The following is a 115,343-nucleotide window of genomic DNA, read 5'->3' as shown; positions in this document are numbered from 1 at the left end:
AATATCCCCTCCGTATACAAAGGTTATTTGCGTTTCGGAAATATCCATGTAACGCATCAGTTTGGCACTTATCTGTCCTGATACTCCTAACGAAAAAGTTAATGCAACACACAACAATACTATATTTTTCATTCTTTTAATATTTAGAAAATCCTGATAATCGGTGCAATTACAGCCATGTTATTGTTCTACGTAAAGAATTGGCAAAACAGTATATAGACCCGCATAATTACTCCGACCATGTCGGCTTCATGTGGAAATTGATTAGATAATTTATACTTTAAGACAAGACAATGAATAAGATTTTATTCAACTGTTGCTTAAGTTAAGAAAATAATCCCGTAACAAAAAACAATGAAGAAAGACATAAAAATACCGCTGATAAAAATTACTTCCATATCTTTCCACATTTAATTCCTTATGTGATAATAACCTAACTATCTGACGTACTAGTGACCTAGTGTATGCGTAGTATGGCATTTCATGCACCATCCTTCGAATATACACTGCTGTTTATTAACCGTAAATCCGTGCATTTATGGTACCACACCCCCATTACGTTTATACTCTGTTTGTTGTGCGTTCGTTTATTTTATCATAACCCGATCTCCACCAAAATCGTTTTCTTTCGTTTTTTTTAAGCGTTGGGCGCCATTTTTAAATCATCTCTCTTTTGTCAGCAGCATTCAAATTTTAGTGATACCTAAAACCGCAGGCGATAGGCAAAAAAATCCCGTAGATTACACCCATTGGCATCTCTACGGGATTTCTTCTATATCCTAAATAAATATTCAGTTTAAGGCTTCCAATATTTTTTTAATATACATTGGGTATACGTTAATTTTTTTTACAAATCCAGCACCATCTTCTCCAGCTCATCTCCACCGGATAACATCAGTTCCGGGTTTTCAAGCATTTTCTTTAAGGTAACCAAGAAACCAACGGAATCTTTCCCGTCGATAATACGATGGTCATAGGATAAGGCGGTGTACATAATGGGTCGGATCTCTACCTTGCCATTTACGGCCATTGGTCGCTCAACGATATTGTGCATGCCCAATATGGCCGATTGTGGGGGATTGATCAATGGTGTGGAAAGCATAGAACCGAACACACCTCCGTTGGTCACGGTAAAGGTGCCACCGGTCATCTCGTCCAGGCTAATTTTACCGGCTCTGGCTTTAACGGCCAACTGCTTTAGCGTTTCTTCTATTTGAGCCAGGCTTAATGATTCGGTATTTCTGATTACCGGTACCATCAATCCTTTTGGTGTTTGAACCGCTACGGAAACATCCACATAATTTGGCGTTACTATCTCGTCAGCATCAATCATGGAATTTACCATAGGGTGTTTTTGCATGGCCAGGGCCGATGCTTTAATAAAGAAAGACATGAAACCCAATTTGACACCATGCTTTTCCACAAACAAGTTCTGGTACTTTTTGCGCATAGCCATAATGTTGCCCATATCCACCTCGTTAAAAGTGGTCAACATGGCGGTTTCCTGTTTTACTGCTACCAAACGGGCACTCAGCTTTTTACGCAAGGAGCTCATTTTTTGCCGGCCCAGCTCGCGTTCTTTGGGCTGTGCAGCTAATCCTTGCGCAACCGGTGCAGCCCCCCCGTCCACACCTTGCGCTTTGATGGCATTAATTTCTTTTTTAGATATGCGATGCAGTCCGTTGATAACATCTTCAACCGTCCATCCTTCCTCTTCCATAAGGTTTTGGGCTACCGGGCTTACCTTAACCTTTGCATGTCCTTCGGAAACAGGTTTCTTTTCTGCTGTTTTCGTTTCAGGAGCTTGGGCTTCTGTGGCCGGAGTTTCCTCATGCACAGTTGCTTCCGAACTTTCTTCGGGAGCAACCGATGTATCGATGGTACAGGCTATTTCACCCACTGCAACCGTTTGCTCCTCTTCTACCAATATTTTAATTTTCCCGGCCTTGTCCGCGTTTAAGGTAAGTGTGGCCTTGTCTGATTCTATTTCTGCCAATTCCTGGTCTTTGTTTACCACGTCACCATCGTTCACCAACCAACTGGCAATTTCTACTTCGGTAATGGACTCTCCCGGGGAAGGGACTTTTATCTCTATTATCATGCTATTATTTTTTCAATCAGTGACTTAAATCTTATTTTCTAAATTTCTCCACCTATCCGACAGACGGGCAAAGCGAAGTTGCTATGTAAATACCTTTAATTCGTTATGCGTCGGTTTAAATTAATCTGATTATTTCCCGCGCCAGGGCACCGGGTTATACATACAATCCCTACAAGACTGTTTTGTTTATATTTTCACTCCTTACACTTAAAAAGATGTCTCTGAATCATCAATTATAGCTTCATAAAGGCTTCAGCTGCCAGGCTTGTGAAGACCTCAAATTGGTCGTTTACTTATCGTAAATGACCCATTTGAGGGCAAGCATATCACGGCAGTCGGAGTTTTTATAGACGCTAAATTGAAAATCTGGGCTTTTCCTGAAAATACTTATGCTGCTTTAATATTTCCTTTCTGTCTTTGCCTTCAACACACTGTAAACCGCAATATTTGTTTTTAAGCTCACAATGGCATTTTTTAAATATCTTGTCCACTATTTCCTTCTGCCCTACCATATGTAAGCCGTTCAAACCCGTAGCAGGACTACCACTGGCCAAACGAGCAACCGGAATCAGGTTAACACCCTTAAACATGCCTCGAATATATTTCCACGCCCCCATATTCTCGGGTTCTTCCTGAACCCAAAGATGCAGGATAGCGTTTTTATATTTGGTTAAGATCCCTTGCAGCTGATCATTAGGAAAGGGGTGCATTTGTTCGATTCTAATTAATGCCACATCCCGGGCATTCAGTTCCTCTTTGCGCACCAGCAAATCATAATAAACCTTTCCTGTGCAGAACACAACCCTTCTAACCTTCTCTGCGTCAACGTTAATATCGTCAATTACCTCCCGAAATTTACCCTTGGCTAATTCATCTATTGTTGAAACACATTTTGAATGACGCAACAAACTTTTGGGCGTAAAAATAATCAACGGCAAGCGAATATCCCGCATTACCTGTCGCCGCAGCACATGAAAAAGGTTAGCTGGCGTTGTGCAGTTAACCACTTGCATATTGTTATTGGCTGCCATCGATAAAAAACGCTCCACACGTGCACTGGAATGCTCCGGCCCCTGACCTTCGAAACCATGCGGCAAATACAACACCAGGCCGTTCATCAAACCCCACTTTTCTTCTGCCGAACTGATATACTGGTCGATAATCACCTGGGCCACATTATAAAAATCCCCGAACTGGGCTTCCCAGATAGTCAAGCCATTGGGTGTTGCCAGGGCATAACCATAATCGAATCCCAGAACCCCGTATTCCGAAAGGTGGGAGTTGTACACGTTAAAACGAGCCTGATCATCTGACAAATGTTTCAAAGGGAAATATAGTTTCTCGGAATCTTCAATGGTCAATCCGGCATGTCTGTGGGCAAAGGTACCTCTTACCGAATCTTGCCCGCTTAAGCGCACCGGGTGTCCTTCGGTGACCAGCGTGGCATAAGCCAGTTGTTCGCCCATGGCCCAATCCAAACGATCTTTCGCCACCATTTTTTTACGGTCGTCCATAATCTTATGCACTTTCCTAAAAAATGGTAAATCATCGGGCAAGGCCGTCAACTTCTCGCTCAACGCAAGTAACTTATCCTTCTCTACACCTGTTTCAACCGACGTGATAAAATCCTTAGGCTCGGAATACCGGAACCCCTTCCAATAATCCTCCAGGAACCGCTGGATAACCACTTTATCAATACTCTTGGAATCTTCCAACTGTTTTTCCAGATATACGTCGAACCCCTTTTGCAAGGCATTAATTTCTTCCCTAGAATACACCTTTTGTTCCAACAGCTTTTCTCCGTAAACATCTCTGGGATTAGGATGTTTGGCTATCGACTTATATAAAGTAGGCTGTGTAAACCTGGGTTCGTCCCCTTCGTTATGCCCGTATTTACGGTACGAAAGCACATCAATAAATACATCGGCATTAAATTTCTGTCTGAATTCCACGGCCAACTCCAGCGCATATACCATGGCTTCGGCATCGTCGCCATTTACATGGAAAACAGGGCTTCGGGTTACCTTACCCACATCCGTGCAATAAGTACTGGAACGGGCATCCAGGTAATTGGTGGTAAAACCCACCTGGTTGTTGATGACAATATGAATCGTCCCCCCGGTTTTATACCCCTTAAGCTGACTCATCTGAACCACCTCATAAACTACACCTTGCCCTGCAATGGCGGCGTCACCATGAATTATGATAGGTATCGCCTTGCTAAAATCCTTCTCGAATTTGTTATTAATGATGGATCGGGTAATACCTTCGATAATGGGTCCCACCGTTTCCAGGTGCGACGGGTTGGGCGCCAGGTTAATCCTCACTTTGTTACCATCATCTGTAATAATGTCGTTTTGATAACCCAGGTGATACTTCACGTCCCCTAATGAAATTCCTTCGGCATATTCATCGCCCACAAATTCCTTGAAAATATTTTCGTACGGTTTTTTCAGGATATTGGCCAGCACGCTTAATCTGCCGCGATGCGCCATACCGATCATAACCTCCTGAATACCCAAATTGGCGCCTTTGCGGATAAGAGCATGCAAGCCGGGAATGATGACCTCACTCCCCTCCAGCGAAAAACGTTTTTGGCCCACAAACTTTTTATGGATAAAACCCTCGAAACCTGCTGCCACATTCAGTTGGTCGTAAATACACTTTTTCTTCTCAATTGAAAAATCAGGCGTATTCCGTGCGGATTCCATTTTTTGCATCAACCACTCCACTACCTCCGGATGACGAATGTATAAATACTCTACTGCAACCGATTCGCAATACGTTGTTTGCAAGTGCTCGATGATGGTCTTCAATTTTGCTTTACCTATCCCCAGCTTAGAGCCTGCCTCGAATTCCTTTTCCAGATCGGCTTTTTCCAGGCCAAAGTTCTCGATATCCAAGGTTGGAAAATACTGCCGTCGCGAACGAACCGGGTTGGTTTTGGTAAACAAGTGTCCCCTTTGCCTGTAGCCATGAATCAGGTTGGCCACATTAAATTCTTTGCTCAACATTCCGCCGGAAGACGTTGTATCGTAATTTTTACGGGCAAATTCAAAGCCCTTAAAGAACAACCTGAAACTTTCGTCAACCGATTCAGGGTCGTTTAAATAATTTTGGTACAGCTCTTCTATTGTCTCTATTTCGCTGTTTCCCACAAATGAAAATTCTTCCATAGAATAGTTCCTTATCCGCGTAATTTAATTCCTGTAGATTAATTCAACACTTTTACTTGACGAATATCCTAAACTAAGGCATTCGTTATGTTACCCTTGAGGGTTTCAATCTCCCATTTTTAGTACAAACCGATAAAATATTTTAATCGATCATTGCATACGTATCATATTGGATTCGATATAAAATGCAAGATATGTATTTTAAGGATTGATTATTCGCATTAGCAGCTGAAATCTTTTAAAAAAATATTTAAAAACTAATTATTTTTATTCTTTTGCATTTATCAATCATCGAAAACGCAATTCATGACGAATTTTTTAAGACACCTTGCCCAATATTATTTTAATAAGTATCAAACCAATATATCCGAATTTTGTTTTGTTTTTCCCGGTAGAAGGGCAGGACTTTTTTTTCAACAACATTTAAGCCAGTTGATATCAAAACCCCTATGGTCGCCCAAAACGATTACCATCAATGAGTTTATCCAGGAATTTACTACCTATCAAATTGCGGATAAAATCACCCTGGTGTTTGAACTATATCAGGTGTATGAAGAGATTTACCGCACAGGCACAAGTTTCGATGAGTTTTTGCCCTGGGGCGAAATTATATTGAACGATTTTGACGATATAGATAAATACCGCGCCAATCCTCAACAGGTATTCTCCAATTTACTGTCCATCAAAGAAATTGAAGACGACTATAGTTTTCTCACCGAAGACCAGATCAATACCATTAAAAGTTTCTGGCATACTTTTAATCCCAACAAGCTATCGGAACACCAGACTGAGTTTATTAAAATATGGGAGAAGTTGTACGAGGTTTATGAACTTTTCAACCAGCGCTTACACGATAAAAACATGACCTACGAAGGTGCTGTCTATCGTAACATTGCTGATAAAATTGATCAAAAGGAACCCTTGGATATACCCTATCCCAAAGTGATATTTGTGGCCTTTAACGCCTTAAACAGTTGCGAAAAAAAATTGTTCCATCATTTGCAAATTGGAAACAAAGCTGATTTCATATGGGATTATACACCTTGGCTTCTGCCAGATAAAACACCCCTTCCAAACCCTCATGAAAGAATGAAAGCGAACGAAGCCGTTCGTTTTATTGAGGATAACCTGCGCAATTATCCGGCACCTGCCGATTGGCACTTCCCTCACAACCCTGAAATGCCTGAAATAAAGATTACATCGGTGGCTACGGACACCGCGCAAACTCAGGTGGCACATCAATTTCTACAAGAAATACCTAAAGGTGGGAATAATACAGAACTCCATTCGGCATTACAAACAGCGGTTGTTTTAACCGATGAAACTATTTTGCTACCTGTTTTACATAGTATTCCGGATGAGATTGAAAAGGTGAATATAACCATGGGATATCCTATAAAAAACACACCAGCCTATGGATTGCTGGAGCTTGTTTTTGACTTGCAAAAAAACAGCCGGAAAACAAAGGCCGGTAAAACATGGTTTTATTTCAGAAATGTAATTCCCATCCTTACCCATCAGTACATTGAGCCTTTAAGTCCAGAATTACACAAAGAAATGGCTTATTCCATGACCAGGCGGAACAAGACTTATATCGAAGGTCATGAGCTGGACAAAAGTAAATTATTGGGTTCTGTTTTCAGGGTGGTTGAAAAAAGCGAGGACTTTTCGACCTACCTGATTGATTTACTTCAACAGATGTACGCCGGACTAAAAAATAGCGACCACAGTCAGGTCATAGAAAAGGAGTTTATTTATCAACTGCACCTGACCATTACGCAGCTGGCGGACTTGATTAATAAACTGAATGTGGAAATAAACCCGGAGACCTGGATTAAGCTTTTTAAAAGAGCTGCGGACTTAAAGAGTATTCCGTTCAGTGGAGAGCCGCTTAAAGGATTACAGGTCATGGGAATTCTGGAAACAAGAGCGTTGGATTTTGAAAACCTGATTATCCTGAATATGAACGAGGGCGTATTTCCACAGTCAGGAGCCACGAACTCTCTGGTTCCTTACAGCCTGCGAAAAGCGTTTAACCTGCCAACCATCGAGCATCAGGATGCGATATTCGCCTATTATTTTTATCGTTTGATTCACAGGGCAAAGAAGGTTCAACTATTGTACAATTCATCTGCGCAAGGGATGCAAACAGGTGAGATGAGCCGCTTCCTGTTCCAGTTGAAATATGAATATCCCCCCGAAAAACTGAGTTTTTCAACTGCTGTGGATAATATTAACATTACACCTTCAAAGGATTTTTATGTAGATAAGGATGAGAAGATCATGGCTATATTGAATCAATTTCTGGAAGGTGGATCCAGAAAACTATCGCCCAGTGCGTTGAGCACCTATTTTGAATGCCCCATCCGCTTTTACTACAAGTATATTCTCAAGGCTTCGGAGCCGGATGAGATAACGGAAGAAATTGACCCCCGGATTTTTGGCACCCTTTTTCACGAAACCGTGGAAGAAATATACAAACGCTTTGTAAGTATGGAGGTACAGCCTCAGGATATTGAAACTTTGGCAAGGGATAAGTATTCCATAAACAGGGCATTGCATGCCAGTTTTAATAAATATTTCAACCAGGATTTAAATCAAAATGATTTTAAAGATATTCAGGGCAAGAATATTTTAGTGTTCGACATTATCAAAAAATATGTTTTCCAGTTTTTAAAGGTCGAAAAACAGCATGCCCCATTTTACCTCAAAGGTTTAGAAAAAGAGGTAAGTACCAATCTCAGGGTTAACGATAAAAGTATTTGCCTGGGGGGAACCATAGACCGCTTGGACGAAAAAGATGGCGCCGTTAGGGTTATCGATTATAAAACCGGAGCAGGCGATGAGCACTTTAGCAAAGTGGAAGAACTGTTTCTGCAATCGAAACATAAATCCAAGAAGGCAATTTTTCAGACCTTGCTATACAGCTACATCCTTAAACAAAGCGATTCGGAACTACCGGCTTATTTGCCCGGTGTGGTATGGATTAAAAAGATTTTTACTTCACCTGATTATTCGCTGAAGAAAGGTACACCAACCCATAACCAAAAACTTACCCTTCAAGCCGTGGAAGAAGAGTATATTGAACATCTTAAACAACACCTGGACGATTTATTTAACAAAGACATGGCCTTTACGCAGACCCAACATGCCGACAGTTGCGTGAAGTGCAGTTACAAGGGGGTGTGTGGGAAATAGTGTGTCAGCATACAGTCCCGAAAATATCAAAATTTAATATCTTGTCATATTTGCGAGCTTCCTCGGTAAACCTTTCAAATTGAAATATGGTGTTTTTCGGGATAGACTTTATGGTGTCAGCAGTTGAACCCGGATTATGTATTGGAGGTTCGTCATGAGCATTGCAAGTACAATAAAACAAGGCATTACTGAAACGAGCCATAACTTGTCCCGATTGCTTTTGGGAGCATCGTTCTGGTGAGTTGAAGTGATGCAACAAAGTGTCTTGTTTTAAAGTAATTTCAATGTGTAATAGAATTTCTAATGCATATTGCGGGTTGAAACAACGCGATATCCCGCCACAAATAAACAGTTTATTTTTAGGCGGGGCATCAGTCAGCAAGCAGCAGACTAGAGGCGAAGCCCGAAATGAACCAGGCTACCCATATCTATTCCGCTTTGTTAAATCTTAAGTTGTAATTTTCGTCCCAGTCGATAAAACCGGCTATATTGGTTTCTGATTCCGATAGGCTGAATCCCTTAACTTTGCCTGTTTTCCCTTTAAAAATGAGTGCTTCCATATTTGCCCTGGTGATTTTCTTTTTTAAGAATTCAAAAGGAATCAACACCCTGCAGCCATTACTATAATTGGAACAACCCCAGGCAGATTTACCTTCCAAAATATGTCCTGTTTTGCATTTCGGGCATCGCAACTCCTTTTCGGCCTCTTTTTCTAGTCGCAAGCCAAAATTATCATCAAAACTCACCTGGCCGTTTACCTTTTTGCCCTCCAAAATAAATCCTTTAATGGATGGCGTTTTTCCTTTTAAAATTAAGGCTTCCACCTGTTTGTCCGTAAAACTCTTACCTAAATACTCAAAGGGGATTAAGGTTTTGCAACCTGAAGCATAAGCAGAACATCCCCAGGCAGATTTCCCTTTGAGCATACTCCCTTCTTTACAGCGTGGACATTTCAGTTCCATTCCGGTTTTGGGTTTAGCTTTAGGTTTAGGTTTTATTTCCTTCTCATCATCTTCTTCGATTATGATTTTACCTTTTGAATAATCGTTCTTTACCTGAAAAACTATATCCGAAACCATTTGCTTCAGCTCAGCCATAAATTCGGAAGCCTGATATTCGCCTGTTTCGATCTCCCGTAACTTTTTCTCCCAAAGCCCTGTCAGTTCAGCCGATTTCAATAAATCGTTAGAGATAAACTCCATCAGTTTAACCCCCATCGCTGTAGGCAACACGTTTTTTCGAACCTTATAAATATACTTTCGCTTAAACAGGGTTTCTATAATATTGGCTCGGGTCGAAGGTCGACCAATTCCGTTTTCCTTCATTAATTCGCGCAACTCATCATCGTCCACCTGCTTTCCCGCGGTTTCCATAGCACGCAACAAGGTGGCCTCTGTGTAATATTTGGGTGGCTGCGTTTCCTTTTCCTGGAAATCAGGTTCGTGCGGACCGCTTTCCCCTTTCACAAACTCAGGTAATATTTTATCCTCCGAATCCTTTTTTCCGGCAACCGACTTATAAACTACCCGCCAATTTTCTTTTAAGACCTGTTTGCCCGATGTCTTAAAATGTACATCCTCAACCTTTCCAAGAATGGTCGTGGTAGATATTTCGCAATCGGGATAAAAGTTGGCAATAAACCTACGGGTAACCGTATCATAGATAATCCGCTCGTCCCGGGAAAGACTTTCGGGAGGCGTCATCCCTGTTGGTATAATAGCGTGATGGTCGGTCACCTTTTTATTATCGAATACCTTTTTTGATTTACGGATTTTCGCACTCAATAAAGGCTCCACCAATTGATTGTACTGTTTTAACCCCTTTAAAATGCCTTCAATTTTAGGATAAATATCGTTACTTAAATAAGTGGTATCTACCCGGGGATAGGTCGTCAGCTTTTTTTCGTAAAGCGACTGAATCCCTTTTAAAGTCTCGTCGGCCGACAGCCCAAACTTCTTATTACATTCCACCTGTAACGAAGTTAAATCGAACAAACGGGGTGGCGCTTCTTTTCCGGGTTTACGGTTAAAATCGGTTATCTCAAATGGTTTGTCTTTGATTTTTTCCAGGGCCGAACTACCTTCCTCTTTGCTGGAAAACTTACCTTGGGTAGAGTTAAAAGTCACCTCTTTGTAAACCGTTTTTAATTCCCAATACGGTTGCGGAACAAAATTTTCGATCTCCAGGTAACGGTTTACAATCAAGGCAAGCGTCGGTGTTTGCACCCGCCCGATAGACAGCACCGTGCCGGGCTGGCTGTATTTGATGGTGTACAAGCGGGTAGCGTTGATTCCTAAAAGCCAATCTCCAATAGCCCTGGCACTTCCCGCTGCATATAATGGATTGAACTTGTCATTGTCGTACAGTTTTTCAAATCCTTCGCGGATGGCTTCTTCTGTCAACGATGATATCCATAAACGCTTTATTTGAACCTTGCATCCTGCCTTTTGCAGCACCCATCGTTGAATCACTTCTCCTTCCTGGCCAGCATCACCGCAGTTGATCACTTCCGTGGCCGATTGCACCAACTTTTGAATAACTCCGAATTGCTTTTCAACCCCCTTATTTTCAATGAGCTTTATGCCAAACTTAGATGGGATTACCGGAAGCGTGCCCAAATTCCACCGTTTCCATTCGGGTAGGTAATCATGCGGTTCTTTGAGCGTGCACAGATGACCAAAAGTCCATGTAACCTGATAGTTATTACCTTCGTAATATCCATCCTTTCTACTGGTAGCACCTACGACTTTGGCTATTTCTCCTGCCACACTGGGTTTCTCGGCAATACAAACACGCATTTTTAACTCATGATTTTTTGTGGAAGCACGAAGATAGTAAATTTTGGCGGTTGGTTGTTGGCTATTTGTTGTTGGTTGTTGCTGATTATATTGTAAGTAATTGTTATCCTTGATTTTTTAAGTTAAATATGGGTATGTATTTTATTCAGCTTTCATACGTCTACTATCTTTCCAAATCCGTTATTTATGAGTGCCATCGAAATTGAAAATAAACTAAAAATAAAAGTTACCTGACACTATAATCGTAGCAACCATAACAAAACTCATGCTTTTGTGTTATCACAATATCATTTGAATTTATAAATTGCGTAAAAAATTATGATATGAGCAAAGAGGTAGCATTCGCACAAGAACTGATAGATTTTATATACCAAAGCCCATCCCCTTATCATGTGGTTTCCAATATCAAACAAGAACTATCTGATAATGGATTTCAAGAACTTAGCTTAACCGATTCGTGGCAACTTGAAAAAGGGAAAAAATATTTTACCACCAAAAACGATTCTGCTGTTTTTGCATTTTCTTTGGGAAACAGGAACCTTCCCGACACAGGTATTAAAATGATCTGTGCACACAGCGACTCGCCGGGATTTAAAATAAAGCCCCAACCGGAGATGTTGGTTGAGAATACATTGCTTAAGTTGAATACGGAGGTGTATGGCGCCCCGATATTAATGACCTGGTTGGATCGTCCGCTTTCCATCTCCGGAAGGGTAAGCCTTAAGAGCGATAATCCGTTATTTCCAAAATCGGCCCTTGTTAACTTAAAAAAACCCTTGTTAATCATTCCTAATTTGGCCATTCACTTAAATCGGGAGATCAACGACAAGGGTATTGTCCTGAACAGGCAAAAGGATATGCTACCGCTGATGGGGGTGGTGAACGAAACCTTCGAAAAAGACAATTATTTGCTCAGTCTGCTAGCAGAAGCGCTTCATGTAAAACAAGATGATATTATTGATTTTGATTTGACCCTTTACGAGTTTGAAAAAGGTTGCATAATGGGCATGGACAACGAGATGATCAGTTCTCCAAAGCTGGACGACCTGGCCATGGCTTATGGTGGGTTAAAAGCTTTGCTGGGATCCGACAATTCCGAAACCACGCAGATGCTTTGCATTTTTGACAACGAAGAAGTGGGAAGCGTTACCAAACAAGGAGCAGGCTCTCCCGTGTTGAACAATATTTTGCTACGAATCAATGCTGCCTTAGGATATCATCAGGATGATTTTTACCGGACTATTTACAACTCCTTTATGATATCGGCAGACATGGCACACTCCATCCATCCTAATTTGGTGGAGAAACACGATCCTGTTTTACATCCGGTAATGAATGGCGGCCCCGTCATTAAAATTCATGCCAACCAAAAATATACCACCGATGGAGATTCCGGAGCTGTATTTGAAACTATTTGCCAAAAAGCCGGGGTACCATACCAGAAATTTGTCAACCGCTCGGATATGGCAGGTGGTTCAACCCTGGGCAATGTTTCAACAGGCCAAATAGATATTCGAACGGTTGATATGGGCAACCCAATGTTGGCCATGCACTCGGTTCGCGAATTGGCAGGAGTAATGGATCAAACCTATGTGGTTAAAGCGTTCACCACTTTTTACAATCTTACATAGACAGCAAGAAGTAGGGAGAAGAAGAAACAGTGAGCGTAGATTTTTTCCTACGCTCCATTTTACTTTTACTAAGTATGTTAAAAACTATTTTCCCTTATCTGAATAATTAATGTCTGTTGTACTGTCAACTGATGACTGATCCACGATATGCCTCTCCCAATAATCCGGCAAAGCTCTGTAAATAGCTGACTGGATATCAGTTCGAACATCTTCGGCAATCAACTTTTTATTATACTGGTTGGGATGGATTCTGTTGGATAAGAAAATATACATTAAATTATATTCCGGATCCATCCAAACCAAGGTGCCGGTAAAGCCCGAATGGCCATATGATGATGGGGAGGCTTCATGACAAGTGGGGCCCGACAACTCGGGATCGAGTACAGGTTTGTCAAAGCCTAAGCCTCTCCTATTGCCTTCTTTCACTATGGAGGTGAATGTTTTCAAGGTGCTCGAATCAATATACCGTTCACCTCCGTAATACCCATTGTTAAGGTACATCTGTAAAATCTTGGCCAGGTCTTCGGCACAAGCAAACACGCCTGCATGCCCGCCAACTCCACCTAGCATCGCCGCACCCGGATCGTGAACATATCCATGAATCACTTCTTTTCTGAATGACACATCGTTTTCCGTAGGCACAATTTCCCGTTTGTTGAACTTTTCCAACGGCAAGTACATCATTCTTTCCGCCCCCAATGGTTTATAAAACGTGTTTTCAACAAATTGGTCCTGGGTGGTATTAAATTTGTTTTCAATAATTTCTTTCAGATAATAATAACCCAGATCGCTATACCGATACTCAGGATTTCCCTGTATTTCGGACGTATCAATGCCCATCCGAATCGAATCTATAAAAGCTTTGTTCATATACAAACCGGAACTAACCTGTATGTTAAAATCATCGCTTTTGGAGCGTCGGAAAACGTCAGACCTATACCGGGCACCCCTATTCATATACAATCTATTATCCACCTTTATATTATATTGGCTCGAATACCGACGACTGTAAATATCTCCTTTCAGTTTATCTTTGTCGATTGCACGTAAGTAAAAAGGGATCCACGATTGCAATCCTGCTTGATGAACCATCATATCATTTAGTTTCAAGCCGGATTTATTGGTCCCTTCCAGGCGAGGCAGCAAATTCGACAGCGAATCTTCCAGATCGATCATATCCTTATCGTACATTTTCATCACCGATGGTATTGAAGATACTATTTTGGTAACGGAGGCAATGTCGTAAAGGTCGGTTGTTTTAACATGCCTACGTTTGTTATATGTATGATAACCAAAACCCTTGTTGTAAATCACATCCCCGTCTTTGGCCACCAAAACCTGACAACCCGGAATGGCTCTTTCCCTTATGGCTTTATACACCACCTGATCGATTAATTTAAGTGTGTCGGGCATAGCCTTACTATAACCTGGTGCAAACCCTAAACGGCTTTTTCGGGTAACTTCACCGCTTCCAAATGGGAAACGGCTATTAATGCTTTTAGCCAACACCCCTTCTGCGCCGACGCCTCCAAAAACAATCTGTGCTGCAACGCCCTGTGCTATTTCGTTTATCTCATACGAAAGTAAAATGGCCTTAAAAGGGTGTTCAACCGGTAAATCCTTCAACCGGTTTCCCGAACCAAAATGAACCAAAATCAAGTCGGCCGTTGAGGATATCTGATGAAGAAACAAATACAGCAAATCATTAATATCATTCTCGAACCAATCACCATTTACTGCAACAATAATCGTATTAAACCCTGCGGTACTTTTTCTTAGTTTGGCAATCTGGTCTATGTCCGGAACACTTTCAACATAATTGTTCTCAACAGTACAATATTTCTTCAATGTTTTTTGAAAGATGGATTCCTTATTAGTACCAATATGTATTGATGCTATTTTGCGATTCTCCAAATTACGAATGGGTAAAATATCTTTATTTTCGAGCAGCACTGCACCTTTTTTATAAATCGATCTTATAATAAGATCTATTTCTTCATTAATTTCATTATACACTTTTGGCTTGGGTTTATTGGATAACAACTCACGTATCATCACACTTTTCTTACAACTCTCTTCCAGCAGGTTTTGAGGCAAAACATTATTCTCAAAAACCCTCCATAAAATATCGAAATCATTATCCACATTATCCGAATAAATTAAGTCCCCATTTTTTAGTAACATTTCCAGCGAGGGATCTTTTGAGTTCCTCCTTATATCCTGAATACTCTTCCAATCGGTACCTTTTAAATAATCGGGAACAGAGCCATGAAGTGCATTATCATCTAGGCGTAATTGCTGTTCCGAAAGAATATTTTTAGGGAGCTGATAAAGATGGGTTTGAAAAATTTGATTCCCTGAATCAACGTCCAAACAAGGTATAATCAATCGTCCTATAGGTTCCAGGAATAAGTCTATAGGTTTGTAATCCTCATTCTGAAACAACAGGTTATATGGGGATTGCATGGGAAAGTAAGCTCCGTCCAGCTTCTTTCGCAACAACACGTTCATGAGTTGCTCTCGCACATCTTTATTGTTTCCCCGCAAGAATGCAGACCTTATCATTATGTCCGATAACATGGGAGGCCTTTCCCCGTCCGGGATTAAAAGTTTTTCAATATTTACCCATTTAGGAAAAGAATCTGCTTCCTCATCGTCAGGTTGTATCACGGGTAAAACCAGTAAGGATCGCACTCTCTCCTTCAAACTTAGCGTATGGTATATGGAGTCTACTTTTTCCTCATTTACAAAATACTGCGCCTCAACCCCAAAGTTGTATGCTACAATAAATAAGAATACGTATATATATTTAGTCACTTTACTACCTCTTTTCTACAATGATTTCATTTGATTTCAAAATTAATGTAATGAATCAATTTATTAGATAATATTTAAATTGTTTTTTGAAAAATGACCATTAAAATTATAACCTTTTTGTTTTTGTTTTATTTGGTAATTCCCACAACAAAGATTATTTTAGCCGCACTAAAAATTTCATTTGCTAGATTTCTGACGCATTATGAGTGAAAATATAAGCAGTTCTCTTAACCAAAATTGGGGAGATAAAGTAATCCTTGTAGTTGAGGATGTGGATACCAACAAAATATTTTTTGATGCCGCCCTTAGAAAAACAAATGCCAAAATACTTTGGGCAAAAGACGGACAAGAAGCAGTTGATATGTACAAAGAAAATGATATTGACTTGGTATTGATGGACCTTCAGCTTCCCATCATGGATGGATACACAGCCACCAGAGAAATCAAAAAAGTAGATGGTAAAGTACCAATCATTGCACAGACCGCACATGTTATGTCGGGGGAAAGAGAAAAATGCCTGGAAGCAGGTTGCGACGATTACCTGGCCAAACCTATCAGACTGCAGATTTTAATGGAAACATTATCAAAGTACCTGAATAAGTGAGTTCGATACTAAAATATACTGAAAGGCTTCAATTTAAATTGAGGCCTTTTTTTTGTAGCGTATTAAAAAATATTACGAATAACCCTCAACCGAAATATTTACCATGCGTTTCCGGGAAGCTTGTTATTATCATCGATGTGAAGAAGTGATTTGCCTCATGCCCCCAAAGCCGTTATGTTATAAGCCCATAAATCTACTTTTAAAAACACTACCCAAACCCATAAAAATGGAAAAAGCCATTCCGCAAGGCGAAATGACTTTCCTGTTTGTTTGAAAATGTATCTCGTATAAGTTTATACTAAGTTATTCGGCAACTACTTCAAAGTTAACCTCAACCTTCACTTCGCGGTGAAGCTTGATTGTTGCCACGTATTTACCAATTTCTTTCACTTGGTCCTCTTTGATAGAAATGTTTTTACGCTCTACAGTATAACCTTCTTTTTCCAGTGCTTCTGCAATTTGAATAGTATTTACAGAACCGAAGATTTTGCCGGTCGTACTTGTCTTAGCACCTAAGGTCAACGAAAGACCTTCCATTTTTTGTGCTACCTCAAGCGCATCATTCTTAATCTTTTCTTCTTTATGAGCTCTTTGGCGCATATTCTCCTCATGTACTTTGATAGCTGAAGGAGTAGCCAAAACAGCAAGCCCTTGTGGAATAAGGTAATTTCTACCGTATCCATTCTTAACCTTTACCACTTCATTTTTGTGACCAAGGTTGGCTATATCATCTCTTAATATTACTTCCATTTTTTGTCCTCCTTTTTTATTTCATCAAGTCAGTAACATAAGGCAACAATGCAATGTGACGGGCACGCTTAACAGCTGTTGCAACTTTTCTTTGATACTTTAAAGATGTACCAGTTAAACGACGAGGAAGAATCTTACCTTGCTCGTTCAAGAATTTCTTTAAGAACTCAGGATCTTTGTAATCAACATACTTGATCTTGTTTTTCTTAAAACGACAGTACTTTTTCTTTTTGATCTCAACCGATGGAGGCGTTAAATATCTGATTTCACTTTGATTTTGTGCCATGGCCTATCTCTCCTTTTTTTCTTTGATGGTTTTTCTTCTTTTCTCACTGTAAGCAACTGCATATTTATCCATCTTGAAAGTCAAGAAGCGGATAACACGCTCGTCGCGACGAAAAGCAAGCTCTAGCTTGGCGATCGCATCAGGTTGTACTTTAAAGTCGAACAAGTTGTAAAAACCTGTCGATTTCTTTTGGATAGGATACGCCAATTTGCGCAGCCCCCAATTCTCTTCGTTTACCATTTCACCTCCATTTTCTGTAATCACAGAACGGAATTTTTCAACCGCTTCCTTCATCTGAACATCAGACAAAACGGGAGTCAAAATGAAAACGGCTTCATAATGATTCAACATAATGATAATAAATTAATTAATAAATTCGGCCGCAAAAGTAGTTATTTTAATTACAGAGTGCAAATATTTTGATGCAAAATATTCGCAAGTCATTGGCGATTAACAAATCAAATTATACTGGTAAGTGATAGCAGTTCTGGCAGTCTCAATATTTTACATTTATATCAAGAAGAAATGAATAAAATTTCTTTAAAAAATTTAGCATATGGCAAAAATGCTTTATCATTGTTTTTTTACAATTAATATATCTATTACATTATTATTTGATATCAGATAGCATTTTTATTGTAGTTGGTGCTGATGGTTTTAAACGATAATATATTTGCCTTATCGCTTCTTGAAATAGTCTTATCGGTATTTTTAATACCACTTCTTGAACAATTAATTGCAAGGACCTACTTAAATTAAGAACTTAGATATTTTAGCCTTTGCTATCTTTTTCTCTTCCTCATCTCACTTTTGTTCTATTTCTATTCAAAAATAATTTCAATAGTATTTTTTATTGTACTATTAGTTTCAGTATTTCATGAAATTTATAAGGACTTTGGATTTCTGAAAAAGAAAGTGAGTGAACATTTCGTTTTTTTTTCTTATTTTCTCATTTCTTTTTGCCTTTGCACATATTCCAGTTATTAATTCAACTTATAAAGAATTAGGCTTTGGAACTCGGTTAATTGTTGTGAACCTTTTTCAATTCTTCCGTTTGCCATCATTTTGGGAATGGTTCGCCTTAAATATGGAATTAAGTATTCCATACTGCTCCATAATTTTAAATAATGGATTGATTCTTGTGTTAAACAGCATTATTTACGATTAATTGCATCTAACAAAGACAGCTCTTGCACTTAATTTGATTGAAGTCAATTTTGCCAACTATATTTCTTTAAGAAATATACTAATCAGATGTTTACAAACAATCTCTTTGTTTTTTATATCAGATTCTTAATGAATACTTTCGCAGGAATTTACTATTGTATGATATAAATCATCAAAAGAATTAACCTTTGAATAAACAATGTTTCTGTCCATTTTTCTGAACGGAAGCTGTTGTATATTTAAAATGCTTAAATATTTGGCCGAATTATAAAGCCCTCCCGCCGGTTCAATATTAGGAGTAAATGAACTTAGCTTTAAATGGATTTAACCCCGATTTAGTGATTCTTCCTCGATGGATATTCCGGAGCAAGCACCCCCTTACCAAACGTTGGTTGAGGTCATGTTTTTAGCATGACATTCCGGCGGACATTGACCCCTTAAAATGTTTTTCGAGGAAAACATATTGCTCCGAAAACGGAAAAAAAACGGAGCGTGTTGACCCCTTGGATTTAGGTTTATTTAATTAGTGGCCGGAACTACTAATTGATACTGATTATGGCAGGGAAACCTAAAAGAATGTAAGCATTCGACTTGATACATATTAGTTTAGTTAATTCCTACCACAAATTATTATTGGAAATGCTGGATTATTTTAAAATGTATAGTAATTTAATCTTACTTCTGAAATCGCATATTTAATATTATTAATCCGTGGACTTGCTGTTCTTTGTGGCTTGGTGGTTTCCTTTACATCAAGGTATCATGCATGAATTTTAAATATTTACCCACCTTTATTCACCACAAATTATTACCTCATAAAAAACGCTATTGTAATACATTTGACTGTAATTTAAATGCAAAAATCAGATGTTGAAGATTAAAAGAAATTTACTGGCTATATGCTTGATTTTATTATTGGGGCTTGAGATTATTGTTGCCCAAAACCCATTAGTGACGCATATGTTTACGGCCGACCCTACAGCTCGCGTTTTTAATGGCAAATTATATGTCTACCCATCAAGCGATACTTATCCACCTAATGGCAGGGAGAAAGAATTTCCCCGTTTTTGTATGCCTGGTTATCATGCCTTTTCGCTGGAAAATGGAGCTACTTGGAAAGACCATGGTTGGATATTGAAAGAAAATGATGTGCCCTGGGGCGAAAAAGATACTTATGCTATGTGGGCGCCTGATTGTATTGAAAAAGATGGCAAATACTATTATTATTATCCTGCCAAGCCAAAAAACGACAATGCCTTCCGTAGAATTGGTGTTGGTGTTTCAAAAAGTCCCACCGGTCCCTTCAAATGGGAAAAAAGTTATATTGAGGGTGTATCAGGAATAGACCCTGGTTTATTGGTGGATGATAACGATAAAGCCTACTTGTTTTTTGGTGGTGGACATGAATTGTACGTAGCTCCATTGGCCGATAATATGAAAGAAATAACCCAAGACCCTATTTTAGTGGAAGGTCTGCCTGCCGGTTACAAAGAGGGGTCTTTCCCTTTTAAAAAGGATGGTAAATATTATCTGACATTTGCCCATGTGTTTGCCGATGAAGGTTATACCATTGGTTATGCAATCAGTGACAATCCTATGGGACCGTATACCTATCAGGGAAAAATAATGGATAATATCTACAATGGAACGAATCACCATTCGGTTGTAGAATATAATGGTCAATGGATTCTATTTTACCACTCCTGGGATATCAGTGGATATAACAAATTGCGCTCTATGCGAGCCGATTACATGACCTTTAAAAAGGACGGCACCATTAAAAAAGTAAAACCAACATTACGAGGCATTGGAACCCCGCAAGTAGGCGATACGATTCAGGTGGACCGTTACAACGATATTTCAGGTGCAAAAACGGCCTTTGTTGGAGGAGAGAAAGAGCCTAACGGATGGATGATCTGCGATGCCCGAATGATGAGTTATGTGCGATTTGACAGGGTTAAGTTTGATGGTGCCAGGAAAATTAAGGCCCGTGTTGCCAGCGGTCAACGTATGGGAAGCTTCGAGGTAAGGCTGAATAATCCCAAAGGTAAATTGATAGCCGAATTCCCTATTGAATATACGGGTGGGTGGAGCTCATGGAAAACCATTGAAGCTGATATTAAAGAACCCGTTACTGGAACACATAACCTTGTGGTTGTTTTTAAATCGGACTGGGGGAGTACTAAATCGGTTAATTTGAATTGGTTGCTGATGAAATAGACTTTTGGTATTAGATAGCACTATCCTTAAGTAAATTAACTAAAAAGGAGCCGATGGGTGAAATGCCAACGCTCCTTTATTTCAGTTCTACTAGTCCATACCTAAACCATACTTTTTAAAAAAACTAATTTAGAATAAACATATACGATTAAGTTCACTTATTTATATTTGTGTGAATAATCCCAAAAAGATGTCAATTTGCCACGGATTCTAACAATACTATATTTCTTTTTTCTAATTCCTTCCGTTTTAATTAAAGGAAACAATCATCTTCCCATATACCATAACCATTTTTCTGCAGGAGATGATAAGCCTCAAAATATAGAATCTTATCTGGACGAAATCAGGGCGCAAGTTGGTCGCTTTACGGCCCATCAAAAAAACAGCAAACTCAGCATCATCCCCAATGATTCTGCCGTGAGTTTTGCCTGCTGGATTAAACCCGGCAATACCATTGAGCAATCCGGAACCTTGCTTAGCGAGAACGACATCTTCAATTTTCGCTATTTATCTACAAGACAAATCCAATTTAACCATTACAATAAAAAAGATATAGACACCCAACCAATCATATGTGCCGATACGTGGCAACACCTTGGCTTTACCTTGAACGCCGCTGGAATACTTCGTATATACTACAATGGCGATTGCATAATAACAGATTCGATTAACCCCGACTGGCATAAAAACAGAAGCAGATATATTTTAGGTAACGATAAAATGGGTGTTGCAGCTCAAGGACTTGTAGATGACGTTTTAATCTATAAAAAAGAACTCTCAGATAAGGAAATTAAACAGCTTTACCTTGAAAGTAAAATCAATGGCCCATTGCAACATAAACTACTGGCTTATTTTCCTTTAGAAGGTAATTCAAAGAATAATATGCAGCATCAAATACAGTCCATCAGGCAACATATATACTTCACACATGATGAAAAAAGAGGACTGTGTGCCGATTTTAAAAACGACAGTTGTTTTATTGATTTCAAAGGGTTTGAATTTGACCAACAAATGACCGTGTCGTGCTGGCTTAAGCCTATACAGAACAATAAAGTCATGGCTATTATCGGAAACAAAAACCTTGCTTTCAGGCTCAATGCTCAGCAAAATGCCTTATTATTTACCGTACCTATGCTTTATACCTCCTACTCAAAACATTTTAAAACCGACTTGAAGGAATGGATGCACATAGCCATATCGGTGAGCATCAACCACAAAGTCGATTTTTATATCAATGGTGTCATGTTTGACTCCAAAAGCGTTGAAGGGAAAGCAGGTAACAATGCCATTGTAACCGTCGGAAGAAGTATTTGGAAAAACAATTTCAACGGTAAAATGAGTCAGCTGGCGCTTTGGAACAGAGCCCTTGGACCCGATGAAATCAGGCAGGTGTACAACGGAAAGCTGGAAACTATAGAACCTCATAAACATTATTCGCCTCTCCCCTTTTTATTAGTTGGAATTATAGCTGTTTTAGCAATAACCTTTGTGGTTTATTACCTTAAAAACGGTAAAAACAATCCCACGCAGGAATTCCGCAAAACTGAAGCTCAAAAGAATGCCATCCACCTTATCCATACCTTTAAAGCATACGACAAAAACGGTATTGATATCAGTAACCAATTCTCACCTACGCTTATCAGACTTTTATCGTTGATTATACTATACCCAATTTTAACAAACAACTATATTACTTCGGCTGAACTATCCGATATATTATGGGAAACAGATAGTCCTTCGCAACAAAAGAATAACCGCAGCACTAATATTCATCGGCTGCGTAGGTTATTGGAGAACTTTAGGAATATTGAGTTGTCGTATCAAAACAGGGAATGGAAACTTTTACATGACAATAGTTTACATGTAGATATTCATTTTATGGCAGCATCCCTAAAAAATGAAACTTACCAATACATACGGGAAGACTTATCCCTCTGCCGTCAGCTTAAAACCAACAGTTTTGATTCATTAATAGAGCAATACGAACAAAAATATATTACACTATTACAAAGTATCTGCACTGCACAATATAAAAAACAGGCATACCAGGTTGTTGCCACTTTGGCTAAATCATGGACCAGCATTGCTCCTTTAAGCGAAATCGCTCACAAATACCTGATTTCCGCTTTACTTAAAACAAAACAAAATCAGTCAGCATTAAACACTTTTGCTTCTTTTAGTTCGAGATATGTTAAAATTTTTAATGAAGAACCTACATTTAACATGGAGGACTGTAACCGCTTTATGGATGATATTTAATTTGTAATTAAAGGCGTATTTTTTATTTACCCCCCATTTTACCCCTGTGTTTACCCAATTTAAAACCTGGATATACTTAAATTTGACCAAAACTGTTCGACAAGCATTCTGGTGCGACCCAAACGTATAAATCTAAAAAACAAGAAATGAAAAGTACATCTATAATGGTAATAATTACATTCCTTCTTTTACTAATTACAAATATAAGTGCCCAAACCTACTTTAACGTTGTCGATTTTGGTGCTAAGGCAGACGGGAAAAACATAGATACCAATGCACTGCAAAATGCCATTGATGCAGCTACCAACAACGGAGGTGGAACCGTTATAATTCCTTCGGGCAAAACGGTAGTCACAGGAACTTTTTATATGAAAGACTATGTGACCCTTAGGGTGGAAAACGGAGCCATACTTCAAGGAAGCTCCAACATGGCCGATTATGGTAATGACACCCATAAAAATATGTACAAGAATGAACCTCATATGAACAAGTGTTTGATTTATGCCGAGGATGCCAAATCATTTGCTTTTGAAGGACATGGGGTAATTGATGGAAACGGTCATACCAAGTATTTTACCCGGAAAACAGGTCGCCCTATGTTGATGCGCTTTAAAAACTGCGATAAAATTCATATGCGGGATATCACTCTGATTAATCCTGCTGCCTGGACTTCCGCTTGGTTGTATTGCAACGAAATTGTAGTAGAAGGCATTCGTATCCATAGTCGCTCCAATGGCAATGGCGATGGCCTTGACTTTGACGGGTGCACCAATATTCGTGTTTCAAACAGTTCATTTGATAACAGCGATGATTGTATTTGCCTACAAGCCTCTTTGCCGGATAAGCCATGTAAAGATGTTGTTATCAGCAACTGTGTATTCGAAACAAAATGGGGAGGAATGCGAATCGGTCTGCTTTCACGTGGAGATTTTGAATCGGTAACCGTGACCAACTGTACGTTTAAAAACATTAAGGACAGCGGACTTAAAATTCAAATGAATGAAGGAGGAAGCATGAAAAACATGGTATTCTCAAATCTGGTAATGAAAAACGTCCCTCGCCCTATCTTTATGACTTTTGCTCAGCAAAAGGCTTGTGTAGATGCGCCTGAAGAAATGTATCCCATGAAAGAGATGAAAAACTTCACCTTTCAGAATATTATTGCCGACAATACAGAACTTGATAAAAACTCTGCGTTCTTTTTAACCGGAATGCCCGGAAAATACATAGAAAATGTAATTATTAAAGATGTTCAATTTTTCGTTTCAGGTGGCGGGACCAAGGAAGATGCCAAAAAAAACGACCACAATGAATATACGTTGGAGGTACTGGAAGGCTGGTGGCCTGAATTTAGTCGGGTTGGAACTTTGCCTGCTTCCGGGATGTTTTTACGCCATATGAAAAATGTGCATGTAGATAATTTTCATCTACATATTACAGGGGAAGATGCTCGTAAACCCGTCGTATTTAAAGATGTGGTAAATAGCACATTATCTAATACTTACGCCAACAATAAAAAAGTAAAGCTATAAAAAAACGTAAAACCCGCCACGAATCGCTAAAACCGTAAGATAGCATAGCTTTCGTTGCGCTATCCTTTGCGTACTCTGGGGTAAAAAAATAAAAAAACATGCAAAAAGTACTTACATTAATTTTATTCATATCTTTTTTCACAGTTAATATTTCCGCCCAACCTGTTCCTCTTTGGGAGAAAGGAAAAATACCTAACCACCAAAAATCGAAAGGGAAAGCGTTTATCCCCAAACGTGATATTATTTTTATAACAAACGTGCAGGCACCCACCATTGAGGTCCTTTTACCGTCGAAACAAAGTGCCAATGGAATGGCTGTATTAATATGCCCGGGCGGGGGATATGGCGGGGTTTCGTACGATTGGGAAGGAACCGATGTTGCCAAATGGTTAAACGGCAGGGGTATTGCTGCATTCGTTTTAAAATATCGTATGCCACAAGCCGAATCGGTAATTACCTCGCATAAAGCCCCATTGCAAGATGCGCAACGCGCGATGAGATACATTCGTCATTACGCAGAGAAATTCAACATCGACAAAAACAAAGTAGGTGTGATGGGGTTTTCTGCCGGTGGACACCTGGCCTCTGCCTTGGGAACGCACTTCGAACGAGCCTATTACAAAAGCAAGGACGATATGGATAACGAAATGATCCGTCCCGATTTTATGATGTTGATTTATCCTGTTATCAGTATGCAAAAAGTTATTACTCACTATGGTTCCAGAAAGCATCTGCTTGGAGAAAACCCATCCGACGAATTGGTTACTGAATTCTCCAGTGAGTTACAAGTATGCGAAAAAACACCGCCTACTTTTATTTTACATTCTGGCGATGATAAAGCTGTGCCTGTAGAAAACTCAATAAGGATGTATCAGGCTTTGGTAAAACACAAAGTATCTGCCACCATGCATATATACCCTACTGGCGGTCATGGATATGGACTAGGAAAAAGCCGCATTGCTGCACCAGACTGGACTAAATTAGCTGAGGAGTGGCTGGAAAAACAGACAATGAGGTAAATTATAATAGACTTGCAGATTTTATATTCAACATCTTAACCTCTCCCAAACGCTACGAAAAATTTTACAGAAACCTGAGATAAAACATAACAAATGAAAAATTTAATTTACCTGGGTGTTACCCTTTGGATATTCCTTTACTCTTGTCAACCTCAACCTAAGGTGGCCAACATACTCAATTATGGCGCAGCAGCAGATAGCCTTACCTTAAACAGCACCGCTATTCAAAATGCGATTGACGATTGTAATGCTGCCGGAGGTGGAACTGTTGTAATACCTGCCGGAGCATTTATTTCGGGAACTGTTCTTTTAAAAGATAATGTTACCCTTCATCTTGAAAAAGGAGCACAGTTAATTGGTAGCAAGAACCCCAAGGATTACATCACTATCGATCCATTTACCGATGCGGTCAACCAAGTCAGAGGAAAATGTTTAGTGGGAGCCGAAAATGCCAGCAATATTGCTATTACCGGGGAGGGAACTATTGTAGGAAGAGGTCAGCTTTTTAAGCGGCCCGAACTCTTAAAAACCATGACAGAAATTGGCGTTGACAAGAGTCAACTACAAGACTTTGCAAACAACCGTCCATTCCTAATTCGTTTGGTAAAATCAAAAAACATAAAAGTTGAAGGCGTGCGGTTAAGACATCCAGCCGCCTGGACTTTGCACATTTTTCAGTGCGAAGGAATTTTGGTAGATGGCATAGACATCTATTCGCATGCCCATAAAAACAACGATGGAATAGATTTAGATTCGAGTAGGGATGCCATTATCCGCAATTGCAACATAGACAGTGGCGACGATGCAGTTTGTATCAAAAGTACCTCTCCCATGCCTACCCGGGATGTAATTGTGAGTCATTGCGTCCTGAAAAGCGATTGGGGCACCATCAAATTCGGTACGGAATCCATGGGAGATTTTAAAAACATTACCATTGATAATTGTACCATCCATGATACCCGGGGAGGAGGCATTAAAATACTTAGTATGGATGGTGCCAATATCGACAGCATTACCATTAGTAACATCACCATGGAAAATGTGGAGATGCCCATTTTTATTCGATTGGGCGAACGTTTGCGAACCTATCGCAATGCTCCGAAGCAAAAAGTGGGATCTATCGATAATATCGTCATCAATAATGTGATCGCCACCATAAGAGATACAGCCAACTGTCGCATAAACCCGCCTACAGGAATTTTAATGACCGGAACGACCAATCATCGCATCGGAAAAGTCACACTTCATAATATCGACATCATGTTACCCGGACATGGAACTGCAGAAATGAGCACAAACGTAGTAGCTGAAGATGAAACCCGCTATCCTGAATTTAGCTTTTTTGGCGTTCTTCCTGCCGGCAGCATGTTTGCCCGTCATATCGAAAAACTCGAAACACATGCATTGAATTTCTCCTATACCTCGGAAGATAAAAGAGAACGTATCATCCTAGACGACGTAGTTGAAGAGATCACGCATTAGATAACGCAGACCGGAAATCAGAAATTGGAGACCGGAGAATGGAAAAGCAGGAAGTAACCCGTTTACTGACGACAGCTACACTGCAGTGCTGAGCGCAGAGAGCAATGAATTGTAAGCGGTGAGATCTGAATACAACACCCAAAAACTAAGTGCCACATTAACAATAAACTGACAATGATTTATAAACAAGCTAAGTAAATTAATATGAAAATAAAACATCTACTAAAATGGAGCTTCGCATTGCTACTCTGCTCTATTACATTTAACACTTTTGCTAAAAAAGCAAAGAAACCAAACGTACTGGTCATTTATACCGATGACCATCGTTATACCGGAATACATGCTCTGGGTGGTCAGGCTGTGCGGACGCCCAATATGGATCAGCTTGCTCACTCAGGTATAGTATTTACCAACGCTTATCTGATGGGAGCTTTTACAGGAGCAACATGCGTTCCAAGTAGAGCTATGCTTTTAACAGGTCGTCAACTATTCAAGTTAGATGGTGTCGGAAAGAGTATTCCTAAAGAGCACACTACCATTGGAGAAGCTTTTGGTAACGCAGGGTATACCACCCATATGGTGGGTAAATGGCATCAGGATAATCCATCTTTAGCACGTTCTTTTGATGACGGGGACTGTGTGATGAGCCGTGGTGTTTATCTGGTCGATCATTGGAGAATGCCGCTGTGGGACTGGAAAAAGGATGGTAATTACAAGAAAACAGAGGGTTGGCTATTGGAGTATGACGAGAACGGCAACGAAGTGAAAAGGCTCATTGATTTAAAAAACGATAAAAGAGGACCAACAGGAACTGAAAAAGACGGTCCGCATACTTCTGAGATTTTCGCCCGAAATGCCATTAAGTTTATCCAGGAGTACGATGAGAAAGCGCCTTATTTTATGTACCTGGCATTTCATGCACCGCACGACCCTCGCCAGGCCCCGCAAAAGTACAAAGATATGTATCCCGAAAAGGATATTACGCTTACCCCATCCTATATGCCACAACATCCTTTTGATAACGGACATTTGTTTTTGCGCGACGAAGAACTGGGCCCCTGGCCTCGAACACCTGAAGTAGCCAGAAAACACTTATCGGATTACTATGCCATTATCACACATTTAGATGCTCAAATAGGTAAAGTAATATTAGCGCTTAAAGCATCTGGACAGTACGACAATACGATTATTGTTCTTGCAGGCGATAGTGGTTTAGGTGTTGGAAACCATGGCTTGTTGGGCAAACAGAACGTTTATGATGAAGACGGCGTTCATGTGCCCTTAATTATTTCAGGTGGAGCTGTTAAGCAAGAAGGAGTTCGACTGGATGCCTATTGTTATATCCACGACATCTTCCCTACGGTTTGCGACCTGGCCAAAATTAAAAAACCAGCCTCAGTAACCGGAAAGAGTTTATTGCCTGTCATCAATGGCGAACAAGAACAAGTGCGTGATTTTACCTATCATGCTTACCGGCAACACCAACGGGCTTACAGAAAAGGTGATTACAAATTGTTGGAATTTGTTAAGGCTCCGGATAAAGACTGGAAATTGGGAGAACTAACTAGAGGTTCAAGAACCACTTTGTTGTTTAATATTAAGAACGATCCATGGGAAACCACCAACCTGGCCTTCCTGCCCCAATACTTTGACCTGGTAAAAAGCATGCAAAAAGAAATGAAGGAAAAAGCGGTTAAACTGGGAGATGATAATGCCAATACAGGAGAGCAGTTCGACTTCTGGGATTACCGGTAATGAACATACGTGGTGACTACCTGTGTCTTGCCAATGGTCACCACGTGCGTTATCATTCATTTCTTTTAAGAATAATAAAGATATACAAACTCAATATGGCGGCAAACAAACACCAAACAGAAATCATATATTTTAGGTAAAATACTTTTGAAACCACAAAGAACAACAACATCAACATCCCCATATAATTGATTTGCCTGTTGCTTGAGAAGACAAACGGAAAAGCCGCCGGTAACAGATAAAAAATTCCGCTCCACCAGTTGGTGCTTTTAAAATGGCCAACGGTATAAAATATATGCTGTTGGTCTATTTGTGCAGTAACATCGTAAGCCACCATTCTATATCCCAACAATAAAAACAGGGCTATCCCCAGGGACAACGAGCCAGTTATCAATTGTTTTCTTCGTTTATTTTTCTCTATTAGCAAGGTGGATAGCGGAACCCAAACCGGCCAAATAAGTTGCGCAAATATGAGAAATCCAAAAGTTGCCGGAGACTCCCAGTATCTATATTCAGGATGCTGTAAAGCAAGCCACAAACATCCTTCAAAGAATTGCTGAACGCCAAACAACAAAGGAATCATAGCAAAAAAAAGTTGCTCCTTTTTAGTGCTTTTTTTAATGGCTATTACCCCTACCGTGGAAATAACTGCACTGGCGCCAAAACTTACCTCAGCTGAAAAACACATCGTTTAAAATTTCCCCTTAAAATACAGAAAGAATTCTATGATTCAACATAAAATAAGAAAAGTATGGTTTGAACTTTTTATATTCGCATCCATACAATTATTTATGGATGAAATAATACTACTTACCGATGGAAGCTACCATCCGCAATCGCACATTGGCTACGGTGCTTATCTTGCAATATATCAACCATATACCTGTTTGAATACATTAAAAGAGCATGTAAACGTAAGACGCTTCGAAAACACTTCTTCAACAAAACTGGAACTTCAAACCCTTTTATGGGCCTTGACCGAAATAGAACCAGAAGGTGCTAAAGTCATTATTTACACCGACTCTCAAAATATAATCGGACTACCGGGACGACGCCAACGTTTGGAACGAAACAATTACCTCAATAAGAAAGGTGAACTCATTAAAAACCACGATTTATACCAGGAATTTTACAGCATTACCGATGTGCTGGATTGTGATTTCATTAAAATCAAAGGACATAAGACCGAAAATGCCAAAACTGAGATAGATAAACTCTTTACTTTAGTTGACAGAACCTCTAGAAAAGCGCTTAGGGAGAATAGGCTATAAATAAAGAGAATAGGAAAAAGCTTGGAAGAATGTTCTCCGATCCTTTAACATTTTTAATCAATCCCTCGCATTAGTATAATACGAGGTGTCAGTTTTGTATCCTCTTGAGCCTGGTCTAAAATAGAACTTAAATGGACAACAGGGTAATTAATATGGTAGATAGTAGCCCAACCATAAATATGATAACCGATAACAATAATATTCTTTGTTTTATAGTAATGATCTTGCCCAAAAAATAAAGGTCTGTAATTAATTCATCATATACTCTTTCACCCGTACTCATAATTCTATTAAACTCGTTTCTAAATTCTGTCAAGCTTTGTTTGGAGAAATTTTCTGCATATAGAGTTCCTTTATAGCCGCTTTTCCTGAAGCTCTTTCCTATGTACCTGTGCGGCAACATACTCGCAATGGCGAAAACCATGGACAGCATGCTGCAAATCACCAATATTTTCAAAGAAATACTGTGTTCTGTAATATGAGCCTCCAGGTTCAGGATTTGAATTCCGAAAAGTAGAGAGGTAATAATGGAATTTACGGTAAGCACAATTCTTGCTTTATTGTCAACCATTTTCAACAGGTTATAATGGTTTTTGCTGACGGTTCTAAATAGTGTTTGAATCCCACGGGAGTCGTACTTATGCAGCTTTTCGTTCATGGCTTTTTTTTTCATGGGTATCAGTGTTTTGTTGTCAAAGTTTTATAACTTACTTATTGTATTTCAACATTTTAATGGCTATAAATTTTAGCTCTTGTCACATGATATCGTTGTCGTAAAGTTTTGTGGTAAGAAAAATATCAGTTCTATAAAAACGATCTTTGGTAACTATGCTGTTTTTACTTAAGTTGTTTTTCTATAACTCCAAACCGCCAAGCCACTCATTACAATAGCGTAAGACAGTGTTTTTATGGCCAATGGAAAAATGTCAGCAAAGCCGGAACCTTTGAGCATTACCATCCGTATGATTTCTACAAAGTATTTAATGGGATTAAACTCTGTAACAACTTGTGCCCATTTAGGCATACTCTCAATAGGAGTAAATAAACCGCTCATCAATATAAATATCACCACAAAAAACCAGGCAATGAACATGGCTTGTTGCTGTGTGTCCGTATAGTTGGAGATAAACAGACCCATGCCTAAAATCACTAATATATAAACCGATGTATAGGCATAGAGCAGCACCAAATTGCCCAGTATTGGTGTGTTGAATATAACTTTGGCAAGGATCAAGCCAATGGTTAACAGCCCCATACCCAGCACCCAAAAAGGAAAGAGCTTACCTATAATAAAGTGATGTTTTTTTATGGGTGTTACATTGATCTGTTCCAATGTTCCTATTTCTTTTTCCCTGACAATGTTCATTCCGGATAAAAACAGGGTAATCATGGTGACGAGCAATACCAGGATACCCGGCACCATGAAGGTTTTGTAGTTTAAGGTGTTGTTGTACCAAAACAATGGAATACTTTCTATGCTGTTTGGTTTTTCACCTCTATCAGAGACCTGTATCAAATCCGTTCCTATATTTCTGTTGTAGCGCTGTATTATTTGCGTGACATATACATTTATAACACCTGCTGCCGAACCATCAATGGCATCAATAAACACGCCGATGTCGTTGGTCTTGTTTTTTTGTAGATCTCGTTCAAAATGGGTAGGTATATTTAAATACGCATCAATTGTTCCATCCTGCATCGCCATGGAAGCTTCTTTTTCGGAAGAAAACCTGTTGGAAACGTTAAAATAAATCGAGGCTTCAAATTGTTCTATCAACCCTCTGGATATGCTGCTGTTATCGGCATCCACATAGCCAAATATTATATTTTTTATTTCGTAAGTAGCCGCATTGGATAAAATGACCAATTGTAGTACAGGCAAAACAAAGATGATGGGAAGCATACCCTTGTTTCTGAAGATTTGCTTAAACTCCTTTTTTATGATGTACAGTATTACTTTCATATTACTCCAATCTAATTTTATATTTTTTTACACTTACCCCTACAAACAGTAAGGTCATCAACAGTAGGATCAAGGTTTCTTTTAGAATATAACCTATCCCTATGCCTTTTAGCATTATACCTTTTACAATAATGATAAACCACTTTGCAGGTATGATGTTGCTGATAACCTGAAGCGGCACAGGCATACTGCTAATCGGGAAAATAAACCCGGAAAGTAAAATGGTGGGCAGCATCAAGCCCATTAGTGAAATCATCATAGCGGTTTGCTGTGTTGCCGATATGGTTGAGATTAGTATTCCTAAAGCCAGTGATGTGACGATGAACAATATGCTTTCAATCCCTAGCAAGAATAAGCTGCCATTTACCGGCACATTAAAAACGAAAATGCTCAACACGACTATTACAACAGCATTGATAACGGATAGAAAGATATAGGGAAACACTTTTCCTATAATAACCTGAAATGGTTTTAAGGGCGAAACCAATAAAATTTCCATTGTGCCTTGTTCTTTTTCGCGGGTAATGGATATAGAGGTCATCATTGCCGATACCAACATCAAAATAACAGTCATTACACCGGGAACAAACATATAAACACTTTTCAGCTCGGCATTATAAACCATTCTGCTCTGGGGAACAATCTGGTAATCAACGGAAACACCTTTGTTTAATTCCTGTTGATAATTTTTAAGTATAGATGAAATGTAATTGCTAATGGTACTGGCCATATTAGGATCTGTGGCGTCGGCAAGCACTTGTACCGTTGCCTGTTTATCTTTGATGATTTTGTTACCAAAGTCGTTTTCAAATTGAAGAACTGCTTTTACTTTACCTTTTTTGAATATAGATTCGATGGATGACTCCTGCTGAATAATATCTGCAATGGTAAAATGTTTTGATGCCGATATTTTATGGATAATTTCTCTGGTAGTTGCATCATGGGACTGGTCAAGAATAGCAATATCTACGTTATTGATTTCGTTGGTAATGGCAAAGCCAAACAATAATATTTGTGCTATTGGCATTCCAAATAATATAAATAAAGAGCGTTTATCGCGAAATATGTGATAAAACTCTTTTCTCACAAAACCTACAAATCTTTTCATCCTCGGGCCAATTTTAAAAACACATCGTTCATGGTGTCTGTTTTATAATGTTCCTTTAGTTTTTTCGGGGTATCCAGCGCTTCAATTTTGCCATTGACCATGATGGAAACACGATCGCAATATTCAGCCTCATCCATATAGTGGGTAGTGACAAAAATTGTGGTTCCGTTATGGGCTGCCTTATAGATCATTTCCCAAAACTGGCGACGGGTAATAGGATCTACGCCTCCTGTGGGCTCATCCAAAAAAACAATTTTCGGGTCGTGCAGCAAGGAAACCGAAAATGCCAACTTTTGTTTCCATCCCAGTGGCAATGAGGCCACCAGACTGTTGGTGACATCCTGGAGTCCCAATTCCTCCACGAGTTCGCAACGTTTTTGGTCTATTTGTTTTTTCGACAATCCATAAATACCTCCAAAAAAGGTAATGTTCTCCTTTACGGTCAAGTCATCATATAAGGCAAACTTTTGGCTCATATAACCGATATTTTTTTTGATGGATTCGGCTTCTTTGTACACATCAAAACCAGCCACGGTTGCTTTTCCCGAGGTAGGGGAAGATATGCCTATAAGCATTTTCATGGCAGTGGTTTTTCCAGCTCCATTTGCGCCCAAAAAGCCAAAAATCTCTCCTGCGTTTACCTGAAAACTGATCCGGTTCACAGCCACGAAGTCACCAAATAACTTGCTCAAATCTTCTACTTGTATAACATAGTTGTTTTTCATCATCTGGCTAATTCCATAAAAGTGTCCTCTATGGTTGGACTGGTTTTTTCAATGTGTATATCTGAAAGTTGCTGTTGTGCTAAATAGTCTCTTAAACTTACTTCGTCAAGTATTTCACGTGTATCGGTATAATGCACGAATTCACCAAAAGGGTATACGCTATAGGTGTGTTCGTAATTTGTTAAACTCACGATGAGACGATGCATATTATGGGCACTGATATTATAAATAGGCTTTGGGAAATGGTTTATGATAGTTTTCGGGGAATCTATTTCAAGTATGTTGCCATCTTGAATTAAAGCTATGCGGTCGCATAACGCAGCCTCATCCATGTATGGTGTGGAAACCAGGATTGTAATACCTTTTGTTTGAAGGCGTTTGAGCATTTCCCAAAATTCTTTTCTCGATACAGGGTCGACTCCCGTAGTGGGTTCATCCAGGAACAACACTTTAGGTTTGTGTATCAAGGCACAACTTAAGGCGAGTTTTTGTTTCATTCCGCCGGAGAGTTTGCCTGCTCTGCGATTTTTAAAAGGTTCAATTTGCACGTAGATATCCTTTACCAAATCATAGTTATCTTTGATGGTAGTGCCAAAGATAGTAGCGAAAAAATTCAGGTTTTCCTCTACCGTTAGGTCTTGATAAAGAGAAAAACGGCCCGGCATATATCCTACACTGTTCCTGATTGATTTGTAATCGTTAAGCACATCGTAACCTGCTACAGTGGCCTGTCCTTTATCAGCTATCAACAGTGTTGTAAGTATGCGGAACAAGGTGGTTTTACCAGCACCATCCGGTCCTATCAGCCCAAATAGTTCACCGGGTTTTACCTCAAAAGAAATTTTTGACAATGCGGTTACCTTACCATAGGATTTCGATATGTTGGAGACAGAAATACTCATTGCAGATTGTTTAACCACATTTCGGCCGGCATTCCTATTTTAAGACTGCCATCATTTTTTACTTGCACCTTTACCGCATACACCAGGGCTACTCGCTCTTCTTTGGTTTGAATAATCTTAGGTGTAAACTCGGCTTCCGAAGCTATCCAGCTAATTTTGCCGTCGTACGATTTCATTCCATCCCGGTCATCTATTTTAACGCTTACCTTTTTGCCTATGGTGACACTTGCCAATTGGGTTTCGCTAACATAAACACGCAGTTCCATGGTCGATAAGTCGGCAATTTTATATAACGGTTTACCGAAAGTTACAATTTCATTGGGTTCAGCGTATTTTGACAGCACCGTGCCTTTTATTGGGTTGAGTATTATGCTCTTTGCAATCTGGTCGTTGAGTTGTTGCAGCTGTACACCGATGCCTTTAATTTCGTTAACAAAGGGTGCATTTTGTATTTCAATGCTGCGGATACTGTTTTTTAAAACCGCTATTTCACCATCTACATCATCCAGCTGCTTTTGTGTTCCGGCATGGTCTTTTATTAAATTTTCAATTCTTGTTTTATTGGTACTGGCGGTTGTCAGTTTTGCTTGTAACACATCTATCTGTGACAAAACACCTTTAGACTTGGCATATGTCACATCTTTTTGTACCAGAAGCTGTTCTTTTTTTAAATGAAGCGGAATAGTATCTATATAGCCAATACGTTCATTTTGCTCTATCACGGAGCCCTCATCAATATTAAACACGATTAGTTTTCCGGTGTTTTCGGCCGATACGGTTATTTCGGTAGCTTCAAAATTTCCGTAGCCGTCAGCTTTATTTCCTTTCTTGCTGCAAGCCGAAAAAAGCGTGGCAACAAGTATAAAAAGTAGTGTGTTTAGTTTCATTGTATTTTTATTTAGTATTGCCTTTTAAGGTATTGTAATTTGCTTTGGCTAATTCCAACTTTGTTTTATGTTGATTGAACAAATTTTCTGTTTCGTATAGTTTGGTAAGCTCAGTGATGTATTCGGATGTTGTAATAACGCCGTTCTTCAATTGAGATTCGAAGGAGTTAACTACTTTTTCCTGTAAGGAGATAAGCTGTTGGTCGATAGCAACCGTGCTTTCCAGGGTTTCTATTTCCTTTTGTTGCTCATCCAAAGCTGTGTTCGTGTTCAGTCTGAAAACTTCTTCCTGGTTGTTTATCAATTCTTTTGAATAATCCAGTGCTAGTCTTTGTTTCTTATTGCCGTTCCAGTCAAATAGGTTCCAGTTTAACTTTAAGCCAACAATGTAATACGACTTAAAATCATTTTCCAACATATTCAGTCCCGGATTTCCGTAGCCTCCGGTTGCAAATCCTTTAAGCTCGGGCGCTAATGATTTGGAGAGTATATTTTGGTGTTGTTCCACCTCTTGTTTTTGCAAGCTGAACAAGCCTAATTCAGGTCTGCTTAGCGCTTGGTCATCAATCAATGTTATCAGGGGTTCTTCAAATTCCGTCTGCAGGCCAAGGGAAATCCCGGTTAATGATGATAAAGATGAAATTAGCTTTGACTTGTTGTTGGTAACTTCTTTGGTTTGTTGCAAAATTTTCAACAATTCAGCTTCAATAACTAAATCTGAAGTAGGTTTCAAAACACCGTTTTTTATCCCGGACCTCACCTCCTTTAATTTACTTTTTAATTGCTGTTTTCTCACATTGAGCAATTTAGATTGGTCATCAGTCAGCAGTATTGAAAAATAAAGTAGATTGACCCGTTGTTTTAGTGGATACAGGTTTACTTCAACCTCTTGGAGTTTCCTGTCGGCACTAATATTTTGTAGACTTTTTGATGCCTTTATTTTTCCGCCATTGTATATGAGCTGGTTGGCTGTAAGGGTGGCCCGATATTGATCATTGTTCAGAGGCACTAAATCAATATTGGGCAACGGAACTTCGGTAACATCACTCTGATAGGTTGCCTGGGCACTAAGATTAAGCTGAGGCAGGGTCTTCGCCTTAATAACCGAAAGCTCAACCTCTTTTTGTTGTTGTACAATAGAACGTTGCTTAACAAGAGGGTAGTTTGCCTTTAAACCCTCATAACATTCGTTTAAACTAATGATGTTTTGGGAATATCCTAAATTCGTGGTTAAAAATAATATGCCAAACAGATATATTGTTTTCATGGGTTTATTTTTTTATCGCATTGATTATGAAATCGGACACCTCATCCTTTCGAGCTTCCAACAACGACCTATAATCCTTGTCATCAGCATTTGTAAACGCCTTAATCAGGGGTGATGCTATGAATGGGAATATATTTAAGGACAAGATGTTGATAAATAGTTGTTCGGCACTAATTTGTTGTATTGAACCATTTTCAACTTCCTCGTGCACCTGCTCCTTAAACTTATCGATGTTAAATAAGGACGAATTGTTATTTATATTTTCAATAAACATCGGGTTTCGGTTAATTTCCTGAATAATAAAATTGGGCAAATAAGGATGCTTGATAAAAAAACTGACATAGTTATGGGTGAATTTTTTTATTTTTTCCTCTAAAGTGGTATCCTCGTTTAGTACGGTGTTTAGTTGCGGAGCCAAAAGCGAAAAAGCCTTTTTAAATACCGCTTCAAATAAAAGCTGTTTGCTTCTGTAATAATAATGCAGCATAGCTTTGTTAATACTTGCTTTATCCGCTATCTCCTGCATCCGGGCACCATCCATTCCTTTAGCTTCGAATATTTGTTGTGCTGCTTTTAATATCCGTTCTTCCGTTTTATTGTCTTTGTGTTTTGTCATCTTATTGCTGGTGTCGACTAATTGGTTTAACCATATGGTTGATAAAGTTACAAAAAATTATAACATCAACAACTTGCAAAATGTTACCTCCTTAACACTTCGAATATTATTCATTAATTTTCAACACCTTAAGCCGGTAAAAAAAATTCAACAGACACCTTATTTCTGTAATTAAACCAAAGGAAAAGAACCTGTCATTTCTTTCTTACCTGGCCATTTGTTTTTATTTCTGTCAATTTCAGCTGCTCGGTACAATAGCATCTCCCATTATCCTCCCCAAAAAGTGAAGGGTCTATTCCTGTGCAACTATGTTCAACCCGCAATATGTATCTCCCACTCAACATATTGAAGGATCAGGTTAGAAACCGCTAATATGTGATTTCTGAAATTACCATTAGCCGTCTGTGCCTGAATACCTAATCCTATCAGGATGGATAGCACAAAACTAAAATCTTACTCATTTTAATATTTTTATACTACAATTTAACAAATCGAGTTGCTGCTTTTGTTTGCTTATCGGTAATAAGCATCAGGTAACATCCAGTCGGTAATTCATCAATATTTATTGAAGTTCTAGAATGGTCACCCGAAATTAAACCCATTTGCATTACTGTGCCGGAAATAGAATAAATAACATACTTCATATTCAACCTACCCAGATCATTTGATTGGACATAGAGTCGTCCTCCATCAACCGGGTTAGGAAACAACATTAAACCTACCTCCCGTAATTCTTTTACGCTCACGTCCGATTCACATCCTTTTTCATCCACTTCTTTACCGGGGGTAGTATTAGGACATTGATCAATATCGTCGGTAACACCATCGCCATCGGTATCTAGTTGCGACAGATCAGGGTTAACTGAACAATAATCTCCAGGTAAACCATAACATCCTAATCCGGCAGGGCCTTCCTCCGGGTTCCAGCTAATACCAGCCGTCCAAGCTGTTGCGCCATATTCATAAGCTCCTACATCAGGAGCAATACCTACAAATCCATCAGTAAAACCCGCTATTTCTCTACCATAATCGATGGGTTGCGTTGCTGCTTGTAAAGTAAAATCTCCATTAGCCAAATCGGTAAAAGGATCTCCATTTGAAATAGTTAAATTATTTTGTTTGTCAGCCTGTTCTTCCCAATTTGCATCATCAGAAAGGTTATTCCATACATTAACATTCGAAAATGCAGTGCCATCTTTGTGCCACGCTCCCATAACAGCAGAACCGTTCCACAGGGTGTTATTATAAATGTTTAAATCTTTTCCGTCCCAGTTAATCTGGATATTAGTCCATTCGGTATTACATACAACATTATGGTGCACATCAAATGCTTCTGCGTCATTATCTAAATAAATACCAGCTGCTTTACCATGAGCTCCTGGCGCGCCATAATTGTCATGAAAATAATTATGGTGAATCTCAACGTATTGCGGACCTCCTGTTGTATAATAAAGAGCACAGTCATCAACAATCCCATTTCCATAAGAAATATCATTATACGCATATTCGGCATTGGTGTGATTTGCATTTATAATATCACGTCCTGCATGGTGTAAAGTATTGTTTTTAACAACCGTATTTGAACCATCTCGTAAACTCAGTACAGCATCGTAACATCCTAAAGTATTAAAGTGATGAATGTGATTGTTTAGAATTTTATGACCATCGCCAGATGCTTTAATTCCATTACCAGCTCCATATGCAATCTCACATTTTTCAATGGTATTATTAGAACCGTTAATCATGATACTTTGACTACCTGAGTTAAACCCATTATCTACAACTCCTCTGGTATGATTTCCAAAGGTACTGGTTACTTGGTAGATTAAGTTATTTGATGCAGATCCTGTAATATCAATTCTACCACCTGTTACGGCCAGGTTCTTAATTTGAATGTAATTTCTATTGTTTAGGTTAATGGTTAGTTCTCGCCTTCTCATGCTTATTTGACCATCTGTGGGTATTGTTCCTCCATCTACTTGCAAATAAAGTGTTTTTGTAGATTCGTTGAAGTACCATTCGTTATCAATATCAATAGCTTCTTTAACACCTTCTAAGAAAAAATAACCTAAGCTAGCAGGATCATGCCAGGTACGAATCCAACTAGGGCTTTTATCTAACTCAAAATTAACTTGTGTTGAGGTACTTGATTTAATCCATGATTTCCAGGCAATCCAGCCACCGCCAGCTTTGTTTCCATAAAACCAGATAGATCCACCATCTTCCCAATTAAAATTGGGGATTCCATCGTTATAGGTAAGGTAAGCATTCAAAATTTCATCCGATCCGCTACCTCCACTATTCCTAATTCCATTTGGAGTACTTATATCACCATCCGTATCGTTAGGCCATCGGGCTAAAGTCATCATTTGATCTTCGTTGAAAACAAGATTTTTTTGTGCTAAACTCCAATCTATTGTTGTTTTGTAGATGTTACCTTCATCTAATGTCCAACCGCTAAGCGCTTGCATTGCCGAAATAATTACTTTTTCGCCAGACTTACCCTGAAACACAATTGGTTTATCGCTAGTACCTGAGTTTTGGGGAGTTAATGTTTCTTCGTAAGTTCCCTCATGAATCGTAACCACATCACCAGCTTCGGCTATTGATGCTGCTTTTGATATGGTTAAAAATGGATTTTCCTCAGAACCATCATTGGCATCATCACCGGTTTTGCTTACAAAATAATTTTGTGGTTCATATGGCTCAATGTTGGTATCAGTAGTCAATGAAAAATTATCAAAATAAAGAGTTGTTGCATTTCGAGCCAAGTTAAACGACACTGCCAACTTATTAAAATCAGGATCTCCCGCGACCACCGAAGGCGTAAACACATACTCTTTTTTGTACCATGTACCATCGCCCTGGAAAGTAATAGTTGGCTGACTATAAGCCGTTCCCCACGCTGCTCCATCCATATTGGTGTGAGAATAAATAGATAAGTCGATGGATTCTTCGCTTCCCGAATTACTCATCACATAAAAAGAAAGCGTATATTCAGAAGAAGTAGACAAAGCTACATTCTGTTGACGAAAGAACACCTTGCCTGGGTCCTCGTTAGCAGCTGGTATCGTAGCCATGGCGGATGTTGTTCCTTCTTGCGCATAATCCGTCGAAGCGGCAAACGAAGCCGTTGCCCCACCCCACGAACCAGCTGTCCAGTCTGTTAATCCGGACTCGAAACCAGGATTCATTAATAAGTTTTGCGCATTAAGCGAACTGGTTATAACCAAAACTATTAATAATATTAATCTAGTACATCTATTTTGCATATTCTAAAATTCTATAAAAACCGAATCACGATTTATAGCAATTCCGTTTTTGATTGGGTAAGTATTTAATATTTTACTGTACTGACAACAGCCCCGTTGATGCATCTGAACCTACAATATAACGAACCACATAAGTGCCGTTGTTTAGATCCATAACCGACATAACCGTTGTTCCTTTCTCGCTTTGCACTTTCTTTTTAACAACTCCATCCATAGATAACACTTCAATAACACCTTCTTTTTCTGTAGTTAAATAAACTTTAGAATTAGATGGGTTTGGGAATATCTTTAAACTGCTTTTGTTGTACTTAATACTATTTACTGAAGCATCATCTTCAATTCTGGCACGTAAAACCACAGCGCCAACACCACCCGACTTTCCATCCGGAAAAGTAACTCTTATTGTATTCGTATTTTTAAGCAAATCAGCTGGGACTTTTACTATTTTTGTTGTTGCATAATAATCACCGGTAATCCTTTCTGCACAATCCTCAACCGGTGCGTCCAATTCTGTTCCATTAAAAAACAATTTAACCTCTTTGCTGTTATCGGCATCCCTGCCAATTCCAACTCTCAGTTCAGCTTCATTTACATAAGTGTAATTTGCCAAATCTATTTCAAAATCCTTACTGCCATTAAACTGAGCTCCTGTTTCGCTTGCATAAAACATGCTTTCGTTTAATGTTTTTTCTTCTCCAATGGTATTGGCATAATTAACAAACACCACTATCGATTCCTGGCTCCCAATTTCTAAAGTTGATAAAGTAGCTAGTGATTCCTCAAGCATTTCGGGTCTAAAATCAACTTGCCTTCTTAATCTACGAACGGTGTAATCACTTGGTGTTTCCGTGTAGTTATTAATATTTAAAGTAATTTCTGCATCCGTATTACTTTGGTTATGAAAAACCATTATCAACTGATTATCCGAAACAAAAGCATGATGCTGGATATCCGTATCGTCTATATAAGTATCAACACGTCTTCCTTTTACGCCTTTAAATAATTTATAAAAATCAATTAGTTTCGATTCCCTATAATCAGCACTGTTTTTATCAAAATTCTCTTTTACCAAAAGGCTCGAATAATAATAAGGATCCCATCCCGAAGTTTCTAACAAAATAAACGGAACTGATTTTAAAACCACGTGAGGATGGTTCATATAGGTCATAGTGTTAGCTATAGCACTGTTTACCATAATGAAGTTATCGATATTACGCTTCTCCATTTCATAATCAAAACCCGAACCCGCAAAATATTGTTGTCCTAATTTCTCCAATGCTGTTTCTCTGTTATCTGAATCAGAAATATAGCCTCCATGTTCACTGGCCAGATATTTAAACTCGTGACCTGCATTAGAACAATATGCTGCACATGCATCTAAAACCCCTTCTAAAGGCAAACCTGAGTTTATCGCACCAACAAAGTCATTTGCATCATCGTCCCATTTCATATAATCATACGAGTGAAAAGAGTAAAAATCAAGTTTAAATTCGGTATTGCTTATAAAGTTGGTAATACCCCTTAAATTTCGGTATTCATTTTTATGGTAGTTGCTTACTGAAGAACATGGCCCCCCAATTAAAGTATTAACACCTTCAGCGGTTACTTTTTCCTTAGTTTTTACATGCAAATCAATAAAGCGCTGGTCGTCATAATGCTTCCAGTGAGGTTCGTTCATCAGCTCATAATATGCAGGGCGCTGAAAATCGGTATGTCCATATTTTAGGATGGTAGATATCAACTCGGCCGCTGATTCCGCATTTGAAGGGTATTTATGACCTGCGCTTCCATCTACTGTATACTGATCCATATAATCCGGATATCCATCTGTTCCTTCGTGACAGGCCAAATCTTGGTTATCACCGAAAGCCGTTTTAAGCATATCCATGCCGTCATCATTTAATCCCGTCTTTTTACTTTTAAAATAATCGATATCGGTAAATCCAGGTCTTTCCGAATCCTCCCGCAACGAATTACCCCAGAAAGTTTCTGATTTTACCATCATCAACTTACGGCCGACCGTCATTTCCAAATCGTTGATATAATAATCGGCCATGGTCATGTCATAACCCATCAATTTCGATTTAATCTCACTAACATTCGCTGCCAGGTTAAAATACTTGGTACGGTTTAAATCCTTGTGCCCTTCTATGCTTTTTGATATGGTTGGCGAAACATCTACTGTAATCTGTTGCTGAGCAATCCCCGCTAACGAAAATGCCGACATCAATAAAGCTCCTGTAGTTTTTTGTAGACTTTTTAGCATAAATTTATTCTATTATTATTTCTGTTTTTTTGTTGATTCCTGCGATTTTTATTTCAATCTCTGCAACACCCTTCTTTTGCAATGCCTGAAGAATCATCAAACACCTGCCTTCCGACGTAGTTACCTTATTACGCTGATAATCCTGTATACTATTAGGGGAACCATTGTCAACACCCAATAATTTTGCCGGGCCGTTCATTTTAAATGCTACTTCTTTTTCAAGATGTTTTACCGGAATACCTTTACTATCTACCAATTGAATTTCGAAATGAGCTACATCACAGGCGTTGGCATTTAGCGTATCTTTATCCACATGAATAAGAAAATCTGTAGGTTCAAGCGCTGTTTTTAGTGAATGTTGCACTGATGCAGAAACAGCCTTTAATTCACCCTGATGATAGGGTACAAACCATTTTAGAATATGGTCATCCACATCAGATAAATGCCTAACACCATAGGATTTATCGTTTAAAAACAATTCAACCGCCTCCTGGTTGGTATAAATTTCAACCATAACACCTTCACCCTCGTTGTAGTTCCAATGTGTATTTACATCCTGCCAGCCCCACTTTTGATGAATTGACCAGTCTTTTTCTTTTTCGATAACCTCACCACCTTTAGTTAAAGTATATGGCGATTTATCTGAAGTTTGTGTAGTGATATACACATGTGGCACTTTGTTCCAAAGCGATTTAAACATGTGGTAGGATGGATTTTCAAAACCCGCAAAATCCAGCATCCCACTCCCGCTTCCTCGAACAGGCCAGCGTCGCGATTCCCCCATGTAGTTGATACCTGTCCACATAAATATACCGCTCATATATTCGTTTTCAACCACAGGTTTCCATTCGTGATAACGAACCCAGTTCTCTGTTCCTAAAATAACCTTATCGGGATAATGTTTTCTGCAATAATCGTAAACCGACTGACGATAACTTAAACCCACAATATCCAAGGCATCGGCATAACCCGAAAACATACTTACAGCAGGGATTACCAGGTTAGCAGTAACAGGACGTGTTGTATCAAACTTTTTAATTGTGCGGGATAATTTACGAGCCGTTTGCGCACAAACATCCTCCTTACCCGATTTATAAAATAGCTCTTTTACTTTCTCAATAGATAAAGGAGGCTCATCCCAATAATAATTTACATCGCCCACTTTAGTACTTCCCCAATAACCAGTTGCCTGGCCGTAATTAGGGAAAGTCCATTCTATTTCGTTACCGATGCTCCACATAATAATGGAAGGGTGGTTCCTGTCCCTAAGAATCATGTTGGTCAGGTCACGTTCGCACCACTCATCAAAGTATTGGGCATAACCTTTGGTTTCTTCATCTACGGATTGTTGATTGTAATTTTTCCTTTTGTCCTTTGGTTTTTGAAACTCATCAAAAGCTTCATCTTGCACCAGAAACCCGATTTCGTCGCAGATATCCAAAAACTCTTCCGATGGAGGATTATGAGCGGTACGGATAGCATTACAGCCAGCTTCTTTTAATTTCATTAGCCTTCTTTCCCACACTCCACGTGGGACTGCGGCTCCTACCAAACCACCATCATGATGAAGACATACTCCTTTTATCAAGGTGTTTTTACCATTTAAAAAGAATCCTTTTTCTGCATCAAAATAAAAGGAGCGGATACCAAATTTTGTTTCAGTATTGTCAACCACTTTACCATCAACAATCAATTCAGTAACAGCGGTATATAAATTAGGTGTTTCTGTATCCCAAAGTTGTGGATTATCAACCCTAACGGTATAAGCCACATTAGATTTTGCTTCTCCATTAAAGGTTAAGTCTAATTTCTCTTCTTCAGAAGCCACTTGAGCCTCATTAAAGTAAATTGTATTTTTGAGGACTATGTTTCCTTCAGTACTTTCTATTTTTAAATCCGTTGAAATATTTACATCTGCATATTCCTTTGTAACTTTAGGCGTGGTAACAAAAACACCCCATTGTGGAATATGTGTTTTATTAGCAATTACCAACTTTACGTTGCGATATATTCCTGAACCCGGATACCAGCGACTATCCAAAAATGCTGTTCTATCGGCCTTAACTACAATTACGTTTTCTTTACCAAAATTGATATGTTCCGATAAATCGTAACTAAAAGGAGCATAACCAAATGGTCGCTTACCTAAATAATGTTCATTTATCCATACTTCAGAATTGGTGTAAACCCCATCAAATTCAATTCTTACCAACTTATCTTTTGCACTTGAAGGCAATTCAAATGTTTTACGATACCAACCCACCCCTCCTGGCAGAAAGGCCGTAGCACCCCCGGTTTTTTCCTGGGTAAACGAATGTTCCACGCTCCAATCGTGTGGTAGTTTAACTTCCCGCCAATTGCTTTCATCAATATTTTCCTTAAATCCATTTTTCACATCTCCATAATGGAACTTCCAGTCAAAATTAAAATCTTCTGTCCTTCTCGTTTCCACCGTTGATGTGCACCCTAAACAGCTTATAAAAAAAACAAGGGCTACAATTATATTTCTCATCATATTCATTCAACTTATACGTTACAAAACTACCTTTTGTACAGTAATTGTTCATTGACAAAATAATGCTGATATAGGGGATATTTTTAACCCGGATAAAGTATTGGAGGTTCGTCATGAGCATGGCAAGTACAATAAAACAAGGCATTACTGAAACGAGGCATCACTTGTCCCGATTACTTTCGGGAGCATCGTTCTGGTGAGTTGAAAGTGATGCAACGAAGTGTCTTGTTTTAAAGTAATTTCAATAGGTAATAGAATTTCTAATGCATATTGCGGGTTTAACTAGAAAAAGCCTGCTTCTTACTATAAAGAAACAGGCTTTTATCTGTTATTTCAAAGGGAATTTACCCCCTCAGCTATTTTGTTTCTATTTTTAACGCGAACGCAAAATCACCGGGCTTTTCCTTAGGCATATCAACCGACAAACCATCGTCGGTAAGTTTCCACTTAAGCTCTTCTCCTGTTGCCAGCATACTTACCTTATCTATCTTTCGGTTCAATAGGTTTTCTTTGGTTGCTAAACTACGGATCACCATTTTATCCTTAGGCCAATCTAGCGCAAACGCGTACAGATTTCCATCTTTGGTTGTAAAACGAATATCTTCGGCAACCGCATCTTTGTTCTTATCTTCACTCAAATGACCTTCCTTAATCTCAAGCGGACCTTCGCCATAAATTTTCCAAGGGCGCGTGTCGTAGATGGCTTCACCGTTGGCCTTAAGCCACTCGCCCATTTCCAATAAACGCGACTTGACTCCATCGGGCATTACTCCATCGGCTTGCGGGGTTACATTCAACAAAACAGCGCCGTTTTTACTAACCACGTCCACCAGAAAGTCGATTAAACGATTGGTCGACTTATATTTCGGATCGGAGATATTACACCAAGCTTTCCAATCAATAGAATCATCCGTTAACCATGGGAAGTCTTTTTTTTCTTTCATTCGGGAGCGTTCCAAATCAAGTACTGCCGTACCTTCAACCATATCGGTAAACTTATAGGTACAAACTACATCTCTACCCCATTCTATTGCTTTATTGTAATAATTTGCCAGGAATTGCTTACGGTATTGCTCTTCAATGATATCCATCTTATTATCGAACCAGATGATATCTGGCTGATATTTGTCCATCAGCTCATTCAAGCGATCCAACCATTCCTGGTGAAATTCCTTTTTTGGGGGGTTAGGGTAATCACCCGTTGCCATTACAAACGAACCTTCCGGTACATAAGGCCCATAAAGACCTGCATATTCTGGGTCGCCGGCATCGGTATTCTTATCCCAAGTAGGGTACCAGGCATACAACCAATGACGGTGATAGGTAGCAATAAATTTCATACCTTGCTTACGAACAGCCTTTTCCATTTCGCCAACGATATCGCGCTTGGGTCCCATGTCCATGGCATCCCATTCTGTCAATTCACTATCCCACATAGCAAAGCCATCGGCATGCTCAGCAACCGGACCGGCAAACTGTGCTCCGGATTTCTTAAATAGTTCTGCCCATTCATCCGCATCAAATTTTTCAGCCGTAAACATGGGAATGAAATCCTTGTAACCAAACTCTTTTAAATCACCATAAGTCTCTTCATGATACTTACGAATTGGGTGCCCTTGGGTGTACATATGTATCGCATACCACTCTGTTTCATGAGCAGGCACAGAATAAGGTCCCCAATGAAAATAGATACCAAACTTGGTATTCAGCCACCATTCCGGTACTTTATATTGTTTTAATGATTCCCAATCGGCCGTGTATTTAGGTTCTGATTTGTTTTTTTCCGACTCTCCGGGTACAGCATTACAGGCAAACATGGCTGCTGCTATAAGGATTAATAGATAATTATTCATTACGATAAAATTAATTTGAGTTACAAAAAACTTTTGCTGATTTTCTTTATACAAAAATAAGGCACACGAATTATTTTGTTTTGCACTAATACGACATACCTTATCACAATACCGCTCAACCACGATACATAAATACCTCAAAAACAAAAGGTACCAGAAAATATGGCGCATTAGCAACATTATTATATTTTTACATTAATAATATTCTAATATTCATTTGTTTTTTGAATGAAAACATGAACTGGACTAGGTTCGTTTGGATCTTAAGAACAATTTCTTTCCTTACTTCATCTTATAACCCCTTAATGATAAAATAGCCACCTCATAAAAATCACCCCTTAAAAAAAGGAGTGATTCTCAATTTTAGGAATTACCAAGACGTAATTATATTAGAGTACAGTTTATATGTTTTATATTGGATCTGGATAGGTCTCGTCAGGGTATGCTGTTAGTGTATTACCTGAATTTCCTTGCTCAGTTAGGCCGATAGGTATGTATATGTGTTTGCTCCAATCAACTCCTGGATAAATAACTCCCATCACACTCTCTGCTCTTCCACTGCGAACTAAGTCAAACCAGCGATCTCCTTCTCCTGCCAGCTCCGCTCTACGTTCATACCACAATACATCTAAAACACTTGAAAAACGCTCAGGGTAATTTGAGATTAAATCGTCCACGGTATTATAGGTTCCTGTATTCATTCCTACGTGATACTTTCGTACTTCATCCATTAATACTTTTGCTTCCCCTTCGTTACCTGTGCCTCTTAACTTACATTCTGCCAACAAAAGGTACACCTCTGCCAAACGGATCACACGTTCGTTTCCCGGACGATTCAAAGACTTGGAGCCAAGATATTCATAATCTACCCAGCACGGATATTTCTTTTGTGCATAACCCACAAAATCAACCTGATTATATTGGGCTATATCCCATACTACATAGTCGTCCGGATCGCTAATGGTTGTATTCTCTTCGGTAACCAACTCATCGTAGGTATACGCAACAGCTCTTTTACGCACAGTATCGTCAGGAAGGTAGAAATCCATCAAATCGTGTTGAGGCAATACAAACCCCCAACCAGCTTCTATTTCCGGATGTTTGGAATTTAAACCGCGAGGGCCCGCATATTGTACCCAGAAGTTACCTTCCGTGCCATTGGTATTCGCCCAGCTAGTCCAACCTGATTTTGTAGATCGCTGAATTTCAAATATCGATTCAGAGCTATTCTCGGTGTGCGCATCAAACAAGTCTGAGTAATCAGCCACCAAACTATAATCGGAGCTGTTAATAACAGCTTGCAAATATTCCTCTGCTTTACCGAACAGGCTTGCATCATCGCTGTTCCAATCTGCCCAATAGACATACACCTTACCTAACAAAGCCTGAGCTGCCGCTTTGGTAATACGACCTAACTGATCATCGGGCATTTCACTTTTTTCCAATAACACCGGAATGGCCTCTAACAAATCGCTTTCGATGAAGGCGTTTACATTATCTCTACTTTGCCTGGTAAACTCTTCGCTCTCAGGATAAGTGGTTTGATCAATAATAGGACAGGGGCCATAAGTCCTTAATACATCAAAGTGATACCAAGCCCTTAAAAACTTAGCTTCAGCTTTATAAACAGTTGCTTCATCACTTTCATAGGAAGCGTTAATAACCAGGTTGGCTCGGTAGATACCTGTATAATTCTTCTCCCATATACCATCGGAGACATAATTTACTTCCGTATTGGTAAAGGCCTCTAAGGCTTGCATATCCGGCTGATCCCCTTCGCCACCTCCACCTGTTTTGCAATTATCTGATCTGATCTCTCCGAAAGGCACAAAGGTAGCCAGGGCGTTACAATATTGCAAGGGGTCATAGGCAGCCATCAACGCAGCATACATCTGATCATCTGTTTGATAAAAAGTATCTTCAGTAGAACTATTTACCGGATCTGATTCCAAAAACTCATCTGAACAGGCTACCGCCACAAACAATAACCCAAAGAAAAATATATTTTTAAGACTCTTCATTTTTTTCATTTTTTAAGTTCACAAATTAAAATGCCAGGTTTATTCCTGCACGGAAAGTTCTTGCTTGCGGATACATGGAGTAATCTAAACCTGTGTTTAATATGTTACCCTCCATCGCTCCCACTTCCGGATCAAACATAGGGTAGTCGGTAAAAATGGCCACATTATCGATGGCTCCATAGATCCTTACATTAGAGAGGTTAACCGATTTCAATATTTTTTCGGGGAATGTATATCCCAATTCAATTGTTCCTATCTTAAAGAAAGAAGCATCGCGCACATGAAATTCAGAGGGGTTACGCACATTATTATTTAAATCGGCTAATGTGACCCGGGGCACTCCTTTATCATCCCCTTCTTTTTGCCAACGATCCAACCAGAACGAAGGCAAATTGGATCTTCCGTATGCTTCATCCCGATATTGCGACATCCACACATCCACATCGGCTTTTCCGTGAACAAAAACACTAAAATCAAAATTTTTCCAGTTGGCACTGATATTGACGCCATAAGTCCATTTGGGCCAAGGGTTGCCGATATCCGTTTTATCTTCGGCTGTTATTTGTTTATCCCCATTGGTATCGTGCCATTTGAAATCTCCGGCTTGTGCATTGGGATAGGTTAAGTTTCCGTCCTCATCGGTATAACTATCCACCTCAGACTGTGTTTGGAAAATACCATCTATCTTATAGCCATAAAAATAACCGATGGGATATCCCTCCTGCATGCGGGTTACATTATACGAAGCCTTCCACGATCCTCCTTCTTCATATCCATTGTCGTTTCCAACCTCTTCCACCTCGTTCTTTAGATAGGATGCATTGGCATTCACGGCAAATGATACTTCTCCGACGTCAAAATTAGTTCCTAGCTGGATTTCGACACCCGAGTTCTTTACTTTGCCCAGATTATAATACGATGCCTCGTTACCTCTTACGTCCTCCACTGTCCTTTGAAAAAGCAGATCTTTTGTCGTCTTTACATAATAATCCACATTAGCTCTCAGCTTATTGTTGAATAAACCCATATCTGCACCAATATTTATCTGCTCACTTGTTTCCCACTTCACATCAGGATTGACCAGCGATGTTGGCGCCGAACCAGTCACCACGGAACTGTTTGTCCCCAGTGTATAATATTGATCATTTCCTACAATCGAAGTATAGGAAAATGCATCTATATCTTCATTACCGTTCTGTCCCCAACTGGCTCTTAACTTCAGGTAGTCGAAATTTTTAATAGTCCAAAACTCTTCGCTAGAAACATTCCACCCGGCACTTACCCCCGGAAATGTACCATACTTATTGGAAGGTCCAAAATTAGATGAGCCATCTACACGCACCACAAACTCAGCCATATACTTTTCTTTATAACTATAGCTGGCCCTCCCAAAACGTGAATACAAAGAATGTATAGCATTAGCAGAGCCTCCGTTTGAAGCGGAACCAACATCACCTGAATTTAGATACCAGAAATTTGAATTGGTCTCTGCTTCTACGGGCAGGTCGTTTCTGGTACCGGACAACCATTCATACGTATCCTCAGATGAAGATATACCTACCAAAACACCCAACGAATGGCCATTAAACTCTTTGGTATAATTCAATGTGTTTTCCCATTGCCAGAATGTACTTCTACTGGAGTTTTGACTTACACTACTGACTGTAGAATTAATATCTGACCGGTGATTATATTCGCGGGAAAAACTTCTTCTATTGTTAGAACTAAGGTTGGTGGCGAAATCTGTTTTGAACTTTAATCCGCTGATAAGTTCTATTTCCGCAAATACATTACCAAAAAAACGTTCTGTTTTGTTATATCCATTACTGGTTACATCCATAAAGGAAAAAGGGTTCCACATCCGTGAAAAAGGCACTGACGACACTCCATATCCATCTTCATCGGCAGCAACCAATCCATCACCATATACCGGAGTGGTTGGATCCATTTGCAACGCATAATAAACAGGATTATAACCATTGGTTCCTGTTGAAATACCATTTTTATCAATATGCGTGAAATTAATATTTGCACCTATGGTGATGTACTCTTTCACGTCCATAAACGTGTTTATCCGGGCATTATATCTTTTAAAAAATGATTTATCCCCTCCAATGATACCATCCTGATTACGATAGCCTAAGGACAACAAGGTACTACCTTTTTCTCCTCCCATGGTCGCGGTTACATTGTGTTCCTGCACCGGAGCAGTATCGGTTATTTCATTTAACCAATCTGTATCCACCCCTAAATTTTCTGTAGGCATTACTTCGGGATAGTTGCTTCCATCATTGGCATAGAACTCTTTCATCAGTTCAAGATATCCGTCAGTTTTTAACATATCCGGCTGGTTAAAGGCCCCTTGCACACCATAAAAACCATTGTATGTTAAGGTAGACTCTCCTTTTTTCCCTTTTTTGGTGGTAATAAGTATAACGCCATTGGCTCCTCTTGCTCCATAAATTGCCGCAGAGGTAGCATCTTTTAATACCTCCATGGATTCAATATCCGAAGGATTAACGGAAGTCATATCTGACATAGGCAAGCCATCAATAATATAAAGAGGATCTGAATTTCCATTGGTACCAACCCCTCGAATAACTATTTTAGGACTTGAACCGGGTTGTCCTGAAGCTTGTGAAACAACAACGCCTGCTGCACGTCCACCTAAAGCCTGATTTATATCAGCTGGCTTTGACTGAAGCAGATCATCCGAACTCAGACTACTAATAGCCCCTGTTACTACGCTTCTTTTTTTATAACCATACCCTACGGCAACTACTTCATCAAGACCAATAGCATCTGCCTGTAAAGTTATATTAATAGATGATTGCCCGGCAACTGGCACTTCCTGTCTTTGCATTCCTATAAAAGAAAAAACCAGTACTTCATTCCCCTGCAGATTTGAAATAACATAATTACCATCAATATCAGTAATTGTTCCAGTTGTGGTACCTTTAACCATAATAGCAACCCCCGGTAATGGGAACCCTTTATCATCAAGAACTTTCCCAGTTACTGTATGTTCAGCCTGTTGGGCTGTATTATTCTGAGTTAAAAATTCTCTGATCACTACTGTTTTGTCTTTAACAACATATTCAAATCCTTCAGGAACCAAATATTTATCCAGATATTCATATACAGTAACATTCTGTATTTCCACATTTTGTTTATCTACTTTATCAAAAAGATTTGAACGATATAAGAAAGTAAAATCACTTTGATTTTCAATCGCCTCCAATACCTGATAAACGGAAGCATCTTGTATTGCAACAGACATTTTAGTTTGTTGAGCATATGTACTTGCAGTACATTGCAAATAACTAATAAACAGAAAGAATAAGGTAAATTTCATAGTCAATTTCATTGCGCCCACATTGCGGGGCAAGTACTTTGATTTTTTTTTCATAATTTTACTACGTTTTTAATTTAACTTGGAATTATTAACATTAAAAGGGTGTGATATTGCCGTATCACATCCTTTCTTCATTTCCGGGTAATAAACACTTCATCTTGAGTTACTTCAAAACTAATTTCATTGGTTTCTTCAATCACAGATAATATATTCTCGAGACTCTCATAACGTTTTATCTTCCCTGTGAACTTAACATCTTTGCATACTGTATCACTAAAAAACACCGATACATTATACCATCTTTCAAGTGTTGTCATCATATCTTCCAATGATTGGTTTTTAAAATAAAACAATCCCTTTTTCCAGATTACAAATTCCTCTACATTTACTTTTTCTGTCGCAATAATATCATTAACGGGATTATATACTGACTGAAAACCAGGCTTAAGAGTCACTACATCAGCATCACCTGCTTTTACATTAACCGATCCTTCAACCAGGGTAGTTTTAATATTATCATCATCTGGATAGGAAGAAACGTTAAACTGGGTTCCTAAAACCTGAACTGTATGTTTGCTTGAAAGTACATTGAATGGACGTTTTGCATCTTTAGTAACTTCGAAATAGGCTTCTCCTGTCAATTCAACAATTCTATTATCATTGGCAAATGTTACTGGGTAACGAAGTATAGTTTCGGAGTTTAACCACACTTTGGTTTTATCGGATAATTCGAGAAAAAATTCACCTCCTCGGGGAATTTTTATAGTATTATAAATTAATTGATCTGCTTTTTTAATAGTCGAAACATAAGACAACCCTTCTTCGGATTGTTGCAAAATGGTTTGGCCTTGTCGTATCTTTATAGATGATTTTGTTGTCAACTGTTTTGCTGTGCCATCATCTAGTATTAATATAGCCTTTTGCTTTCCTGATTTTGTTTTCGGCTCAATATTTTTTGCAATAATTTCTTCAGGATCAAACGAATCTATTTGAAACACATAAGTTACTGTGGCTATGATAAAAAGAATAGCAACTGAAGCAACTATACGAGTAAAAACGATTTTGCGGCTAATTCTTGCTTTAATATTCTTTAGCGCTTTATTCTTATTAGCAGGTTTTCTTGAAAATGAAGAGCCTTCTTTATAAAACTTTACCGCATTGTTAAATAACTCCCTATGCTTTGGAGAATATCGCAGCCAATTTTCGAGTTCCTGGCTTTCGTCTTCTGAAATAGTAAAATGAATTTTTCTCCAAATAATATTAAAGTCTATATTTGATTTATGCATTTTTCTTTTTTGATTTTTCCTTAAGACGACAAGGATTCCAAAAAGGACGACACATATCTTTACTTTTTTTTGTTTTTTATAACAAGCTCTATCCCACTCATGAAAGTATACAAAAAAAGCTATAGAAAATAGAATAACAAAAAATCATGAATGAGCTCACGCAATTTACTTTTTCCCCTGGCCAGCTGAGTTTTTACTGTTGAAACAGAAATTTTTAATTCCTTGGCTATTTCTTCAATCTTTAGTTGTTGATAGTATTTGGCTTTAAATACTTTTCCCATTTGAGGAGGTAGATTATTTATGGCGATTTTAATAGACTCTAAAGAACTATCATCCTCGATATCCTCATCTTGCAAAATTAATTGAGTCGAAATAGAAAGCAATCTGTATTTATCTTTTACTTTAAGGTGTTTTAAATAGTCGAAACACCTGTTTTTTACTGATTGAAAAAAGTATGCCTTAAGCGAAGTTCTGACTATTAGAGAGTCATTATTTTCCCATAACCACACAAAAAAATCCTGTACAATATCTTCGCTCACACATCGGTTAAATACATAAACTTCAGCAAATTGTACTAGGCTATCGTAATAATCCTCAAAAATGACTTCGAAAATCCTTCTATCACCATTCCTTAGCCTTTTTAAAATGTCCTGATCAAAACGATATACTTCTAATGGTTTTTCATGACTTAAGGATTTCATGCTATTATTTGTAGATATTTAGTAAAACTACATAAATATAAGTTACCTGTTTATATCGTTCTACTTTTATTCACATTCAATGATATCGCTTTTCCTTCTTCACAAAAATACAGTACATAAAAAACAACTGCATACATTAATCCAACTTTTCTTATCACAATACCGCTCAACCACACAACAAAAACAATACCAGAACAAAAGGCGTCAACACATTGAACGCCTTTATAATATTATTATGATTTTATCTTAATTCGATTATTGATTCCAGTATTCGTCAACTATTTTCTTGATATGCGGATAGTTTTCATCGGTATCTCCTATTTCTTCACGCAGTGCTTTGAGTTTCTTTTTCATCATTACTTTAACCTGGGCGTACTCTGGATTATCATATACGTTGTTCATTTCTTTCGGATCGTTTCTTAAATCGTAAAGCTCCCAGGCCGGAGGTGTATGACGGGTAAAATCGTTACCCCACGATTTTTTGTTCCATTCAGCATTCGGGTCATCCGTATCTACCCAATATTTTCCGTAAAAGAATATCAACTTATAATCCTTGGTTCGAACCCCAAAGTGAGCAGGATTTGCATGACGGTGAGCCATATGCATCCAATATCTGTAATAGGTTGCATCCCTCCATCCTTCAGGTTCTTGACCGGTTTCAAGAACTTTTTTAAAACTTTTACCTTGCATGTACTCAGGCGTTGTTCCTCCTGCCATTTCAATTAAGGTAGGTGCAAAATCTGTATTGTTAATGATGGCATCTGTTCTTTGTCCCGCTTTAATTTTTTCAGGGTAGTGAACAATAAATGGCATACGCATTGACTCCTCATACATCCAACGTTTGTCGATATAATCGTGTTCTCCTAACATAAAACCCTGGTCTCCTGTATAAACAATAATGGTATTCTCCCAAAGTCCTTCTTGTTTAAGGTAATCGAATAAGCGTGCCAGGTTATCATCCACTCCTTTTACGCAGCGCAAATAACGCTTCATATATTCTTGATAAGCCAGCTTTGTATACTCAGGATCAGGGATATTCTGATCTATATCCATATGCATACCCATATTACGAATAGTATTTCGATGTGAAACAGATGATCCAATAATATTAATTAACTCATCATTATAACCTTTGGTTCCAACAGAACCATTATTCTTATTATCATACAAACTAGCTGGCTCAGGAATAAATGTTTCTTCTAAATAATCCTTATAGCGAGGCGCAAACTCAAACAAATCATGAGGCGCCTTATAATGGTGCATTAAAAAGAACGGCTTCGTTTTATCCCTGTTTTTTAGGTAATCTAAGGTAAGATCCGTAATCACATCCGAACTGTGACCTTCTGTTTTAATGGTTTTTGTATTCTTAGTTATTGGAAACTCATACTTCATTCCTTTTTCAATAAATACCGGATTGAAGTATTCTCCTTGTCCGCCATGTCCAACAAGCACTTTATAATAGTCAAATGCAGATGGTTCATTGTGCAGGTGCCATTTACCTATAATAGCCGTTTGGTATCCCAGCTTTTTCATTTCTTCAGGAAGATACTGTTTATCACCAATATGTCCTTCCAAGTCGACTACTCCATTAACATTGCTGTACTGCCCCGAAATAATACAAGCTCTACTGGGCGTGCAAATAGAGTTGGTAACATAACAGTTGTCAAATATTATTCCTTCCTCTGCAAACTTATCCAAGGTAGGTGTAGGATTTAATTTTGCCAAACGGCTATTATATATACCCAAGCCCTGTGCGGCATGATCATCGGACATGATATATATTATGTTTGGTTTATTTTCTTCTTTAGTAACAGAACTACAAGATGCTGAAGCAGCCAACACGATGGTCAGCATTCCTATTACTTGACGAGTTGCATTAAACATGATAGTTATGATTATATATTATTAAAACCTAAAATTAACAGTAAGAATGAAACCAACATTACACAAACAGGTAAGAAAAAGAGGGGGGTTTTAAAATATCAACTCCCATTGACCACCAAAACAGCGTTTTCACCAATGTTCAAACAAAAGCCCCCCCTATTCATTCTTATTTGTTCCCTTTGAAATTAATCGCTTCGGGTAATTTTACATGTCTAAAAATAAGGTCATAATTAGTAACTATTGAGAATAATATAAATAAACACTATAACAAATGGACAGAAAATTACGAACGGGATTGTACATTTTAAGTACTGCCATTGCAATAACATTGGGCGGTTGCTCCACCACGTCCATAGATAAAAGCTCTGCATCGTCTGATGGTAAGGAAACATTTACCGCGGATTGGGAATCATTAAATAAAGTAAACCAAGTACCTGAGTGGTTTAAAGATGCTAAGTTTGGTATTTATGCACACTGGGGACCTGTTTCTCAGGCTTTTGTGGAAATGGAACCTAATCAACACATGGCTGGCTGGCACGGAATGATGATGTATGGAGTTAACGGAGTACCTAACTGGGAAACCGGAAAAAACACAGGAAAACCCACTTCCAATTACCTTCACCACAAAAAACTATTCGGCGACCCAGTCACAGAAGAAAAATTTGGATACAAGTATTTAATTGAAAAGTTTGACCCTAGTGGTTTCGACGCTAAAGAATGGGCTGAATTATTTGCACGCTCTGGAGCTAAATTCTCGGGTCCTGTCGCCATGCATCATGATAACTTTGCTATGTGGGACAGCAAAGCAACACGATGGAACTCGGTTAACTACGGCGGAATTGATGTATCCAAAGAACTTAAGTCTGAGATTGAAAAACGGAACATGAAGTTTTTAGCTTCATTTCACCACGCGTTTACCTGGATGTATTATGCGCCGGCGCACATGTATGGAAAGGTTGACCCAAAGGATTATGACCTTTATACCAACAAACACACCATGGACGACAAAATGCCTGATGATGAATTTCATGAGCAATGGTGGGCCAAGCTAAAAGAATATATTGACGTATATCAGCCGGATGTACTTTGGTTTGACTGGTGGTTGGAAAATATGACCGAAGAATGTAGAAAAGAATTTCTAGCATACTACTACAACAAAGGAATTGAGTGGAATAAAGATGTGGCTGTTCTGTTTAAGGAAACCACTTTTACAGAAGAGACTGCCATCAGAGATTATGAACGTGGTCGCCCGAACCAAATAAAAGAGCAAGCCTGGATTACGGACACTTCCCCAGGTGCCTGGTTCCACAGATCTAACGCGAAATTTGTTACAACGAATCAGCTGGTTGATATCTTAGTTGATATTGTATCCAAAAACGGTAACATGTTGTTAAACGTACCACCAGATCCGGATGGAACTATTCCCCAAGTGATGAAGGATCTTTTAATTGGTATGGGAGATTGGTTAGCGGTTAACGGTGACGCCATTTATGGAACACGTCCCTGGGTAACTTTTGGAGAAGGACCAACTCGGCTGCCATCGGGTGGTCATAAAATTGAGCGTAAAAAAATTGTATACCAAGAAACCGATATTCGTTTTACGAAAAAATCGGATACTGAATTCTTTGCTATTGTAATGGATACGCCTAAAAAGGATATCGTTATTAAGACTTTAAGTACCGATATGGCTGTATTACCAGTAGCTATTGAGAAAGTGGAACTATTAGGTAGCGACGAAGAAATAAAGTGGAAAAGAACTTCGAAAGGTTTAGAAATCAAAACCCCATCTTCATACCCTTCTAAACACAGTCATGCTTTCAGAATAATCTGTGAAGGATATAAAGAAGCGGATATAGGTGGAGCAATTGAGCAGAACTTATAATCAATCTATTTCCTTATATTAACTTTAAAAGCCTCCAGTCTGGGGGCTTTTTTATGCTTTATCATGCACCACATACAACCTTAAAAGACTTCATCCATCAACACCGCCCTCCCGATTGGTAAACATGTCGAAATTCTACTTGGCCTAAGCCATGACAGTATCTCCAAATCCTCAACCAAAACACCAATAAGCTACTAATGCAAAGCTAAGCATCCACACCTACTATCCCGTAGCATGAATCTTGGAGTTAAGGGATGATTAATGCAATAATCAAAAACTATTATACAATATCTCATAATTTCCATCCTCTAACGCCATTTTTTAATAAACCAATATATTTCAAAAACTCACGACTATCACATATAGATGTACTTACTTTCACGATACTAAATATCGAATATATCGCATATAGCGCCATACAAAACCTACTATGATAAGAATAGTTTAAAATATGAATTTAATTACATCACCTCTACATGAACCAGTTCACAAGTCATATCGGTCCTGTGTATACCAGTTACTTTAAATAGTGCATTAAAGTGTTTTGTCCCTTTGGGAAGTTCATTGAAGAATTCGTCGAGCCATACTTGATTGGTGAAGTTTCTAACGGTGGCAAGCGTGCCAATATCATTGTTGGAGGTTAAAAACAGGGCCACATTGTTGTTTTTCAAGGGCATACACGAAACCATAGCATATTCTGTTTTCCTACCGTTTTCGTTGTGCGTTGTATATTTCAGCTTTTTCGTGCCATCCTTATACATAAAGCCATCCACATACTTTGAAAACACTTTGCTTTTACTCAAAAACAGTGCGTCCGAAGCGTTCATGGTTTTAAATTGTCCCACATAAATTATATTGTAATCTCTGACTTGTTCTAATCGCAACTCCGACTCCAATCGCACTTCAAATTTATTGTCATGTGCGTAAAACCACCTATCCAATTCATGCAAGGCATAAGGTGCCATCTTTGTCATCATGGTATAGTCTGCAGCCCTTAAATCGGTTATATTATTATCGCTCATATATTTAGATAACTCATATTGCGAATTTATGCCTTTTATATGCACCGGCATCCACGAGCCATCCTCCAGTTCTTTTTCGCAAATAAGATGATCGGCTATAACACAAATATTCTGTGCCTTGGGAGAAAAATAGTCATCCCAACAATAGGATTTATCTTTAGGATAAAAAACAAAAACCAGGGCACTAAGGGCCAACACAATTCCCGCCAAGATAATGGCCATATTGTTTGTTAAAGATTTTTTTTCACCATTTAAATCATCGCTGTTTTCAATTTTCAGGGTTTCTATAAAATGCACATTATATTGTCCCTTCTCAATCCTGAAAATGACCTCATCCTGCTCCCCCACTGCCTGATAATACTCATCGAGTTTTTTTCGTAGGTTAAACATATATACCCTTACCCTGCCATCATTACTATCCGGATTGTAATTGTTTTGAAATAATTCAACTCCGATTATATGCTCTTTAATATCTTCACCTTCCACAGCCTTACCTACTAAAAAACTCAGTAAGCGCGCATTTCTGGGTGACTTAGTGAAAACATAGTGGTTAACAACCTTATCCAGTGACTGATTAATTTTTATGATATCGGGTATGCTTTTCATATAAGCACAAAACTATAAAAATCTAAACTAACAATAAATAATCATTTACATTTTTATAACATTGACTGTCAGGTTAGTTAACATTATAATTAACGGTTAAATTACAGTTTCTATTTACGCTAAACAACACATAATCATGTGGTTTTATAAATTTACATGACACTTAACGCCATAGATATCCATTTAATTTCTTTTAAAAATTATGACACGATTAGGACTCATTATTTTTGTACTTACAACTATAAGTATAGCCTCTTGCAGTAATTCACAACATCTCAACAAAAAGGAACTTTTTGACTTTGATTGGAAATTCACAAAAGGTGAAGCTATAGGATCAGAAAATCCAAACTTTATCGATAATGGTTGGCAAACTGTCAACTTGCCCCACGATTGGAGTATAGAAGGACCCTTTAGCAAAGACAACCCTTCGTTTTCGCGCGGAGGCTGGTTACCTGCGGGAAAGTGTGCTTATCGCAAAAATTTTATGGTTGCCAAAGATCAGAAAGACCAGCGCTTCGTTATATATTTCGATGGTGCCTACCGTAACTCTGAAGTTTATATTAACGGAAATCTTCTCGGGAAAAGACCATTGGGTTACATTGCTTTTTACTACGATATGACACCGCATATCAAATTTGGAGAATCCAATGTGATTGCCGTAAAGCTCGACAACTCTTCGCAACCGGGTTCTCGTTGGTATACAGGTACAGGGATCTATCGTCATGTTCATTTAATTACCACCAATAAGTTATATATCCCCATTTGGGAGAATTACATTGTAGCCAACAAAGCTTCTGAAAAAAAGGCCACATTAGCTATTGAAACCAAAGTTCAGAACGATTTTAAAGAGGACAAAAACTATAAAATCATTTACTCTGTTTATAATCGAAAAGGAATTGAAGTAGCCCGGAAGGAAGCCGAGCAAAACGCAAAAGCAGGACAAAGCCATACTTCAAAAACAGAAATTGCACTTAAAAATCCGGAATTATGGAATCCTGAAAATCCACATCTTTATTCTGTAAAAACAGAAATCATTACCGATGGAAAACTAATCCATTCGCAAACGGATAACACAGGAGTTCGGAATTTAGCATTCGATAGTGAAAATGGTTTCTTTCTAAATGGCAAAAACATTAAATTAAAAGGCGTTTGCCTGCATCACGCCGGTGGTCCACTGGGCGCAGCTGTTCACAGAAGAACTGTTGAGCGTCAGTTGGAGAAATTGCGCGAAATGGGATGTAATGCAGTTCGTACCGCCCACAATCCGTTCTCCGAAGAGTTTTTGAATGTATGCGACAGCATGGGTTTTTTAGTGATGAACGAAATGTTCGATGAGTGGGAAAAAGAGAAGGAACCTGCTACTACCCAAAACGGTAAAAAAGTAAGAATCCCTGTTGATTTTTACGCTAAGATATTTAAGGAGTGGGCAGATAGAGATATGACAGATTTTGTTCAACGTGATAGAAATCACCCTTCTGTTATCATGTGGAGTATTGGTAACGAAATAGACCAGATGCGCCGCCCCGAAGGAGAGCCCATCGGTAAACGCTTGGCGGATATCGTTCATAAGTTGGATTACCGTCCTGTTACAAACGGGGTACATGGTTATGGTTGGGGTGTTTGGCCTGATCCGGGTGCTGCTGCGGTCAATGATATTTACGGATATAACTATATTAAAGATGAAGGCCTGGACAAAGAACGCCAACAACAGCCTAACACCATGGCTATAATCACCGAACACGAATCAGCACAATCCTTCTACCCTCGCGGAACATATCTATATGGCGATGCAAAAACAGCTTGGTGGGACAAATTAGGCTATGAACATGATGAAGCCTACGAATGGGTCGAAAAAAGAAATATCCGGGGCGAAAGCGGAATGGATGCATGGAAATGGGTTAAAGAACGTCCGTATGTGATGGGTATGTTTATCTGGACCGGCTGGGACTACCTGGGTGAAGTGATTCCGTTTGGATGGCCTGCCCGTTCGTCTTCTTTTGCACCTATTGACTTATGTGGATTCCCAAAGGATGGGTACTACTTTTACCAAAGCCAATGGTCTGATAAACCCATGGTTCACATTTTTCCTCACTGGAACTTTAAAGGTATGGAAGGTAAAACCATAACTGTACACGCGTTTACAAATGGCGATGAAGTTGAATTGTTCCAGGATGGAAAATCCTTGGGTAAAAAGAAAAATAGCACAGAAGGAGTAGAATACCAAAGCTGGAACACAGTTTACCAACCGGGCGAACTTAAAGCTGTATCGTATAAAGATGGAAAAGTTTATGCAGAGAAAACGGTTAAAACAACTGGTGATGCTGCAGAAATCAAGATGGAAACCCGTCGCCAAACGATGAACGCCAATTCTCAGGATTTAATTTATGTGGAATGTACTATTCTGGATAATGACGGCAACGAAGTTCCAACGGCCAACAACATGCTTGAATTTGAAATTTCAGGACCAGCCACTATTGCCGGAGTTGGTAATGGTGACAACATGTGTCTTGAGCCTTTTAAAGCATCTTCACACACTGCCTTTAATGGTAAATGTTTAGCTATAATTCAATCTACTAAAGAAGCTGGAACTATTACGGTTACAGCTAAATCGGAAGATTTAGAAAGTGCAATGATCCGGTTAGAATCAAAGTAAAATCGATTCACCCTGACTGTTGAGTTAGGGCATCGAGAAATATACATCTTAGTCTTTAGCCATGATGCCCCAAAAGTCATGGCTTAAGCCATTAAATCATAGATAGCCGAAGCTGTTTCAAAAGTAGTATGCTCAACCGTGGAACTTATGAATTGTAAGTTGGGATACTAATAAATACCCATTCCATTTACACGGCCTTACAATTTATAAGATTGCTCAAAAATTTATTGACTTCTAAGTCAGCCCCTTATTGAAAATTCGCTAATTTTTTATTCATGAAAAAAAATCTCATCCCCTTTCTTCTTTTATTCTGTTTTCAACTTTTATCATCACAAAACAAGTTTGACACTTCCACAGTATCACTCACCCAATATCAAATACCTGAATGGTACAGTGATGCCAAACTTGGCTACTGGTGTACCTGGGGACTATATTCTGTTCCGGCTTATGCCGGTGATCATGCAGCAGAATGGTATGGCAGATGGATGTATAACGTGGACGATGGTTCTGGCAAAGAAAAAGGACATGGACATGAAAAACGTGGACTTAAAACGGCTGCCTATCACAAGGAAAAATTTGGGAATCCATCTGAATTCGGATACAAGGATTTTATCCCTCTGTTTAAAGCCGAGAAATGGAATGCCGATGAATGGGCCGACTTATTTGTGGAGGGAGGTGCTAAGTTTTTTGTATTTATGGCCATGCACCACGACAACTTTTGCTTGTGGGATGCAGAAACACAACCTTTCAACTCTGTTAAATTGGGTCCTAAAAGAGATTTTACATCGGAAATGAAAACTGCTATTCAAAAACGCGGGTTGAAGTTTGGTGTATCGAACCATTCAGCATGGAACGGGCAATTTTTTGAATACAACCATCGCAATGGTTTCGATGGTTTAAAAAAAGAAAACCATGCCTTATATGGCACAGGCAAAGTTGATTCTGCCGCTGTTGAAAGATGGTGGGCAACCACTACAGAGCTGGCCAACAAATACCAACCCGATTTATATTATTTCGATTGGGGATGGAATTTAAATGCCTTTAAAGAACAACACCGAAGAAACTTCCTGGAATATTATTACAACAAAGCCATAGATTGGGGAAAAGGAAAATTCCCCTCCCCTAACGTGGCTGTAAATTATAAAAACAGGAAAAAGCTTCCTACCGGATCGGCAGTGCTGGATTTAGAAAGAGGCGGCATGGAAAGTACTGAACCTCGCCTCTGGCAAAATGATACTTCGTTGGGTTTACACTCATGGAGTTACGCACCCGACGAAGAATATCGCTCGGCCAACCAAACTATTGATATGTTGATGGATATTATCAGTAAAAATGGTGTCCTGCTGCTAAATATCGGCCCTAAATCTGATGGGACCATCCCTACAGAAGCCAAAAAAACAATCAAAGAAATTGGAAAATGGTTGAAAGTAAATGGGGAAGCGGTATATGCCACGCGCCCCTGGGAAATATACGGTGAAGGCCCGACTGTTCCTAACGAAAAAATGCACGGCGACCAGGTTGAATACTCCTCCGAGGATATTCGTTTTACGAGAAGCAAAGACAATAAAACCTTATATGTTACTTTCCTCGGGTATCCCAACAAAGCACTTGTTCCATCTTTAGCAGAATTAAATTTGTCAGGTTTAAAAAAAGCCACCCTTTTATCCTCTAGAAAGAAGGTAACATACAAACAATCCGCTAAGGGCTTAAAGTTTAAATTACCTGCCAGTCTGCCTAAAGATGATTTTGCTTACTCTATCAAGTTAACGTTTAAAACATCTATTTCTTCATTTAAAGAGAATTTGTAGTTGGTCACCGCCCCTATCCTCGTGGTCAGATTGTAACTGACCTTTCCCAGAATGACGGACATTTCCATGGCCATTCTGGGAAAGGGGAGAATCGTTCTGGGTAAAGTCACAATAAATATTTCTTGGAAAATATTGGTTCTGTCCTAGTCCAACATCATTCTCCCCTAGGTCAGGAGTGTTCTTGCCGAACTATCTGCCAAACTCTGAAAAAAACAATATCCCCCTTTTTTTACAAGCATTTTATTCAACTCAAAAATCTGGTAATTACTAACATTGTCTTATAAAAAACAACAACCGAACAACTACACAAGCCGCTTCTATATATTAATAAAAACGCAGCGCCTCCGTGTTTCTGTGTTCATTAGTCCTATAATAATGAAAACATTAGCTACCATACTTTTATCTATCCTGTTTGTTACCACAGCATATGCCCAAAACAAACAAAAACAAAGTCCACCAGATTCGTGGCTTACTCCCTTATTAGCCGACAGCGCTAAATACATCCTCGAAAGCAAGGACAGCATTGTTTGGGGCTGTGCTCCTATTTACGATGACGAAGGAAAAGTGCATGTTTACTATTCTACTTGGGAGAAAGAGGGAAATTGGTTAATCCACAGCAAAATTGCCCATGCCGTTGCCGACCATCCCGAAGGCCCATATAAAAAGTTAGGGGTTATTATGGAGGGACGCCAAGGCATGTGGGATGCGCATACCATCCATAATCCAACTATTTATAGAGTCGATGGAAAGTATATGATGTTATATATTGGTAATGATACTACCCAACAAGACAATTGGCGCGACAGGGCCAAATCAGCCAATACACAGCGCGTAGGTATGGCCATTGCCGATAATCCTTATGGCCCTTGGAAACGTTTCGACAAACCTGTTATTGACGTTTCGCCCGACACCATGGCTTGGGATGGATATTGTACTGTAAACCCGGGCTTCTTGAAACATCCCAATGGTGAATATTGGATATACTACCGTAGTTGGGACCGCCGAAATGATGACCGCCGAAAAACAGGTGTAGCAATGGCTAAATCGCTGGAAGGCCCCTACGTAAAATACAAAAACAACCCGGTAATTGACTTTCCTGAACGAGGGGGACAAACCGAAGATCCCTACTTTTTTTATTACAAAAACAAATTCCATTGCTTGATCAGAGATATGGGCAACTACGACTGGTTAAGCGGACTCTACCTGGAATCGGAAGATGGTTTAAACTGGGGGCAATACTACCGAAGTCATCATAAAGGTGCCCATTATTTACCTTTACCTGAAAAAGCCCGTTACGAACGCGTGCAAGTTTTATTTAGAAATGGTGAACCTGAATATCTATATAACGCCGTGTTGCGCGAAGGTAGAAAGCACAGTGGAGCGGTGTTAAAAATTAATATGCCCGAAGTTGACAATCCTCTGCCTCCTGCCCCAGCCGGATATCAATGGATTAAAAATGAGAAGTTCTCGGATGAATTTAATGGCTCAGAATTAGATACAACACGTTGGCACCAACGCTCGCCATTCTGGAAACATGGTCGCCCACCGGCTACTTTCCGTGATTACAGCGTATCGGTACAAGATGGTTATATGCAAATCAAAAACTCGGTGTTAGAAGGAGATCCCAAGTACAATATTGCAGGTGGCGCTGTGGCATCCAAAGCCATGGATGCTCGCTTTGGATATTACGAATGCCGCATGAAAGCATCCAGCATCTCCATGTCATCAACTTTCTGGTTAAAAAACTTGCCAGAAAAAGATGGTTGTACCCGCAATCGCCAGGAACTGGATATTGTTGAGGTAGTTGGTAAACGTAAGACAGGTCACGACTTCACCAATATCTTGCATTCGAATACCCATTACCAGCATTTTGATTGCCAAGGCAATAAGAACAGCAAATCAGTAGGTGGGAACTGCCCTATCGTTCCAGCCTCCAATGAAGCTTTTCATACCTATGGCTGTTGGTGGAAAGATGCCAATACGCTGTTGTTTTATTTGGATGGGGAATATAAGTTTACCATCAAACCGAGCACTGAGTTTAACGATAAGCCTTTTAACAGGCCAATGTACATGCATCTGGTAACTGAAACTTATAATTGGGAAAGTCCACCTACGGTTGAGGAACTAAATAACGATAAAATTAACACTACTTATTACGATTGGGTTCGTTCGTACAAACTGGTTCCAATAAAAACGAAAGCCGGTGAAGGACTAACCAAGCCGAAGAAGTTTTACAAGGACACGGTTGATTTCTCCATTGCACCAGTTCGCTTGAATAACAAATATCCACTCTCTGACCAAAAGAACAATGGCAAATGGAAGTTGCTTAAAGACTATTCTGATGAATTTTCTGACGATACTTTAGACATTAAAAAGTGGTACCCCAACAATCCGGGGTGGAAAGGTCGTAAACCAACCTATTTCCATGGTTCTAATGTGAGCTTGGAAGGTGGTGAGTTAATTATGCAAATTAATCAGCATGGCAATGAAAAATTACCTGACGGCTACACCCACTCTGCAGGTTTTATCAAGAGTAAAAAGAAAATTTTGTATGGATATGTCGAAGCTCGTTTGAAACCAATGAATGCGCCTTGGGTAACCGGATTCTGGATGACCAATGTAAGCAAAGATTGGTGGACTGAAATTGATATTTGCGAGAACTGCCCTGGAGTGGAAGATAATCGTCATGATTTGAATTCTAACATACACGTTTTTAAAGCACCTCAAGATAAAGGCGATGTTAAAAAACACTTCTCCAGAAACGAGAAATTTCACATTCCCTTTGAGCTTCAAAAAGATTATCACACCTGGGGATTGGAATGGGACAAGGATTATATTCGCTTTTATCTGGACGGAGTACTTTTTCGTGAGGCTGAAAATACGCATTGGCACCAGCCTTTGGAAATCAACCTAAATAACGAATCCAATAAATGGTTTGGAGCTTTGCCTGATGATACTCGTTTGAATGAGCTTTACAAAGTGGATTATGTAAGAGTTTGGACCACGCGACGGTAGCGGCCATGCGATGGCAGCAAAACCATGAATGGTAGCGGATTATTGATACATATCTTAAAACACGCTTAATACCAGTTTTAAATTACGTGGTGAGATTCAGCACTCCTCCATTAAAAGGAGGAGTACGTCGCCAAAGGCGAGGTGAGGTGGTTTAATACGTTTTAATTTCATTCAAAGAATCTTAAATAAATAAGTCATAATACACTCCGCATATTACTAATCAAAGGAAGTTAAGATTGTCCTCGACCTAAATTTTACCACCCTTTTGAACCCTATTTTATAACCGATACTTCGCTTACCTTAAGTTAATTTTATATCCTACAATCAGCAAAAATTAAATTTAGATAAATGAAGAAAGTATTTCTACTTTTGCTACTTGCATTTACCATAGCCATAAATGCGCAAACCAACCTACTGCCCGATGCAAGTTTTGAAACCGGAAGCATCACAGGATTAAACGATGATTATTACAATTATGCCGGTAAAACACTTTGGAGAGCCTGGCCTTTCATAGGTTTCGAAGCAGATACGGAAATAAAAAACAGTGGATCCCGCTCTTTAAAAGTGGTATTTCGTGATTATGGTTCAGGAACTCCTACATTCCGAACTGAACAATATCCTGAACTGGAAACAGGTACTTACCAATTCTCATTTTACTACAAAACAGATATCGATCGTTCTGCATCCGAATTTAATGTTGATATTCGTTATGGAACCCAAACCGCTGGCACAACAAGTATTGGCATTTATGATGTTCAAATAAAAAGCGAGGCCAAAGATGGTTTTGTAAAAGCCATGGTTGAGTTTGAAACAGATGAAAACTTCACAACATTTGCCCCGTATATCAGGGTACCGTTCATTTCTGACGGAGCATTCTTTCATATTGACGATGTAATGTTAAACAAAGTTTCTACGGAGCCCAAGGCTACCATGCCTACCCCCGAACAGGGCGCCACAGGAATAGGTACTAATACCACTACTTTACAGTGGATAAACGGTGTAAATGCTGTAAAAAGAAATGTTTATCTGGGAACATCAGCCGGTAACCTTCAGCAAGTAGCTACCGAAATTACTACTACGTCCCACCAGCTAACTGATTTAGAAAATGAAACAGAATATTTTTGGCGGGTGGATGAGATGGATGCTTCTGGAACTATAACAACCGGTGACGCATGGAGTTTTACAACCCTCACATACTACGAGGAGAATATGGATCTTATACAAACGCAACGTGTTGAGTCCGATAATGTAATTAGCTGGAAACAGTTTGGTCCCGGAAACGCCGGTTTTGTTAACTTTCTGCGTTACCACCCTCTCCTACCCGATTTCTGCCTGACTTCGCCGGATATGCTTAACACTTATCAAACCGAAGACAACGGAAATACCTGGCATACCGTAAAAGATGTGGATGGCAAAGGGGATTTCTCTCGTTTGTACGATATGTTCTATTCTGCCAAAACCGAGAAATTTGCCATTGCCATTGAGAGCTCTAGATTATACATCAGTAACGATACGGCTCGCAGCTGGCAAGTGATAAAGGATTGTCCATGGTACACACACATGGATACCGATGGAAACGAAGGACGCTCATGGTATCGTAAAATTTCGGCAGTAGCTATCGACCCTCAGGATGACAATACCTGGTATGTGGGTGCAGGAAACTTTTGCCGTGGCCAGCAACAACTGTGGAGCACAGTAAGCTCCCCTACCTACGCTAATCCCCGTGGTAACGAAAACATATACAACAATATTAAATACCAGGGTAAAATCTGGAAAACAACCGATGCAGGAGAAACCTGGACTGAATTTACGAATGGATTTGATGAAAAAGCCCAGTTCTCAAGAATCATCATCCATCCCGAACATGATAATATGATTTTTGCCGGTTCGCAATATGGTTTATACAAGTCGACCGATGGAGGAACCTCATGGACAAATATTGGTGAGGGCAAACTGGATAACAACACCATTATGAACATGGATTACTACTACGACGCAGCATTGCACAGATTTGTGTTGTATGTAGCGGATCAAGTCCGTTATTATCCTGATGGACAATCCACCCGCTGCAATGGTGGTATCTTTAAATCAGAAGATAACGGAAATACATGGACCAACATCAATGGCAATTTAGGTCTGGATATTAACCAATTAACAGGCGGAGTTCCATACAATTACTATCAATATATTGCAAAATGGTTCGGCATAACCGTGAATGAAGCGCAAAGCACCTATCCAATTCTACCGACTGCTGCATTGCAATATTTCAACTCATTAAATATTGACCCGAGTGGAGAAGATGCCTTATATGTGGGTTTCTATGATGCGCAGGTTCAGAAATCAATTACACCCGGGCGTTTATGGAAAACAACAGATGGAGGTCAGACTTGGATTAACGTAGCTCGTGATTATGGTACTGCCTGGGAAGCAGACAAAGCCTACTGGGAAAGCAGAAACAACCCATACAATGACAACATGGAGGAAGGTCACCAGATCTCGAACCAACAGTGGAACCAGAACTATCCTTTACGTTCGTTAAGATATAGTGCAGTTAATGCACGCGGTGATGTCATGTTGCTGTATGCCCATAATACCTTCCGCAGTACCGATGGAGGAACTTCTTTCAAGCAGATTGACGAAACCTATACCAGCCATGGAAATATAATGCCTGCAGGAAACAGTAACCTTCCGGGCCAGTGCATCTGGCAAGACAAACGGTTGGGCGAAGATATTTTATATTGCGGTTCGGGTGAGCACCACTTGTGGAAAACCACAACCGACGGAACTGATGGCAAGCAGGCGGTGAAATACCTGAACGGTGCCCAAGAGAGCGTATTTGCGGGTGCAACCCATCCTTGGGACGAGAACACCGTTTATACCACCTCTATGCGTCAAAAAGATTTAGACAGGATTTATAAGTCTACGGACGGAGGAGAGACCTTTGTCGATTGGGGAAAAGCCACTGAAGCAGAAGAATGGATGAGAACAAACCATATTCGCATTGACCCTGTAAATCCTGACAACATGTACTTTGGAGTAACGGAAGTAGCTGGATCTGGCGGAGGAAGCGGAACCGATGGCCCGGATAAAGACAAAGAAGGTGGTTTCCATAAGTCCAGCGATGCCGGCAAAAACTTTGCCCCAAGCAACAGCGGAATGCCGGCCAAGGTTTGGGTACGAGATATTGAGTTCGACCCTAGAGACGATACCAGGGCATCCTTATTTGTTGCAGCCCCTTGGAACGAAGAGGTACAAATAGATGGAGGTTTATTCCATTCAACCAATAGAGGTTCCAGCTGGACCGAAGTTCATGTCTCCGATAAAATTGAAGGGGTCAACAATATAGCTTTCGACCATACAGGACGTTTATATGCTACCGCAGGAAGAAGGGCTGCTGCGGGTAATGCAGGAGGTTTGTTCTACAGCGACGATTACGGACAGAGCTGGACTCAAATTTTTGAGGCCGAATTTGTGGAAAACTTTGACATTTCTCCTTTCGACCGCAATGTGTTGGTTTTCTCAATGGGCGAATTGGCAACAAACCCCGGAGTATTTATCAGTTTGGACAGGGGAAAAACATGGACTAAAAGCAATCAAACAATAGGCACGCCTAATAAAATAACCCAGATAGAGTTTGACTTACACGACCCAAATACCCTTTGGCTTTCTGTAATGGGCAGTGGTTTTTATAAGGGCACTTTTACAGGTGGAGATAACACTCGTAAAATTACCGTTACTCCCGGTACTTCAAAAATAGAGATTAACGGCACGGTTCAACTACAGGTATCAGCACCTGAAATATCGGGCATATTAATGTATAAATCTGGCAATACAAGCGTGGCAACCATTTCGGAAGATGGTCTGGTGACCGGGGTAAAACAAGGTGCTGTTAAAATATGGGTTACTTCCGAGGATGGAAGATATTCTGACTTTGTTTATTTGGTTGTAAGCGGAACCGACATAGGTATCCGAAACCAAAGACATATTGATTTATCTGTTTATCCTAACCCGGCCAAAGAGCTTTTATTTGTCAAAGGTGATTTCACAGGGAATTTAGGAATGAGAATTTACGCCCCAAACGGAATTCTGGTGAAACAGATAAACTGCGGCAATTCTAATAGCATAGATATTTCAAACTTAAACCCTGGTTTATATTTCTACTTACTGGAAAACGGCGAAGGTGTTGCAACCGGGAAGTTTTTGAAGGAATAGTATCGAAAATTATTAATGTTGCAATTTTATAATCCTATAAGAGGTTGTCTCAAAGGTCAAAAATATTTTGACTTAACTTAAAAATTGTAAGCACCTTTTAAATGGCTCTTCCCTTTGCTCCTTAGGGTAAGGGGAAAGTACGCCGCCAAATGGAACGAAGGGACATCACAATTCAAGAATTTTTATGTACTTTGGGAGGCGGTGGGAAGGGGACTTATTAGCCTCCCAAACTACAATTCCTACTTTCTACTGTTAAGCAAAATACTTTTGAGAAAGCCCCAAACGAAAAAACCAATGGCTGTATCTAAGATTCAACATTAAACCCGCAATATGCATTAGAAAATCTATTACACATTGAAATTGTATCAAAACAAGACACTCCGCTGCTTCACTTCAACTCACCATAACGATGCTACCGAAAGTAATCGGGACAAGTGATGCCTCGTTTCAGTAATGCTTTGTTTTATTGTACTTGCAATGCTCATGACGAACCTCCAATACATAATCCGGGTTAAAAGGTGGTATTATGGGATGATTCAAAGACGAATTTAATTTTAAGCTAAAGTATTTTAAAAACGCGGAATCCATGTGTCTATGTGTTCATATTGTACTTCTCATGCTATGTAAATAATAATTGCCCGGATAAATTTAAAGGATCGTTAACCGGATTGGCGTTTTACTATGCTTGGAACGAGGAATCAAAAAACATGTTTCGGATATTGAAATGATCATACTTCCCTTGACGGATGTTGGTTTAGCAATGGACCGGGTTTTGTACTATCACTCCTGGGGCAACGGCAGCAAAGCGTGGAGCGGCAAAGTAAGCGACTTGTTCTACCATGTATACAAGAAAACCATTGATAAAAGATTTTGCTGATTACAGTTGGTACATGCCGAAAAAGATTAGGGGTTACGAACTGTCTGACCAAACCAAAGTTGGCTGCTTTCAATACAATTTTATATGCCCTTTATTCTGCCTATGAAATTTAAAAATGCTGTATCATCCAAGGTTCTGGATTCATTGGATTGCCGAATAAGCACCTCACCATCTTCGTTTTTAATATAAAATTTAAAGATAAAATCGGCATTTTCATCAATGCCCATTTTACCAAACCGAAGATCGGCCAGATAAAGCCCATTTTCATCTTCATTTACGTGATAATAACCTTTCGTAAACCGAATTAGCTTATTTATATGTTCGTTTTCTGCTATTGCATCAAGTTTGGCCTCGTTTCTGGGGATAAACAAAAAATCCGCAGGTATCCTTGAATCAAAGTTGGAATGCAATGCCATATAATATCCTGAATCTGATTCAGCCAATCCCATCCACAGAAAATTGCTTAGCGGCAAGGGCGTCGTTTTAAATCGTTCATACGTAATATGTTGTTTTGCAAAGGCTTCTTTAAAAACTGAATTAATATGCACTTTATTTCCTACGGTTCCCAACAAATACAACGAGGTAAGAATAATTGTGCTTGATATAAGCCTTCGCCTCAGCAAAGATTCTCTTCTTAAAAATGGAATTACAAGCAATACAAGGATAAACGGAAGCGTGTAAAAAATATCGACAATACCGATGGTTCCCAGTTCAACCCTGAAGTCTGAAAATGGCAATAAAGCGCCCGTACCGTAAGTGGTAAAATAGTCTAATATGGGATGTGTAAATACTGCCCAGAAGATTAGAATCGTCCATTCGCCCCTGGTGATGTTCATCTTTTTCCGGTGAAAACGATAAATAAGCCAACCCAGCACAGGAGCCAACAAAAAAGAAAAAATTAAGCTATGACTAAAGCCCCGGTGTACAAAAAGTCCGTCCACCTCACTAAAGAACGGAGTTATCAACACATCTAAATCTGGAATTAATCCGCCAACAGCACCCCAAACAATGGCCTTGTTTCCTGCTTTTTTACCAAGAACAAGCTCTCCCACACCGGCCCCCAAAACGGTTTGTGTAACTAAATCCATAATTTTTAAAATTTAAGTTATTCTAAGTACTGTTTCTTAATCTAAACCTTTTTAAGTATTTTTTGTTCAACTTTAAAATGTATTACATTAAACACTTTGGTTGGCCGATTTGATAAAAAGCCATCTTCACTAACCACCTAATCTCTCTTTACAATGGAGATGTAAACAGTATCAACCTTTAAAACATTATATTATGCTTCGCATATTTAAAAAGAAATCAAAAATTGAAGTATTACAAAAGAAATACGAGCGCTTATTGAAAGAATCCTACCAATTATCTACGGTTAACCGAAAGGCCAGTGATGAAAAAGTAGCTGAGGCTAATGCCATTTTGAAAGAGATTGAACATCTGGAAACTGTCAAACGTAATTAATATGAAAACAATACTTATAGCAATTATGGGACTTTTCTTGATTAAAGGTGAAAAAACATTGTTCGACTTTGGCACGCCGGAAAATTCGGGAGATTGGAAGATCGTCAACGATGGGGTAATGGGAGGCTTATCTAAAAGCGATTGGGTTTTAAACCCGGATGGCACGGCCACATTCAAAGGAATTGTTTCCTTGGAAAACAATGGGGGATTTGCTTCTGTTCGAACGTTTGTGGCCCCATTGGATCGAGATCATTTTAAGGGGGTGATGGTGCGTGTGAAAGGTGACGGAAACTGGTATAACATTCGTTTTCGAACAGATCGGAATTTTGATGGCTATGCCTATCAGGCCAAAATAAAAACGGACAAAGGCAATTGGAAGGAGCATGCCATCCCTTTCGAAGATTTTAAACCAACTTTTAGAGGGAACACCTTGAAAAACAAGCCGGCATTAGAATCTAAAAACATTTCTCAAATAGGTATTCTTATTTCGGATAAGCAAGCCGGAAATTTTAAATTGATACTGGATTGGATAAAGTATTATAAATAACCTCACTATTAGCTTGAAATGCCAAACAACTGCCCTCGCCGGTTATCATGGCAGTTGAAAAAACGGAATATTTTATTCAATGGCCGCAATCCTGTTAATATCTGCGCCTTCAAGGTGCTTCAGCTGTTGCGGGTGAAAGTATAAATTAATCATGGCCCGTGATAATTTCGTGGTTGTAGTAACCGACTTCATGCGTTTCATCAGCGGGAAAAAAGGTCTGAAAATAAAATATAAAGTGTTGTACAATCCTGTTCGCGACTTTACTCCTCGCTCCGGTATAATTGCTCCGGGGCGAAAGGCATATGCATCCTTAAAACCCATGTTGAGAATCATATTTTCTGTTTTCCCTTTTACCCGGGCCCACATCAACCTCCCTTTTTCTGTACTGTCCGTGCCTGTTCCGGAAACATAGTTGAAAACCATGTTGGGATTGATTCCGTAGAGTTCAGAAGCAAGCGCTTTAGTGATGGCATATGTTAATTGGGTGTATTTCTCTTTGCTCATTCCTGCCGAGGATACCCCCATACAATGGCAACATACATCGTATCCTGCAAGTAGCTCTCTAATTGCAGTAAAGTCGTTAAAATCTTTATGAATTACTTCGTTTACCTTTGGATGCGTTATGCCCAGTGAATTTCTGTTAATGATTAAAACCTTTTCTACCCTTGGATCGTCGATACATTCAAGTAACAAACCTATCCCTATCATGCCGGTTGATCCTGTTATAATTGCTTTCATGAGTAATCTAATTTAATTCCTGTTTATAATAAATCGTTAGATTTTAGATAAGAGATAATTGACTTATTTTCAAGGCGCTGAAGACAAATCCATTCCCTCAAATATCGATTATTCCAAAACAAAGCTAAGTCAGGTACTAAAAAATGTTTAACGAATTGCTGTAATAACAAAACTAATCTAAAATTGGATTGGAACGTATACAATTTACTGAAATACTCATACATTTTACAGGTGACCAAAGAATATCCTCCAGGCTTGGTACTTTACCTCTAATACGCCGCTATTTTTTGGCAGAATATCGGTATAAAATACGTTGGCAAAATTTTTAATTTCGTATGGCGACTGCCATGGAATTTATAAAATGTTTGCAACGTATTTAATTTTTAAAGTTCATAAGAATCAAATTCTTTAATAGAAAATAACTTCTTATTTCTAATCTGTAATTCAATAAATATAATATTTACCGACGCATTCCTGTTTTGAATCTCAACTTTTCTAACATATGAAATTTTACCTGTAAAAATGCCAAAGAAATAATTATAAACCCTGAATATTGAAATAGGTACACTGTATTTTATTTTCTCTTTAAATGTTAACTCATCAATTATCAAGTTGTCTGGTCCTTTCTGCTTGTAATGGTTATATATGAAAAAATCTAGTTTATCACTACCTATAAATAATTGCGATAATCTGTAGCCAATGACAGAAAAGACAATTACCGAAATGAACAAATTAATTATTTCTAAATACTCCATTTATGCGATTGTGCTAAACGATTACAATTACTTATTAAGCATTATTGTTCCTTTATTTTTTCAATTTCGGATGCATGACAGTCAAATTTTTAATCAAAGATTCCAATGGTTTACGTTTTTCTTTCGAGATATTTCTATTGTCAGCATTTATTACAATTACTAAATCTAAGTCAGGTACTACATTTATGATTTGCCCTCCATTTCCAGGGATAAACCAAGAATTAAATCCGTATTCAGTTTTCACCATTTGCCATTGATAACAACTATATAAAGGATACCTTATTTCAATGTATGGTTCAAATATTTTGTCCATCCATTCTGACGAAACAATTTGTTTGTCATTCCATTTCCCTTTATTCAAATGTAGCAATCCATATTTCGCAATATCTCTAGATTTTAGTTTTAGTCCACCTCCAACATCATAAATTCCATTTTTTGAAAACCAATGATAATCTTTTATTCCAAGAGGTTTGAAAAGGCTTGTCTCAGTATACTCTGCCATATTTTGTCCTGTTGATACCTTTATTATCTCTCCAACGATGATATTGTTTGGTCCACTATAAGCATATTTAGTCCCAGGCATTGCCTCCATAGGTAATTCAATTGAGGCTTTAAATAGATTATCCACCTTATCCATTTTATAACCCATGTTATTGGGGTCGTTAACAGGTAAAGAAACTTCATCCCATTCAAATCCAGCTGTGTTTGTCAATAGATGCTGTATTGTGATTTTGTCTTTTAGCGTGTCATTGGATTGAGATGAATAGTCAGGAAAGAAGTCGAGCATTTTTTCATTTTCATCTTTAATTTTCCCTTGCTCTATGGCTATACCTGTCATAATCGCACTGAAACTTTTAGTTGTAGACGCTAAAAAATGTAAATGATTCTCATCCCAGTCATTATAATATTGTTCCACCAAAAGTTCATTTTTGTGAATAATCAACACACTATGCAGATGGCCGTACAGTCCACTACAAATATCTTTATTGACTGTCTGAAATGCATCAAAGTCAAAATGATGTTGCTCCAGTGTAGATACTATTAATCCGTCATTTTTGTCTAAAGGTGCTTGATAAGAGCAGTCTATTTTCTGTTTGCAGCTTATAAGGCTTATAATAATAAGTAACCCTATTGATTTTTTCATATCGTAGAATTTTTCTTGATTTTAATAACACCTAATCGGGATAGAATAGCGGATTACTCCCCCTAAAACAAAACTAATCTAAAATTAGATTGAAACGTATACAATTTACTGAAATACTCATACATTTTACAGGTGACCAAAGAATATCCACCAGGCTTGGTACTTTACCTTCTCTACGCTGCTATTATTTGGCAGAATATCGGGGTCAGGCAGATTATCCTAATCGGTCGGGCTTTTGTCTTTGAGCCAGAAAATATCCAAATTGGTTTTATCTCTTGCCAATATTTCTTCATAGGTGAATTTCCACCACCGACCATCGGGATTTTCTTCACTCCAGGTTTCGGTAGGTTTGTGGCGGTTATCGGGATTGTAGCGCTTGACAAAGTCGGCTAAACCAGCCATCGTCATTTGCTTTTTCTTAAGCGTACGGTGTAGTTGGTACGGTAATCGTAAATCCACACATCTTTGGTTTGTGCTACTTTACTGGCAGGCTTATTATCGAAGAATAACACATTGGCTTTTACGCCATGCGCATAGATTAACCCCGTAGGTAAACGCAGGATGTGTGTAACATTGGTGGGGTGGTTCATTTTTGATCGTTATTGCAGAGAAAATTCATGAATTTTCTCTGCAATAATAAAAATATCAACAACCATGCACATCATCATAACCATAAAACCAACCGTATCAATCACCATTGTGATTGAATTTGTCCTCCTCCCATTTTTTGGGGTTGTTGATAATGTAATTTTTAATGCGTTGGTAGGATTTATCATCACGGATAATATGGTCGTGGTAATTGGGTTGCCAATTTTTATTGCCGGGTGTGTTGTTCAATAAATTAATATGTTTGGATGTTTGCATCTGTAATTTGCCCAATATTTTGGGGATTATCATTTTTCGCCGTTGTTTACGGTATTGTTTTGTTTCATCGGTGGTTGGTTTGTAATTGGGGTTGTTCCACCATGGTTGAATGGTTATTAATGGGGCGGGGGTCGGGGCGGGGGTCGATAGAGAAAATTCATGAATTTTCTCTACGTGACCATCACAATCCACGTGACCATTACCATTACCATTACCATTACCATTACCATTACCATTATCATTATCATTATCATTACCATTACCGTTACCATTATCATCACCATTATTACCCGTATATTTTTGGGTTAATTCAATCAATAAATGAATATGGTTGGGCATTATGACCCATTCATCCATAACAACACGATGATGATAATCAGGCATTTTAAATATTTCGTTTTTAACAATTTCACCATACATCGATAATAACATTTCACCATTTTTTATTTCACCCAAAAAACATTCCCTGTTGAATGTGCATATGGTTATGAAATAGTAACCTGGGGATGAATAATCCCAATATTTACAACGATTAGGTTCAATGCGATATTTACCGTTGAATTTTGTCATTTGTTTTTCTATGAATTTTCTCTGCGCCGCTAATGCCTCGTTTAATTCGTTAATAATGTGGTCCATCTCGATACCAAATAATTGTTGCATTCTGCCTCGTCTACCTTGCGCATCAAATGGTGTGTAATCTAAATCCTCTATTTCAATATAATAGTTTTTTTTCAACTTGCGAACAACTCTTCAACAATCCCATATCATAGGGGCTTGCATCTGCTTTGTGCTTTGTGAATAGCATCAATACCGGGCTATTGCGTTCTTAAATATTCGCACTTAACTGTATCTACTTTTTCAAATCGACTGACAACCTTCTCTACCTCCGACTGGCGTATACTGAACTCTATTTCGCACGACAAGTCAAACTTTTGATTTGTCATATTCAAGCCCTCATCTTTAACGATTTTCATAACATCGTTCATCACCAAATAATCGAACTTTATACTGTACATGTCGTTAACGGTTTTTTCTACAATTACGGCATTGTTTATGGCATCAGCCGTAGCCTCTTTATAAGCATGTATCAAGCCGGGAACGCCCAGTTTGGTCCCACCAAAATATCGGACGACCACCACTAGAATATTGGTCAGCTCCATCGACCTTAATTGGCCGTGAATAGGTTTGCCTGCGGTACCGGACGGTTCTCCGTCGTCATTGGCCCGATAGCGCAAACCGTCGGTTCCCAACTGCCAGGCAAAGCAGTGATGCCGTGCATCGTAGAATTCGTCCTTTAACTGGCGGACATGTTCTTTTATCTCTTCCTCGCTGTATACCGGATATGCATACGAAATAAACTTGCTTCCTTTCTCTTTGTATATTCCTTCAGAAGGCTTATCGATGGTTTTATAATTATCTATAATGTCGGCCATAATTTTTAGTAGAAGTGCAAATTTACAAAAAGATAATTAATACAATACCATTCGTAATGCAGCGGCAGGATAACAAGTTTATTTTTCGAAGTCAACCTACAAACCGCAAGCAAGGGGTAAGCCGTTCCACCCTTACGGCCTGAGGTCAGGGGAAAGCACGCCGACCAATGGAACGAAGGGACATCCCGATTCAAGAATCTTAATTACTTCGTGAGGCGGCGGGATGGGGGATACTCAAATATCTGCCTTACAAATCGTATATTCTATTGTTAAATAAAATACCTTTGATACGCTCCCAGTCTCTTGGGCCAAAGCTTACGGTGCAAAGATGCTATAATTAATTACCTTTTTTCTTTGTATTATTATAGTAACTATGCTGCAAGTTATATCCTGTAGAGGGAGTCTAATAATGTTTATATTTAAAGTGGGACTTACAGATTAAAAGCAGAGAGACTCAGTAATCCCCAACCCCGCATCTTTGATGCAGTACTTCATCTAGATTCGGAGCTCAGGGGAAGAGCCATTTGCTCTGCACTTACAAATCGCAGGTTTACAATTTTCATAAACTTAATTTCGGACACCCGGTATACCGCCCATCCGCTTTAGCCTTGCCATTAACGCTTAACTTCACCTTTATGGCTGGGCAGACAGGCAGGCAAAAAGACTCACGCCCCGCAAGCTAGGGAGATGCTTATCTTTGTTGATTTGTATAAGGTAAAAAACAGGTGAGGCTTAACCGTCATTTCAGACATGACACTAGTTGCACTGTAAGTGCCTAAAAGAAAAGGGATGCCCATATTGCATAAACATCCCTTTCGCCAATTAAACTCAACATTTCCTACATAGGATTATATACCAAGTCAATTTTTTGTTCTTGCGAATCCCCCTTGTTTGTTCTTAGAATAAATTCTATTTTATTCTCATCGTTTAGCTCCCCAATAGATGACAAATCCATTAGATTGTACGATTTATAGGTGTAATACTGTGCGCTAACATCAGCTGATTCAGGATAATAGTTACGCAAATCCAAAATAACAGGTTCTCCCTCTTCTTGCTGTGTTTCGTCGTAACACAACGAAAAAATATGTTCCCCATCCTGCTGGTCATAATAAACTTGTATGTTTAAATAATCCCCGGCAATGTGGTAGTCTGTTAAGGTAATAAACCCGTCACCAATGGTATCCCTGCTGGTTTCATCCAAGGTTACAATATCCGAAAAATCTACATCATAGAATCCTTGCAGCTCTACTAAATGATCATATAAGATAGGTACTTCGGGTGTTTCTTCGATAATAAAACTAACAATTACCCTATCGTAAGGTTCCAGGTCAAGTTCAGAGTCATCAAACTCAACCACCTTGAGTTTCTCCCCGGTGTCAATATCCACATAATAGTATCCCCCATCGTTATATATGAATCCGTAGTACGTATAAATGGTCGGTGATGGCTCGCTTTCCTCCACGCAACTCATCATACCCATCAACATCACCAATAAAAATCCTATTTGCTTTAATTTCAATAATTTCATATTACTATGTATTTTACGTGTGTTATTTATTCTGTTTAAAAGTACTATTTCCCTTTATATATTCAATACTTGCTTGATTGATTTAATTGTGAAAGGTTGCGTGTAAAAGATAATATTTTGCTTTATTTTTATCCTCCATCATTTATACAATAAAGTATGCCATCTAAAAACAACAAGGCCGTTGACAATAGTGCTATTTACATTGGAAAAATTCCTGGCGAAGAAGCCTTATTGGCAGGCGATGAAATATACGAAGTCTTTCGGGTTGAGGATGGCCTTCCTTTATTTTTAGACGATCATCTGCATCGTTTGGAGGCCAGTTTCATAAAACTTGGTTTTAAGAATCATTTCCAGTATACGGAATTGAAAGATGCTGTAAAACAAATCATCCAACAGAACAAATTAGCCAATACCAATATTAAAATATCGTGCCTTATTGATAAAAAGGGGGCTTGTTCCAAATATATTTTTAGCCTACCTTCCATTTACCCTACCCCAGAAATGTATTCCAATGGAATACAAACCATTCTTTTGGAAGCTGAAAGAGTGGATCCGAACATCAAAAAGGGACACACCCAGGTTCGGGAAATGGCTAATTCAGAGATTAAAAAGGAACATGTTTTTGAAGCTTTGCTGGTAAACCACGACGGAAACATAACCGAAGGAAGTCGTTCTAACGTTTTCTTTATGGTTGGAGACACTATTTATACGGCACCTTCCCACATCGTACTTGAAGGAATAATGCGTATGAAAGTATTGGAGCTTATACAGGAGTTAGGTTATAAAATGAAACTTGAATGCCTACATGAGTCTCAACTTGCATCCATCGATGCCGCATTTATAACAGGCACCTCCCCCCGAATATTACCTATTAAGCGTATTGGTGGCCATATCATTGATGTTAAACACAAGATGATGAGGAACCTGATGACCAAACTAAATGAGAAGATAGCGGCCTATAAAATAAGTGCCGACACGCAATAAGCATCGGCACTTTTATCCTTGATTCTAATCTTAATTAAACCCTGATTACCGTATTAGAGGTGCGTAACGATTATTTAAACACCATAAAACAAGGAGTTGCCGAAACGAGGCACAGCCCCGTTCTGGAGAGTTGAAACAACTCAGTAAAACACCTTGTTTTGAAGTAGTTTAATTGCATAACAGGATATCCCATGCATATGGCGGGTTAAACTCTTGCCAGGATATTATTAAAAGTTTCGCTCGGACGCATCGCTTTTGAAACCAGCTCTTCGTCGGGTTGATAATATCCACCAATGTTTACGGCTTTACCTTGCGCATCAATCAGATCCTGTGTGATTTTACTTTCATTGTCTGTTAACATCAGCACCATCTTAGCAAACTTGCGCTGTAACTCCACGTCTTCGGTTTGCTCGGCCATGGCTTTTGCCCAATATAGTGCCAGGTAGAAATGACTGGTCCTGTTATCCGGTTCATTCACCTTACGCGACGGAGATTTATCGTTCAAGAGAAACTGGCTGTTGGCCTGATCCAGCGCTTTTGCCAAAAGAACAGCTTTCGTGTTGCCCGTTTTGTTACCCATATCTTCCAACGAAACCGCCAAAGCCAGGAACTCTCCCAAAGAATCCCATCGCAGGTGTCCTTCGCTTAAAAATTGCTGAACATGCTTTGGCGCAGAACCGCCGGCTCCCGTTTCGTATAAACCGCCCCCGGCTAACAACGGAACTATCGAAAGCATCTTGGCACTGGTTCCCAGCTCCAGAATAGGGAATAAATCGGTCAGATAATCACGAAGAACGTTTCCTGTAACCGAAATAGTGTCCTCACCCGCCTTCACTCTTTTTAAGGTATATTTCATGGCCTCAACGGGAGACATTATTTTTACTTCCAACCCGGTCAAATCATGACCTTGCAAATAGTCGTTTACCTTAGCGATAATATTGGCATCGTGTGCTCTTTGCTCATCCAACCAAAAAATGGCCGGATTACCCGTTGCTTTGGCTCTGTTCACGGCCAATTTTACCCAATCCTTGATGGCAACATCCTTGGTTTGGCACATACGCCAGATGTCTCCTGCTTCCACGTCATGTTCAAAAACCGTATTCCCGTCAGCATCGGACACCTTAACCGTTCCATCCCCTGAGATTATAAAAGTTTTATCGTGCGAACCGTACTCCTCGGCTTTTTTAGCCATCAAACCTACATTGGAAACATTACCCATCGTAGTCACATCAAAGGCTCCGTTTTCTTTGCAAAAGGCAAAAACTTCCTGATAGATACCAGCATAACAACGATCCGGAATCATCGCCTTGGTGTCCTTTAAGTTACCATCCGGCCCCCACATCTGACCTGAAGTACGTATTGCTGCAGGCATTGAAGCATCAATAATAATATCGCTGGGAACATGCAGGTTGGTTATTCCCTTATCGGAATTTACCATCGCCAATTCCGGCCGGCTTTTGTATACTTCTTGAATCGCGGTTTCTACTTCTGCTTTTTTATCCGCTGGAAGGGTTGTTATTTTAGCGTAAACATCCCCCAGTCCATTGCTGGCATCTACACCTAATTCATTAAAAAGATCTGCATATTTTTCGAATACATCTTTATAATATACAGTAACAGCATGCCCGAACATAACCGGGTCGGATACCTTCATCATGGTGGCCTTCAGGTGTAACGACAATAGTACATCCTCATTCCTGGCAGCCTCAATTTCTTTCGCATAAAAAGCACGTAAGGCTTTTTTACTCATCACGGAACCATCGATCACCTCACTTTCAAGCAATTCTGTTTTTTCTTTTAAAACAGTTGCTTCGCCAGACTTAGCAATCCATTCTATTTTAACGGCCCCAGCTTTAGGTGCTACATATGATTTCTCCGAAGAATAAAAATCCCCTTCGGTCATATGGGCAACGTGCGATTTGGAATCTGAACTCCAGGCACCCATTGAATGCGGATTGTTTTTAGCGTATTGCTTTACGGCTCCCGCTACCCTGCGGTCGGAGTTACCTTCGCGTAGTACCGGATTTACGGCACTTCCCAATACTTTGGCATATCTGGCTTTGATTTCTTTTTCTGCATCCGATTTGGGTTCCACCGGAAAATCAGGTATATCGTAATTATGTTCCTGTAATTCTTTGATGGCCGTATTTAACTGCGGAATGGAAGCACTTATATTGGGTAACTTAATAATATTCGCTTCCGGTTTTTTTGCCAATTCTCCCAATTGCGTTAAGGTATCCGGCTGCTTTTGCGCCTCCGTAAGCTTTTCGGGGAAGTTTGCTATAATTCGTCCGGCCAAAGAAATATCCGTTAATTCAACTTCCACTCCTGCAGCATCTGTAAATGTTTTTATGATCGGCAATAAAGAATAGGTTGCCAATGCAGGTGCTTCGTCGGTTTTGGTGTAAATAATTTTTGATGTTTTTGTCATATCAAAAGGTTTATGGGGCAAGTCCCAAATTATATCAACTATATTTAAATACTTCACTTAAATTACAATTGCCCAACAGGTTACTCCACGTCTAAATCGAATTTTTTAGTCAGCGTCAACAATGCCGGGTTCTTTTTGGCCATCAACTTAGCTTTCTCTGCGGCTGTAAATGCTTTTGTATTTTTTTGCTCACCAACCACTAACTGGGTTTCCAGCTCCAGATTGGCATTTTTTAATTCGCTCTTTAAGAATAGGAATATATTCGTTTTCTGCTCTTTCAGTTCGTTATCCTGCGTCTGGTTTTTAAGCTTAACTTTTAATACTGTGCCTGAATGCAGCTTTGGCCTATGGTTGTTTAATATACTAGCCAAGCGAGGATTTTTAGCCTCAATTTTTTTGGCATATTTTAACCAAGCCAATTTCACCCGATCCTGATCTACGGGATCGTTCCAGCTTGGATCAATCCTGATCTCCTCTTCCTGCGACTTCGCCTTGTTGTAATCCGACTGGCTATCCCCTAAAAGATCACCTTCTCCGTGTAAGGCCGCTTTTAACGAAATTGATTTTTTCAATGGGCTCTTTTGCCCACCGCCATGTTTTACTGGGTTGTTTTTTGCAACGGGTTTTCCAGATCTGATTGGACCTGGTGACGAAGCACCGGTTGAACTTACATTTTTATCACTCCCACCGGAACCGTTTTGTTGCTTCGCCTTTTTAGCTACTTTTTTCTTTGCTGGTCCAGCACGCGAGCTACCTTCAGCAAGGCAAACTCCACATGCAGCCGCTTGTTTTTGGCGACCCTGTATTGCAAATCGCAATCATTGGTAATATTTAAAGCATCCATTAAAAAGTCGATGGAGCTTTTTTGCGCCTGAGCACCATATTTCTCTTTCACCTTAGCTCCCACATCCATCAACTGAATGGTGGCACTATCCTTACATACCAACAAGTCGCGAAGATGGGAACTCAATCCCGAGATAAAATGATGCGCATCGAAACCTCTTCGCAAAATCTCGTCGAAAATCAATAGTGTTTGCGTAGTGTCTTCTGCCAGGAAAGCGTCCACCAACCTAAAATAAAAATCGTAATCCAACACGTTCAGGTTGTCGATTATTTGTTGATAGGTAATGCTTTTTCCGGAGAAGGCCACAATCTGGTCGAAGATAGAAAGTGCATCCCGCATAGCCCCGTCAGCTTTTTGCGCTATCACGCTTAACCCCTCCTCCTCTACTTCGATACTTTCGCTTCCTGCCACATATTTTAAATGACCTACTGCATCCTCAATACTAATCCTGTTAAAGTCATAAATCTGACAACGGGACAAAATGGTAGGCAGTATTTTGTGTTTCTCGGTGGTAGCCAGGATAAAGATGGCATGTTTTGGCGGCTCTTCCAATGTTTTTAAAAAGGCATTAAAAGCAGCCTGCGACAACATATGCACCTCATCGATAATGTACACGCTGTAGATGCCTATTTGAGGGGGAACACGAACCTTGTCAATCAAACTTCGAATATCCTCCACCGAGTTGTTGGAAGCGCCATCGAGTTCATGGATATTATAGGAGCGACTCTCGTTGAACGACTTACACGATTCACACTCGTTACAGGCCTCAAAATCGTCGGTAATATTTGAACAGTTTATTGTTTTGGCAAAGATACGGGCGCAAGTTGTCTTGCCAACGCCTCGCGGTCCGCAAAAAAGATAGGCGTGAGCCAATTGACTGCCCTTGATGGCATTTTTTAATGTAGTTGTGATATTCTGCTGTCCCACTACAGAAACAAAGGTAGATGGGCGATATTTTCGCGCTGAAACAATATAATCCATGAATAACATTTTTGCTCAGGGCAAAGATAAAATTTAACATGGAATGAACACGATTTTTGGGGATTCATTTATCAACAGGCCATGCGATGGCAGCGAATTTCAATTAACCTTACCGGGACAATTTCATACCCCCACGTCCGTTATTCTTTAATAATGATTATCTTTGCATAAAAAATTGAGCGTGCAATATAAAATAAGCGATTGGCTTCCTACCACTGCCAAGGAGGTGAAGGAAAGAGGATGGGACGAGTTGGATGTGATTTTGTTCAGTGGTGATGCGTATATCGATCACCCAGCGTTTGGAGCCGCCGTTGTGGGCAGAATCATAGAAGCGGAAGGATTAAAGGTAGCTATAGTACCTCAGCCCAACTGGCGCGATGACCTGCGCGATTTTAAGAAACTGGGTATCCCACGGTTATTTTTCGGGGTTACTTCCGGCAGCATGGATTCCATGGTCAACCACTATACTGCCAATAAACGTTTAAGATCGGATGATGCCTATACGCCGGGAGGAAAAGCCGGGTTCCGCCCGGATTATGCGACCAATATGTACACGCAGATATTAAAAAAACTATATCCCGATGTCCCTGTCTTAATTGGAGGCATAGAAGCCTCGCTCCGCAGGGTAACCCATTACGATTATTGGAGCGACCAGCTGATGCCGGGCATCCTGGATTCTACCAAGGCCGACTTATTGGTATATGGCATGGGGGAAAAACCTTTGAAAGAAATCCTTCGGTTAATGCAAAAAGGAGTTCCTTTTGGGTCGCTCACCACAATTCCCCAAACGGCTTTTATGCATCATGGGGATGTGCTGCCCAAAAACAAAAACTGGCAGGACCTGGAACTGGCATCACATGAGGAATGCCTTAAAGACAAGGTAAAATACGCCAAGAACTTCAGGCATGTGGAGGAAGAATCGAACCGATGGCAGGCCGCCAGGCTCATTCAACCTGTGGGCAACACCCAGATTGTTATTAATCCCCCGTTCCCGCCTATGTCGAGCAAAGAGCTGGATGCTTCGTTCGATTTACCTTACACGAGATTACCTCATCCCAAATACAACAAAAAGGGCATGATACCGGCCTTTGAGATGATCAAGTTTTCGGTAAATATGCACCGCGGTTGTTTCGGGGGCTGCAGTTTTTGCACCATATCCGCCCATCAGGGAAAATTTATTGCCTCGCGTTCCGAAAAATCAATTCTAAAGGAAGTCAGGGCCATTACCGAGATGCCTGATTTTAAAGGTTACATATCCGACTTAGGTGGCCCAAGTGCGAACATGTACAAAATGGAAGGCAAAGACTTAAAGATTTGTGAGCGCTGTGCCCGTCCTTCGTGTATTCACCCTAATATTTGTACCAACCTGAATACCGATCATTCTGCGATGACCCAAATTTATAAGAAGGTGAACAAAATGCACGATATTAAAAAGGCGTTTGTGGGCAGTGGTGTCAGGTATGATATGCTCTATAATAAAATGGCCACAACCAAAGAACAGGAGAGCCATAAGGAATATATGGAAGACCTAATCACAAACCATGTGTCGGGAAGGCTAAAAGTAGCGCCGGAACACACTTCTGATGCTGTTTTAAAACAAATGCGAAAACCTAGTTTTAAACTGTTTCATAAGTTTAAGGCGGATTTCGACCGTATTAACAAAGCCGCCAACCTGAACCAGCAAATCATTCCTTATTTTATCTCCAGTCATCCGGGTAGCCAAGTTGAAGACATGGCCAACCTGGCTGTTGAAACCAAAAACCTTGACTTTAGGTTGGAGCAGGTACAGGACTTTACCCCTACCCCAATGACGGTGGCAACAGTTATATTTTATGCAGGCATACACCCATACACCCTGGAAAAAACTTTTACAGCCAAATCGAAAAACGACAAACAAAATCAAAGAATTTTTCTGTTTTGGTACAAACCCGAATACAAAAAGAAAATTGAGAGTTTGTTAAAACAACAAAATCAGCAAGAACTGATCAACAAGCTTTTTACCAAAGAAAAAAAAGAAGTATATTTCTCGAAGAAAAATTCTGTTAATTCATCAAACAGACGTCGGCGTGGCCGAAACAACTAATTTTATTAATTATAAACCCAGTAAAACCACTGAATTAATAAAATAGAAGCAAATACTTAACAATATGAAGAAATTTTTCCTGGCCTCACTATTGACCATATTCCTATCGGGCTGTGCTGAACTAATGCAAGTGGTAAATACGATAGAAATGGATGTGCCTTTGTCTGAAACCGAAGTGGCATCCGGCCTTAAAGAAGCCCTGCGTGTAGGAACCGACTCCGCAGCTCACCGCTTAGCCCTTAAAGATGGCTATTTTGGCGATGAAATGGTGAAAATATTATTGCCGGCGGAAGCCGACATTATTGTAAATAATGCCCATAAAATACCCGGCGGACAAAAACTGATTGACGATGTGGTGCTGGGTATAAACAGGGCTGCCGAAGATGCCGCCAAAGAAGCCGGTCCTGTTTTTTATAAGGCGATTACCGAGATGACTTTCACCGATGCCATGAATATCCTGAAAGGTTCCGACAACGCTGCTACCGAATATTTTAAATCAAAGACCTACCAGGAATTGTTCAATTTATACAGCCCTAAAATTAAGAACTCCGTAGACAAGGATTTAATTGCAGGTTATTCGGCTGGCGATACCTGGTCGACGATGACATCAAACTACAATAAAGTGGCCGGATCTTTTGTAGGTCAGATGGCCGATTTAAAACCTGTAGAGGTGGAATTGGAAGGCTACCTTACCCAAAAGGCTTTGGACGGTTTATTCCTTAAACTGGCCGAAGAAGAAAAGAAAATACGAACTGATCCTATTGCCAGGGTAACTGATATTTTAAAGCGGGTGTTTGGGTGATGACAGATTAGAGATTTTTGAGATAAGAGACTATAACCAGGGGGGCGCTTTGAGCGAAGAGCTTTCGGTTTGTTTATTCTTGTGGCGAATATTCATATGTTGTACAAACTCACCCGTGATTTATTTATAAGTTATAGAATTTCATTAATATCCTCTGAAACCATCTGGCGGGCAAAATACTTTTCAACTTCGGCATCATTAACTCAATGGGAGCTGCTACCCTATATTTTGGTTTTAGGTATTTCTTTTTAAGCAATTTCTCTACTTTATATGCCACTTTCATAGGATCGGGTGCATGAGCCACATTCGCTGTTACCGTTGCATCAATATGTTCGAATTGTTCCTTATATGGTGAGTTTTTCACATCCCCCGGTATTTTTCTACCCGAAGAAACCTCGGTTTTAAAATCTCCTGGTTGAATAACACAAGCGTCTATGCCAAATTGTTTGATCTCCATACATAACGACTCCGTTAGGATATCGAGCATGGCTTTGCTCGCCGAATATACACCGTTATATGGCAAGCCTGCTTCTGCTGCCAGCGAACTGACCATGATAATACGACCTCTCCTCTTAGGACGCATAATAGGTAAAACTGCCCTGTTCACCCGTTGAATCCCATACACATTTAATTGAAGAACTTCATCTATCTCCTCAGGTTTGTAGGTTTCTACCGGCCCCAGTGCTCCACGTCCTGCACATTGGATTAAAACATCAATCTGATCAAAATGTGATATGGCTTTATGTATCGCATGATCAACCGACTGTTGACTGGTCACATCCATTTTGAGCCAACTTATACCCTCCTTATTCAACTCATCATCTACTCTTCGGCCGCAACCCATTATATGATGTCCTTTGGTTGCTAAATAAGTGGCAATGGACTTTCCAATACCTGATGTGGCGCCTGTGATAAGTATATTCATGATGATTAGATTATTGATGCTGCAATAATAATACTTTTCAAATTACCCTGATGTTAACCCCGGAAAGATAATACTAATTCCTGTTTTGCATCTTTGCAAACCGAGAATTAAAACTAAGAAAAAAAGGCCACTCCCACGGGAGCAGCCTAGATAAACCATATTAATCAGAAAATTTAATTAAGGACGTGGATTAGGAACATAAACGCGATAGTTATCAATCCAAAGCGCTTGCGTTTCACCTCCATTATAACGCAAGAAGTTAAAATATAATACTCCAGTTTTACCTTTTGTATCCGCACTTACATTGATCGTTTTCCTCACAGTTTCCCATGATCCAACTCCACCTTGGTTAGCTGAACTCCAGTTACCTCCGGCATCATTGGATCCACCGCCTAACCATGTACTTACTCTTCTTTCTAAAGCTCCACCAATATTACCGGCTCTCTGCGCTTCATAAGCAATCTCAATGACATCTCCTTCTGCTACTTCTAATCCTTGAATAACGGCAAAACTGCAGTTTCCGGGACCTTTTACAATGGCTCTACACCAACTTCCTTGATAAGGTTTAATCGGGTTTGCTACTGAAGATTCATTAACAAACTCTGCGGTTCCTTCATTATTAGTATTGTACATCCATACTGACTGATCCTCCATATCTGTATTTAACAGAAGATTATGTCCGTATACACATGGTTCATTCGCTAAATCTAACGGTACAACCAGTCCAGTCGCATCCTTTAATGACCCTGCCGAAGTAAATGATAACAGAACTTCGTCATCACTATACATTTGGTCTGCGAATGTAATTTCTAAGGTTTTTTCTCCTGTAACAGTTAGCCTAATTAATTCCGGTGTAAGAACCGCTCCGCTATTAGTATTAATTGTTAATGAGAATTCATTGATAGCTTCACTTGGTAATGTTTGGGCTATTGGGTGGTTATACTGTATCTCTATTTTATTATCCGTTGCAACTGCCCTGATAGGCTTAACATTAAGTTGTTCAACGACTATAAACCCAACTTTTTCCACAATATCTTCTGTGATACCTTCGGCTCCATCATCACGTCCAGCTGTAAGTGTAACATCATATACACCTGCTTTAGTGAAAATCATCGTTGGATTCAACTGATCAGAAGTTAATGTTTCAGGCCCTACAAATTGCCAATCAAACAGCGTTGGAGAACCTTCAACCGTTGTGGTAAATACGACAGGATAACCCATGAACTGATTAACAACACCAGCTTCATTAACAGGGCTTGCTATATAATCAGCCGAAACAGGGATCTTATTAATTGGCAAAGAAACAGTAGATGTTACTTCTTCACCATCAGAAGATCTGGTAGAAGTTAAACTGATAGATGCTTCACCAGGCTTTGACAAATTAACTCTGAATAACTGCTCGTCGGAAGACATAGTCTCCCCGGCTTGCGTAATAGTCCAGGTTCTGTTATCAACCCCTCCTTCGGTATTGTCAATTAAATAAAAGGTCTGCCCCATATCAACATCAGTAACATCATCACCCTGTGCATTTTTAATTACAATATGCCCACTTAGGTTGCCCATGAGCTCTTTGACATCTACCTCTCGGTCATCCTTTGAGATATCCAAACCCTTGTAGTCCTCTTCATCACATGAAGTAACACTAAGGATAATAAGCATTAAGGATAAAAAATATAATATCTTTTTCATACAATTAAATTTAAGATTTAACAAGCGGTAAAATCCACAAAGTCTATTTACCGCATGTTAACATTTTAATTAATCCATCCAATCTTCTAGAACAATTTCCGTATTGGAATATATCAAAGTATCCGTTACACTGTGCTCAACGCCATCCATTGTATAATTGTATTTACAAATAAATCGATTGTTAGCATAGTCGTAGTTAGAACCTCCAGCTACCAGGGTTATATCAGAACCATCGGCAGCAGTGATTATACCCGTACCGTCAGATTCACGAACCTGCATTTGATACGTATACTTGTTTCCATCTTCCTGGGCACCAATTCGGGCAACGGTTACAACATCTCTGGCGGTGGTATTTAAATACACATAACTATTTAAAACTAGTGCATCATTACTGTAAACCATTTCTGATATTTCCGTACCAGTAGCATCCAGCGTTTTATCCGACCCTTTAATATAATAACGGCCATCCCATTGGTTTTTAAATTTGACGACTACAATGGAATAATCTTTTCCTTCCAGGATAGAATCTGTTGTAGCTTCTGTCATTTTAAAAGGAATAGCATAGGTATTCTGAGACGCCTCCGGGTTTGAAACCAAAGCCTCTCTATCGATGGTTACAGTTACATAACCCACGTTTTCGTTTACCAGATTAATTTCAGATTCGCTGGATAAAGTGTACCATGACGAAGGCATTACCTGAATACCTTTGTCGGTATACTCTGTGTTATCTGTAATTAAAGACTCATCGATAGTGAAATTTACTGTTTCAGTAACTCCTCCGTATGAATATCTACCCCCGTATACAGCGCCTACTTTAATCTCAAAGTTTTCCTGATCATCTTCCATAATTACGGTACGAGCAGGATGCTGGTATGAAAAGTAAGCACCTGTATAAACATAATCTGTTTTATATTCGTCGTAGCAAGCAGTCATAATGGCTGCAAGAAATAACGATAATAAGATTAACTTTTTCATTCGTATAATATTTTAAATTTTCAAAAGTCTCTATTAATGCTTACCCTGCTGACACAGGGCAAGCATTAATATATTTATTTTTCAATTATTTCCAACCATCATTCTGTTTCAAGTTAGGACAAGTAAGAATTTCGTTTCTTGGAATTGCCCCGTATCTCATATATTCCGGAAAATCAACCTGAGTTGGATAAGCATCCCGGTTAAAGTCATACTCTGAGGTAACGCCAAAATTACTAGTAGTAATCGTTGCTTTTTTAACTTTAACATTTAAATCATCATTCCATCTTCTGATATCATAATAACGATGTCCTTCGAAACAAAGTTCGATACGTCTTTCGTTTTTTATAACACCTGACAAATCAGATAATCCAGCCAAATAAGGATCACTTGCAACAGATGCGTCAGCATTTGCCGGAACATTGGCACGGTATCTCACTGCTCTTAAAGCTTCTCTGGCAGTAAGGCCGCCGATAGCAGCATCTGGTCCTCCTGCGCCATTGGCCGCTTCGGCAAAAGTAAGGTATGCCTCAACAGCTCTGAACGTAGCGGTATAGTGCCATGGTTTAGTAGTTGATTGCGCCGCAAAGTTCGGAATCTGAGTAATATGCTTTCTTAGGTAATAGTTAGTACGGGATATACGGGAGTCATCCGCAATCTGATCATTACCTTCAATGGTATTGTTACCTCCGGGCCACATTTCGATGCGTTCATTTTTAAAGGTTGCGTTGTTATAAATAACAGTCATATAAAAACGAGGATCTCTACCTGCGTATGGGTTGTCTGAATCATAACCCGACATTCCGTCAGCAATAGGATAACCGTTGGCCATAGGGAATGCATCTACCAGGTTTTGCGATGGGTTTGTACGCCCTTGCACTGATAGGTGAATTGATGGAGGATAGTTATCCTGCTCCCAACTCGTTGTTTGCGTTGCTCTGCGTAAGATTAATTCAGGGTTACCATCTGCTTTGGTATAATAATCATCAATATCAGTTGGGTTATAGTCTTCGCTTGAAAGACCGCCTACTTCATCAATTACTAACTTGGCAGCTTCAGCAGCTTTAGTATATAAGGCTTTTATTTCAGCATCCGACTTACCTACCGTAAATGCAGGACTGGCAGCATATAAATACAACCGCGCTTTTAAAGCATTACAAGCCGTTGTAGTTGGAATACCTAAAGCCACATCACCATAAATACTTTGTTCTAAACCGGGGTGACTACCCACATAATCGTTAGAATACTCCGGCAATAAACCTGAGCTTAAAGCCGTATCAATGTGAGCTACAATAAAGTCAACACAATCTTCATACGAAGATCTTGAAATATTACGTGCCTCAGCAGCAGTTATATCTTTGTTAACAATAGGTACACCCATAATTTGACCATTCACAGGACCGGCAAAGTCTCTTAATAATTGGAAGTAATTTAAAGCCAACAGGAAGTGAGCCTCACCGCCCATTCTTTCTTTTACTTGGTCGGCTCTTTCTTCACCTGACGTTCTGTAAACGATATCATCATTTAATCCCACAGACAAAAACTTATAGATATCCTTAATATATCTATAGTTTCTTCCCCAAATACTAATAGGGTAATTACTTGATGTTATATACTCACTAATGGTGCGCATCTTCCAGGGCGTAGCATCATAATTGTTAGTAACTGCATTGTCCGTTGCACAATCCAGGAAGTTACCATTCAATGTAGTATAGCTATTGGGTATAGCACCATAGGCAGGAACGTACAAACCAGCAACATACTCCGGATTTAACTGATAGTTAAATACTGTTTCTTCCGTTAAGTTGTTATTGAAATCCTCTTCAAAGAAATCATCACAACCTACAAATGCCACTAGCAATGTAAAAAGCAGTATGTAGTTATTAATATTTTTCATTTTCAATTCTTTTTAATTAGACGATTTCATTAAAAAACAAGTTTTACACCACCAGAAACTGTTTTGAACGTAGGGTTACCGGTAATACCAGCATTTACGTTATCAGGATCTCTGTCGTCTAAATCTGAGATGGTAAATAAGTTATCACCTCTAACGAATACATTTAATTGATCGGCAAAAATGGCAGACGAAACTGTTTTGGGTAACTTATAAGCTAATTCAACAGTTCTTAACTTAAAGTAATAACCTTTTTGCATCAAATAAGTATTGGTATTATAACTATGCGCATTTCCTTCAGTTGATAAACGAGGTTTGGTAAAGTTGTTATCTACTAACCCTACAGCATTTCCTTCTCCATCAAATGTTGGAACAGCAGCATCATAAACATACTCAGAGTACTTTACATTTCCTTTGTTAGTAAAGTAGGTAGGCCATGTTAAAGTTCTATCAAATCCACCAACACCCTGACCTAAAGCATAAAGGCTTACATCTTTGTATTTTAGGTTAATATTGATACCATAAATATAACGTGGTCGCGAATTACCGATAATTACTCTATCGTAGCTGTTAATTACGTTATCGTTATAGGTATATTCACTTTGCGTATCCGACATATCTTTAAACTTGATATCTCCAGGTATTAATGAAGAACCTAAACTTGAAGTTAGAGGTGTAGATCCGTCTGCACCATAAGTAGCCACATCATCAGCTGTCGTATAAAATCCGTCCGCAACATAACCCCAAATGGCGTCTGTTTCAGTCCCTTGTTCGTTTTGGAAAGAGAACTGGTTTAACTCATCATACTGAGTCCATTTAGACTCATAAGAAGTTAGGTAACCTCCTAATGAATATGTAAAGTCTCCAACTTTATCCGTAAACTGAGCTGTTACTTCAAAACCTTTATTTTCGATCGCATTGTAATTATCGTAAATAGTTGGTTCTCCGGATGTTTGAGGGAATGCATATTTCATTTCTGTTGGCATTCCTGTACGCTCTTCCTCAAAATACTCCGCGCCAAGCTCTAATCTATTGTTTAACATGCGCATGGTTAATCCGATATTAAGTTCTTCAGATTCTTCATAAGTTAAACCGGTATTACCTGCCTGAATATATTCTGTGCCCACTAATTGGTCAGAGTTTGTAACACCAATAGTATAACTGCCTGCCCAATATTTGTAATAATTGTTGTATAATAAATAATCAAACGACTTATCGTAGCCCATTTTACCGTACGAAGCTTTTACTTTTAAGTAGTCGATAAAATCAACATTATCCATAAAATCCTCTTCCGAAACAATGTAAGAAACACCAAACGAGTTGAACAATTTCCAACGGTTATCTTTATGGAATTTTCTTGAACCCATGTAAGAACCAGAGTACTCCGCAATATACTTGTTTTGAAAAGCATAATTCACCCTTAAGCCAAAGTTCATCGTTTTATCATCCTGAACTGTAGACATATCGGCAACGTTAGTTTTTGTATGTAACGTTTCCAACATATAACTTGCATCAGCTAAAATAGCATGGTTTCCAAAAGTTCTGTCGTAATTGATGTAAGCTCCTCCACCCATATTTCGATAATATGAGTCAGCTAACCGTTGTTCGTTACCTTTAGGGTTTGAAATACCATTTACAATTAAAGTATCTTGTCCTAGTGCAGTTACATCAGGCTTAAGTGTGCGATATTCCAACTTTTTACCTTCTGAAATATAATTGTTAACATCGAAAGTAGCAAAGACTCTTGCTTGTAAACCTTTGACATATTTATCGAAATCAAAGTCCATTCCAATATTAGTTTGCGCAAAAGAAGTTGCATCTCTTTTATAACCTGCATAAACCATATCCCCGTAAAGGTTACTACCGCCTTGTCCGGCAGATGTTCCTAAAGAATCCGCATGCGGTTGATCGCTAATAAAGATGGGATAATCGTTTGGTTTTGTGCCTGAAAGAGCACTAAAAAAGTTGCTATCACTTAACCTGTTTCCTTCCACGTTATAAAAGCGACCTGCGATATCTAAATTAACAGTAATTACATTATTCACTTTATAATCCAGGTTACTTCTTAAATTAAAAGCATCTGTTCTACTTTTATCACCAACTGCTTCTAAGCCACTTTCTCCAAAGTAACCCATATTAAAGAAATACTTGGTTTTATCATCACCTCCAATTAACTGCGTATTTACTTTTTGAAAGCTGGTTTGATCTTCCAGAAACATATCATAAAAATCTACATCCGGATATTTATAACTAGAACCTGCCATGTCAATATCTTCCTGCAGGTACAGCGGATCTAAACCATCGTTCATACGCGCCTGGTTATTATACTTCATATAATCAGCGGCACCTACGTACTCCGGGTACTCGTTGGCCATTCTTAAACCATAATCACCCGTTACAGTAAACTTTCTCTTTGCATTTTTTCCTCTTTTGGTTTTAACCACAATAACACCATTGGCAGCTTTACTACCGTATAACATTTTAGCAGTAACATCCTTAAGGATATGCACAGACTCTACTTCATCAACCATCACCGAACTTAAAAAGCGGTTAGAAAGGCCATCTATAATTACCAATGGTTGATCATCAGTACCTCCACGAGAATATCCTCTAACCCGACCTTGAAGATAACCGGGTACTTTCCAGGCTAATGCATTGGATAATGTTGGATAACCCGATTGCATTAAATCCTCTTTCGTAATTACGTCAATTGATCCTACAAGTCGGTCTTTTGAAACTTTCCCGTATGGCAGCTCAATAAGTTCTTGTTTTATACTATCATTTACTTCCTGTGCTTTAACTGTATCCACACAAAGCATACAGAGCAAGGCCAATGATAGTGTCACAATATATTGTTTCATAATTTATTCGTATTTAATATTACCAACCAGGATTTTGTTTAAACGTAGCAAACATATTCACATAATCGCTATGCAAAGGATACCAGTAGTGTTTGTCTTCAAAAACCCGAGGTACATTTAGTTTTTTATTCACATAATTAAATGTACCATCGTTATTATTAGTCACCTCCGCACCGTAGATTCCCTGTGCGAAAACATCTTTAGCGATTCTCCAACGACGCATATCTTTCCAACGACGGAACTCACCGTAGAACTCAACTGCCCATTCATTGCGTACTCTGTCTCTAAAGTCTGACTCATTAAGATATTCATCTCTAATTTCAGACATACCTACTCTTGTACGGATTACATTTAACGCATCCTCAGCCGTATTTACCACAATTCCTGTCGTTTCGTCAGTAAAGCCTGCTCCGGGTATTGTTGCCGTTGGGCCATAAACTTCATTGGCCAATTCAGCTAAACCCAAATACATATCAGCTAAACGAATTAGGGGGAATGAACGATAATAGTTTTGAGAATATTGGTTGTCAAATTTGTTATAACCCAACTTTCTCCATTTACCGGCTGCAAAATAACCTGTATATACAAGGTTTTTACCTCTGTAATATTTAAAGTGATAACCAGCCCCATCGTCATTGCCCGGGTCAATATCATTGAACCATGCTTCGTTTGTTCTGGCAGCTCCACTAGGGTCAGAAATATACATATCATCACCTGGACAGAAAATAAACTTTCTTAATCGAGGATCCCTGTTATCATACGGATTTCCAGGATCAAAAGAAGGGTCATCAGATGAAAAGTTAGAGACCGGGTAACCGTTGATCGTTTCAAACTTATCCACTGCATTTTGTGTTGGTACGTTAAATACGGCCCAACCACCATCGTGCTGTGGCAAAAACCATCCGGTACCTGAACCTCCACGGTTCATCGGCAAACTCCAATTGTTAGAATTGGTTGGCACAGGTTGTAACAAAGCTTCATTGGTTATAGCACCGCCATTTTCGTAACCTTGCGACATCCAGTTTTCCATATAATGCGCTTCATCATAAAGCTTATAGCGAGTACCACCATTGGCTACTTGCTTTAAAGCAGCCAGCATGGCATCAATGCCTTTTTGGGCATACTCCTGATTATATGAATCCTGGCCGTATGGATAAGCTCCATTTTGCGTATTCATTAAAGGACTGGCCGCATACAAATATGTCATCGCCTTAATAGCCAAAGCAGACGTCTTGGTTAATCTACCTATATCTGTTGATGTAGTCCATCGGTTTGGTAAATTTTGGTAAGCATCATCACAGTCGGCTGCAATTAAATCGGCACAACGCTGGAAAGATGGTCGAATCTGGTCGAAGCTATATTCTGTTGAAAAGGAAGATCTTCCTCCTCCAGCAGTATCTACTAATAAAATAGGACCATAACGACGAATTACCTCAAACTGGTGCCAGGCTCTCAATGCATACGCCTGTCCTAATAACTGTCCTTTTAATTCATCTTGTGTATAACCAATCTCTGCTGGGTAATCCACCAGATTATCGATATTTTCAATTGCCAACCCCATGGCACGTATAGCCTTTAAAGACTTACCCGCTGGTTCGTTATAGTATGGATCTGCGCCATAATCGGTTTCTGATCTAAAGCTCATCCCGAAATCTCTCCATCTAGAATCCTGCCAAACACCTTGATTAATGGACTTGTAAACAGGCATGGAATTTTTAACCGCCTGTTGTTCATCGGACATCGCACCTACAAAAGCGCCCCAGTTTGTTGAAGAACAAACATAGTTCATCACCAACCAGTTTCCTCTATCTACCGCTCCTTTATAAGTGTAATATTCTGAGTATACTTCATCTGCTGTAATCCCTAACTCAGGACTCTTATCCAGGTAATCCTCACAGGAAACCAGACCAAGCACAGTAGCGAATAATACAATTAATAATCTATTATTTTTTTTCATGTTCATCTAATTTTAGAATGAGAATCTACAACCAAAATTATATCTCTTTGTAATAGGATATACCTCGAGTTTTTGTGCTTCAGGATCGAATGCACTTGGTAATGTTTGCCATGTGTACAGGTTATTTCCATTCACGTAAAACTCAACACTATCAAAAAATCCTGTTCTATCTAATAATGCTTTGCCTAATTTATACTTTAATTCCACGTTTCGAATACGCAGGAAAGAACTATTCCTTAGACTATAAGTACTTGTGGTTTTATAGTAATCTGTTTCAACAGTATGCATAATGGGTATGTCAGTATCCGTATTCCATGGAGTCCATGAATCTTTTTGCTCGTTGTTTTTCAACATAAAGCCGGTACTAGTATTGGTATCATAAGCATATAAGTAGTTATTTGATATAGCTTTGGATAAGCCAAACATACCATTCAACATAACTGTTAAACTTAAGTTTTTATATTGTGCTCCGAATGAGAATGCATACGAGTTAGACGCATAGGAAGGATTACCAATAGCCACTTCATCATTACCATCAATAACACCATCTGCGTTATAGTCATTCATGGTTAAATCTCCTGGTACGAATTCCGACCTTAACGAAGTAGGTGAGTACGCATACACTTCGTCCCAGTTTTGCATGATGCCTAAAGACTGTAGTCCACTGTTCCAGCCTATTGGCTTACCCGCTTGCTTTACATATTCAGCACTTGGCAATGGATCATCTCGATTAACAATTCTGTTTTCACTTAACGATAAGTTAGCTTTTGTCCAGTATGAAAAGTTATCTCCAATTTTATCGTTCCATACTAATTCAATATCGATACCATGGTTTTTCGTTTCACCCATATTTGCATATGGAAAAGTATTACCATACCAGTTAGGAATAGTGCGGCGTTGCATCAAGATATCTTTACGATTCTCCTGGAATAAATCAACCGTAGTTTTTAACCTGTTACGTAACACGTTGAATTCAACACCTAAGTTTTGCTTAATGGCAGTTTCCCAGCTAATATCAGGTACTGCAGGCTGACCCTCAGAATACATGTATAAACCAGTAGAGTTATTACTACCGGTAATATTCGGTACATAACCATACTCCATTCTGATTTGATCGTCATCATATGAACTAAAGTAAGCAAATCGTAAATTACCTAAACCTTTATCAGATCCTACCTCACCATACGAATATCTAAGCTTAATAAAGTCGATAAATGGCAGATTGTCCTTGATAAAGTTTTCTTCGGAAAGCACCCAGCCAACAGCCATAGATGGAAAAAAGCCAAAACGTTTTCCCGGAGCAAAGTTCTCGTTACCATTATAAGCGCCGTTTGCTTCAAATAAATACTTATCCGCAAATCCGTAAGTGGCGCGGCCTACCCAACTCTCTTCGTAGTGAGAGAAGTTAGCACCGCTTTTTTGCTTAACGCGTTGGAATAACGCTAAAGCACTTACTGCATGGTTACCAAACGACTGGTCATAGTTTAAAGAAAATTCATAATGAAGGTTAGTGCTATATCCATCGATTGTTTCGTTAGATAAACTTGCCGGGTTTTCCCAGTCGTCTAATCTGTCCGTATCTTGTAAGATAATGATATTACCATTTTCATCCACGTCCGGAGAATAACCATCCGAAGAAGGAATCCAGTAATAAATTGGTGCATTCTGCCATAATTTCTCAATGCTCGACTCGTACGTTCTACTGTAGTTGTATGAGAATTTACCTGCTGCAGTAAAGTGTTTACCAATATCCTGCTGTAAGATAAAATCGGAATATAAACGGTTTTTCTTAGTAGAGAAACCTCCTTCACGCTCCATCATTCCCTGGTAGTTTACGTTTATGGAGTTGTTTTGATCCATCCCTAACCTACCATCTTCAAAAACCGGGGGTGCATATAATAACGAGGCTGCATAAATACGTTGCATCATTTGTCCACCGCTGCCTGCAACACCAGAATTAGTCCCTTGCGTATTGTAGTTACCGTTCCAGTTGGTCATATCACCGGAAAGTTTTACATTGAACTTAGTTGTTTTTGTAAGAGTAAAATCTAAGTTGGTACGCCAGTTAAAACGTTTTTGATAGGTACGAGGGTCGAATTCAGGTTGTTCTTCTAAATCAAAAATATCACCATCATAGTTATAACCGAAAGAAGTAAAGTACTTTACAAAGTCGTTACCTCCCGTAATATTTAAGTTATACTGTTGTGTGTATCCTGTCCCAAAAAGTTCATTAATAAACGAAGTATACTGGTAGTAAGGATTGTCTGCATAGGCGGGGTCTCTCCATCTATCAATATAAAACTCCGGCCATAAATCATAATTATGATCATTCATCTTAGCCAGGTTATGATAATCCAGGTTAGTTGCAAAATCAGATACGTAATCGGTATCGATGGTTGGATCTTTAATACCCACGTTGGCAGAGAACTGAATTTTCGGCTTACCTATAGAACCACTTTTTGTGGTCACCAGGATAACACCGTTTGCAGCTTTCACCCCGTAAACGGCTGTAGCAGAAGCATCTTTTAACACCGAGATAGACTCAATTTCGTTAGGGTCTAAGTTGTTAAAATCACGTTCCACACCATCCACTAAGAACAAAGGTGTATTATCAGTCCACGTAGATTGACCACGGATTAGAATGGTGGCCGCAGTAGAGCCCGGCTGACCGGCTGCCTGCATAGTAGATACACCAGGAAGTAGGCCTGTTAAAGCCTCAGATACAGTAGTAACACTACCTGCTTTTAAAAGCTCATCTCCTTTTGTTTGTGTAATAGAGCCTACTACCGACTTCTTTTTCTGCTGACCATAACCCACCACCACTACGTCGTCGATCATTTCAGTTTCCGCTTTCAAGGTCACATTGATTACCGACTTACCGGCAACCGCAATTTCCTGAGTTTGATATCCGATAAATCGGTATACCAAAACCGCATCCGAACTTATGGTTATGGAATAATTACCGTCAAAATCGGTAATGGTACCTCTGGAATTATCTCCTTTTACAACGATGTTCACCCCAGGGATTACTTCTCCGGTATCATCCATTACTTTACCCTTAACTGTCACATCCTGTGCGAAAGCATTGGGCAAGGTAAACAGAAACAGAAGCATTAGTAAGCTTCTTGTGACACCTTTCATTTTTACTTTTAAAGTTTTTTTCATAGTAAAATTGTTTTATTTCAATGACTCACTTCAGAATTCTCTTTTACTGTGTAAGCACATTAAAACCAACTAATGATTACATTACTTCTAAATGATAATAGTGCACTGCACTTGTTGATTTAAGAGCAAATGCTCGTATGCTATTTGTCCCCGAACTTTTGCAGGGATCCAGCATTCGTTTGAAAGAACCTTTCATTTTTTTGTGATTTCCATTAAACATGAACACGCTTTTTATTAAGATATTTTAAACACTTTTTTATAATTACAAATCTATATTAACATCTGTTAACGCAATCATATAAAATAAGTGCAATAAAGGGGGTTTTTTGTTGAAGGTGGATATTTTGACCGAAGCAAAGGGGGGGATTTTTTTACACCTACACAATCAACCTACTCTTACCCCCTCGTTTTATGAAACTTACAAAAAACAACCTCAATAAATACAAACAGAATTCATGACATACATTATTTCATACAAAGGCCAAATGTTTAGTCATTGTACAGCGTGAAAAGCAATACACAATCCCTACTCTCCACTCTAAGCAATTATTATTTTTTAACACGCCGGTTTACGAATCCCAAAGGCATTCACAATCATTTATTTTCCATTTAACTTTAAGCTATACAATATTATGGATTGTTAAGGTATTGATAAAAATAGACCTTTTATAAAATTGCATATTTTAGAATAATAGTTCGTAAGATTTTACCTTTCTGTGACATACCTTTGGGCACCGGCAGGGCTGACAAAGAATCAAGGTTAAAAGACTTATTTATATAGCGCCTTATATATACTGATTACCAAACCATCACATCCCTCTCAAAAAACAAACATTCCAGCACTTAAACCCGCAATATGCATTAGAAATTCTATTACACATTGAAATTACTTTAAAAGAAGACACTTCGTTGCATCACTTTCAACTTACCAGAACGATGCTCCCGAAAATAATCGGGACAAGTGATGCCTCGTTTCAGTACTGCCTTGTTTTATTGTACTTGCAATGCTCATGACGAACCTCCAATACATAATCCGGGTTAAAAAAACATTAACCAAAAATCGTTAGAAGCTACCCAATATTTAAAAAAAAGGGAGACCACTTATCGGCCTCCCTAATATAATCTAAATAATATCTCTTACTACTGCACTTCTACTTCAAAAGCACAGGCATAATCTGATTTACTTTCTCCTTTTAAAGTAATACTTAATCCATTCTCATCCACACTCCAGTCACAGCCTTCGGCACTTAACGGTTTTACGCTTTTAATGGTTCCATTAAACACTTTATTTTCTTTGGCAAAAGATTTAACCAGGTAATTTCCATCTTCGGCTACATCCATCGCAATAACATATACCTTTCCATCTTTTTGTGTAAAGCGGAAATCTGCAGACGTTAAATCCGGGTTTTTACCTTCGGTATGGTGACCTGTTTTTACCTCCGTTGGTCCTTCACCAAAAACATTCCAAGGACGGGTATTATAAATTGCTTCTCCATTCACCTCTAACCATTCGCCCATCTCCAACAAAATAGCAACCTGATCTTCCGGAATTGTTCCATCTGCCTTAGGGCCCACATTCAACAACATATTACCGTTTTTACTTACAATGTCAATCAGATCATCTAATAAAGTATTGGCATCTTTCGATTCCCAATTAGTTACATAACACCAGCTGTTTTTTCCAATAGAAGTATCTGTTTGCCAGGGGAACTTAAGGATATCGGCAGATTTACCACGCTCAATGTCCCAAACATTAGTCCCTTCCGGAAAAGTTCTGCGACCAAAGTTTTTGGTTTGTAAAACAACATCTTTGCCCCATTCAATGCCTTTGTTATAATAGTATTGTGCTAATTGTGGGTGATAAGGGTCAAACTCTTCATGATCCAGCACAAAGTCGAACCAAAGAATGTCGGGTTGATAATTATCAATAATATCCTTGGTACGATTCCACCACAGCTCCAAAAACTCTTTGTCCGCAGGAGCATAATGCGCATGATTGCGCGAATATAAATCGGCATACTGAGGATCGGCAGTATCAAAGCCTTCCTTGTGGTTATAGTAGTTCCAGTTGAAGGCAAAATGAGAAGAAGCTCCAAAATACAACCCCTGTTCCTTGCTAGCCTTTGAAAGCTCGCCCAATATATCTCTCTTAGGACCCATATCAACCGCATTCCACCTTGTAAAATTTGATTTGTACATGGCGAATCCATCATGGTGTTCGGCTACAGGCACTACATATTTGGCGCCAGCTTTTTTAAATAAACCAACCCATTCTGTCGCACTGAATTTTTCAGCCTTAAACATAGGGATAAAATCCTTATACCCAAATTCTCCCGGGTTACCAAAGGTTTTGACATGGTGCTTATATACCCACGAAGGCGCTTCATGGGTTACTTCTCCATCCGGGTTCCATTGTACCGAATCCATATACATCCATCGGGGATACCACTCCGAAGCAAATGCAGGCACACTATAGGGGCCCCAATGAATAAAAATACCCAGTTTCGCATCCTGGAACCAGGAAGGGGTCTGGTACGTCTTTAGCGACTCCCAATTAGCTTCAAACGGAGTATTATTTACCGTTTTGTTTACGTCTTTGGTCTGACAGGCTACCACCAACAGCCCAAATAACGCAACAATAAATATACTTTTCTTCATATGATTCCTGTTATCGTTTAACAATTCGTAAAGAATGGTTTGCATTCAATTAAAAGCGTGTAAAAAGTGTAAAACAAAATTAAACATCCATTACATTTTTTAGCAAACAGAAACCTTTGTGAAAAGGGGTGATAATGTTGTATTTACCTGGCAGGGGAGATATTGTTGGCAACAAGAGGGGGATTTAGAATGACCCCTCTCAGGCAGCAGGCAGCAGTCAATAATCAACGGTCTATGTTCAATGGTTGTTGGTTGTTGGTTGTTGGTTGTTAGCAAGATATAAATGCCCCATCCCTCCACCTCCGGCAGGGTGTTTTTCCCAACCTCAAGGCTAAACGAAGAGCTTAAAAAACATAAGACATGTATACCTTACAGCTGCTCTCATTCCTCAACTCTATTTACTACCGAGCTACTATTGACTATAATCCTATGACCAATAACCGGATTACTGCTCACTGTTTTGCTTTGCATACTCAGATGGTGTTACATTGAATTGCTTACGAAAACACTCTCTGAAATACTTTACATCGTTAAAACCTACCTCGTATACAATGTCAGTCACCGAATGTCGGTTAAGTTTCAGCAGTTGAGCAGCTCTTTTTAGTCTAATTGTACGAATAAACACATTGGCGGTTTGCCCAACCAATGCTTTCAGCTTTTTGTTAAGAATAGATTGACTCATACCTACTTCGTCTGCCAATTGTACTACGGTAAATTCAGGGTTCCCAATGTTTATCTCCACTACTTTCAACAATCTCTCAATCAGTTTTTCGTCGATAGACGTAAACGTGACTTCCTTGGGTTCCACGTTTAAGTTCTTTGAGAACTTTTGAATTACCTTATTGCGGGATTCTAATATCGATTTTATTTGAGCCAACAACACATCCGTTTTAAATGGTTTTGACACGTATGCTTCTGCTCCACCAACAAAACCGGCAATTTTATCATTGTCCGTTGATTTTGCGGTCAGCAAAATGATAGGGATATGACATATGGTTTCGTCAATCTTTATTTTTTCACACATTTCAAAACCATCCATTTCTGGCATCATCACATCACTGATAATTAGATTTGGAGTATACTTTATGGCTAAATCAAGACCTTCATTACCATTATAGCCCTGAATACAATTAAAATCATCCTGTAGCGTTTCCTTTAGTAATTCTTGTACATCATGATTATCTTCAACTATTAACACAGTTGGTTTATCCTCGTTAACAAGTACTTTCGTATCTGTTTTTTCAATTTGATTTGCTAAATGCACTTCCTGTGTTAGGTTTACCTTGCGCTGTTGATCACCAACTGTTTGTTCACAGAAATCACCCGTGTCAAAGTGCATCTTACCTTTTTTAAGAAATACAGAAAATTTTGTCTGCACATTCGGCTCGCTTGTCACCTGTAACAAGCCTTTATGCAAAGTCACCAGGTTTTTAGCATATGAAAGTCCAATACCCGCGCCGGACACCTTTGACAATTTATGACTGCCAGCCTGATAAAATCGATTAAAAAGGAATGGTAGCTTATCTCTATCTATGCCTGGCCCATTATCAATCACATCAATCCTAACCCACTCCTGACCGTCCATTTCTTCTTCGCTCACCTCTACTGAGACTTTCCCCTCGGAGCGCGTAAACTTAAAAGCATTGGATAATAAGTTAAAAAGGACTTTTTCAATTTTATCGGAATCGAACCATAGTTCGACAATGGAATACATACTCTTCATCTCAAACTGAATGTTTTTTGATTGAGCAATTTCACGGAAAGCATCCACTACCTCCTTAACCAAATCGTAAAGGTTTCCTTTAGTAACTTCCAAAGGCATACTACCCCTTTCCAACTTTCTAAACTCCATCAATTGATTGATTAATCGATTGAGTATTGAAATATTCTTCATCATCAGAGAGTAACTCTTTTGACGAAATGTTTCATCGAGTTCCCCACCTTTCTCCATCAATTTTTCGAGCGGGGTTTGTATTAATGTTAATGGCGTTCTGAACTCGTGCGAAATATTTGTAAAGAATTGCAGTTTTAATTGAACCAACTCTTCCATTTGCTCCTTTTTGAAGTGCTCCATCATCAACTCATTTTTTTGAGTTACAGCAATTACAGAGTATCTTCGAAAGAACATCAGCATAAAAAACAAGAGCAAAGTGTACAGCATTAATGCCCATGAGGATTGCCAAAACGGAGGTATCACTTCAATAAACAAGCTGGCAGGCACAGAGTTCCAAATACCGTCGTTATTAGTAGCCAATACTTTTAACACGTATTTGCCAGGCGGTATATTGGTATATTTAGCTATAGGCTCCATACTTTTAATTTCGTTCCAGTTCGTATCAAAACCTTCCAATATATATTTGTATCTAATTTTTTCAGGAGCCACAAAGTGCAGCGCAGAAAAACCAACACTAAAGCTATTTTCGGAATAACGGAATCGCAAAGAGTCGGTGGATGGCAATTCCTGTGCTAGAACTACATGACCGTTTCGTGCAACACCGGGTAATATAGGGTCATTTAAGATGGTGAGATTGGTAAATTCAATATCAGAAGCATAAGGGTTATCGGTTATTTCATTGGGATAAAAACTATTAAAGCCACTCACTCCACCAAATAAAAACTCTCCATTTGCTCTTTTACAAGAAGCTAGTTCGCTAAACTCATTATCTTGCAACCCATCCGATACCGAATAGTTTCTTATTTCTTCCGTGTTTGGATTAAAACGCGTTAATCCTTTATTGGTGGATATCCATAACTGACCTTTTTCATCCTCTTCGATTGCTTTTATTACATCATTGGGCAGGCCATGTTCCGAGGTGTATCTCTTAAAAGTGATATCATCGCCACCATTATCATGCATCAAACAAAGCCCCCCTCCCATTGTACCAACCCAAACACGTTGTTTTGAGTCTAAATACATGGCCAAAATATAATTATGCGCCAAAGAACTGGCGTCTTTATATCTATTTTTAACCACTTGTACATATGGATTTTTTCTATTTTTTTCCGAACTTCTGATAATATTTAAACCATTATCGGTACCAATAAGAATATCTCCGTTTTCATCTTCAATTATGTTACGGATCACATTAGATGATAAAGACGTTTTAGGGTTCCCATTCATGGTTAAATGGTTGTATACATCTAACGTTTGCGTTTGGGTGTCATACCCCATTCGATAAACGCCACCCTGATACGTGGCCAACCATATATTATCATCTTCATCGATAAAGATTTTAAACACCGGATTATGAACTATTTCCGGAAGATATTGCAGGCTTATCTTACCATTAGGCAATGGTTTTCCTAACGCAAGTTTAACCGGGTAACCAGTCCCGATAATTACTTTATGGTCATCCCCGGGCACATTCGCAAAGCAGTAAACATTATTTTGTTGCGCCACATTTTCTGACACGTTAATATGTTCGAAACCCGTTTCATACCCTCCTACTTTCCCCTTATGAATAAAGGAAATACCACCCCCTTCGGTACCTATCCAGAGATTTCCCTTTTTATCCTCGTGAAGGGCTCTTATTTTATTGTGAGACAGGCTTCCCTGATTTGAAGTCTGATAATAATGATCGAATTTTTTTTCATTTAAATCCAGTTTATTCAGTCCACCACCATTGGTACCCACCCAAAGTAAACCTGATCGGTCCTCGTAAAGCGCATATACATTGTTGGTGGAAAGGCTTTTTATGTTGTTAAATTCGTAGGTAAAATGATTCTCCAAAGTTAACTCAAGGTTGTTATTGTCCCACTTGTATTCATAAAGACCTTTACTATTTCCTCCAAAATAAGAACCCTTACTGGTAGCAATAAACCTATTGAAGTAATTATCCTCCAATTTCTTTACAATTTTTTTATTGGAATTTGGGTCATCACCATAATAAAAAACACCTCTATAGGTTGTAATAATAAACCCACTATCAACTTCAACTATTAAGTAACCTCCCGATGCAAAAGGCAATTTAATTTTATTTAGTTTCAGATTATCATAGCCGTTCCCATCTATTTTGAATACCCCTTTTGACCCGCACATCCAGACATCCCCGTTTTTATCTTTCGTGATCATGTTTATGACGCTCAAATTCCGGGCACGCTCATCCCCACCATTAATATCAGCCTCATAAACCTTACTATCATATTCCTCTTTTTTAAACTTTTTTGTATCAACAACACTCACTCCATCCTTGGATGAAACCCATAAATAGCCATCCGAATTTAAAAACAGACCGTTAACATGTAAACCTGCCAATAAACGTACCCCTTTATGCTCCAACGGAAACTGATGAAATTGTTCTTTTCGTCGATCAAGGTACCAAATACCATTGTCCGTTGTACCAATCCAAAAATTGCCTTCTTCATCCTCCACCATGCAAAAAGGCAAATTACTCCCAATAGGATATTCCATTGACGTGGTAATTTTGTAATGAACGAAGCTCAGCCCGTCGTATCGGTTCAGTCCGTCAACCGTTCCAAACCACATAAAGCCTTTCGAGTCCTGAAAAATAAAGTTAATGTCGTTTTGGGAAAGTCCATCATGGGTATCTAGCCTTTCAAAATCGGACTGAGCCCCAATGGATAGTGAGAAGATAATTAGGATAGATAATAGAATAGCACGCATAAAATACACTTTTTAATTCTTCGACTAAAAATAATCATTTCAAGGAATAATTAAGCTCCTCCGGCGAGAAAAGATTTAAAACACAACTGCCCATAATAAAAATTCCCCACTACCGAATGGTAGCAGGGCAAAGTTATAAATTATCATTTCCTAACAAAGATATTATCTCAGTATAAAACTAGCCTTTACCGGGGATGTAATGCCTAGCCTTTTCATATTCTTAACGGGTGACGAGCCGCCAATAACAATGGCGTATTCCCCTTTTTTCAGCCACTCTTTCCCATCTTCGCCAATCTGCTTCATTAAATCAGGTGTTATTTCAAATGAAACATGAGCGGATTGACCTTTATTTATAACCACACGTTTAAATCCAATTAGTTTCTTAAAAGGTGCCGTTGTCCCTGCCCCAGGCTGAGTCAAGTAAACCTGTACCACTTCTTCTCCGTCTCTGTCTCCAATATTTTTAACATCGCATTCCACCGTAACAGATCCCCCTCTCTTTACTTTTGTGGCACTTAACTCCATTCTTTCATATGCAAACCTGGTATAACTCAAACCAAACCCAAACGGAAACAACGGATCATCTTCCATAAACTTATAGGTACGACCTTTCATATTATAATCTTCGTATGGCGGCAATTGATCGATCGATCTCAAAAAAGTCAATGGCAAACGGCCTGATGGAGATACCTTACCAAAGAGAACGTCAGCGACTGCAGTACCTCCCTCCTGACCCGGATACCAGGCCCAAAGTATCGCATCAGCCAATTCCTCTACTTCAGGGATCACCATAGGGCTACCTCCGGTCATTACCACCACGATAGGCTTTTTATTGTTTTTACGAAGTTTCCTTAAAAATTCAATTTGGTTTTGAGGAAGATACGGATTTAATCTATCTCCTTTTGTATCGGAAGCTATCGCCTCGCCCTCTTCTCCTTCCAAAGCCCCAGTAATCCCAAGTACGGCAATGATGGCATCAGAAGCTTTTGCTTCACCCGTAGTCCAATCCATCGGATTTACATTTTTGCGATAGGCTAGGCAGCCTTGTTTGTAATTTATGGTGGTTCCTGCACCAACCGCTGCTGTTACCCCTTCAAGAATATTTACCAAACGGTTGCTCATTCCGTAATAGTTGCCCAATAGCACCTCGCTATTATTAGCCTGCGGACCTGTGACGTACAAATTTTTAATATTGGGATCCAGCGGCAACACATCATTTTTATTGGTCAACAACACCAAGGACTTACGAGCCGCCTCCAAAGCTAAAGCACTATGTTTATCGCTACAAATAACTTCTTCACCTACCTTATTAAAAGGGTTTAGTTCAACAGGATCAAACAGACCCAACTTGAAGCGGGTACGCAATAATGATCGTAACCTGGCGTCAATGGTATCTTCCACAACCAATCCTCTTTTAACTGCTTCAACCAGCTGTTTGTACGTATTTCCACAATTCACATCAACACCACTATTGATAGCCAAAGCCGCTGATTCGGCCGCATCATTAGTTACTTTATGGTACAAATGGAAATCGGATATGGCCCCGCAGTCGGAAACAATATGTCCATTAAAACCCCACTTTTGACGTAAGATTTTTTGTAATAAAAAAGGGCTGCCACAGGCAGGTTCTCCGAGTACGCGGTTGTATGCTCCCATGACTATCTCCACATCCGCTTCTTTCACCAAAGCCTCAAATGCCGGCAGATAGGTCTCATATAAATCACGCGGCGACACGATGGCATCAAATTCGTGGCGCAACTCTTCAGGGCCCGAATGAACTGCATAATGTTTGGCACAAGCCGCAGCCTTCAGGTATTTTCCATCATTCCCTTGCAAACCTTTTACGAATGCGATACCTATTTGAGACGTCAGGTATGGATCTTCTCCGTAAGTCTCCTGACCTCTGCCCCAGCGAGGGTCACGGAAAATATTGATATTAGGCGTCCAAAAAGTAAGACCCGCATATCTGGAACGGTTTTCGTTTTTAATGGCAATATTAAATTTCGCCCTGGCCTCATCCGAGATAGCGGTAGAAACTTTTTGTATCAGTTCCGGATCGAAAGTTGCAGCCAATCCAATGGCTTGTGGAAAAACAGTAGCCCTACCGTTGCGGGCAACCCCATGCAGGCACTCATTCCACCAGTTATATTCAGGTATATTTAACCTGGGAATAGCTTTGCTCTGATCCAACAACTGGCTGGTTTTTTCTTCCAGGGTCATCGCTTCAATCATGGCATCAATTCGCTCTTCGGCAGGTAAGGTATAATCTTCCCATTTAAAACCATTTTCCTGGGCTAATCCCGACACTGAAACGGTGAATAACAATATTAATATAAGATTCTTCATTTTGTATTTTTCATGAATTTATCCTGACACAAAAGTAGGTCAAACATAGCAAAAATGCCCATCTCAAATATGCAATTTTTAGACTTTATGTGAGGGGTAAATTCCTTTAAAATTTCACTCTCGCTTTATGCTCCTTACAACACAACCTGACTTTCAGCCTATTACACCCCACAAGCTTTATGACAAGATCTTTAATAAGGGGGTACAATAATTAAGTTCTGAACCATTCTATAATAATAATTACTCCCCTCTTAAAACTATTATATTTTTCGTAAATCAGATGAGCTAACTATAATTTTACTGATACAAAAATCCCATATTAAAATAAGCCATGAAAAAAAATAATGACCCGAACCGAATAAGATTGTTGTGTTTTTTTAGCCTTCCCGTTTTTTTATTGTTGATTGGCTGCAGCCAAAGTAATTTTGTGGAGGACACCAGTTTTAACGAGAATTGGCTATTTTTTAAGGGTGAAGCTGAACATGCTGAAAAAAGCGATTTTGATGATAGCGAATGGAGAAATTTGCAACTCCCGCATGACTGGGCTATTGAAGGCCCATTCGACAGCAAGTACAATGCACGCACCGGTGGGCTTCCTGTGCACGGAACCGGTTGGTATAGGAAACATTTTAAAATCAACAAAGAGCAAGAAGGGAAGCTGGTTTCCGTGGAATTTGATGGGGCGATGAACAATGCCCAGGTATGGGTTAACGGAGCATTTGCAGGCCATAGACCCTACGGTTATATCGGATTTGAAATTGATATAACACCATTTGTAAAGTTTGGCGAGGAAAATATTATTGCCGTAAAACTAAAACCAGAAGATTTGGCTGCACGTTGGTACACCGGCGCCGGCATTTACCGTAATGTAAGATTAAAGATTAACAACAGGTTACACTTTGAGCAATATGGCACCTACATAACTACACCTAAGGTAAGTTCAGAAAAAGCATCTGTAAACATTGAAACATATATTGCCAACGGAAATGGAGTAGAGAAGTCGGCTGTATTAACCACCAAAATTTATGCACCAAACGGAGCTTTGTTACAAACTCTTAACTCAGACATCGTAATTCAATCGGGAAAAACAGGTACCGTACAGCAAAATGTAGAGGTTGTAAATCCGGAACTTTGGGACATTAACGTTCCAAACCTATATAAAGCTGTTTCATATATAAAAGTAGACGCTAAAACTATAGACCGATACGAAACAACATTTGGCATAAGGGAAATTTCCTTTTCTACCGAGAATGGTTTTATGCTCAACGGAAAAACCGTTAAACTGAAAGGTGTTTGTATGCACCACGATTTAGGTCCTTTGGGCGCAGCTATTAATTACCGAGCCAAAGAGCGCCAGATGGAAATTATGAAAAGCATGGGGGTAAATGCCCTTCGTACCAGCCACAACCCACCATCTCCCGAATTACTTGAAATTTGCGATAAATTAGGTATTGTTGTTCAGGTGGAGGCTTTCGATGAATGGGAAATTGGCAAAGTCCCGAATGGATATAACAAGTACTTTAAAAAGTGGCACGAAAAAGATTTGCGTGATATGATTAAGCGCGATAGAAACCACCCTTGCGTGTTTATGTGGAGTATTGGAAACGAAATTCTGGAGCAAGGGCGCCAAGATGGTTGGAAGATCGCCAAACGCTTAACGGACATATGTCACAACGAAGACCCGACGCGTCCAACAACTGCCGGGTTTAATTATTATCCTGCTCCGTTTAAAAATAAACTGGCCGATTATATTGACATTATAGGTTTAAACTACTGGCCATTAAATTATCAGGAAGTGATGGATATGAATCCAAACTACATTGTTTACGGATCGGAAACATCCTCACAAACAAGTAGTCGTGGTGTTTACCACTTACCAATTGACGCTATGCCCCAAAAGGAAACGAACCAGGTTTCGAGTTATGATGCCATTGTTGGACCACCCTGGGCATACCCACCCGATGTAGAATTTGAACAACAGGAAAAAGTAACCCAATCGTTGGGGGAATTTATGTGGACTGGTTTTGACTATTTGGGAGAACCTACACCTTACGGAGGACGTGATAACTCAACACACGGATATTGGAACGACAACTGGCCTTCGCATTCTTCGTACTTTGCCCCTGTTGACTTATGTGGATTCCCCAAAGACAGATATTACCTATACCAAAGCCAGTGGACTACAGAACCTATGGTTCATGTACTCCCGCATTGGAATTGGGAAGGTATGGAAGGAGATACTATTCCGGTAATTGCATATACCAACTGCGACGAGGTAGAGCTTTTGGTTAATGGAAAATCAATGGGTAAAAAGATAAAAGGTGTAGACATGACTCCTATTCCAGCGGAATTCCACTTTTTTGAAAAAGGGACTTATATGTCGAAATACCGATTATCGTGGAAAGTACCTTACCATCCGGGCTCCATCAAAGTAGTCGCCTATAAAGAAGGCATGGAAGCTGCGATGAAAGAAATTAAAACATCAAACGATCCATATCAAATAAGGATGGTAGCCGATAGATCTGAAATCTTCGCTGACGGAAAAGATTTATCATTTATTACTGTTTCTGTAGAGGATAGAGATGGAAATCCTTGCTTATTGGCAGATAACCACATTCAGTTTAGTATCGACGGAGCCGGAAGTATTGCTGCTGTAGGCAACGGAAACCCTGCGTCTCTTGAACCCTTGCAAGCTGATAAGATCAAACTATTTAACGGATTTTGTTTAGTCATTGTTAAATCGGGCAAAAAAAATGGTAAAATAAATATCAAGGCAAGTTCTGCCGGATTGCAAGACAAGGTGATTACCCTTACTTCTGCCAAATAAAAACTTAACATTTTCTATTTCCCAATAATAAAAAAGCACCAAAGACTTATGTTTTAGGTGCTTTTTGG

70 protein-coding genes (1 of these 70 cut by a window edge) are annotated in these 115,343 nt (G+C 39.2%); 21 read left to right on the top strand and 49 right to left on the bottom strand.

Going from position 1 to position 115,343, the window contains the following annotated elements:
- The 3 genes from ACT29I_RS01285 to ACT29I_RS01275 form a co-directional block, all read right to left on the bottom strand.
- Positions 1-132 carry the start of a S41 family peptidase gene (locus ACT29I_RS01285; protein WP_430934353.1) on the bottom strand. Its footprint begins 3,201 nt before the window's first position, so only the first 132 of its 3,333 coding nucleotides appear in the window; its start codon is at positions 130-132; the stop codon falls past the left edge of the window.
- Between the two features lie 715 nt (positions 133-847).
- On the bottom strand, positions 848-2,101 hold the full coding sequence (gene odhB / locus ACT29I_RS01280) for a 2-oxoglutarate dehydrogenase complex dihydrolipoyllysine-residue succinyltransferase (RefSeq protein WP_430934352.1): 1,254 nt from the start codon (positions 2,099-2,101) through the stop codon (positions 848-850).
- Between the two features lie 353 nt (positions 2,102-2,454).
- Positions 2,455-5,277, bottom strand: coding sequence for a 2-oxoglutarate dehydrogenase E1 component (locus ACT29I_RS01275; RefSeq protein ID WP_430934351.1), 2,823 nt, complete (start codon positions 5,275-5,277; stop codon positions 2,455-2,457).
- Between the two features lie 306 nt (positions 5,278-5,583).
- Here ACT29I_RS01275 and ACT29I_RS01270 point away from each other — a divergent pair, with 306 nt between their 5' ends.
- Positions 5,584-8,475: a PD-(D/E)XK nuclease family protein gene (locus ACT29I_RS01270; protein ID WP_430934350.1), complete on the top strand. Its 2,892-nt coding sequence runs from the start codon at positions 5,584-5,586 to the stop codon at positions 8,473-8,475.
- A 428-nt stretch (positions 8,476-8,903) separates the two neighbouring features.
- On the opposite strand, the gene ACT29I_RS01265 is transcribed toward ACT29I_RS01270, so the two are convergent.
- Positions 8,904-11,273, bottom strand: coding sequence for a type IA DNA topoisomerase (locus ACT29I_RS01265; protein ID WP_430934349.1), 2,370 nt, complete (start codon positions 11,271-11,273; stop codon positions 8,904-8,906).
- A 323-nt stretch (positions 11,274-11,596) separates the two neighbouring features.
- Between ACT29I_RS01265 and ACT29I_RS01260 the strand changes: the two genes are divergently transcribed.
- Entirely contained in the window at positions 11,597-12,904 is a 1,308-nt protein-coding gene (locus tag ACT29I_RS01260; protein ID WP_430934348.1) for a M18 family aminopeptidase, read from the top strand.
- 84 nt (positions 12,905-12,988) lie between these two features.
- Here ACT29I_RS01260 and ACT29I_RS01255 read toward each other — a convergent pair whose 3' ends face one another.
- On the bottom strand, positions 12,989-15,721 hold the full coding sequence (locus ACT29I_RS01255) for a serine hydrolase domain-containing protein (RefSeq protein WP_430934347.1): 2,733 nt from the start codon (positions 15,719-15,721) through the stop codon (positions 12,989-12,991).
- Between the two features lie 202 nt (positions 15,722-15,923).
- Between ACT29I_RS01255 and ACT29I_RS01250 the strand changes: the two genes are divergently transcribed.
- Positions 15,924-16,325 (top strand): response regulator, encoded by a 402-nt coding sequence (locus ACT29I_RS01250; RefSeq protein ID WP_430934346.1) that lies wholly within the window; start codon positions 15,924-15,926, stop codon positions 16,323-16,325.
- 303 nt (positions 16,326-16,628) lie between these two features.
- Here the strand turns inward: ACT29I_RS01250 and rplI are convergent, their stop codons facing one another.
- Genes rplI through rpsF form a run of 3 tightly spaced genes read right to left on the bottom strand, consistent with a single transcriptional unit; the run spans position 16,629 to position 17,712 of the window.
- Positions 16,629-17,075: a 50S ribosomal protein L9 gene (rplI, locus tag ACT29I_RS01245; RefSeq protein WP_430934345.1), complete on the bottom strand. Its 447-nt coding sequence runs from the start codon at positions 17,073-17,075 to the stop codon at positions 16,629-16,631.
- Between the two features lie 16 nt (positions 17,076-17,091).
- Positions 17,092-17,361 carry a 30S ribosomal protein S18 gene (gene rpsR, locus ACT29I_RS01240; protein ID WP_027471639.1) on the bottom strand — a complete coding sequence of 90 codons (270 nt, stop codon included), beginning with the start codon at positions 17,359-17,361 and terminating at the stop codon, positions 17,092-17,094.
- 3 nt (positions 17,362-17,364) lie between these two features.
- The gene (gene rpsF / locus ACT29I_RS01235; protein ID WP_430934344.1) at positions 17,365-17,712 is read right to left on the bottom strand and encodes a 30S ribosomal protein S6; all 348 of its coding nucleotides are present in this window, start codon (positions 17,710-17,712) and stop codon (positions 17,365-17,367) included.
- Positions 17,713-19,395: 1,683 nt separating this feature from the next.
- Between rpsF and ACT29I_RS01230 the strand changes: the two genes are divergently transcribed.
- From ACT29I_RS01230 to ACT29I_RS01205, 6 genes are all read left to right on the top strand, one after another.
- Positions 19,396-20,748, top strand: a complete 1,353-nt coding sequence (locus tag ACT29I_RS01230) for a family 43 glycosylhydrolase (protein ID WP_444792518.1) — start codon at positions 19,396-19,398, stop codon at positions 20,746-20,748.
- A gap of 198 nt (positions 20,749-20,946) precedes the next feature.
- A complete protein-coding gene (locus ACT29I_RS01225) occupies positions 20,947-23,007 on the top strand; it encodes a LamG-like jellyroll fold domain-containing protein (RefSeq protein ID WP_430934342.1) in 2,061 nt (686 codons plus the stop codon).
- 146 nt (positions 23,008-23,153) lie between these two features.
- A complete protein-coding gene (locus tag ACT29I_RS01220; RefSeq protein ID WP_430934341.1) occupies positions 23,154-24,539 on the top strand; it encodes a glycoside hydrolase family 28 protein in 1,386 nt (461 codons plus the stop codon).
- A 98-nt stretch (positions 24,540-24,637) separates the two neighbouring features.
- The gene (locus ACT29I_RS01215) at positions 24,638-25,558 is read left to right on the top strand and encodes an alpha/beta hydrolase (protein WP_430934340.1); all 921 of its coding nucleotides are present in this window, start codon (positions 24,638-24,640) and stop codon (positions 25,556-25,558) included.
- 93 nt (positions 25,559-25,651) lie between these two features.
- Positions 25,652-27,040 carry a glycoside hydrolase family 28 protein gene (locus tag ACT29I_RS01210; protein ID WP_430934339.1) on the top strand — a complete coding sequence of 463 codons (1,389 nt, stop codon included), beginning with the start codon at positions 25,652-25,654 and terminating at the stop codon, positions 27,038-27,040.
- Positions 27,041-27,244: 204 nt separating this feature from the next.
- Positions 27,245-28,795 (top strand): sulfatase-like hydrolase/transferase, encoded by a 1,551-nt coding sequence (locus ACT29I_RS01205; protein ID WP_430934338.1) that lies wholly within the window; start codon positions 27,245-27,247, stop codon positions 28,793-28,795.
- A 52-nt stretch (positions 28,796-28,847) separates the two neighbouring features.
- Here the strand turns inward: ACT29I_RS01205 and ACT29I_RS01200 are convergent, their stop codons facing one another.
- A complete protein-coding gene (locus ACT29I_RS01200) occupies positions 28,848-29,483 on the bottom strand; it encodes a DUF6629 family protein (protein WP_444792517.1) in 636 nt (211 codons plus the stop codon).
- Between the two features lie 103 nt (positions 29,484-29,586).
- Between ACT29I_RS01200 and ACT29I_RS01195 the strand changes: the two genes are divergently transcribed.
- The gene (locus tag ACT29I_RS01195; RefSeq protein ID WP_444792516.1) at positions 29,587-30,066 is read left to right on the top strand and encodes a ribonuclease HI; all 480 of its coding nucleotides are present in this window, start codon (positions 29,587-29,589) and stop codon (positions 30,064-30,066) included.
- 127 nt (positions 30,067-30,193) lie between these two features.
- Here ACT29I_RS01195 and ACT29I_RS01190 read toward each other — a convergent pair whose 3' ends face one another.
- From ACT29I_RS01190 to ACT29I_RS01110, 17 genes are all read right to left on the bottom strand, one after another.
- The gene (locus tag ACT29I_RS01190) at positions 30,194-30,739 is read right to left on the bottom strand and encodes a Pycsar system effector family protein (RefSeq protein WP_430934335.1); all 546 of its coding nucleotides are present in this window, start codon (positions 30,737-30,739) and stop codon (positions 30,194-30,196) included.
- 168 nt (positions 30,740-30,907) lie between these two features.
- Positions 30,908-32,029, bottom strand: coding sequence for an ABC transporter permease (locus tag ACT29I_RS01185; protein WP_444792515.1), 1,122 nt, complete (start codon positions 32,027-32,029; stop codon positions 30,908-30,910).
- 1 nt (position 32,030) lies between these two features.
- Entirely contained in the window at positions 32,031-33,137 is a 1,107-nt protein-coding gene (locus ACT29I_RS01180; protein ID WP_430934333.1) for an ABC transporter permease, read from the bottom strand.
- Complete coding sequence (locus tag ACT29I_RS01175) at positions 33,134-33,865, bottom strand: ABC transporter ATP-binding protein (RefSeq protein WP_430934332.1); 732 nt, start codon at positions 33,863-33,865, stop codon at positions 33,134-33,136. The genes ACT29I_RS01180 and ACT29I_RS01175 overlap by 4 nt, the downstream gene beginning before the upstream one ends.
- Positions 33,862-34,764: an ABC transporter ATP-binding protein gene (locus ACT29I_RS01170; protein ID WP_430934331.1), complete on the bottom strand. Its 903-nt coding sequence runs from the start codon at positions 34,762-34,764 to the stop codon at positions 33,862-33,864. Before ACT29I_RS01170 ends, ACT29I_RS01175 begins: the two co-directional genes overlap by 4 nt.
- Positions 34,761-35,651, bottom strand: coding sequence for an HlyD family secretion protein (locus ACT29I_RS01165; RefSeq protein ID WP_430934330.1), 891 nt, complete (start codon positions 35,649-35,651; stop codon positions 34,761-34,763). Before ACT29I_RS01165 ends, ACT29I_RS01170 begins: the two co-directional genes overlap by 4 nt.
- Before the next feature lie 7 nt (positions 35,652-35,658).
- Positions 35,659-36,918 carry a TolC family protein gene (locus tag ACT29I_RS01160; protein WP_430934329.1) on the bottom strand — a complete coding sequence of 420 codons (1,260 nt, stop codon included), beginning with the start codon at positions 36,916-36,918 and terminating at the stop codon, positions 35,659-35,661.
- Between the two features lie 4 nt (positions 36,919-36,922).
- Entirely contained in the window at positions 36,923-37,534 is a 612-nt protein-coding gene (locus tag ACT29I_RS01155) for a TetR/AcrR family transcriptional regulator (protein ID WP_430934328.1), read from the bottom strand.
- Between the two features lie 476 nt (positions 37,535-38,010).
- Entirely contained in the window at positions 38,011-40,806 is a 2,796-nt protein-coding gene (locus tag ACT29I_RS01150) for a carbohydrate binding domain-containing protein (RefSeq protein WP_430934327.1), read from the bottom strand.
- A gap of 73 nt (positions 40,807-40,879) precedes the next feature.
- Positions 40,880-43,072: a T9SS type A sorting domain-containing protein gene (locus ACT29I_RS01145; protein WP_430934326.1), complete on the bottom strand. Its 2,193-nt coding sequence runs from the start codon at positions 43,070-43,072 to the stop codon at positions 40,880-40,882.
- Positions 43,073-43,076: 4 nt separating this feature from the next.
- Positions 43,077-45,587 carry a sugar-binding domain-containing protein gene (locus ACT29I_RS01140; RefSeq protein WP_430934325.1) on the bottom strand — a complete coding sequence of 837 codons (2,511 nt, stop codon included), beginning with the start codon at positions 45,585-45,587 and terminating at the stop codon, positions 43,077-43,079.
- 356 nt (positions 45,588-45,943) lie between these two features.
- Positions 45,944-47,440, bottom strand: a complete 1,497-nt coding sequence (locus ACT29I_RS01135) for an alpha-L-fucosidase (RefSeq protein ID WP_430934324.1) — start codon at positions 47,438-47,440, stop codon at positions 45,944-45,946.
- A 410-nt stretch (positions 47,441-47,850) separates the two neighbouring features.
- On the bottom strand, positions 47,851-49,461 hold the full coding sequence (locus tag ACT29I_RS01130; protein WP_430934323.1) for a RagB/SusD family nutrient uptake outer membrane protein: 1,611 nt from the start codon (positions 49,459-49,461) through the stop codon (positions 47,851-47,853).
- A 25-nt stretch (positions 49,462-49,486) separates the two neighbouring features.
- Positions 49,487-52,870 (bottom strand): SusC/RagA family TonB-linked outer membrane protein, encoded by a 3,384-nt coding sequence (locus tag ACT29I_RS01125; RefSeq protein ID WP_430934322.1) that lies wholly within the window; start codon positions 52,868-52,870, stop codon positions 49,487-49,489.
- A gap of 77 nt (positions 52,871-52,947) precedes the next feature.
- Positions 52,948-54,102, bottom strand: coding sequence for a FecR family protein (locus tag ACT29I_RS01120; protein WP_430934321.1), 1,155 nt, complete (start codon positions 54,100-54,102; stop codon positions 52,948-52,950).
- Positions 54,103-54,221: 119 nt separating this feature from the next.
- Positions 54,222-54,803, bottom strand: a complete 582-nt coding sequence (locus tag ACT29I_RS01115; RefSeq protein WP_444792514.1) for an RNA polymerase sigma-70 factor — start codon at positions 54,801-54,803, stop codon at positions 54,222-54,224.
- Positions 54,804-55,058: 255 nt separating this feature from the next.
- Positions 55,059-56,687 carry a sulfatase family protein gene (locus tag ACT29I_RS01110; protein WP_430937178.1) on the bottom strand — a complete coding sequence of 543 codons (1,629 nt, stop codon included), beginning with the start codon at positions 56,685-56,687 and terminating at the stop codon, positions 55,059-55,061.
- Positions 56,688-56,958: 271 nt separating this feature from the next.
- Here ACT29I_RS01110 and ACT29I_RS01105 point away from each other — a divergent pair, with 271 nt between their 5' ends.
- Positions 56,959-58,569, top strand: a complete 1,611-nt coding sequence (locus ACT29I_RS01105) for an alpha-L-fucosidase (protein ID WP_430937180.1) — start codon at positions 56,959-56,961, stop codon at positions 58,567-58,569.
- A gap of 461 nt (positions 58,570-59,030) precedes the next feature.
- On the opposite strand, the gene ACT29I_RS01100 is transcribed toward ACT29I_RS01105, so the two are convergent.
- On the bottom strand, positions 59,031-60,197 hold the full coding sequence (locus ACT29I_RS01100; protein ID WP_430937182.1) for a helix-turn-helix domain-containing protein: 1,167 nt from the start codon (positions 60,195-60,197) through the stop codon (positions 59,031-59,033).
- A gap of 202 nt (positions 60,198-60,399) precedes the next feature.
- Here ACT29I_RS01100 and ACT29I_RS01095 point away from each other — a divergent pair, with 202 nt between their 5' ends.
- The 4 genes from ACT29I_RS01095 to ACT29I_RS01080 all read left to right on the top strand — a co-directional run bounded on the left by ACT29I_RS01095 (position 60,400) and on the right by ACT29I_RS01080 (position 71,885).
- Complete coding sequence (locus tag ACT29I_RS01095; RefSeq protein ID WP_430937183.1) at positions 60,400-62,850, top strand: glycoside hydrolase family 2 TIM barrel-domain containing protein; 2,451 nt, start codon at positions 60,400-60,402, stop codon at positions 62,848-62,850.
- A 275-nt stretch (positions 62,851-63,125) separates the two neighbouring features.
- Complete coding sequence (locus ACT29I_RS01090) at positions 63,126-64,658, top strand: alpha-L-fucosidase (RefSeq protein WP_430937184.1); 1,533 nt, start codon at positions 63,126-63,128, stop codon at positions 64,656-64,658.
- A gap of 375 nt (positions 64,659-65,033) precedes the next feature.
- Complete coding sequence (locus tag ACT29I_RS01085; protein ID WP_444792513.1) at positions 65,034-67,673, top strand: family 16 glycosylhydrolase; 2,640 nt, start codon at positions 65,034-65,036, stop codon at positions 67,671-67,673.
- Between the two features lie 348 nt (positions 67,674-68,021).
- Positions 68,022-71,885 carry a VPS10 domain-containing protein gene (locus tag ACT29I_RS01080; protein ID WP_430932665.1) on the top strand — a complete coding sequence of 1,288 codons (3,864 nt, stop codon included), beginning with the start codon at positions 68,022-68,024 and terminating at the stop codon, positions 71,883-71,885.
- 957 nt (positions 71,886-72,842) lie between these two features.
- Here ACT29I_RS01080 and ACT29I_RS01075 read toward each other — a convergent pair.
- Entirely contained in the window at positions 72,843-73,850 is a 1,008-nt protein-coding gene (locus ACT29I_RS01075; RefSeq protein WP_444792512.1) for a metal-dependent hydrolase, read from the bottom strand.
- 193 nt (positions 73,851-74,043) lie between these two features.
- Between ACT29I_RS01075 and ACT29I_RS01070 the strand changes: the two genes are divergently transcribed.
- Together ACT29I_RS01070 and ACT29I_RS01065 are read left to right on the top strand one after the other, a co-directional pair.
- On the top strand, positions 74,044-74,223 hold the full coding sequence (locus tag ACT29I_RS01070; protein ID WP_430932663.1) for a Lacal_2735 family protein: 180 nt from the start codon (positions 74,044-74,046) through the stop codon (positions 74,221-74,223).
- 1 nt (position 74,224) lies between these two features.
- Entirely contained in the window at positions 74,225-74,770 is a 546-nt protein-coding gene (locus tag ACT29I_RS01065; RefSeq protein ID WP_444792511.1) for a CIA30 family protein, read from the top strand.
- 72 nt (positions 74,771-74,842) lie between these two features.
- On the opposite strand, the gene ACT29I_RS01060 is transcribed toward ACT29I_RS01065, so the two are convergent.
- The 8 genes from ACT29I_RS01060 to ACT29I_RS01025 all read right to left on the bottom strand — a co-directional run bounded on the left by ACT29I_RS01060 (position 74,843) and on the right by ACT29I_RS01025 (position 81,232).
- Complete coding sequence (locus ACT29I_RS01060; protein WP_444792510.1) at positions 74,843-75,508, bottom strand: epimerase; 666 nt, start codon at positions 75,506-75,508, stop codon at positions 74,843-74,845.
- A gap of 383 nt (positions 75,509-75,891) precedes the next feature.
- The gene (locus ACT29I_RS01055) at positions 75,892-76,263 is read right to left on the bottom strand and encodes a hypothetical protein (protein WP_444792509.1); all 372 of its coding nucleotides are present in this window, start codon (positions 76,261-76,263) and stop codon (positions 75,892-75,894) included.
- 52 nt (positions 76,264-76,315) lie between these two features.
- Positions 76,316-77,407 carry a serine hydrolase domain-containing protein gene (locus ACT29I_RS01050; RefSeq protein ID WP_430932659.1) on the bottom strand — a complete coding sequence of 364 codons (1,092 nt, stop codon included), beginning with the start codon at positions 77,405-77,407 and terminating at the stop codon, positions 76,316-76,318.
- 219 nt (positions 77,408-77,626) lie between these two features.
- Positions 77,627-77,809 carry a hypothetical protein gene (locus ACT29I_RS01045; protein WP_430932658.1) on the bottom strand — a complete coding sequence of 61 codons (183 nt, stop codon included), beginning with the start codon at positions 77,807-77,809 and terminating at the stop codon, positions 77,627-77,629.
- Positions 77,810-77,811: 2 nt separating this feature from the next.
- The gene (locus tag ACT29I_RS01040) at positions 77,812-77,997 is read right to left on the bottom strand and encodes an N-6 DNA methylase (RefSeq protein WP_430932657.1); all 186 of its coding nucleotides are present in this window, start codon (positions 77,995-77,997) and stop codon (positions 77,812-77,814) included.
- Positions 77,998-78,094: 97 nt separating this feature from the next.
- A complete protein-coding gene (locus tag ACT29I_RS01035) occupies positions 78,095-79,006 on the bottom strand; it encodes a type I restriction-modification enzyme R subunit C-terminal domain-containing protein (protein ID WP_444792508.1) in 912 nt (303 codons plus the stop codon).
- An 80-nt stretch (positions 79,007-79,086) separates the two neighbouring features.
- Positions 79,087-79,704: an IMPACT family protein gene (locus ACT29I_RS01030; protein WP_430932655.1), complete on the bottom strand. Its 618-nt coding sequence runs from the start codon at positions 79,702-79,704 to the stop codon at positions 79,087-79,089.
- An 838-nt stretch (positions 79,705-80,542) separates the two neighbouring features.
- Positions 80,543-81,232, bottom strand: coding sequence for a NigD1/NigD2 family lipoprotein (locus tag ACT29I_RS01025; RefSeq protein ID WP_430932654.1), 690 nt, complete (start codon positions 81,230-81,232; stop codon positions 80,543-80,545).
- Positions 81,233-81,388: 156 nt separating this feature from the next.
- On the opposite strand from ACT29I_RS01025, the gene ACT29I_RS01020 reads away from it, so the two are divergent.
- Entirely contained in the window at positions 81,389-82,216 is an 828-nt protein-coding gene (locus ACT29I_RS01020; protein WP_430932653.1) for an aminotransferase class IV, read from the top strand.
- A 205-nt stretch (positions 82,217-82,421) separates the two neighbouring features.
- On the opposite strand, the gene ACT29I_RS01015 is transcribed toward ACT29I_RS01020, so the two are convergent.
- The 3 genes from ACT29I_RS01015 to ACT29I_RS01005 all read right to left on the bottom strand — a co-directional run bounded on the left by ACT29I_RS01015 (position 82,422) and on the right by ACT29I_RS01005 (position 86,472).
- The gene (locus tag ACT29I_RS01015; protein WP_430932652.1) at positions 82,422-84,647 is read right to left on the bottom strand and encodes an NADP-dependent isocitrate dehydrogenase; all 2,226 of its coding nucleotides are present in this window, start codon (positions 84,645-84,647) and stop codon (positions 82,422-82,424) included.
- 80 nt (positions 84,648-84,727) lie between these two features.
- A complete protein-coding gene (locus ACT29I_RS01010) occupies positions 84,728-85,219 on the bottom strand; it encodes a hypothetical protein (RefSeq protein ID WP_430932650.1) in 492 nt (163 codons plus the stop codon).
- Between the two features lie 146 nt (positions 85,220-85,365).
- The gene (locus ACT29I_RS01005) at positions 85,366-86,472 is read right to left on the bottom strand and encodes a DNA polymerase III subunit gamma/tau (protein WP_430932648.1); all 1,107 of its coding nucleotides are present in this window, start codon (positions 86,470-86,472) and stop codon (positions 85,366-85,368) included.
- 181 nt (positions 86,473-86,653) lie between these two features.
- Between ACT29I_RS01005 and ACT29I_RS01000 the strand changes: the two genes are divergently transcribed.
- The gene (locus ACT29I_RS01000; protein WP_444792507.1) at positions 86,654-88,555 is read left to right on the top strand and encodes a YgiQ family radical SAM protein; all 1,902 of its coding nucleotides are present in this window, start codon (positions 86,654-86,656) and stop codon (positions 88,553-88,555) included.
- A 64-nt stretch (positions 88,556-88,619) separates the two neighbouring features.
- Complete coding sequence (locus ACT29I_RS00995) at positions 88,620-89,357, top strand: DUF4197 domain-containing protein (RefSeq protein WP_430932646.1); 738 nt, start codon at positions 88,620-88,622, stop codon at positions 89,355-89,357.
- A gap of 124 nt (positions 89,358-89,481) precedes the next feature.
- On the opposite strand, the gene ACT29I_RS00990 is transcribed toward ACT29I_RS00995, so the two are convergent.
- The 10 genes from ACT29I_RS00990 to ACT29I_RS00945 form a co-directional block, all read right to left on the bottom strand.
- Positions 89,482-90,282, bottom strand: coding sequence for an SDR family NAD(P)-dependent oxidoreductase (locus tag ACT29I_RS00990; RefSeq protein WP_444792506.1), 801 nt, complete (start codon positions 90,280-90,282; stop codon positions 89,482-89,484).
- Positions 90,283-90,459: 177 nt separating this feature from the next.
- Positions 90,460-91,971, bottom strand: a complete 1,512-nt coding sequence (locus ACT29I_RS00985) for a PKD domain-containing protein (RefSeq protein WP_430932645.1) — start codon at positions 91,969-91,971, stop codon at positions 90,460-90,462.
- Between the two features lie 69 nt (positions 91,972-92,040).
- On the bottom strand, positions 92,041-92,946 hold the full coding sequence (locus ACT29I_RS00980; RefSeq protein ID WP_430932644.1) for a DUF1735 domain-containing protein: 906 nt from the start codon (positions 92,944-92,946) through the stop codon (positions 92,041-92,043).
- 85 nt (positions 92,947-93,031) lie between these two features.
- Positions 93,032-94,840 (bottom strand): RagB/SusD family nutrient uptake outer membrane protein, encoded by a 1,809-nt coding sequence (locus ACT29I_RS00975; RefSeq protein WP_444792505.1) that lies wholly within the window; start codon positions 94,838-94,840, stop codon positions 93,032-93,034.
- Between the two features lie 29 nt (positions 94,841-94,869).
- Positions 94,870-97,698: a SusC/RagA family TonB-linked outer membrane protein gene (locus ACT29I_RS00970; protein ID WP_444792504.1), complete on the bottom strand. Its 2,829-nt coding sequence runs from the start codon at positions 97,696-97,698 to the stop codon at positions 94,870-94,872.
- 19 nt (positions 97,699-97,717) lie between these two features.
- Positions 97,718-99,655, bottom strand: coding sequence for a RagB/SusD family nutrient uptake outer membrane protein (locus ACT29I_RS00965; protein ID WP_444792503.1), 1,938 nt, complete (start codon positions 99,653-99,655; stop codon positions 97,718-97,720).
- A 12-nt stretch (positions 99,656-99,667) separates the two neighbouring features.
- On the bottom strand, positions 99,668-102,820 hold the full coding sequence (locus ACT29I_RS00960; protein WP_430932640.1) for a SusC/RagA family TonB-linked outer membrane protein: 3,153 nt from the start codon (positions 102,818-102,820) through the stop codon (positions 99,668-99,670).
- A 1,140-nt stretch (positions 102,821-103,960) separates the two neighbouring features.
- Entirely contained in the window at positions 103,961-105,478 is a 1,518-nt protein-coding gene (locus ACT29I_RS00955) for an alpha-L-fucosidase (RefSeq protein WP_430932639.1), read from the bottom strand.
- Between the two features lie 445 nt (positions 105,479-105,923).
- Positions 105,924-110,102: a hybrid sensor histidine kinase/response regulator gene (locus ACT29I_RS00950; RefSeq protein WP_430932638.1), complete on the bottom strand. Its 4,179-nt coding sequence runs from the start codon at positions 110,100-110,102 to the stop codon at positions 105,924-105,926.
- 162 nt (positions 110,103-110,264) lie between these two features.
- The gene (locus tag ACT29I_RS00945; protein ID WP_430932636.1) at positions 110,265-112,448 is read right to left on the bottom strand and encodes a glycoside hydrolase family 3 C-terminal domain-containing protein; all 2,184 of its coding nucleotides are present in this window, start codon (positions 112,446-112,448) and stop codon (positions 110,265-110,267) included.
- A 331-nt stretch (positions 112,449-112,779) separates the two neighbouring features.
- Here ACT29I_RS00945 and ACT29I_RS00940 point away from each other — a divergent pair, with 331 nt between their 5' ends.
- Complete coding sequence (locus ACT29I_RS00940) at positions 112,780-115,275, top strand: glycoside hydrolase family 2 TIM barrel-domain containing protein (protein WP_430932635.1); 2,496 nt, start codon at positions 112,780-112,782, stop codon at positions 115,273-115,275.
- Positions 115,276-115,343: the final 68 nt, after the last annotated feature.

Source organism: Saccharicrinis sp. GN24d3 (genome assembly GCF_052400645.1).
GTDB lineage: Bacteria > Bacteroidota > Bacteroidia > Bacteroidales > Marinilabiliaceae > Saccharicrinis.
The sequence above is the reverse complement of the archived record's forward strand: the minus strand, read 5'-3'. Positions and strand labels throughout refer to the sequence as shown.

What these genes read in the sequence shown, in the direction of transcription:
- ACT29I_RS01015 (WP_430932652.1), bottom strand. Translation starts at nt 84,647, where the DNA reads ATGACAAAAACATCAAAAATTATTTACACCAAAACCGACGAAGCACCT.
- rpsF (WP_430934344.1), bottom strand. Translation starts at nt 17,712, where the DNA reads ATGTTGAATCATTATGAAGCCGTTTTCATTTTGACTCCCGTTTTGTCT.
- ACT29I_RS01205 (WP_430934338.1), top strand. Translation starts at nt 27,245, where the DNA reads ATGAAAATAAAACATCTACTAAAATGGAGCTTCGCATTGCTACTCTGC.
- ACT29I_RS01190 (WP_430934335.1), bottom strand. Translation starts at nt 30,739, where the DNA reads ATGAAAAAAAAAGCCATGAACGAAAAGCTGCATAAGTACGACTCCCGT.
- ACT29I_RS01250 (WP_430934346.1), top strand. Translation starts at nt 15,924, where the DNA reads ATGAGTGAAAATATAAGCAGTTCTCTTAACCAAAATTGGGGAGATAAA.
- ACT29I_RS01165 (WP_430934330.1), bottom strand. Translation starts at nt 35,651, where the DNA reads ATGAAACTAAACACACTACTTTTTATACTTGTTGCCACGCTTTTTTCG.
- ACT29I_RS00985 (WP_430932645.1), bottom strand. Translation starts at nt 91,971, where the DNA reads ATGAAAAAGATATTATATTTTTTATCCTTAATGCTTATTATCCTTAGT.
- ACT29I_RS01070 (WP_430932663.1), top strand. Translation starts at nt 74,044, where the DNA reads ATGCTTCGCATATTTAAAAAGAAATCAAAAATTGAAGTATTACAAAAG.
- ACT29I_RS01135 (WP_430934324.1), bottom strand. Translation starts at nt 47,440, where the DNA reads ATGAATAATTATCTATTAATCCTTATAGCAGCAGCCATGTTTGCCTGT.
- ACT29I_RS00995 (WP_430932646.1), top strand. Translation starts at nt 88,620, where the DNA reads ATGAAGAAATTTTTCCTGGCCTCACTATTGACCATATTCCTATCGGGC.
- rplI (WP_430934345.1), bottom strand. Translation starts at nt 17,075, where the DNA reads ATGGAAGTAATATTAAGAGATGATATAGCCAACCTTGGTCACAAAAAT.
- ACT29I_RS00965 (WP_444792503.1), bottom strand. Translation starts at nt 99,655, where the DNA reads ATGAAAAAAAATAATAGATTATTAATTGTATTATTCGCTACTGTGCTT.
- ACT29I_RS01090 (WP_430937184.1), top strand. Translation starts at nt 63,126, where the DNA reads ATGAAAAAAAATCTCATCCCCTTTCTTCTTTTATTCTGTTTTCAACTT.
- ACT29I_RS01170 (WP_430934331.1), bottom strand. Translation starts at nt 34,764, where the DNA reads ATGAGTATTTCTGTCTCCAACATATCGAAATCCTATGGTAAGGTAACC.
- ACT29I_RS01130 (WP_430934323.1), bottom strand. Translation starts at nt 49,461, where the DNA reads ATGAAGAGTCTTAAAAATATATTTTTCTTTGGGTTATTGTTTGTGGCG.
- ACT29I_RS01085 (WP_444792513.1), top strand. Translation starts at nt 65,034, where the DNA reads ATGAAAACATTAGCTACCATACTTTTATCTATCCTGTTTGTTACCACA.
- odhB (WP_430934352.1), bottom strand. Translation starts at nt 2,101, where the DNA reads ATGATAATAGAGATAAAAGTCCCTTCCCCGGGAGAGTCCATTACCGAA.
- ACT29I_RS01125 (WP_430934322.1), bottom strand. Translation starts at nt 52,870, where the DNA reads ATGAAAAAAAAATCAAAGTACTTGCCCCGCAATGTGGGCGCAATGAAA.
- ACT29I_RS01265 (WP_430934349.1), bottom strand. Translation starts at nt 11,273, where the DNA reads ATGCGTGTTTGTATTGCCGAGAAACCCAGTGTGGCAGGAGAAATAGCC.
- ACT29I_RS01065 (WP_444792511.1), top strand. Translation starts at nt 74,225, where the DNA reads ATGAAAACAATACTTATAGCAATTATGGGACTTTTCTTGATTAAAGGT.
- ACT29I_RS01220 (WP_430934341.1), top strand. Translation starts at nt 23,154, where the DNA reads ATGAAAAGTACATCTATAATGGTAATAATTACATTCCTTCTTTTACTA.
- ACT29I_RS01115 (WP_444792514.1), bottom strand. Translation starts at nt 54,803, where the DNA reads ATGAAATCCTTAAGTCATGAAAAACCATTAGAAGTATATCGTTTTGAT.
- ACT29I_RS01050 (WP_430932659.1), bottom strand. Translation starts at nt 77,407, where the DNA reads ATGAAAAAATCAATAGGGTTACTTATTATTATAAGCCTTATAAGCTGC.
- ACT29I_RS01210 (WP_430934339.1), top strand. Translation starts at nt 25,652, where the DNA reads ATGAAAAATTTAATTTACCTGGGTGTTACCCTTTGGATATTCCTTTAC.
- ACT29I_RS01060 (WP_444792510.1), bottom strand. Translation starts at nt 75,508, where the DNA reads ATGAAAGCAATTATAACAGGATCAACCGGCATGATAGGGATAGGTTTG.
- ACT29I_RS01230 (WP_444792518.1), top strand. Translation starts at nt 19,396, where the DNA reads ATGTTGAAGATTAAAAGAAATTTACTGGCTATATGCTTGATTTTATTA.
- ACT29I_RS01175 (WP_430934332.1), bottom strand. Translation starts at nt 33,865, where the DNA reads ATGATGAAAAACAACTATGTTATACAAGTAGAAGATTTGAGCAAGTTA.
- ACT29I_RS01055 (WP_444792509.1), bottom strand. Translation starts at nt 76,263, where the DNA reads ATGGAGTATTTAGAAATAATTAATTTGTTCATTTCGGTAATTGTCTTT.
- ACT29I_RS01180 (WP_430934333.1), bottom strand. Translation starts at nt 33,137, where the DNA reads ATGAAAAGATTTGTAGGTTTTGTGAGAAAAGAGTTTTATCACATATTT.
- ACT29I_RS01160 (WP_430934329.1), bottom strand. Translation starts at nt 36,918, where the DNA reads ATGAAAACAATATATCTGTTTGGCATATTATTTTTAACCACGAATTTA.
- ACT29I_RS01195 (WP_444792516.1), top strand. Translation starts at nt 29,587, where the DNA reads ATGGATGAAATAATACTACTTACCGATGGAAGCTACCATCCGCAATCG.
- ACT29I_RS01270 (WP_430934350.1), top strand. Translation starts at nt 5,584, where the DNA reads ATGACGAATTTTTTAAGACACCTTGCCCAATATTATTTTAATAAGTAT.
- ACT29I_RS01075 (WP_444792512.1), bottom strand. Translation starts at nt 73,850, where the DNA reads ATGGATTTAGTTACACAAACCGTTTTGGGGGCCGGTGTGGGAGAGCTT.
- ACT29I_RS01095 (WP_430937183.1), top strand. Translation starts at nt 60,400, where the DNA reads ATGACACGATTAGGACTCATTATTTTTGTACTTACAACTATAAGTATA.
- ACT29I_RS01155 (WP_430934328.1), bottom strand. Translation starts at nt 37,534, where the DNA reads ATGACAAAACACAAAGACAATAAAACGGAAGAACGGATATTAAAAGCA.
- ACT29I_RS01110 (WP_430937178.1), bottom strand. Translation starts at nt 56,687, where the DNA reads ATGTTTAATGCAACTCGTCAAGTAATAGGAATGCTGACCATCGTGTTG.
- ACT29I_RS00960 (WP_430932640.1), bottom strand. Translation starts at nt 102,820, where the DNA reads ATGAAAAAAACTTTAAAAGTAAAAATGAAAGGTGTCACAAGAAGCTTA.
- ACT29I_RS01120 (WP_430934321.1), bottom strand. Translation starts at nt 54,102, where the DNA reads ATGCATAAATCAAATATAGACTTTAATATTATTTGGAGAAAAATTCAT.
- ACT29I_RS00950 (WP_430932638.1), bottom strand. Translation starts at nt 110,102, where the DNA reads ATGCGTGCTATTCTATTATCTATCCTAATTATCTTCTCACTATCCATT.
- ACT29I_RS01145 (WP_430934326.1), bottom strand. Translation starts at nt 43,072, where the DNA reads ATGCTAAAAAGTCTACAAAAAACTACAGGAGCTTTATTGATGTCGGCA.
- ACT29I_RS01150 (WP_430934327.1), bottom strand. Translation starts at nt 40,806, where the DNA reads ATGCAAAATAGATGTACTAGATTAATATTATTAATAGTTTTGGTTATA.
- ACT29I_RS01020 (WP_430932653.1), top strand. Translation starts at nt 81,389, where the DNA reads ATGCCATCTAAAAACAACAAGGCCGTTGACAATAGTGCTATTTACATT.
- ACT29I_RS01040 (WP_430932657.1), bottom strand. Translation starts at nt 77,997, where the DNA reads ATGAACCACCCCACCAATGTTACACACATCCTGCGTTTACCTACGGGG.
- ACT29I_RS01025 (WP_430932654.1), bottom strand. Translation starts at nt 81,232, where the DNA reads ATGAAATTATTGAAATTAAAGCAAATAGGATTTTTATTGGTGATGTTG.
- ACT29I_RS01105 (WP_430937180.1), top strand. Translation starts at nt 56,959, where the DNA reads ATGGACAGAAAATTACGAACGGGATTGTACATTTTAAGTACTGCCATT.
- ACT29I_RS01100 (WP_430937182.1), bottom strand. Translation starts at nt 60,197, where the DNA reads ATGAAAAGCATACCCGATATCATAAAAATTAATCAGTCACTGGATAAG.
- ACT29I_RS01030 (WP_430932655.1), bottom strand. Translation starts at nt 79,704, where the DNA reads ATGGCCGACATTATAGATAATTATAAAACCATCGATAAGCCTTCTGAA.
- rpsR (WP_027471639.1), bottom strand. Translation starts at nt 17,361, where the DNA reads ATGGCACAAAATCAAAGTGAAATCAGATATTTAACGCCTCCATCGGTT.
- ACT29I_RS01200 (WP_444792517.1), bottom strand. Translation starts at nt 29,483, where the DNA reads ATGTGTTTTTCAGCTGAGGTAAGTTTTGGCGCCAGTGCAGTTATTTCC.
- ACT29I_RS00945 (WP_430932636.1), bottom strand. Translation starts at nt 112,448, where the DNA reads ATGAAGAATCTTATATTAATATTGTTATTCACCGTTTCAGTGTCGGGA.
- ACT29I_RS00990 (WP_444792506.1), bottom strand. Translation starts at nt 90,282, where the DNA reads ATGAATATACTTATCACAGGCGCCACATCAGGTATTGGAAAGTCCATT.
- ACT29I_RS01005 (WP_430932648.1), bottom strand. Translation starts at nt 86,472, where the DNA reads ATGGATTATATTGTTTCAGCGCGAAAATATCGCCCATCTACCTTTGTT.
- ACT29I_RS00970 (WP_444792504.1), bottom strand. Translation starts at nt 97,698, where the DNA reads ATGAAACAATATATTGTGACACTATCATTGGCCTTGCTCTGTATGCTT.
- ACT29I_RS01275 (WP_430934351.1), bottom strand. Translation starts at nt 5,277, where the DNA reads ATGGAAGAATTTTCATTTGTGGGAAACAGCGAAATAGAGACAATAGAA.
- ACT29I_RS01140 (WP_430934325.1), bottom strand. Translation starts at nt 45,587, where the DNA reads ATGATGAGAAATATAATTGTAGCCCTTGTTTTTTTTATAAGCTGTTTA.
- ACT29I_RS01185 (WP_444792515.1), bottom strand. Translation starts at nt 32,029, where the DNA reads ATGAAAGTAATACTGTACATCATAAAAAAGGAGTTTAAGCAAATCTTC.
- ACT29I_RS00980 (WP_430932644.1), bottom strand. Translation starts at nt 92,946, where the DNA reads ATGAAAAAGTTAATCTTATTATCGTTATTTCTTGCAGCCATTATGACT.
- ACT29I_RS00940 (WP_430932635.1), top strand. Translation starts at nt 112,780, where the DNA reads ATGAAAAAAAATAATGACCCGAACCGAATAAGATTGTTGTGTTTTTTT.
- ACT29I_RS01045 (WP_430932658.1), bottom strand. Translation starts at nt 77,809, where the DNA reads ATGGCTGGTTTAGCCGACTTTGTCAAGCGCTACAATCCCGATAACCGC.
- ACT29I_RS00955 (WP_430932639.1), bottom strand. Translation starts at nt 105,478, where the DNA reads ATGAAGAAAAGTATATTTATTGTTGCGTTATTTGGGCTGTTGGTGGTA.
- ACT29I_RS01215 (WP_430934340.1), top strand. Translation starts at nt 24,638, where the DNA reads ATGCAAAAAGTACTTACATTAATTTTATTCATATCTTTTTTCACAGTT.
- ACT29I_RS00975 (WP_444792505.1), bottom strand. Translation starts at nt 94,840, where the DNA reads ATGAAAAATATTAATAACTACATACTGCTTTTTACATTGCTAGTGGCA.
- ACT29I_RS01260 (WP_430934348.1), top strand. Translation starts at nt 11,597, where the DNA reads ATGAGCAAAGAGGTAGCATTCGCACAAGAACTGATAGATTTTATATAC.
- ACT29I_RS01080 (WP_430932665.1), top strand. Translation starts at nt 68,022, where the DNA reads ATGAAGAAAGTATTTCTACTTTTGCTACTTGCATTTACCATAGCCATA.